This window comes from Marinitoga arctica, from assembly GCF_054657315.1.
Genome location: NZ_BAAHYY010000002.1, coordinates 1 through 115,343, shown reverse-complemented (window position 1 = coordinate 115,343; position 115,343 = coordinate 1). Strand labels below are relative to the sequence as shown.

Sequence of the window (115,343 nt, the reverse complement as noted above, 5' to 3'; positions counted from 1 at the left end):
TTCTATAGTTTCACCATGCCTCATTCTTTGCAATTTGGTTCTTTCATGAATAAACGATATTAATTTCTTTTTCAATGATTTTCTAACATTCCACAACTCTTCATCTGGAATATTATCTATTTTTTTCCACAAATCCGGATCATCAACATTTTCATGCCAATCTTTACCTAAATAATTAGAAAATAATTCCTGTAATTCTTTCGAAATCCATGTTGTAGCATGAACACCATTTGTAACATGAGTAATAGGCACTTCAACAGCTTCCAATCCATTCCAAATACTCTTTGCCAAATCTCTTGAAACCTCTCCATGTAATTTACTTACACCATTTGCTCTTGAAGATAAGTTTAGAGCTAATGTGGTCATAGAGAATAGTTCTGAACCATCTGGTCTAATTTCTGCACCCAAATCCAAAAATTCCCTTCTAGAAGCTTTTAATTGTGGCCAATAATTTTTAAAATATTTGTCCATCAAATGAAATGGAAAAGCATCATGCCCTGCAGGAACAGGCGTATGCGTTGTAAATACTGCACTAGCCTTTGCTGCTTGAATTGCTTCTCTAAATGTTAATCCTTGTTCCTGAACAAATTCCCTTATTCTTTCTAATCCTAAAAATGCAGAATGCCCTTCATTCATATGCCATACTGAAGGATTATACCCAATAGCTCTTAATGCTCTAACACCACCGATACCCAACAATATTTCTTGCCTAATTCTCATTTCTTGATCTCCACCATATAATTGGTAAGTAATCATTCTATCTTCTGGATCGTTTTGTGGAATATCTGTATCTAAATAAATTAAATTTATCCTTCCAACTCGCAACTTCCATACTTTTGCATAAACCTTTCTATTTTCAATTTCTACTGTAATAAAAATCTCATTTCCTTCTTTATCTTTAACAGATTCTACCGGAAAATTATCAAAATCATAAGGATTGAAAATAGCTTCTTGCCAACCTTCAGAATTAATTCTTTGTTCAAAATACCCTTGTTTGTATAATAAACCAACTGCAACTAAAGGAATTCCTAAATCACTTGCAGATTTCAAATGATCACCAGCTAATACTCCTAATCCTCCAGAATAATTAGGAAATGATTCATGAAGACCATATTCCGCACAAAAATAAGCAAACTCCCCACCTTTGTATTCTATGTGCGTAGATTTAAACCATGTGTTTTCTGATTTCATATATTTATCAAATTTTTCAACTACTTGTGAGTATAATGAAACTATAGCTTGATTTTCTGCTGCGTCATTAAGTTTTTTTTGACTAACTTTTTTTAAAAATAAAACAGGGTTTCTATTTACCTCAACCCATAAACTCTCATCAATCCTCTCAAAAATCTCTTGAGCATCATAATTCCATGTCCACCAAAGGTTTTTACTTAATTCTGGTAACCTAAATAATTTTTCAGGTACTTTAGGTAATACATTTATCTTTGAAATAAAATCCATGGAAAGTCCTCCTTCCAAAATTTAATATGACAATTCATATTATACCAAAAATTATTGTTATTTTGCAATATTCTTAGAAATTTAACTTTAATTATGATTAATCGTTATTATTTGCCCTTAAAAACACAAAATTTTCTATATGAAAGGTATTAGGAAACATATCAAAGGGTTTTATATATTCAATTCTATAATATTCTTTTAATCTTGATAAATCTCTTGCTAATGTTGTGGGATCACAGGACAAATAAAAAATATTTTCAGGTTTCAATTGTAATATTTTTGTTAAAATTTCTTTTCCTAAACCATTTCTAGTAGGGTCAACTATTAATAAATTTATTTTTTTATCATAATTTTTAATAAATTCTCCAACATCAGCTTTTATAAATGATATATTTTTTAAATCATTTATATTGGCATTAGAATGTGCTGCTTTTACAGATATTCCATTACTTTCAATTCCTGTTACATGTTTAAATAAGGGTGCTAAATATACTGAAAACAATCCAACTCCTGAATATAGATCTACCAAATTTCCTGAAATCCTTTCTTTTTTAATTATATTTACAAATTCGTTCAAAATTTTTTTAGTTATATAATAATTATTTTGAAAAAATGCTGTTGGAGGGATTTGATATTCAAAACCATCAAATTCTTCTTTTATAACCCCTTCTCCTTTTAATGTTTTATAAGGTCCTCTTAAAACTATTGAATTAGATCCATTCATTACATGTATTATTGAATTTGATTTAATTTTCTCTTTAATTAATTTCTTGAAATTTTTATAATTGCTTATATATTCTGTTTTAGTAATAAAAATACTCATAATATCGTTTTTTGAAAAAGATTTTCTTAAAACAATATGTTTAAATTCTCCTTTTCTATTTTTTTGATTATATATTTTCAAATTTAATGCTTTAAAAATATTCTTAGTTTCAGAAAGTATCTTATTAAATTCCTTAGGTGCTATTAAACATTTTTTTATATCAATAATTTCATTACTATTTCTCTTTTTCAATCCTATTTTGTATTCCTCTTTATCATATGAAAAAGCAAATTCCATTTTACTCCTATAATGGATTACTTCATCAGATGGCACAGCATCCATTACAAGCCCTTCATCTAATTTTCCAATTCTTCTCATTTGTTCTTTTACAATTCCTGTTTTAATTTTTAATTGTTCATTATAGTCTAAATCTAATAGTTGGCATCCTCCACACTCCCTAAAATGTGGACATATTGGTCTATTCCTATATGGTGATTTTTCAAAATATTCTACAACTTCAGCAAAATATACATCTTTTTTGTTTCCTTTTACTCTTATTCTCACAAATTCACCAGGATATGCATGTTCAATTAAATATATTTTATTATCATATCTTGCAAAGCCGTATCCTCCATTTACTACTTTTTCTACAACAACATCGATACTTTCCATTTTAATCACCTCGTAATTAATTCTATTTTCATTATAACATATATTTTATTTTTTATTGTTTTTCTGATAAAATATAATTAGGCAATATTCTCAAAAATTAATGAATTATCATCTTTAAATTTTTGATTTTATGTTATAAATGTAATTTTTAAAATCCTTTAGCTTTTAACCTCTTTAATATTAATTCAGATAATTTTATATAATAAAATTTTACAACTATAAATGTTGATGCCCCAATTAATGGCCATATATACTCAAATATTTTTGAATTAAAAAAAGATTTATACATAAAATAGGATGATGCTACTGGTACGAGAAAAAATATAATGTGGGGTATTTTATTTTTTTTATTATATACAATACTTAATACAGGTGGCAGTAAGTATGTTGAAAAAAATATAAACCCAAAAATATCGTTTAATATTAATATTAAAAAACCTGAAGTTAAAGTTGCAATTATAAAATATTTTAAATTAGTCAATTTATATGTTAAAATTAAAGGAATCAGACTAAAAAATGCTATAAACACACCTGCGAGTGGAATAATCATTTGCGAAGTAAATAAAAGTACTGTAATTACGCTTAACATAGCTGAAAATGTTATATTTTTTACCACTTAAATTACCTCTCTTTCAATAATAATAAAATAATAATAGTTAGGAGGAACATTATGGAAAAAAAGAGATTAGAAAATTTTGAAAAAATTTTAAGAGACATATGTTTTAAAATCAAAGTAGAAGGTAGAAAAATAATTAAAAATACCGATATATCTCCTGCACAGTTTGATCTACTACAAATAATATATTTTCGTGGTCCAAAAAGAGTTACCGATATAAGCCTAACACTTGGAATAACCAAAAGTACAACTACAGGTTTAATTAAAAGACTTGAAGCCTCTGGATACCTTAGCAAAGCAAAAGATAAAAAAGATAAAAGAGTTACAACTATAACTATAACTGAAAAAGGGAAAAATGTCATTGAAAAAGTGATAAAAACACGTGTTTCGTTTATGAATAAAGTAATTCAAAAAGTTGAAAATCCTGAAACATTGATGATTCTTTTGGAACAACTTGATAACACTATAAATGAGGTGAGAAAAAATGAAAAAGAATAAAAATAAAATAGTAATGTTAATTTTTATTCTTCTCACCATTTTTTCTTTTTCTGTAAATTTAACTATTCAAGCACCCAAAGGAGCTATTGTATATTTAGATGGCCAATACACATTAACAATGAACACAACCCAGGAAACTATATCGTTGAACAAAAAAACTTATAATATAAAAATATCAAAATTTGGTTATGCCGACTATGTCTCAACTATCACTCTTGATTCTGATAAAATATTAAATGTTAAATTGACTCCTCTTGCAAGTGTAGAAATACATTCAAACTTAAATAAATTTTATATTGAATATAATGAAAAAAAATTTATAATCCAAAATGGTGATATTATAAAAATTCCTACAAATATAAATGAAATTCTTGTTTACTATGATGGTTATAAACCTCAAACAATACAATTAAATTTAACTCCTTTTGAAACAAAAAAAATTATTGTTAATTTAATTCCTTATGGAATGGTTACTTTTGAATCTACCCCAACTGCTAAACTTTATATAAATGATATATACTTGGGAGAAACTCCAATTTCAACAATATTATCATTAAATAAAAAATATAATATACATTTAGAAAAAAAGAATTATTTACCTTTGGAAAAAGAAATAATAATTACTGATGAGAATCTAGCAAAAATAAGCTTTGAACTAAAAAAAGGAATACAATTATATATTGATTCATCTCCTCAAAATGCTTTAGTAACTATTAACGGAAAAAGAATGGGATATACACCTAATACATTTACAGTTTCATCTGGAAATCTAAAAATTATTTTATCAAAAATTGGTTACATATCAAAAGAATTATCAATAAACTTAGATAAAAAAACAGAAATGAAACAATTATTTTTTGAATTATATGAAAATTCAAGAATAGTAAAGTTAAATAATTCTGAAAATATGGATTTCTATTTAGATGGAAAATACATTGGAGAAAATGTTAAATATATTGAACTAGATGGAAAGCCTCATGTTATTGAAGCTATATCAAAGACTAATGAAGATATCTTTTTCAGATATTTAATAACTAAAGATTCCCCGAAAGAATTAATATTAAATCCAAAATTATCGACTGCAGTAGAAGTATTATCGCCAACAAAATTATTAGTCTATATAGGGAATACATATACGTTTACTCCATCAACAATATTAATTGACACTATGCAAGATGAAAAAAAAATAGATGTATACTATTCAAATGTAAAAAAATCGACTATTTTAAGAAAAAATAGAACTCAAACTATATTTCTTACAAATTCTGATAAAGTTAGTGCTATTTCATTATTTTCTTCTTCAAGTTATTCTTTAATTTATATAGACGGGAAATATGTTAATAAAGGTTATGTTTTAGGGTATGTTATTAAACCCGGAACCCATAATGTTACTTTTAAATTTCAAAATGGCGAAGTTTATAATTTAGATATAAATACAAATAATTATGAACACAAAATTATATTTTTTTCAAAATCAAATTTGGTTCCTGTTAAAATTAATAGTACTAAATCTTTTGATATTTACGTTGATGATGTAAAATATAATTCTAATAACCTTGATTTAAGATTGGAGTATGGAATACATAAAATAAGCTTATACAAAGGGCAGAAAAAAGTAACTGAAAGATATATATATATATCAGATGAGGGAAAATATATAAACTTAGATAATTGGTATTAAGGGGGCTTTATAATGAAAAATTTGTCTATTTTCATTTTTCTATTATATTCTGTTTCAATAATATTTGGTGAAATAGTTGATGTAAAACCTGCTTCTCCAGTATATCCTCATGTTTATAAAACTGTAGAAGCTGGAATAATGGAAACCGATACTGAAGGTAAATTTAACGGTGCTATATCTGTTTCAAGATATGATTTAGCTATATTTGGTTCTAAACTTTTGGACTATCTAGATATGAATTATAAAAAACGTATTGAAACTTTGGATTCATCCTTAACTAAATTGGAAACCGAAAAATTACCTGATAGAGTTTATACAATGGAAAATTTTATCTTTTCGTTAGATGCAGATTATAAAACCACCAAAGATGCTGTACTTGAATTATCTTCGAAGGTTAAAAATTTAGAAAATGCTATAACAATAAATTCAACAGATTCAAATAACCCTATTTTTAATGTAATTGCTCAAAATGCTTATATTGTTGCAGAAGAAAAAGCCGTAGAAAAAATAAATGAATTATATGAAACTACTTTAGCTTCTATTGTTATATTTAGCGATAGAATGAATGATTTTGAAACAGCTGTAGAGGAAGTTTTAAATCAATTTGCAAAAACCAAGGAATATATGACAAATACTTTAGATGATTATCTAACTAGAGAAAAAAACAACTATAAATCATATATAGATGGATTGTTTAATAAAGAAAAAGAGGGATTAAAATTATATATTACAAACGAAGTTTCAGCACAAATGCGATGGAAGAAAGAAAGCGAAAATGCTACAATCACTCAATTAATAAATGAAATAAACAATTTAAAAAACGAAATATCTTATTCAACTGAATATATTGACAATATAATTCAGCAAAAATTTGATTTACAGGTCAAACCTTTAATAAATTTGACGACAAAAATACCTGAATTAGACAACCAAATAAAAGAATTAAGCGATAAAATAATTCAATTAGAAACATCAGGAGTCACTGTAACTGACTATTCAACCATTTCAAATGACTCTTTACTCTTAAAAAAACTTCAAACCCTAGAAAATAAAGTAAACTTGACAGATTCATTGATGATTAAAATAGATGAATTAGAAAAAATTATAAATTCCTATTCAAACATATTGTCTGATTCTTCAAATAGATTGAATACTCTTGATAAAAAATTTTTAGACATTCAAAAAGAATTTAGCAATATAAAAACGTCTACTCAAGTTGAATTACCGAAAGAATTATTAGATAGATTATCTATATTAGAAGAAAAAGTCAACAACATGGCACAACTTCAAAATGCAGCAGATGAAATTAATTCCTTTAATCAAAAATTACATGAATATGATCAAAGAATCGCTCTTTTAGAAGGTGCTGCATTTGATAAAAAAAGTGAAAGCATTTCTAATTTATTTACTAAATTAGATCAAATTGAAGCTAGAATAAATACAAATGATTATGCTGTATCAAATTTAACAGAACAAGTTTTAAATATGGCAAAGGATTTTGATGAATTCAAAAATGCTATAAATGAAAATGGGATCGAAGATATAAGTAGTTTTTTTAAAAAGTTGAATACAGCTTTACCAAAGCTTTCAACAATAGATGAATTTAGTATGAAAAACTTGCAAGAAAATGTTTTAACAAACACTAAATCATTATATGAACTAAAAAGTATTATTGATAAAGAAACCTTAAAAATAAATACTTTTGAAAACAGATTAAAAGCTTTAGAAGGGTCTATATATAATTTAAAAAACTTACCTGCAAATAATCAAGATACTTTAAAAGAAATAATAAATGAAATGGTTTCACAATCCATTATAAACAAATCAGATGAGATTAGAGATTACGTGTATATGCAAATAAAAGATGATTTAATCAAAGACAATATGAAATCGCTTGAATCTATATTAGTGAGATTGAATAATGTAGAACAAAAAGTAGATAATATAACAGACATGTCTTATCTTGATGAAAAAGTAATTTCTATGGAAAAAGAAATTACAAATATAAAATCACAAAATAATAGAATTAATAATGAGTTATTAGAATTAAAAACTGATCAATCAGTTTCAACTAATCTAAGTTCAAAAATTGAAGAACTTGAAAAAAGGATCAATAATCAGAATATTTTAAACAATATTATATACGGTCTAATAGGCGGAATAGTTGGTGGATTAGCCGTTTTCGTAGTTATGGGAGGTATGTAATGGAATATGGTCTTGCTTTAGGTAGCGGTGGAATTAGAGGCATGGCTCATATAGCTTTATTGGAATATTTAGAAAATAAATATAATCAAATACCTACAGCCATCACTGGCTGTAGTGCTGGGTCTATTATTGGTGCTTTATATGCATTAGAACCCAATAGTAAATTAATTATGAAAAAATTAAAATTTATAATTAATCATTCATCTAAAGAAGTTAGCTATATAAAAAAGAATTTAGAAAATAAAATAACAGGATTTGCTAAATTATTATCTTCAACCGGTATTTTGAATAATGATTTATTGTTTAATTTATTAAAATCATTGTTCTATAAAAAAAGATTTTCAGACTGTAAAATACCTTTTGGAGTGGTATCTTTAGATTTAGATTCTGAAAATATAGAAGAAATTACTGAAGGATATATATTAGATGCAGTAATGGCCTCTTCCAATGTTCCTGCCGCATTTACACCTAAACTTATGGGGGGAATGAGATTGATAGATGGTGGGGTATTAGAAGAAGTGCCCATTGAATTATGTAGAAAACTTGGTGCTAATTATGTAATAGCTTCACATATTCCTCAAAATATTAAAAAATTCAGTGATGGATTGGAATATATTAACTATATTTCTTCTATTAGTGGAGAATATATAACTCAATATTCACTAGAAAAAGCTGATGAATTATATATTTTTGATTCTATATATGAATGGTTTGAATTCGACAAATACCAAGAAATATATTATGAAGCAAAAATGAAATTAGGTGAATTATATGAAAGAAATTAAAATTGGTTCAGGAGATTTTAAATATGGATTGTATTGGAATTCTGGCGTAATTACTGAATTTTTAAATTATAATATACCTATTTTTATTAGAGCTTCTGGAATAAGCACTCTAATGATTTTTTTTATATCAAAATATAAAAAAAATTTTTTCGGAAAAATGATAGCCTTTATAAAAAATTCTAAAATATTAAGCAGGTATTTTTTTAAAGATAAAATATATGAAAACTTATATAATCAGGCTCTAACGTTATGGAAATTAAATAAAAAAAAGCAATTCGAATTTGAATCTCATAAAGAATTAAAAAAAGAACTTTATGATTATTTTGGTAATATAAAGTTAAAAGATTTAGGAGATTTTTTTCAAATAGAAACTTATGATGTTTTAAATAAAAATATTTATAATTTTAATTATAATGAATTTTATGTAGATGCTTTATTATCTTCATTTTCTTCACCACCTTTTTTTAAATACTATGAATATAATAAAATGTATTTAGTTCCAACAGCTGAAATTTCATTAAGCCCATTATATATTGATGATTTAGATATAATAACATCTTTAGAATGTTCATTAAAATTACCAAATCCCAAAAATGGGGCTGAAATCTTATTATATTCCTTTTTCTTGAGAAAAAAGAAATTATTTGATATAATTACCAAAGAAAAAGAAATATTATCTCCACTAAAAATATCTTTTGAATCGTTAAGTGGAGCTTCATTTAATAATGCAAAAAAAATGACTCAGTTATGGATAAACAAAAAAATGAGGTGATTATGATGATTATTAAAAAAATATTTATATTATTATTTATATTATTATCTTTAATTATATTCTCTTCTACTATTCACGTAAGTGCAATTTCAGTAAAAGGTGGAGATAATTATTATGTTTTACAAAATAATGTTCATGTAACAAAAGATACATTAGAGGTGTTAACTAATTTAGCTACAGTTACCCTTATAAATGATGAATGGAGAGATTTAGAATCTGAAGGTACTATAAAAATAAATACAGATACTATGGAGGCTACATCACTTTTTTTAAATTATGATTTAAAAACTGATACTGGTACACTAAAAGGAAATGTTGAAACAAAAATTATTCTAAAAGAAGAGAATAAAATTATATTTATATATTGTGATATTATTGATTTTGATAATAAAAACAAAACATATTCAGGTAAAATGACAAATAGCGAAAATTTAGTTAAAATTATTAAAGATGATTATTTAATTTACGCAAAATCTTTTAAATATGACGAAAATACAAAAATTTTAATATTAAAAGATAGTGTAAATATAAAAAATAAAAAGAAAAAAATTGATATGCGATCTACACAAGCAACATTCAAAACTGATAAAAATGAAATATCCGCACAAAAAGTAAAATTAACTCTTGAAATAGAAAATAAGGAGGAAAACAAATGATAGATATTAAATTAATTAGAAAAAACCCAGAGATAGTTATAGATGCATTAAAAAAGAGAAATCATGAAACAGATTTAGTTAATCAAATAATAGAATTAGATGAAAAGAAAAGATTAATACAAAAAAAAGTTGAGGAATTAAGAGCGAAAAGAAATTCTTATTCAAAACAAGTTGCAAAATTAAAAGCTGTTGGGAATGAGAGTGAATTTAAAAAAGTGATGGAAGAATCAAAAGAGGTTGGAAATAAAATAAAAGAATTACAAATTCAAATGAAAGATATAGAAGATAAAATTCATATAAAATTATTATATATACCTAATATTCCTGATAAAAGTGTTCCTGTTGGAAAATCAGAAGATAATAATGTTGAAATAAGAAAATGGGGAAACCCTAAAGATTTTGGTTTCGAACCAAAAGCTCATTGGGATTTAGGACCTGAATTGGGAATGCTAGATTTTGAAAGAGCTTCAAAATTAAGTGGCTCAAGATTTTCTATTTTAAAAGCTCAGTTAGCCAAATTAGAAAGAGCATTAATAAATTTTATGTTAGATGTTCACACTAAAGAGCATGGTTATATTGAAATAGCTCCTCCACATTTAGTGAAAAGAGAAACCATGTTAGGAACAGGTCAATTACCAAAATTTGAGGAGGATGCTTATAACACAAAAGAAGATGACCTCTTTTTAATCCCTACTGCTGAAGTCACATTAGCAGGAATGCATCAAAACGAAACTTTGAACTTTAAAGAATTGCCATTAAAGTATGTTGCATATACTCCATGTTATAGAAGAGAAGCAGGGAGTTATGGAAAAGATGTTAGAGGGATGATTAGACAACATCAATTTGATAAAGTTGAATTATTTTGGTATACAACTCCAGATAATTCAGAAAAAGCTTTAGAGGAATTAACCTTCCATGCAGAAAGAATATTACAATTATTAGAGTTACCATATAGAGTTATTACTTTATGTACAGGTGATCTCGGATTTGGCGCTGCTAAAACTTATGATCTTGAAGTATGGCTGCCAAGCTATAACGCATATAAAGAAATTTCTTCTTGTAGTAATGTTAAAGATTTTCAAGCAAGAAGAGGAAATACTAGATATAGAACAAGGGAAAATAAAATGGAATATGTACATACATTAAATGGTTCAGGTTTAGCTGTTGGAAGAACTCTTGTAGCTATAATAGAAAATTATCAATTGCCTGATGGTAAAATACAAGTTCCAAAGGTCTTAATTCCTTATATGGGTGTGGAGGTCATTGGTTAATGCCAAATGCTTTTTATGGTATTGTTGAAAACGATAAAATTTATCTTGATAAAAATGAAACTGCCCATTTAAAAATAGTGAGATTATCTGAAAGTGATGAAATTAAAGTTTTTGATGGAAATGGTTATATATACCATTGTAAAATTGAAAAAATAAAAAAAAATCAAACAATTTGTACAATTAATTCAAAAGAAAAGTATATGAAAACCTTCAAACCTGAAATTGATTTCTACATAGGTGCAAGTAAATTTGATAGAATAAAAATCTTAATTGAAAAATTGGTTGAGTTAAGAATAAATAATATTTACTTGTTTCATGGTCAAAAGTCTCAATTAAAGTATAAATCTTTAGATAAATTTCAAAAAATTATCATTGAAAGTTCTAAACAATCCGAAAATCCTATTTTCCCTAACATTAGTTTTTTTAACTTTAATAATTTACATTTAATAAATAATCCTATTCTTTTAGATTTAACAGCCACCAAGACATTAAAAGATGCACTAGATAAAAATAATACTAGCAAAAAACTCTCTATTATTCTTGGTCCTGATATGGGATTTTCTAAAGACGAATTACTTAATTTACCCGATACCATATTTAGAGTAAATTTAGGTAATACTATTATGAGATTTGAAACAGCTGGTATATATACAATGAGTATTATAAATTATTACTACGATAGGTTATATTAAGAACTTTTTCCTCTTTTTTAAGTCAAAAAATATAGACTAAACAGGGAGGGGAAAGCATGATGAAATCATATGTTAAATTTTACGAAGAAACAAAAAAAGAATATCATGACATGTTAAACCATGCAAAAAGACCTCAAGATGTTGTAGACACTTTCGCTAAATACACATTAAATTTTTTAATAAAAGCTTTTCCAGAGCGAATTACCGATGAACATTTGAATTATATCGTTTTTGATGAAGAAATAGAGGATGGTTACTATTTTGAAGAACCTTTAATGAACATTTTAAAAGAAGAATTTGAAAACTCTGATTTACCTTCAATATTAAAGAAAAAAGCTAAAGAAGCCAAAGACAGATATTTGCACATAGTAAATGATAATGATAGAACTGAAACTTTTAGATTATCAAATAGTTCAAGAAGTTATTAATATAATTATAAAGCATATTAAATAAGCGCGGATTAACCGCGCTTATCTTTTTAAATATATATATATTAAATTTACTTTCCTATTAACCTTTAAATTGACCTGCAAAATGACAAGCAACTTGATGCCCATTTTCTAATTCTACTAGTGGAGGTTCTTTTTTTGAACATATGTCCTTAGCAATAGGACATCTTGGATGGAATCTACAACCACTTGGTGGATTAATTGGACTAGGAACATCTCCCTGTAAAATAATTCTCTTTTTCTTGTATTCTGGATCAGGTATTGGAATAGCAGACATTAATGAAACTGTATATGGATGTAATGGATTAGCAAATAAATCTTTTTTATCAGCTAATTCTACTATTTTTCCAAGATACATAACAGCAACTCTATCAGAAATATGCTTAACAACGGCTAAATCATGAGCTATAAATACATATGTCAATTTAAATTCATTTTGTAAGTCTTCTAATAAATTTATAACCTGCGATTGAATAGAAACATCTAGTGCAGAAACGGCTTCATCTGCAACAATTAATTTTGGATTTAATGCTAAAGCTCTAGCAATACCGATTCTTTGTCTTTGCCCTCCAGAAAATTCATGTGGGAATCTGTAAATGTATTCTGAAGATAATCCAACCTTTTCCAATAAGTCCTTTACTTTTTCTGTTGCTTCTGCTCCATTTTTTACTAAACCATGTGTAAATAATCCTTCTGCAATTATACTTCTTATTCTCAATCTTGGGTTTAGCGATGAATATGGATCCTGGAATATTATTTGCATATTTCTTCTAAACCATTTTCTTTTCTCGTTTAAATTTGACAACATTTCATTATGTAATCCGTTATATCCTTTTTCAAAGTATATATTTGCATATTTTTTATCTAATTCATCCTTAAGATTTTTTATTACTTCTTCTTCACTACCATATTTATTCTTTAATTCATTAAATCTATCAATATACGTTTCATTAATATATTTATGAACTCTTGTTTTTGGCAAAAATAAAGGTGTTGTATCTAAACCATCAACAACTATTCTTCCTGCTGTAGGATTTAATAACCTTAATATAGTCATACCTGTTGTACTTTTACCACAACCTGATTCTCCAACTAATCCAATGGTTTCTCCTTCAAAAACTTTAAATGAAACATCGTCTACTGCTTGAACATGAGCTACTACTTTTTTAAATACACCTGCTCTTACAGGAAAATATTTTTTTAAATTGTCTACTTGCAATAATATTTTTTTATCTTGAGACATTATTTTTCACCTACCCTTGATTTCTCTACTTCTTTAACCAATTCATCAATATAAAAACATCTTGAAAAATGCCCTTCTTCTACCTCAATTAATTCAGGCATTTCATCTTTACATCTGTCTTTAGCTAAGAAACATCTATTAGAAAATCCACAACCTTTTGGAAATTTTCTAGGGTTAGGAACTGTTCCGGGTATAGACATTAATCTATCCACTTCTTCATTTAATTTTGGTATTGATTGCATTAATCCCCAAGTATATGGATTTTTTGGCCTTTTAAATATAGATACTATATCGCCATATTCTACAATCTTACCAGCATACATAACAGCTGCTTTATCAGCCATTTCAGCAACAACCCCTAAATCATGAGTTATAAATATTATCGCCATTCCATATTCTTTTTGTAACTCTTTCATTAAATCCAAAATTTGCGCTTGAATAGTAACATCAAGAGCTGTCGTAGGTTCGTCAGCGATTAAAACTTTTGGATTACAAGATAAGGCCATAGCTATCATGGCTCTCTGCCTCATACCACCAGATAATTCGTGTGGATACTGATCTACACGTTTTTCAGGCTCAGGAATACCTACTTTTCTCAATAAATCTATAGCTCTTTCTCTAGCTTCTTTTTCATTCATTCCCATATGAAGCATTATCATTTCAATAATTTGATCTCCAACTGTAAACACAGGATTCAACGCTGTCATAGGTTCTTGGAAAATCATTGCTATTTCTTTTCCTCTTATATGTCTCATATCATCTTCAGGTATTTTTGATATATCTTGACCTTTGTAAATTATTTCACCGTCTGCTATTCTTCCATTTTCGTCTAATAATCTCATAATACTTAAAGAAGTAACTGATTTACCAGATCCGGATTCACCAACTATAGCAATTGTTTCGCCTTCATAAACATCAAAGGATACTCCTCTAACTGCTCTAACTTCACCATCTTCAGTACTAAAATATGTATGTAAATTATTTACTTTTAATATTGGTTCTTTCATTATTTGCCTCCTTCCTAACCACGTAGTTTCGGATCAAAGATATCTCTGAGTGCATCGCCAACTAAATTCCATGCTAAAACAAATAATACCATAGCTGTACCTGGGAACATAACAGTATACCAGTACTGGAATGCTCCACCAGTACCGCCTAATATCCAGTTTCTTGCATAATTAAGTATTGATCCCCAATCAGCATATCCTTGAGGTGCTCCTACTCCCAAGAAACTTAAAACGGCTGCTGTAATAACCATAGAACCAATCCTCATAGAAGCTTGAATTAATACAGGGAATATAGTATTTGGTAATATATGTTTAACGATTATTTTTGAATCTCTTACACCTAAGGCTTTAGCAGCTAATACATATTGATCATTTTTAGCTTGTAAAATATTACCTCTGATTAATCTCGCTGAACCCATCCAACCGAAAACAATCATAGCAATCATAACTTTATCTAATCCTGTACCTAAAACTGTAGTTAAAACCATAGCAGATAACATAAATGGAATTGACATGAAAATATCTGTAATTCTCATTAATACTTCATCAACCCATCCACCAAAATAAGCTGAAATAGAACCAACTACTAAACCTATAGCTGTAGCACTTAATACTACAATTAAACCTATTTTAAATCCCGTTCTAGTACCCCAAACTACACCATAGTATATATCTCTTCCATTGCTAATACCAAACGGATGTTCTTTTGATGGAGGCTGAGGTGTATTTTCGTATGTAACAATAGGCATAACGTATGGATCATAATTTAAATCTTTAATATAATTTTCTTTTAAATCTTTAAAATACTTTTTAGCAGCTGGTAAAAATTCTTCCACTGAATTATTTTTTGAATTAATTTCTTCTAATTCTTCTTTCATTTTTTCAGCATTTTTTGCTTTTGCTAAAAATGCTTCGATTCCAGATTCTAAATCTTTTAAAGCTTCATTAAGTTTTTTTGAATCATTTAGATTATCTTGTATATTAAATAAATATGATTCATCTAATATATATTCTTCAGTTAAAGGACTTAATGTTTCAATTAATTTATTTAAACTTTCTTCTGATTTATTTGATTGATAATTTTTCAAAACATCCTTTAAATTTTTAATATCTTCTGCGAAATCTAAATAAAACCCATATGTGAAATCATAATAATCTGTGAAAGACATTGTTATATCATCTATTAATGAAATATTCTTTGATTCTTCTAAATCATTTATCATTTGTTCCATATTTTCTATTTCGGGATCAATAGGAATTTGTGGTGGTGCTAAAAGAGGAGCAAAAGCAGCCACTATTATAAAAAATATCAATAATATAACTCCTAGCATTGCTGAAGGATTTTTATAGAACTTCCTAAGAGCTCTTTTTAATTCTTCATTCATTTCACTCACCTCACTCGTATCTGATTCTAGGATCGATTAATGCGTATGATATGTCGATTATTAAATTACCAACTATTAACAAGAATGATGAGAATAATAACATACCCATTATTGAAGCATAATCAAGCTGCCCTGCAGCTTTTGCTGCAAAACTTCCAATACCTGGTCTAACAAATATAGTCTCAACAATAATAACCCCCATTATTAAACCAATAATCATAGAACCAGCAACAGTTGCAACAGGAATTAAAGCATTCCTTTTTGCATGTTTATTAATAACTACTCTTTCAGATAAACCTTTTGCCCTTGCAGTTCTTACATAATCTTTACTTAAAACTTCTAGCATTGATGATCTTGTAATTCTGATTAAATATGCCCACCATAAGTAGGATAAAGTTAAAATTGGTCCAATTAGATGTCTTAATCCGTCCCAAAAAACATCTAATCTTCCATTTAATAATCCATCAATCGTTATCAATTTTGTATATTGATGAAAGTCTGGAGAATTAATTATTTGTTCAATTTCCAGACTAATTCTTCCAGGGGGGAACCAACCTAGCCAACTATAAAACACCATAAGGATAATTAATCCGAATACAAAATCCGGAAATGACCAACCTACTATAGAAAAAATTCTAATGGCATGATCCTGCCATTTATTTCTATGAAGTGCCGCTTGAACTCCAAGCCAAACACCTAAACCTATAATTGGGAAAATAGAAAATAATGCTAATTCTATTGTGGAAGGAAGTCTGTGAATAATAGCTTTAAAAACAGGTTCTTTTCCAACTATTGACCAACCTAAATCACCTTGAGCTACAGATCCAATCCATTTTACATATCTTGTAAATGGATCCTCGTTAAGCCCATATTTTTCTTTTACCATTTCTAACTCTTCGACTGACATTTTATCTAAAGAGTTAGGATCTACATAGGCTGCTAACAGTTGGTCTTCTCCAAGCAATTGCATCATGGAGAAAACTATTAGTGTAACTCCAAACATTATAAGAGGTAATAGTAATAACCTCCTAATAACATACGCCGTCATACAAGCACCTCCATAGTAAATATTATATAAACCAATATATTATATCATAGAAATATAACATTAAAAATACAAAAAAATAAGGGGAAGGCGCATCCCCTCCCCTTTATTCAAAAATAAAAGTTATTACTTTAAAAATTTATATTATTCTTCTGATTTCCAATAGTGATAATAATCATCACCTGGTCTAATTGAATTTGGATACCAACCTTTTAACCATTTTCTATGAACCCTTACACCAACTGGTTGATATAATGGAACACCTAAACCTTCCCTAATTACAAATTCTTGTACTTTAATATAAATTTCCTCTCTAGCTTTGGGATCTACTAATGATGATGCTTCAGAAATCATTTCATTTAATGATTTACCACCAAAGAATGCTTGTGGTGCATTTGCAAATTCAGCATATTTATCTCCAAAGTAGTACCCATAGTCACCATCTGAATGATAGAATGTATAAATGAAGTTATTTGGATCTGGATAATCTGCTAACCAACCTAAGATATATAATGGCATTTTTCCATTTTTTCTAGCATCTAAGAATGTTGGCCATTGAACCCCTCTAACTTCTACTTGGAATTTAGCATTGATTTTCTTTAAAGAATCCGCTAATAATTCAGCAGCTTTTTGTCTAGCAGCATTACCTGTGTTGTAAAGAATTGTCATTTTGAAACCTTTTCTCCATAATTGACCTCTGTAAGCTCTCTTGAAGTATTTTGTAGCTTCAGCTAAATCAAATTTTGGTTTAGGTAATTCATCTGAATATCCTAAGAAACCTTTAGGCATTGCTGTTGGTACTAATTCTCCGTATCCATCTAATACATCATCAATCATCTTTTTGTAATCAAATGAATAAATAAATGCTAATCTTACATTTTTATCTGCAAAGAATGTTGTAGGAATACCATTTCCATCTAATTTACCGCTTCCAATATATGGTGAATCTGGTTTTACTTGCCAATTGAAGTTTAATGTTGTAACTGATACACTTGGTAAACCTTCAATAATTTCAATATCAGGATTTCCTTTAATTTGATTTAAATATTGTGCAGGTACAGCTACGATATCTGCTTCACCTTTTTCTAATAATGCTTTTCTTGTTGACCATTCATCAACACCCCAAATAACTACATTTTCAACTTTTGCAGGGCCTCTCCAGTATTCTGGGAATGCTTTTAAAATAACTTTTTGTTCTGCTCTATTCCATTCTACTAATTCATATGGACCTGAACCGATTTCTTTTGCATACAATGGTGAATCTTCTTTTTTCCAATCATGAAATTTCCACCATCCATCTTCTTTACCATCCCATAATCCTAAATCCATTGCAGCTTTGCTATCCAAAATTGCACCCCATGATGACCCTTGAGCAATAATATTTAAGAAATATACTTTAGGTGCTGCTAAATGGAATACAACGTAATCTCCATCAACTTCTACTTTTGAATCAATATACTTTTTGTAGAAGTCTAATAAAATTTGTTTTGCTTCATCGCTTACAGGATTTTTATCAGCATCAACTAAATCTGACCATGAATGACCAGTTAAACCTTTAACTGCTGATTTTAAGCTGAAGTAATCTCCAAAAAATACTTCGTATAACATCCAGATAGGTCCTCCACCAGGATTTCCTATTAAAGCTCTTTCAAATGTGTATTTAACATCATAAGGAGTTAATTCATTTCCACTGTGAAATTTAACGCCTTTTCTAATTTTAAATTTAACTGTGTTTCCGTCAATTTCCCATGATTCTGCTAATCTTGGTAAGAAATCGCTTAAACTTGAGCCATCATATTCAATAAGATTATCATATACATTAAAAATAACCTCACCACTAGCTGTATCATATGCTTGATGTGGATCTAATGTGTCAGGCTCACCAATAGTTACATCAACTATAGTGTTAGGATTCATAACTTCTGCAAATGTGAAAATAGAAAATACTAATAAAAGTGCTACTAAAAGTTTCTTCATACAGTCCCCTCCTTGTATAAAATTTATTCCGGATATATTTTACCACAAAAAACATAAAATTACAAATACTTTATCAATATTTCTTTAGAGTAAATCATCACTTAAGTTATTATCTTTTATATTTCATTACCTTAAATCTTAATATTTTAAAAATCTTTATTAATACAAAAAATCTTTCATTTACTATATTTATCTCCATATCACAATTTTTTATTTTAATTTACTCTTTTTATTCATATCTTAAAGCATCTACTGGATTTAGTCTCGATGCCTTTACCGCAGGATATACTCCAAAAAACAACCCAATAGCACCTGACACTATAAATGCTAATATTATCTGATTAATATCAAAAAACGGTTCTATATTGATAAATTTGCCAATAATATTTGATAAATAAATACCTGAAAATATACCTATCACTCCTGCAGTTATAGTTAAAAATATTGATTCCGTTAAAAATTGCATTAGAACATTTGAATTTGTTGCACCTATAGCTTTTTTTATACCAATTTCTCTTGTTCTCTCTGTCACAGAAACTAGCATAATGTTCATTATACCTATACCACCAACTAATAAAGAAATACCTGCTATTGCACCTAAGGTTAAATTTAACATTCCTGTTACCTGATTTATAGTTCCTAATATTTCTTCTTGGCTAATAATAACATACGCCTTTTCATCTTTAAATCTAGAATATAGAAAATTCTCTAATTCATTTTTTGCCTCTTCATTTAATTCACTAGAATTAGCTTTTGCAAAAAATTGATTCACAACATCAATTTTTACAACTCTTTTATCCATTGTTTCATAAGGAATAAAAATTGTATTATCCACATTTAAGAATAATTTAGAACCTGTAGGTTTTATAACACCAATTATAGCAAAATTTATACTACCTTTATTTCTACTCAATTTTATTGTTTTACCTATTGGATTTTCATCATTAAACAACTGTTCTGCTATAGAACTACCTATTACAGCTACTTTTAAAATTCCATCATTATCTAATTCATTTATCATTCTACCTTTTTCTACTTCCAAGCTAAACATTTTAATAAAATCTGGAATCACACCATAAAATTGAGCATTTATCTCATTAGTTGCATATTTAAAAGTCCCACCACTAGAAAAGCTTGGAGTAATATTAGTTAAAAATTGAGCATTCATCCTTAATTCTTCTAAATCTGCTGTGGTTAATTTATAATATCTAGAACCTTTTGCTATCACAAAAAATATATTTGATCCCATAGACTCTATTTCACTTTTAACGGAATATGTTGCTCCATTTCCCAGAGATAAAACTATTATTACAGCTAACACTCCAATAATAATACCTAACATTGAAAGAAAAGATCTCGTTTTATTATAAAATAAAGCCCTTAAAGCTTCTTTCATCATTTCTATTATCATAAGAAACTCTCCTTTTGTATCTTACCATCTTTCAAAAAAATATTATGATTACCCAATTCTTCTAATTCTGGGTCATGAGTAACAATTATAACAGTCATACCTTTATTATTTAATTCTTTAAAAATTTTCAAAACTTCTTCTCCACTTTTTGAATCTAAGTTTCCTGTTGGCTCATCTGCTAATATATAACTAGGGTCATTGGCTAAAGCTCTAGCTATTGCTACCCTTTGCATTTGACCACCTGATAATTGTGTTGGCTTATGATGTAATCTATCTCCTAATCCTACCAATTCTAACAATTCCTTTGCTCTTTTTTTCCTTTTGATATGTGGTATTCCTTTATAAATCATTGGCAATTCAACATTTTCCAAAGCTGTCATTCGGGGTAATAAATTAAATTGTTGAAAAACAAATCCTATTTTATCTCTTCTAACCTTTGCTAATTTATTATCATCTAAATCACTAACTTTTATAGAATCAATATATACTTCACCACTTGTAGGAATATCTAAACAACCCATAATATGTAAAGTAGTTGACTTACCCGAACCAGAAGGACCCATAATTATTACAAATTCTCCCTTTTTTATTTTAAAATTTATTCCATCTAATGCTTTTACTTTCACTTCACCCATATCATATATTTTTTTTACGTCTTTAACTTCAAATACAATATCATTCATTTATTCACCTCATTTCCTTAATACTCTGCCGGTAGGTATAGGTGATTTTTTTAATGTACTGCTTTTAGAATATTCTATTAAAACAACATCTCCTTCTTTTAACCCTTCTACAACTTCTATAAAACTTTCAGTAATTGTTCCTACTTTTATTTCTATTTTTTCAGGTTGACTTTGATTATTTTTTACTAATACATATGTTTTACCTTCTAGAGTTTTTAATGCTGACAATGGAATTTTCAATATATTTTCCTTACTAAGAGCATATATTTGTCCTTCTGCTGATATTCCTGAGAAAATTTTAAAGTTAAAAACATTTTTCTCAGCAGTTCTCATTATATTTGGTTTTTTATTTAAAACCTTTTTTTCTTCTGAAGAATCATATATTTTTGAAGAATTTGTTAGCCCTGTAGAATTTAATATTAAATCCGCCCTTATTTCTGCAACGGTCACATTATTTGAGGTTAAATCACCAGATGAAATATAATTTACGACAGCCATTATAGGTTTATTAAAATACCCATCAATAGTTAAACTTAATTTTTGTCCAACTTCAACTTTTGGATAATCTATTAAATCAATATATCCAACAAATTCATATTTGGATTCATCAATAATTACACCTATAATACTGCTTGTCCCTATTGAATTACCTAATTCAACATCAAAATTAATTAATTTTCCTGATATAGGAGCTTTTATTATTGTACTCTCAAATTCTTTTTTACTTTTTTCATACTGCGCTTTTTTTATATCTTCTTCTAAGGTCCCCTGACCTTTTACAGATTCATATGATTGTTTTGCATTTAAATAAGCAATATAGTAATTTTTATCATCTATTTTTAAAATGGGATCTCCTACATTAACATAATCACCATCTTTTTTATATATCTCAACTATTTTTCCGCTAATTTCTGGATATAATAATCTATATTTTTTTGGTTTTATATGACCAGAAACATCTATTACTTCAGTTAAATTACCTTTTTGAACTGGATATTCTATATATTCTTTTACTTCATCATTTTTAGAATTATCTACTCTTCTGTTATAAATTCCTATTCCTATATAGATTATTAATATAACTATTATTATAATTGTTATATATTTTTTCATTTCGATTCCTCCTCAAGAAACTGAATTAAATCAATTCCTAATAAATTATATATATTTAGTTTTTGAATAAATATATCAAAATTTCCCTTTTCATATTCCAAAATAGATTGATTATAATACAGCTTATATTTTTCCAAAGAATCTTCTGAAATTAATCCTTTTTCAAATCTTTCTTTTGCCATTTCATAATCTATATTTTTTATTTCTAAATCTAATTTTTTACTCTCTAATAGTAACTCTAATTTTTTTAAATCTTCTGTATAATTATTTAGTTGTTTGTTTATTTCTTTCAATTTATTTTCATATTCTTTCTTTGCTATTTGATATTCTAAAATAATCTGATTTTTTTGAAAATCTCTATAGCCTCTATTATAGATAGGATAGGAAAAATTTAAATAAGCGGATGTCCTTAACTCTTTTTCATCATTATTCGGAGGTGTTTTATAATTAAAATCAAATGAAACACCTATCAAAATATCTGGTAAATATAATCTATATATACGATTTCTTCTAATTTCACTTAATTTTACATTTAATGATTCGGCAACTATATCATATCTTTGAAATACAATTTCTGTAGAAGGTAATGATAAATTTATTATATTTATTTTTCCATAATTATATTCTTTATATTCTTCATAATTTTTATTCGCATTTAATAACGCTATTTCAGAATTTAAAAATGATTTTCTACTATTTAAATAATCTATTTTATTCAATAATCCGTTTTTATATTTTTTTTCGTTATTTTCAAACTCTCTTTTTTGAATTAAATATAATTTTTGTTGAATCATATACAACTCAGAATAATAATTATTGTTATAACCTTTTGTTATATAATTTATAAAAAGTAAATTTTTTGTATTTAAGTAATTCCATTTTGAATTTAAAGTGTTTATTTCCTTTAATAAAATATCTTCATCTTTTTCAGAAAAAATTTCTTTTGATATTGAAAATGAATATGTATCTCTCCAGTCATCCCATATTCGATTTGAAAAATTTGTATTTAAAGAAAAATTAATATCAAATATGTTAGAAGTAATTCTAAAAGGAATTGATAACGATGATGATTCAGATGTTTCTGATTTTAAATACTGAAAAGATCCATTTTCTATTGAAATATTAGGTAATATCGTTTCTTCAAGAATTTTATTTTCTTTCGATTGATTAAAAATTTTTAAAGCATTTAAATACTGAGTGTCATTAAGAACTTCATCTTTTATATTTTCAAACCAATTTGAAAAACTAAAAACAGGTATCATTAACAAAATAAATAAAATTTTTTTCATTAATTACACCTCATTTAATTTCAATGAGTTCTATTAATTTTTTATTTATATCTTCCTTAAAATAATTATATAAATCTATATACTTCAAAACTAAACCCATTCTTTTATTATTTATTTGTGAAATTGCTGATAAATATGATATCTTTGATTGATTATACTGTGATTTTTCTATTATTCCATTATTATACCTTTTTTCGGAATCATTCAAAATTTCTTCTAAATATTTTAAATTTATTTCTGAAGATGCTAAATCTAGTTTAGATAAATTTATATCATTTATTAATTGTTTTATAGCTCTTATCTTTGATATTTTTAATTCCTCTAAACTCAACTGTTTTTTTCTTAAATCAATTTCTTTTTTCTTTAATTCGGATCCTGTTAAAAAATCTTTTGTAGCATTATATTCATTTAAACTAATTTGATAAGATATCTGTTGCATCAAATAATCATAATCCTTATTTATCAATTCTAAAATTTCATCATCCATTAATTTAGGTATATCAGGAAAATTAGTTTTTATTTCATAGTTTATAGTAGCTTCATCAGATTTTGTAAATAAACTAAAATCTTCAAATGTTTTTATTAATGAAACCTTAGCGTTTTCAAAATTATATTTTGCATTTTTAAAACCATATTCTGAATTTAATAAAGATGAATGAGATATTAGATTCTTTTTATATAAATTTAATGAATCTTCATAATTTTTTTTAGCATTTTCAAAGCTTAATTGTTTGATTTGAACATTTATTTGAGCATTTTTTAAGTTGAATAAATAATTAACCAATGATTTTGATATATTTATTTTAGTATTCTCATAATTTCTCATTATTGAAAAATACATATTTTGAACATTTAATTTTGCTGTTGTACTATTTGCAGTTATTTTTGAATTCTCATAATCGATCATATCATTTTCATAATTTAAATCATTTAAAAGATAATCTGTATTTTTTTTAACCACCGAATCCAATATATCTGCAGTTGTAAAAGAAAAAACACTTAAAGAAAATAATGATAAAATAACTAAAAATATACCTTTTTTCATTTTCTCACTCCCTTTTTATTTTTTGATTGTTAATTATATAACACATTCCTTAGAAATTCCTTAAAATGAATAAATGATTATAGAAATTCGGGTAAGATATATCTACTAATTTAGGATTATCCAATATAATTCCCTCTTCGCTAATTAACCCTGTAATAGAAAACATCATAGCAATCCTATGATCGTTATATGTATTTATTTTACCTCCTATTATTTTTTGTTTCCCTTCAATTTCAAAACCGTCTCCAAGTTCCTTTATTTTAATCCCTATTTTTTTCATATTATTAACTACAGATATTATTCTATCGCTTTCTTTCACTCTTAATTCAGATGCATTTTTTAAAACTGTTTTACCTTTTGCATGCGCACCTATTAGTGCTAATAATGGTAATTCGTCTATAGCGTTTGGAATATATTCTTCAGGTATAGTAATTCCTTCTAATTCATTGGATGTCTCAACATATATATCACCTACAGGCTCTGGATTGGTCTCTTTTATATCATAATCTATATTTGCTTTCATTTTTTTTAATATTTTTAGAAACCCTATTCTTGTTGGATTTAAATTTACATTTTTTATTTTTATTTTAGAATTTCTATGCAATATACCAAGTGCTATAAAAAATGCCGCTGATGAAAAATCTCCTGGCACTTTGAAAATTAAACAGGATAATTCAGATTTTTCCACTTGTATTTTTTCATCAATTTTGATTTTAGCATTCATATATTTTAATAACCTTTCAGTATGATCTCTTGAGCCTTTATCACCTTTAATTATTGTTTTACCTTCTGAATTAATACCTGCTAAAATAATAGCTGACTTTACCTGCGCTGATGGAATTGGCAAAGTATATTCTATACCTTTTAATTTATCTCCTTTTATTATTAAAGGCATTAACCCCGTTCTTGATTCAATATTTGCTCCCATTAATTCTAACGGTTCAATAACTCTTTTCATTGGCCTTTTTGACAATGATTTATCTCCATATAAAATAAACAACCCGTTCTGAGAGGATAAATATCCACTTAACAAACGGGCTGTTGTTCCTGAATTACCACAATATAATGGTTTTTCTATATCTTTTATTTTTCTGGGATATACCTCTAATTTTTCAAAATCCCCTTTAAAAATAATTCCAAGTTTTTTTAAAATATTATATGTTCTTTTTACATCTTTAGAATTTAAAACATTGTATAATATGCTTTTTTCTTTAGCTATAGAAGACAATATTAAAACTCTATGTGATAACGATTTATCAGGTGGTACTTCAATTTCCCCTCTTATTTTTTTTATAGGTTCTATTTTCAATTAATATCAACTCCAAAGCATTTTGATATTTTTTTTATTTCAACTATAATTTTTTCAAACTCTATAAAATTTAAACTTTGTTTTCCATCTGATAATGCTTTTTCAGGATTTGGATGAATTTCAACCATTACCCCATCTGAACCAACTGCTAATGTTGCTTTAATCAAATCTGGTATTATATCTCTTCTCCCAGCAGCATGACTTGGATCTATTATTATAGGCAAATATGTTTCTTTTTTTAATACAGGAATTGCTGATATGTCTAATGTATTTCTCGTTTTTGTTTCAAAAGTTCTTATTCCTCTCTCACAAAGAATAATATTTTTATTTCCTCCGTATGCTATATATTCTGCAGAATATAAAAATTCTTCTATTTTCATCATAAATCCTCTTTTTAATAATATAGGTTTAGTTAATTTTCCCACCTTTTTTAATAGTCCATAATTTTGAGCATTTCTTGAACCTATTTGAATAATATCTGCACATTCATTCACAATTTCTAAACTATCTTCATCGAGAGCCTCTGTAATTATTTTTAAATTATATTTTTCTGCAGCTAACTTTAAATATTCTAAACCTTTCCTACCTAATCCTTGAAAAGAATATGGCGATGTTCTAGGTTTGAATACTCCTCCTCGCATGATTTTTATATCTAATTCTGATAGAAAATGAGCAGTTTCTTCTATAATTTCCTTACTTTCAACAGAACACGGACCAGCTATAATAGAAAAATAATTTTGACCTATTTTTGTATTATTTAAATTTATAATTAAATCATTTTCGTTATTCTTTCTTGAGACTAGCTTCAAATCCATTTTTCATTCCTCCACATTATTATTTAATAATTATTATATCATCTTTTATTTAAAAAACAACTCAAATATTTATTAAAAAAAGCCTGCGCTTTCGCACAAGCTTTAATTTTCAAAAAGTATCCAAGAAAAACCATATGGATTTAACAAAACTTTAGATATTTTGTTTTTTTCAAATAATTCTAAACCTTCCTTTATTAATGGAATTTCTTTTGACACATTTGTTAAATTATGAAAAGACCATATCATTCTATCTTTATATTTCTTTTTTACAACATATAACGATTTATCTTTAACAGGTATAATTTCACCTTTCTGTTCAAAAAATTCTATATATTCCTTTCTTATATTTAACATATTTTTTATTTCATTAAAAACAATATATTCTTTGTTTTTTTTATCATTTAATTTATTCATAACATAATTCCAATTAATAGGACCTCTATTTAAAAATCTAGAATCTTTAAATCCTGTTATTTTTGTCATTTTTTCATAAAATTCATAATCATTTTCTACAGCAATTTCATCACCATAATATATAATAGGAGAACCTTCAGTTGAAAATAACATTGAGAAAGATAATAATACCTTATTAATATCTCTATCCATTAATTCATATAGTCTTCCAGATATTCCTTCTCCTTCCCTGAATGACCATAAATTATCCTTTAAATAGTATTTATTCATTTTTTCTCTTTCTTCTTTAGTTACAAATTCAAGAGTTAATTCATCATGACATCTTAAGAATGTAAACCATCTGCAACTCTCAGGTATTTCTGGAGTATTTTCTGGTTTTAATGTTTCTAATATGTGTGTATAATCTTTTTCCGCAATTGTTAAGAAAAATTTGGGCATAATGGGAAAATGATACCCTGCATGACATTCATCACCATTACCAAAATATTCAACTACATCATTTGGACTCAAATTAGCCTCAGCAATTAAAATACTTCCTTCTTGAACGTAGTCTAAAGCTAATCTAAAAATTTTTAATATTCTGTGTGTATTTGGAAGATTCTCACAATTTGTTCCTTCCTCTTTCCATAAAAATGGGGCTGCATCCATTCTAAATCCATCTACACCCATTTTTTTCCAAAAAACTAAAATTTTTATCATTTCTATTAAGACATTTGGATTTCTATAGTTTAAATCTGGTTGGAATGGATAAAATCTATGGAAATAATAGTCTTTAGTTTTTTCATTATACTCCCAATTACTATTTACCATACCTTTAAATAATAACCTTGCTTCGCTGTATTTATTTGTATCTTCATTCCAAATATAATAATTTCTATATGGAGAATTTTTTGAACTACTTGCGGATTTAAACCATTCATGTTCATTAGATGTATGGTTTATAGCTATATCAAAAATTACCTTAATTCCCCTTTTGTGAGCTTCTGATAAAAATAATTTAAAATCCTCATTCGTTCCTAAATCTTCTCTTATTTTATAATAATTTCTAATATCAAACCCTTGATCTTTTAGCGGTGAATCCAACACTGGTAATAACCATAATGTATTTATCCCTAAATCATTTAAATAGTCTAATTTAGTTATTAAGTTTTTAAAGTTTTCCGAAAATAGATCAACATATAATGAGTAAATAACAGCTTTTTTATACCATTCTTTATCTTCAATTGATTTATCTAATTTTTCAGAATTTAAAAATTCTATTAATTCATCAAGTTTATATTCATTATTATATACTTCTTTCCATAATTCTTTAATTTTTTCAACCATGTTAACACTCCTACCTAGGAATTTCTATTTTAGAGTAATCTCCTACTATTAATTTAATTGTTTTTGGTTTACCATCTGAATGAATTACTGTTGCATTTGCACCTATAACACTTGAATCCAATCTTGTTTCTAAATTAGCTATTGTTGCATTATCTAAAACTATTGAATTTTCTACTTCTGCACTTTCTATTGTTACATTATTTCCTAAACTCGTATATGGTCCAATATAAGAATCTGAAACTAATACATTTTCACCAATAATAATTGGACCTCTAATAACACTATTTAAAATTCTTGACCCTTTTCCAATAACAACATTTCCTTGAACAGTTGAGTTTTCATACACTATCCCCTCATTAATACTTTCTTTTAATTGTTCAAGAATTTTTCTATTAGCTTCAATAAGGTCTTGAGGTTTCCCTGTATCTTTCCACCATCCATACACTATATGTGCTCCCACATTTTTATTGTTTTCTAACAACCATTGAATTGCATCTGTTATTTCTAATTCTCCACGCCATGAGGGTTTTATGTTTTTTATAGCTTCAAATATTATAGGTTTGAAAATATATACGCCAATAATAGCTAAATTTGAAGGCGGATTTTTAGGTTTTTCAATAACTTTTACTACTTTATCATCTTTTAAAACAGCAATTCCAAACCTTGAAGGATCTTCAACTGGTGTTAATAATATAAATGAATCCATATTTTGTGAGTTAAAATCTTTAACAAATTTGCCCAAATCTACTGTTACTAAATTATCTCCTAAATACATTAAAAATTCTTCTTCTTTTAAAAATTCTTCTGAAATTGCAACAGCATGAGCTAAACCTTTAGGTTCTTCTTGAACAATATAAGTTATTTCTAACCCCAATTGTGATCCATTACCTAATGTTTCTTCAAAATCTTTTTTGTTATCAGGATTTACTACAATACCAACTTCATTAATACCAGCCTCTTTGATCACTTCCAAACTATATACTATAGTAGGCTTATTTGCTATAGGTATTAAAGGTTTAGCATTTGTAAAAGTTAATGGTCTTAATCTTGTACCTTTTCCTGCACATAGTATTAATGCTTTCACTAAAACACCCCCTGTATAATTTTAACTAATTGACTATGAATATATGGATTTGAGTATATATTTTTTTTATTAAATATATTTGTTTTATTTCCTTCATAATCTGTAATAATTCCACCAGCTTCTTTTACTATCATATATCCTGCAGCAACATCCCAGGAATTCCCCTTTACAGAAATAAAAGCATCAAAATGACCTGTCCCCACATATGCTATTTGTAAAGCTGCTGTACCTAATAATCTTATTCTCATAACCTTTGTTTCTAATGCTTCAAAGTATTCATATGTTTTACCCCTAATATTACCCATAGAAATCATAGCATCATCTAGATTTTTTGCCCAATTCGGAGTAACTCTTACATCATTTAAATAAACTCCTTTATTTTCTTCTGCTATTATTATTTGGTTTATTACAGGGGCATATATTATACCATATTTTGGTTCATCATTTTCAACATAAGCAGCAGAAATACAAAACATAGGTAATTTTTTCGAAAAATTCACAGTTCCATCAATAGGATCTATTACCCAATATCCTTTAGTTTTCGGTTTATTATTTTTACCGCTTTCTTCTCCTAAAAATCCTATTTCAGGAAATTTTTGAGTTAATGAATTGTATAAAAATTCTTGAACCCTTAAATCTAAAGATGTAACTAAATCATGTTTTGAACTTTTTGAACTAATGGAAAATTCTTCTTCTCTCCATTTTAATAAATTTTTACCCACTTCAATAACTTTATTTTTCAAAAACTCAAATTCTATCATTTTTTCACCTGCTTAACTAAAATATTATTTAATCCTGTTTTAATACAAACTCCACACAAACTGCATACATCCCACCTGCAATCTCCTGTTAATACTTCATTTTTTGCATTCTCTATCTCATCGTTTATAAATTCTTCTTTTAACAAAATGTCAATTACTTTCCAGGGTAATTCACTTGCTTTAATTTTATCAAGATATAATTCCGTATTTATACCTAATTCATTAATCTTTCTTGCCCATTTTCTAAAATCAAATTCTTCATCCCATTCATCGAAAATTGCATTTTCTTCTAATGCAACCTTATATATTAATTCTGATAATATTCTATCTCCTCTTGATAATAAAGCTTCTATTAAGCTTACATATGGATCATGAACCTTTAGTTTTGCAAATTTTTTTACTTCATTTAATATCTTTATTTTCTCTTTAATTTCTTTAGGTTGATAAAATCTTTCTTTTTCAAAAGGAGTATGTGGTTTAGGAATAAATATCGATACATTAACTGTTATATCTTTTATTTTTGTAATATGTTTTATTTTTTTAGTCAGATCAACTATTGCCCTAACATCATCTTCCGTTTCCGTAGGCAGCCCTATCATAAAATATAGTTTTATTCGTCTCCAACCAGATTTTTTAGCATATTCTACAACATTTAAAATCTCTTCTTCTGATATATTTTTATTAATTACATCTCTTAATCTTTGAGAACCAGCTTCTGGAGCAAAAGTTAATCCTGTTTTTCTTGCGCCAGATATTTTACTTCCTATTTCAATACCAAATTTATCAACTCTTGATGATGGAAGGGATATTGATATCCTATTTTCTTTCAAAAAAGGTTCTAATTTATTTAAAACCTTTTCTAAATCACTATAATCTAATGTACTCAAAGATAATAATGATAACTCATTATAACCTGTCTTTTCTAAAGTTTTTAAGGATAATTTAATTATTTCATCTGTAGTTCTTTCCCTAACTGGTCTGTAATAAAATCCAGCATGACAAAACCTGCATCCTCTATTACATCCTCTCATTATTTCAACAATAGCCCTATTATGAATAGTTCTAATTTTAGGAACAATTTGTTCAACTGGGAATTCAACATTATTTAAATCTTTTACTTTACGTATTTTAATTCTATTTTCATATTCAGGTATTACAAAACCGGACTTAGTTTCTTTTATTGTATAATATTTTGGAACATAGAATCCGGGAGTTTCGTGTAATTTTTTTATCTTTTCTTCTCTCGATATATTTTGAGATAATATTTTTATTAAATCATCTATTACTTCTTCTCCATCACCATTATAAAACCCATCAATAAAATCCGCAATTGGTTCAGGATTTGATGCACAAGGTCCTCCGGCTATTATAATAGGATCTTTTTCAGTTCTATCCTTGGTATAAATAGGTATATTACCAAGTTTCAATGCATGTATTATATTGGTGTATGACAATTCATATTGGAGTGTAATACCTATTAAATCAAGTTTATTTACTGGAGTAAATGTTTCAAGTGTATATAATGGTATATTTGAATTTTTCATTTCTTCAATCATATCTTTCCATGGTAAAAATATTCTTTCTGCAAAAACATTTTCTTTTCTATTAAATGAATGCATTAATATCTGAAACCCAGTATGAGACATTCCAACTTCATATAAATCAGGGAACATTAATCCTATTCTAATTTTATTTTTCGTATTTTTTATTATATTATTATATTCTCCACCTATATATCTTGCTGGTTTTCTTACTCTATGCAAAACTCCTGATGAAAACAACCATTTAGCAATATTCATTAATTTTCCTCCAAACTTTATATTATTTTTAATACAATCCTAAATCTAATTATAAGCTATTTATTTTAATTTTGTGTAAGTATATCACAATAGTTTTTAATATGTGTAAATTTTTGAAAAATATTTTTGATTATATCTTTTATTTATTTATGTTAAATATGATATAATAAATTGTAACCATATAAAAAACAGGGGGTGTTGGTATGAAAAAAATTTTTGTGATCATTTCTATTTTATTGGTTTCTTTATTTGTTTTTTCAGAGGATGTTATAACATTAAATCTAATTGAAGCCTTTTCTAGTCCATGGAGAACTCCCACATTAAATAAAATTATTGAGATGTTTGAAACCTTAAATCCTGGAGTTAAAATTAATGTCATTTCGCCACCTTATGAAACTGCTTATCAAAAAATTAATTTAATGGTTAGCACTGAACAACCTTTAGATATCGTAGAAATCGGGGATTGGAATTTAAGCACTTTAGCTGCTATGGGAAAATTAGAAGATTTAACTCCTTACATAAACGATTGGTCAGAAAAACATGATTTAATAGATGGTGTTTTAGAAACAGCAAGTATTTACAAAAATACACCATATCTTCTACCTCATGGTATATTTGTAAAAACACTATTCTATAGACCAGATGTACTATCAAAATACGGATTTAAAAACTACCCTAAAACTATGCAGGAAATGTATAATATGGCAAAAAAACTTACTGAATCGGGAAAAAATCAGTATGGATTTGATTTTAGAGGAAAAGGATACCCTACTGCATTTATAGACATTGTTGTAACTTCTTTTTTTGATGATATAGATCCTAATAATATGTATTTAACAAAGGATGGACAGATTATATTTGAAGATCCTAGAGCTGTAGAAGCCTTGAATTTTTATGTAAGCCTATACAAAGATACATCTCCAAAAGATTCTGTTAACTGGGGATGGGATGAGCAAGTTAACGCTTTTGTTTCTGGCATCACTCCATTGCTATTCCAAGATCCTGATACTACAGGTATGCTAAATGAAATGTTGAAACCTGGTCAGTATAAAACAGCTCCATTACCTGTTGGTGTAAGTGGAAAAGCTTATCCAACATTTGGATTTGTTGGTTGGGGAATCCCAACATATTCTAAACATAAAGATTTAGCATGGAAATTCATTAAATTCGTAAGCTCTCCGGAAATTAATGGTTATTGGAGTAAAAGTTATGGTGCATTACCTATATTAAAATCTGTTTATAAATATGATGCGTATTTTAGTTCAAATATTTTTGAAGGATGGACAGAAATGTTTAAAGATTCAGAACACTATCAATTTACACAATACCCACTAGATAATGAAAATTGGGGAAAATGGAATGAATTCCAAGAAAAAACTATGCAGCAAGTTCTATTAGGAAAACTTTCTGTAGTAAGATGTTTAAAACAATGGAGCGATTTTTGGAAAGATGCTGGTATTAAATAGGTGATTAAATGAAACACAAAAAATTTATTTTCTTTATGTTATTACCAACAATTCTTTTAATTTCATTTATTATATTATACCCCACAATAAGTGGGGTTTTGCTTTCTTTCAAAAATTATTCTGTCTTTAATTTCGGTAAAATACAATGGATTGGCTTTGAAAATTATAAAGAAATTTTTTCTGATATTTTTTATATTGATGTAGTCTTAAATACTCTAAAATGGATTTTCTTTTCTGTTATTTTTCAACTATTTTTTGGATTTATTCTCGCTTTATTAATGAAAGAACCATTTAAGGGAAGAGGATTATATGCAGGCCTTGTTTTTTATCCATGGGCAATATCTGGTTTTGCTATTGGCTTAATATGGTCATGGTTACTTAATGGCCAATTTGGAGTAATAAACGATATATTATTACGAATGGGAATTATTAAAGAAGGTTTTAACTTTTTATCTGATCCATCATTAGCAATGTTTTCCGTTATCTTGGTAAATGTATGGTATGGGATTCCATTCTTCGCTATCATGATTTTAGCTGCTTTACAATCAATTCCAAATTCATTATATGAAGCTGCTGAAATTGATGGTGCAGGTTATTTTACAAAACTTTTTAAAATAACTATCCCCTATATTAAACCTACATTAATAAATACTGTTTTATTAAGAATAATATGGGTAATGAATTTTCCTGATGTTATATATGGAATGACACGTGGTGGTCCTGCAGGTAGTACAGAAATACTATCAGTAAAAATGATAAATACTGTTTTTTATGAATCTAATTATAGCAAAGCTACTGCTCATGGTGTAATTATTGTAACAGTTCTTATTTTATATACAATAATGTATTTAAAATTAACTTCTAAGAAGGAGTTCTCGCTATGAAGAAAAAAAACATATGGCAAATTTTTAGATTTGTATTATTAGCACTATTTTTAGTATTTGCAATATTCCCACTTTATTGGATCATACTAACTTCTTTTAAACCTGTATATGAATTATATACCTTTCCAATAAAATATTGGACAAATAATCCTAGCTTATATGGTTATAGAAAATTATTTGAATTTGTTAATTTCAAACAATATTTTGCTAATAGTATTATTGTATCGTTATCAGCTTCTTTTGTTTCCACTATTTTTGCAATGTTAAGTGGTTATGTATTATCACGTAAAGAATTTAAGTGGAGATATATTGTTGTTTTATATTTATTTTTCTCTCAAATGATTCCATCTTATTTGATTATGGTTCCACAATATGTTATGTTTTCAAAATTACATTTAATAAATAAACTTATTAGTATAATAATAGTATATAGTGGATTTGGCGCAGCATTTAGTACAATAATGGCTAAAGGTTTTTTTGATAGAATACCAAAAAGTATAGAAGAAGCTGCTTTAATTGATGGATGCAACGAAATACAATCATTATTTAAAATAACTATTCCTTTAATGCTTCCAGGTCTGTCAGCTATTCTAAGTTTTTCATTTGTCAATAATTGGAATGAATTATTTACAGCTGTTATGTTTTTAAATACTTCTGATAAATATACTGTACCTGTAGGATTATATTCTATAGTATCAAAAGCTGGAATTCAATGGAATGTATTATCAGCAGGTATTGTAATAGCGCTTTTACCTACAATAATAGTTTTTTCCATTTCACAAAAATATATTATTTCTGGTTTAACTCAAGGTAGTTTAAAAGATTAATACAAAAAAATCCCGGCTTTCACCGGGATTTTGGTTTTTATATATTAATTTATTTTTTTAATAATTACTCAACGCTATATTGTAATCTATATAAATCATAATATATTCCTCTTTTTTGCATCAATTCATCATGAGTTCCTTCTTCAACTACTTTCCCCTTATGTACAACTAAAATTCTTTTAGCTGTTTTTATTGTTGATAATCTGTGAGCAATTGAAATTATTGTTACTTTACCTATAAGATTATCCATCGCTTTTTGTATTAAATATTCTGTTTCAACATCTATGTTTGCTGTTGCTTCATCTAAAATTATTATTTTTGATTTAAATATCACAGCTCTTGCTAAGGCTATTAGTTGTCGTTCTCCTGCTGATAATGTACTACCTCTTTCTAAGATTTTTGTATAATATTTATCTGGAAATTTTTCTATCATTTCATGCGCATGAACTTGTTTTGCAGCTTCTATTACTTCTTCTTCACTTATACTTTCATCAAATATTCGTATATTATCAAGAATAGTTCCTGTGAATAAAAATACATCTTGTGGAACTACAGCAATTTGTCTTCTTAACGAATGTAAATCATAGTCAATTAAATTTTTTTCATCAATATATATATTACCCATTTGTGGTCTACACAATCCATTTATTAATTTTATAATAGTAGTTTTCCCTGATCCAGTTTCTCCAACTATTGCTATGTTTTCTTTAGCAGAAATTTTAAATGATACATTTTTTAAAATATAATTTTCTTTCTCATATGCAAATAATACTTTATCAAATCTAATACTACCATCTCTTATTTCTTTGTATTTTCTCTTTCCAAAATCTTCTTGATCTAATTCTTTTAATTTAAAGATTTTTTCAGCTGAAGCGAAAGCATTTTGTAATATATCATATTTTTCCGCTATATCAAATAATGGTCTAAAAAACATATCTATATATGAAGTAAAGGCAACTAAAACCCCAAAGGATACAATATTTTGTTTGAAAAGTTTCGCACCAAACCAAAATAATAACGATAATGTTATATAATACATTACATTCATCATTGGTCTAAATAAACCATTTAAAATTATTTGTTGCATTCTCGACTTATATAATTTATGACTCAAATCATAAAATTCTTGCCTTTTTCTATCTTCTTGATTAAATGCTTTTGTGACATTTGCCCCAGAAATATTTTCTGCTAAAAACGAATTTGTTGCAGATATTCTTGTTCTTGTTCTCGAATAAATTTTTTTATCAATAATTCCAAATATCCATGTTGCAACGACTATTATAGGAAACATCACTATCACATATGAAGTTAATTTTATATTCATTTTAAACATGACAATAATAACTCCAATTATTATTGCTACATCTTTTGTTAAACTGGTTAGAACATCTGTAAAAAATTGTGATAGATTTTGTGTATCATTTACTGTTCGTGTTGTAATTTTCCCAGTTGGATTTTTAGTAAAAAAATCCAATGGAACTGAAAGAAGATGTGAATACAACTCATCTCTTATATCATATATTACTTTTTGTCCCAGTAAATTAGAAAAAATTACCTGACCATAATTAAATAATAGTTGCCCTAAAAAAAGAGAAATTATTATTAATGTATATTTAGCAATATCATCTAAAGCTTTGTTTTTTATTTTATCAACAAACTCTTCGCTTACATTAATTTTTTCATTTTCATTAACCATATAATATTTATTATCAATTTTTTTTAACTGATAATCCCCTGTAGGTGATGATTGAAAGGTATCGTCTACCTTTGAAAATTTATATGCTGAATTTATTACATTATCTATTACATATCTCATTACACCTGGAATAGTTAGATCAATTATCGTTGATGAAAATAAAAAGAAAAATGATAATATCAAAATTATATAATATTTTTTCATGTACATCCATAGCATTTTAAATATTTTTAAATTAGAAATACCCCTTTGGTTTTCTTCTTTTAATATATCTGTATGAGCTGTTCGCATATTATTCCTCCTCTAATTTTTCTTCTATTAGTTGTTTCATATACATGCTATAATATGCACCTTCTAATGCTAATAGTTCATTATGGTTTCCATATTCTATTATTTTACCATTTTCAAATACATAAATTCTATCAGCATTTCTAACAGCTTTTAGCCTATGAGATATAACAATCATTGTTTTATTAATTACATTATTTCTTAGATTATTAATAATAGCTTCTTCAGTTTCAGTATCAACTGCAGAAAGACAATCATCTAAAATAATAAACGGAGCATTTTTTGCTAATGCTCTTGCTATTGAAACTCTTTGTTTTTGCCCACCTGATAATGTAACACCTCTTTCACCAACTAATGTTTTATATTTTTCTGGCAAATCCATTATATCTTCATGAACATTAGCTATTTTTGCATATTTCGGAGCTTCTGATACATTTTCTGGATATGCAAAACTTATGTTATCTTCAATAGCCATTGAAAAAAGAAATGATTCTTGGGGAACATACGCAATATTATTTCTTATTATTTTTGAATGCAATTTGTTTATATCAATTCCATCAATAAAAATTGTATTATCTTCTACAGGATAAAATTTTAATAATAATTTTGGAAGTGTCGATTTCCCAGAACCTATTTTTCCAACAAATGCTACCATTTCGCCTGGATTTATTTCCATATTTATGTCTTTTAAAGCATATTTATCAGTATTTGGATATTTGAATTTTAAATTTTTTATTTTTATATGCCCTTTAAATTTGTAATTTTCATTTATTTCTTCTGGTTCTGTAACACTAGATTTAGAATTTAAAATCTCCATTAATCTCTGATAAGATGCTTTTCCTCTTTGCAAAATATTGACAACCCATCCAATAGCCATCATGGGCCATACCAACATACCTATATATGAATAAAACATAACCAACTGCCCAAAGGTTATTTCATTATTTATTACCATTTTCCCACCAAAATATATTGCAAGAACTCCTGATAATGATGCCAAAAATTGTATTAATGGAAACATCAATCCCCAAGTTTTTATTAATTTCATTTGAGCATCATAATATTTTTGTGATCTTTCATTAAATCTTCTTTTCATTGTTTCTTCTAAAGAAAAAACTTTAACTACATGTATTCCAGCATAACTTTCTTCTGTATGGTCTGATAAATCAGATATTGTTTTTTGTAAGTTCTTAAATAAACTTCTAATAGCTTTCCCAAAAAACAATGTTATTATACCTATTATAGGCAGTGGTATTAATGATAATAATGTCAATTTAGGATTTACAAAATTAATCATAGCTATTATTGTAATTGTAGACATAAATGCTGTATCAATAAGCATAACTATTGAAGGTCCCATAGCCATTCTTACTGCATTTAAATCTTCTGTAAATCTTGTCATTAAGTCTCCTGTTCTCCATTTGTCATAAAAATCATAGGATTGATCCAAAATATGTGAAAATATTTTATTTGCAGTTTTAAACTCAAATAATCTTGATGTGCCAAAAATAAAGAATCTCCATATAAATCTTCCCATCATAATAGAAATTGCTAATATTATTATTGAATATATAGATAATTTTATTGCTTCAAAATCTTTTACTAATTTTAAATCATCCATTATATTACCTATCTTTTTTGGAATATAAATTTGCATATAATCAATAATTAATAAAAAAATTATCCCTATTAAATATCTCCACCAATTTTTCTTAATAAATTCTTTAATTATAATAATCCCTCCTATCATTGTTTGTATTACAAACAATTTTATCATTTTTAAGGAAAAAATTCAATATATAAAGAATTATTAAATGAAATAAAATTAAGGAGGAAAAATCAATGCTAGAAGTACTTGAAAATAAAATAATAGTTTTTTGGTTTGAAAATTTTGCTAGTAATGTAACTGCGGTGGAATTAAGTGATGAAGTGATACTAATAGATTCATCATTATATCCTGAAAAATTAAAAAAAATTATTGAAATAGTCAAACTAAGAACAAAAAAACCTGTAAAAAAAGTTTTTTTAACTCATCATCATCCAGACCATTCTTTTGGAGCTATTTTTTATGGAGAACTTGAAATTATTTTATCTGAAAAAACGCTTGTAAAATTATTTGAATATAACGAAGAAATTTTAAAAAAAATTTCTGAAGAATCTGGTTTTAAATTTACTAACATACAAAATAGATTGTCCAAATGTAATTTTAATGTATTTAGAAATGATAATTTAAATACTTCTTCAAAAACCATTATTAGTGCTATTTCTTTAGGAGGACATACCGAAGATTCCTCTATTTATAAAATTTATCCAGAAAATATTTTAGTTGCAGGAGATATTATAGTTTCTGGAATTCACTCAGAATTAAATGAAGCAAATATAGATAATTGGATAAAAATTTTAGAAGAATTAAAAAAACAAGGAATACAAAAAATAATACCAGGCCATGGAAGACCCGGTAATTTTGGATTAATAGAAAATCAACTAAATTATTTAAATACTTTTAAAAAGTATGGAAAGGAGAAAACATTAAAAAGATACAATAATTATAAATATCCAGAATTACTTTTGAATTTTTAATAATCTTTTTTTTATAAAACTGGTATCATAAGGAATTATATTAACTTTTATAATTACCACTTTTTTACTATTAGAATTAAAAAATTCTATTTTTTCTAGAATATAATTATCTAATTCTTTTTTTAGAAAAATTTTCATTTGAGTGTAATCAACACCTAAAAACTTTAAAGCTGTTTTAGATTTCGGATAATAATAATATATCTTATTATTATTATCATCGATTTCCCTAACAAAAAATTTATCTCTTGAATAGGTTATCGATAAAACATTTATAAAATTTCTAAAAATTTCTAAATTATTTTTAACCCCATTATATTTATCAACATCATTTTTTAATTCCGTTAAAAATTCATCTTTATGCAAATTATAATAATATTCAACACCTGATAAAATAGTTGGTTTAGATATTTTAAAATAAAAATATTTGAAATTATTTACATATAAATCCATCAAAATTGAGGTGGGGGTTGAATCCACCTCAAATTTTATATTCAATTCCATTTTAAATTCATTAAGTTTAGAGTATTTTGTAATCAAATCAATAAAATTATCAGCAAACATAAGATTTATTAAAAAAATATAAAATAATATTATTATTATTCTTTTTTTGCTCATTTTAATGCTCTCAACCTTTCCTCTAATGAAACTATTTCTGTAATTCTTACCCCAAAGTTTTCATCTATAACTACAACTTCTCCACGAGCTATTAATCTTCCATTTACATATATATCCACTGGTTCTCCAGCTAATTTATCCAGCTGAATCATTGAACCTTGATGAAAATTTAATATATCTCTTAAAGAATATTTTCTTCTTCCTAATTCTACAGATACATTTAAAGGAATATCAAATAATAATTGTAATTTTTCAAGATCTATATTTTCAGTAGGTTCAATTGGCTGTCCAGAAATTGAGCCAAATGTTTTTGGTTGTACATTAACTTGTTGTTCAGGTGGAATATATCCCATTGGTTGTTGCATTGGCATTTGTTGTGGATATCCCATTGGCTGTTGCATTGGCATTTGCTGTGGATATCCACCTGGTTGTTGTGTTGGCATTTGTTGTGGATATCCCATTGGCTGTTGCATTGGCATCTGCTGTGGATATCCACCTGGTTGTTGTGTTGGCATTTGTTGTGGATATCCCATTGGCTGTTGCATCGGCATTTGTTGTGGTTGCTGTGTTGGCATTTGTTGTGGTTGCTGTGTTGGCATCTGCTGCGGTTGCTGTACTGGTTGTTTTTCCTCAATATCCACTTTTTGAGCTTCTAAAACCTTATCTTTTATATTATTCGCAATATCTAAAGGTACAAATTGCCACATTTCCCCCTCTTTTAATCCTTGAATTCTTAATTTAAATTTAATACCAATTATTGTATCTGCAGCTCCTTCTAATTCAGGCGGAAATGTTGAACTAGGATCGTCAAAATCTATAACTTGAACTTCTGGAGGTGTAATATCAACCTTTGAATTTAAAAATTCTGATAAAGATGTTGCTGCTGCTCCCATCATCTGATTTATAGCTTCAGCCAAAGCACTTATTGAAATTTCATCAAATGTTTCAGGAACATTTTCACCAGTTCCTCCCATCATAAGATCAGCAATAACAGATGAAATGCTTGCTGGAAATAAGAAAAAATTAGTCCCCTGTAATCCCTCTTTATAATTAATTGATATTATTAAATACTTTCCTGAAAATTGATTTTTTATTTCTGATTTCAATAGTGTAATAGGTGTAGGACTAGATATATCAACTTTCCTTTTTAATAAAGTTGATAAAGTAGTAGCTCCTGCACCCATAGCAATATTTCCAACTTCTCCAACTAAATCTAATATTATAGGATTTATATCTTTTCCTCCTGAAGAAGGAATATTATTTGTTTTTTCATTTTTTGGAGTATTTCCTTCTTGATTTAGCCCTTGCAGCAATGCGTCTAATTCTTCTTGAGATAAAAATTCATCTGACATAAATTACACCTCCACTGAGGAAACAAATATTATTTATTTTGAAGACTTTCTAAATACCTTTCAACTAAAACCTTTTCTAATAATTCAGGGTCTTCCTTTTCTATATTAACAGCATAATGTCCCTTGTAAACTCCAGGTTTCCCTTTAAAAACAGGAGTATCTTGAATTGTAATATTTATTGGTTCATCATTAAATGAATCAAGTCTTAAAACATCTCCAATATCTATGTTGAGAAAATCACCCAATTGTATATTTGTTTCACCTAAAATAGCTTTCACTTCCGCTTTAGTCATTAATACTGAATTTTTTAATTTTTCAATCTGTTGCGGCGTAGTTTTTCTGTCTGGTGACCATAATCTTGTTGTTAATTTTTCGTTAATTGGTTCTAATAATGATGATGGCCAACAAACATTAATAAATCCTTGTATATCCCTAAAATTAATAGATAAAGTAATTAAAACTGTCATTTCATTTGGAGCCGCTATTTGAACAAATTGCGGATTGAATTCTGTTTTTTCAAGTATTGTATCAAAAGGAACTATTGTTGCCCATGCTTTGCTCAAAGCTTTAATTAAAGATAATCCTTCTTTTCTTAAAATAGAAAGTTCTAATTCTGTAGGTGTTCTAAGTGTTTCTAATGGAATACCTGGACCTCCTAATAGTTTATCGACTAAAACATATCCAATATCCAACCCCATTTGAAAAACTGCACTACCTGGCAATATATCTGTAGAAAAAATAGATATAAATGTTGGACTTGTTAGTGATTGTTGAAATTCACTAAAAGTTATTTGGTCAACACTTGCAAAAGTAACGTTTACATACGATCTAGCACGAGAAGATAAATACGTCGAAACGTCTCTAGCATAATTTTCATGAATTAATTGTAATGTCCTTAATTGTTCTTTAGAAAATTTCATTGGCCTTCGGAAATTATATTCCCGAACATTAGCCATAATATCTTCTTCTTCATTTACATTGGAAACAGATAATGATCCTGCCTCCATAGCATGCAATAAGGCATCAATTTCTTCTTGAGATAATGTTTCATTATCTGGAGGCATAATTTCACCACCTTTTGTCAATAAGCTGAAGTTATTACCACTATATCTATTATAACTTGAATAACACCGAATTTTTCTTTTTCGCCAACAAATCCTGTAATTTCATTAATAGCATTTTTTATTTGATTTTTTAAAATCTCTCTTCCTTCTACTGTCGTTAAATCTTCACGCGTTTTAGTAATAAATATCAAACCAACTGCTTCTAATATTTCCACATTATATTGTGCAATCGCTTCTCTACTTTCATCACTACCTACTTTTAATTGTAATGCATTTACAATTGCTATTTCGTTCCCACCTTTTAGCATGAATTGTCTTTGATGGCCTTCTCTAATTACTTCTGCTAATCCTATTTGAACCCTTTGTTGAACACCTTGAGCTTGTTGTTGTGCCTGTTCTTGAGCTTGTTGAACTATGTTCTTCCCTAAAATATTAATTAAAAAGAACGCTCCACCAAGAGATAATATAACTGAAACTACAATTGCAATTAATAATAATAATAATATATTAGGACCTTTTTTCCCCTCTTGTATTTCTTCTTTAACTTCTTCATCTGGCATTTTTCCACCCCACTATCTCAAACGCTGTCTTAAAATTAATAAATCAATTCTTCTATATTTTTTTCTTAATGTTTCTAATTCATCCTTATATTTATTATCTAATTCTTTTTCTTTTAATTGCATATCGGCTAGATTTATTTTTCCTTGTTCAAAATCTTCCTTTAATTTTAACTTTTGGGCTTCAATTAAAGATTTTAAATTATTTATATCTTTTTTTATTGATTTATCTCCTACTGCAATAGGAAAAAACCTTTCTGAATTATAATAATACTCCGGATCAAACTTTCCTTCTTTTACTTCGGCTAATCTTTCTAATGTTCTTTTTTGCTTCATTTCATCAGCATAAAACTTTGCAATACTTGCAGCTCTTGCTGCACCTAAATGCCAATTGGAAGGATAAACCGATATTTTTGTTGGTGGTCTATCATCGGTAAATCCATATATTTCTATTGCATTATTAGAATGTTCTAAAATAATTATACCTAATTTATATAACAATTCTTTTGCATCAGCTGTTAATTGAGCACTTCCAGGTTCAAAAAACGCCATATCCTGCATTTTTATTATTGTTCCTTTATCATTTTCTTCAATAGTAATTCTCCCTTTATACTTAGGATTATCTTGAAGGCGAAAAAGTTCAACTCTTATACCCGGATTAGAAGTAATTAAACTTTCTTCAGATAAACTTCTTCCACCAGTTAACACACTTGGAGGTGTACCACTAAATGGACTTCTAAAACTTACCGCAGCTTGTTGGAATTTACCTGGTGATATTGAGGACATAGAAAATAACATAACAAAAAATGTCATTAGCAATGAATTTAAATCACTAAAAGTAGCCAGCCATGCTGCTGGTGGTGGTGGCCCTTCATCTTTTTTACATTTATCAGCCATTTATATCACCCTTCTTTTTCAGATTCATATCTTTGTTTATCTATAGGAGATAAAAATGCTTTTAGCTTTTCTTCCATTAATCTTGGATTTTCTCCAGAAACTATTGATAATATTCCTTCTGTTATCATTCGTAACATATTCACCTGAGCTTTTGTCCTTCTACCTAATTTCTCAGCAATCGGCAATGAGAAAATATTAGCAACTAATGCTCCATATAATGTTGTAATAAGTGCAATAGCCATTTTAGGTCCAATTGTGGTGGGATCATTTAATGTTTTCAACATAAGAACCAATCCGATTAAAGTACCTATCATTCCAAATGCTGGAGCTAAAGATCCCCACGTATTTAGTACTCCAGACCATTTTCCTTCTTCTTCTTCAAATAGTTCCATTTTTATCTCTAAAATTTTTCTAATTTCTTCAGGATCTGTACCATCAACTGCCGCTCTAAGACCATCTTTCATAAATTCATTCTCTAGTCCTTCTAAATCTGCTTCTAAAGAAATTAATCCTTCTCTTCGTGCTTTTTCTGCAAATGAATACAATGTTTTTAATGTTTCTACTGTATCTATTGTTGGTTCTTGAATTCCTTTTATTATGGCTTGAAAGAATTTAAACGATACTTCTTTAGGGTTTGCTATGAACATACCCCCTATTGAACCAACAACAGTAATAAAAAACGAAGGTATATCTATTAATGATCCGAAATCTGAAATTGCCCCCAATACTATAGCTGCAATAGCTAAACCAAGTCCAGCTAATGTTGATATATCCATCTAATCACCTCTTTGAAAGCCCATAGAAAAAATTTTACTTCTAAAGTCTATTATTTCTTTAATAATTTCATCTATAGATTCTTTTACAATATATATATGCCCATTATTTAAAAGAATTGTTGTATCTGGTCTTTCTTCCATTTTTTCTATCATGTCTGGGTTAATAAAAAATTCTTTTCCACCTAAATTAGTTACTTTTATCATTTACTCACCTCCGGTGAGAATACTTTTATAGCTAATATCATATTATCTCTTCAAATTAACCAATTCTGTTAGAATTTGATCTGAAGTTGTTATCACTCTTGCTGATGCTTGAAATCCTCTTTGGGCTGTGATCATTTTAGTGAATTCTTCCGATAAGTCAACATTTGACATTTCTAAAGCACCTGATACTAATGTTCCAGCACCTTCTTCACCAAATGATCCTATTTTTGCAATACCGCTATTTTCACTTTGTGTAAATAAGGAATTTCCCATATCAATTAATCCGCCTGGATTAGTAAATTTAGCTACTGCAACTTGTGCAATTAAATCTGATTTCCCATTTGAAAAAATTCCTAATATTTCTCCCAAGTCATTTATAGTAAAGTTTTGTAAAACACCTTTAGCATTTCCATCTTGGTCTGCGATGTTTACTGAATTAGGTGCAGCAAATTGTGTTAAATCATACATATTCATATTTACTTTCACTGGTCCTGCGGCAGCAACTGATGCAGGAGCCACTCTTTCATTAGGAGATTCGCCAGTACTTGCTGGGTCAAACCAAAAACCTATTGCACCATTATCATTATCTGATGTATTATAATCAACATATCCAACTGAATCTAATCTCCATCTTGAAGTTAAATATTGTCCTTTTCCATCAAAAGCTACAACACCTTCAGCCGGATCAGATGTGGTGGTCCCATCTTCAGTTATTTTGTATAATGGTTGTCCATCTACAGTTTCAGCTTTCCAATACCATGTATTATCTGAAATTTTGGAATATTTTATATTTATATCATAATCATTACCAAGAGAATCATATACTTTTGTAGAAATAACTACATTTGGATTTTCATATTCTGCAATTTTATAATTTTGGGAGTTTTCCGTGTCTATTAATCGCAATTCACCAGAAACAGGGGTTTGAATAACTTTTCTGGCTGCTATGTATCTTACTGTTCCAGATTCTGTAGCTTCACCACTTGCATTTGTTACAGTTGAAACAAATGTATCAGTAGCATTCGCCTCTATTATTGAAAGACCTGATATTGTATATTTACCGTCTGAAGATTTCCATCCGCTTTCCATTTTGGAATTAAAATCTTCTACACTATCTGCCGTTGCAGAATCTCCATTCGCATCTGTAAAAGTTACTGTTTTTAAGGATCCACTTTCCTCAACTTTCAGTGTAATAGTAACATTTCCAGTCCCATCTACACTAAAAGATATATCTCTTGGATCATAAAAAACTTCATTGTTTTGACTATCTTTCAAAGATATACCACCTAAAAATTTAACGTTTCTTTGATTTGTTCCATCAGTTAATTGTAATCTATTATCTTCATCCTGATATTTTGGAATTAATTCACCTTTTGTATCCATCATATATACTCCATCAAGGCCCCATTCAGCTTTTTCATCATTTGAAGATTGATATAATTCAATGGATAAAGCATTAGTTTGACCAACTGGTAATAATGCTACAGATTCGGAAATTCCAGAATCCAATATAAGGTTTTTTAATGTAATTTCATTACCTGCTCCATCATCTAAAGTTACTCCTTGGGCAAATAATCTATTCAAATCATAAAATGTTCCATCTGTAGTAATAGTTCCTGTGTACTGTGTTCCAGCACTATCAGTAACTGCTACAGTAACCTTATTAGGATTAGTTGCATCTCTATATATTAAAATATCTGGTCTATCAGATGCATCAATAGCTCCACTTCCATCATCATCATCTTGGGATAAAAGAGTTATTGGTGTCCCATTGCTATCTGAAACAGATATATCTCCATATGCTCTTAGTGGCCAATCTATACCATTTTTACCTAAATCAATTCTTGAACCTGCCGGAAATGACGAATTAAAATTATTTGTTGAGTTTGCTCTTACTACATGTCCAGGATAATTTGACCATCTTAATACATTTCCTATTTCGTCAAGTTCAATTTCACCATAATTACTTCCACCTAATAATTCATAATTTTTATCTGGATCTACTGTTTCTGCATGCCATCTGTATACTATTCTATCCTTATATTGCTCCGACATTAATCTTTCAAAAGTAAACTTTACAGGTACAACATCCCCTGATGCTGATTTAATTGTAAGAGTAGTTTCCTTAATACCTACATCAGAATTCAAATTATCTGACAAATTCAAAAATGTGGTTTCTCTTGCTTCCATAACAAGATTTGGAGAAATTGTAATATCTTGTATAGGCTCATTTGAATCTATATATCTTTTTCCGGTATCAGTTATTTTTGCATTCCATCCTTGTAATTTCATTCCACTTGATGGATTAACAAAATGTCCTTCAGAATCTAAAGTAAAGTTACCTGCTCGAGAGAAATATTTTGAAAGACCATCTGATAAAACAAAAAAACCTTCTCCTTTTATTGCCATATCTGTTTTATTCCCTGTATTTTGCAATGATCCTTGAGTCATAATTTTATCTATAGATGCTATTTTAGTTCCTAATCCAACCTGTGATGCATTTATACCACCAAATTGATCTCCCGCGCCTCTACTTTCAGACAATGTTTGTGATAAGGTGTTTTGAAATGTTACACGCGATGTTTTATATCCAACTGTATTTACATTTGAAATATTATTTCCAATTACATCTAATTGAGTCTGAAAATTTTTTAATCCACTTTGGCCACTAAACATTGCTCTTAACATAATAATCTCCTCCCGTATTTTAAATTTTTTATTATAATTCAGAAATTTCAATTATTTTATCTGTACTATATTTTTGTCCATTTACTAATACATAAAATTGATTATTTTCAAATTGAACAGCATCTACCTTTCCACCATCCAATCCACCTATTTTCTCTTTTTTCCCGTTTTTATATGTATAAATTTCATATTTATATTCACCATCTGCCAATCCTGTTCCATTAGTACTTTTCCCATCCCAGTTAAATGTCTTCATTCCTTCTTCTTGAATACCTAAATCTTTAGTATAAACTAAATTGTCATTTTCATCATAAATATCCACATAAACTTTAGTTGGTTCCTCAATATTATAAATAATTGCATCTGAAAATCCGCCTGTTAAATTAATTTTATTATTTTCTACAACCACTGTTTTTCCAATAAGATTAGATGCTTGAACTTTAAATAAATTCATTTGAGATGATATCATTTCTTGAAATGATTTACTCATATTCATTATTTGTTCTGTAGCAGACAATTGAGACATCTGAGATATAAATTCTTTATCATCCATTGTATTTGTCGGATCTTGATATTTCAATTGTGTCATTAAAATTTTCAAAAATGCATCTTTATCTAATTCTTTTTTAGGTTCACCATTTATACCGTTTGATGTTGGAGATAAATAATTTAAGCTATTAATTCCATTAATCATAACTTTCACCTCTTAAAAGCTCCAAAAATTGTTTTTTTCTTCCTTTATTTTTTTTATCTGATTGATTTTCTTCTTTTGGAAATTGATCATTTTTTTGATTTTTCTCTTCAAACTCTCTCTGATTTTCATCTTTTGATTCACCAAACTCTGATTTTATAGAAAATTCTACTTTCTCAAATTTTTCTCTTAAATTGATTAATAAAGGTTCCATTTTTTTCTCAATTTCTTTTTGACTATCCTTATTTTCTATATTAAATTCTATTTTCAAATTTTTTTGTGATTTTATAATAGTTATTTCAACATTTCCTAAATCAGGGGGGGTTATTTTTACTATTGTTCTTTCAAAATATCTTGGTAAATCTTGTATTTTCTCTAATGTCCCCTGAACTCTTGCAATTAATTCATTAAAAGTTACTATTTTTCCTTCTACGGACTTACCTGTATTAGATATATTTTCTAATTCTAATGCTGGATGCAAATAGTTTAAATTTTTAAATTTTTGATATTTTTTATCTTTTTTAATAAAAATTTTTGATTCATTTAAATTAGAAAGGTTATTTTGCTTTTTACTATAAGTTTTATATAAAACTGAATCAATAAATTTTATTACATCTTTTATTTTTACTTTATTAGATTTATCCTTTATTATTATTTCATGTTCCGAATCAAGTTTTTTCCTTATTGTTTTTTCAATATACATTTTATTTTTCGATGTATTCATTTGAAATTCCTTTACTTCTTTTAAATCTCTATTTCTTTCAATTAAAATATCCAAATCATTATTTGAAAATAAAACTTCAGATTTTTTACCATTTTTTTCAAAATTAGTAATTTTATTTCTAAAAACATCTTCTAATGTATTGTTAAATATTTGTTTATTTTTTTTATCTCCAACAACTTTAACTAATTTTACTAATTTAATATTTGTATTTTTGGATTTAAAAATATAAATAGCAGTTCCTGTCTTCGTATTTAATTTAATAACTTCTTTCTTTATATCTACTAAATTATTAGAAGGTAGTAATAATATTTTAGGGTTAGTTTTTTTTAGACTTTCTTTATTTATAATAGAAAACTTTATATTTTCTTTTTTCAAAGAATTTTTACCTATTTTTTCTGTATTTTTTAATAATTCTTCAACATTTTTTATTTGTCTTTTCATAGATCTATTTTCATCTATTAATAGACTTTTGTTTATCTTTTCATTTTTCATATTATTTTCTGTATTGTTTTTATTTGCGAACTCATTAGAATGCTTTTCATTATTTTTTTGCAATAATTTCTTTATTTCTTTTGTCTTTTTTTCTACTATTTCAGATAAATTTTCTATTTCTATCAGCTTTTTCAAAATATCTTTTTCCATCCATTCTATATTTTCTTCTTTTACGATATATCTTTCCCTTTGGTTAGTTAAGTTCCTCTTTTTCAGCATTTTTTTCAATTCTTCAACTTTTTCATTTAATGTTTGTGGTAATTTTTCTTCTGTCGTTAGTAGATACTTAACTACTTTATCTGTGCTTTCTTTTATTTTATATTTTTCTAATTCTAATTTACTTATACTATTCAAATCCCTTATTTTTTCATTTTTTACTTTTTGCTGTGATTTTTCATGTACATTTTGAAGTAAATTTTTCAATTCTTTTACCTCTTTTAATAACTTTGGTGGTATAATTTCTTCTCCTAAAATTAAATGTTTAACTATCTCATTTACCTTCGCTCTTATATCCTTATTTTTTTCTTCATCATATATTTTTTCTATTAGAAAATTTTCTTTTTTAGATTCATTAGCTTTTTTATTAATATTTTCTGGTAATTTTTCTTCTGATACTAACATCTCTTTTATTATTTTGTTTATCTTTTCTTTTGCTTCATTTGACATTTTTATAATTTCTGGAGATATCTTTTTTATATAATCAGATTCTTTTATATTAATCTTTTCTAACAACTTTTTTAAATCTATTATTTTGGGTTGTATATTCTCTGGTAGTTTTTTTTCTATATTTTCTATTTGTTTTATTATTGTTTTTATTTTCTCATTTATTGGATATTTTTCAGTAAAATCTTTTCCTTGTTTTTTTTCATTTTTTTGTAATAATAATTTTTTTAATTCTTTTATTTCTTTACTAATATTTTCTGGTAATTTTTCCTCTGTTATTAACATCTCTTTTATTATTTTGTTTATCTTTTCTTTTACTTCATTTGGCATTTTTATCATTTTTGGAAATATCTTTTTTAAAATTGTATTTACTTCTACTTTTAATTCTTCTGATAGTTCTTTTTCTTGGTTTATTAAATCTCTTTTTATTTCATTTGACTTTCCTTCAATTTTTTTTATTAATGTAGTTCTTGCTCCTTCTTTTAATTCTTCAGAGTCTATTTTATCTATTATTAGCAGATTTTTTATTTCATTATTACCTTTCATTTTATTTGACTCTAATATTTTTTTTAATTCTTTTATTTTAGTTTGTATATTTTCTGGTAGGTTTTTTTCTATATGTTCTAATTCTTTTATTATTGTTTTTATTTTTTCATTTATTGGATATTTTTCAGTAAAATCTTTTCCCTGTTTTTTTTCATTTTTTTGTAATAATATTTTTTCTAATTCATTTATTTCTTTACTAATATTTTCTGGTAATTTTTCCTCTGTTATTAACATCTCTTTTATTATTTTGCTTATTTTTTCTGCTTTATTTGAAGTTTTTATCACTTCTGGTGCTATCTTTTCTAAATCAACATTTTCTTTTAAGTTATTCTTATCTAATAATTTTTTTAATTCTATTATTTTAGTTTGTATACTTTCTGGTAGTTTTTTTTCTATATGTTCTATTTGTTCTATTATTGTTTTTATTTTCTCATTTTCTAGATATTTTTCATTCAAATCTTTTCCGTGAATCTTATAATTCTTTTGTAATAATATTTTTTTTAATTCTTTTATTTCTTTACTAATATTTTCTGGTAATTTTTCCTCTGTTATTAACATCTCTTTTATTATTTTGCTTATTTTTTCTGCTTTATTTGAAGTTTTTATCACTTCTGGTGCTATCTTTTCTAAAATTGTATTTACTTTCATTACTTTATTACTTTTATTATTTATTTTATTATTCTTATTATTTGCTTTTGAGGAATCTTCTTCCTTTTGTAATTGATTTATTATTTTCTCATTTATTTTCTTTACATTCAATTTTTGAATGTTTATCAGGTAAGGTCTATGCTGAAAGGTATTTTTGGAAAGTTTTAATTTCTTCCCGATAAAAATTTTCTTTAAATTGTTTTGAGAAGAATGTAATAATACTTTTTCTGATTTTAAACTTTTCTTTTTTATTTTTATAATATTCAAATCATTAAAATTTCCGGTAGTTTTAAATTTATTTTTTTTAGCTATATTTTTACTAAGATATTTAGAAAAATTATTATTTATATTTTTATCAAATGTTTTATTTACTTTTACTTTATTATTTTCATATTTAGACAATAGATTTACCAAGATATTGGTAGTCATTTTTTCCCTCCTATTTTACTTTCACCTCCCCAATCTTGGAAATTACATTAGCGGCTTTTGTTGGATTAACCTGAGCTAATGCTTGGATAATTTCCGCTGCAGTATCAGATTGTAATATCAATAATGCATTGACAATTAAATCTATACTTACTTCATCCCTTGACAAAGCTAACGCTATTTGCGCAGGTGTTGAGGAGGCGAACCATTCTGCAAGTTTATTTATTCTATATTTATAATCTTCGAAAACCTTTTTTTCTTCTTCGAATGCCTTCTTTTCTTCTTCAAATTTTTGTTTTTCTAATGCTAATTGATTAGATTCATTCTTTATTTCTTCAGATAATTTCATTAATTCCTCTGATTGTTTTTTTAATTGAGCAATCTTGGAATCAAAAGATTCTAATCTATCTTCTATTAATTTTTCTTGCATAATATAAGCATTTCCTACATCTAAATATTCATATTTTACTTTATCCTTTAGAACAGGTATCTTTTGTAGCATATAAGCTACAAAACTTTTCCAATCTTTTTCTAAGCTTAAATTAAGCATTTTTAATCTTCCAAATTCAAAATTTATATATACTAAAGTAATTATTATCAAAGTTATAAATAAAGACCAAAAAAATAATGTGATCAACTTTTTTAGTCTTCCTGGTTTTTTTTCATTCTCTTTAGCCATATTGTCACTCCTTTTCACTTTATTTTCTATTGTATAGTATATCAAATTTTTCTTTTTTTTTTAAGTCCTAATTTATTTAAAAAAAGGGGCATTTTCTTGCCCCTTTTTAGATTATCTTTATTTTGTTAAAATACAGGACCAAATCCAAACGTCCATTTAAACTTATTGTCTTTATCAAAAACACCTTCAATTCTAATAGGTCCAAGCATAGGTACTGTTAATTTAATTCCTACACCATAAGACCAAATATAATCTTTAACAAAATTATCATCATTAGCATTACCAACATCTAAAAAAGCGTATAAATCTACAGGAACATTTTCCTTATTAATTTGATACTGAATTTCAGTATTATTTAATATCATAATATTACCTGTTTTTTCAGAAAAATCGTATCCTCTTATTGTATACATTCCTCCTAAATAAAAATCATATAAATCAAAATCATCTTTTACATATCCTGTTTTAAATCTATTTGCAAAAGTGAATTTATATGTTGTTTTAAATATTTTATTTTCAATATAACCACCAAAATAATATTCATCACTTCTTAAAGTATTTATACCTCCAAAAAGTTGAATTGTATTATATAAGCCGTTATATGGTCTAAAAGGAAAGTCTAATCTAGAGTATGTATATCCTACACCACCATTTATTTGCTTTTTTATAGGGTAATTATCAGGGTTATATTTTGTTTCAGAATAGCTAAAATTAATATTTATATTATTAAAATCATTTATACTATAATTTGGATTTATTGAAAATGATATTTTATTTGAAACTGTAGCTTCACCACTAATATTTTCTTGTGGAATACCCTCATCCTCATTGTATAATCCATAATTAAAATTTGTATTAAATGAGAATTTTGTGCCATAAATATTTTTAATTCCATATCCTCCATTAAAAATATATGTTTTTGATAAAGGATTAATATTTGTTGATACATTAAATGATTGTCCATATCCAAATGGATTCGCCCATTGAAGTTCTAATTGTCCTAAAAAACCCATATACCATGGTGCATTTTCTGGAAGAGAATATGTTAGTCCTCCAATAAATTTTCCTGGTTTATTTTTTTCAGTTATATCTATTTTAAAATCTATTTTATCTTCATTTTGTTTATAAGGATATATATTTACTTTTTCAAAAAAACCTGTTCCAGATAGTGCATAATATGTATCCTGAATATCTTTTGTTTTAATAATATTCCCTGTTTTTAGTTTTATAGATGGTTTTATTAAATATTCTTTTGTTTTTTGTTTTGGAGATATCGATATAGAAATATTTCCTACTTTGTATTCTTTAATTTCGTATATTAAATCATTTGATTGATAATTTACATTTATATCCACAAACGGATATCCTAAATTATTATAATAATCTTTTAACGATTTGATACTATTTAAAATATCCATATTCGTTATTGTTGAATTTTTGGAAATATTTTCTTTTTCTAATTTACCAAATATTTCAAATGTTTTTACACTTTCATTACCTTTTATATTAATTTTATTTATTTTTGTAGGACTATCTACTATTTTTCTTAATTCTCCACTCAACACTATTACAAGATCTCCACCAGGTGTTTTCTCTACATCTATAGGGTTTATAGAAATTTTTGTATCTTTTGAGAAATATGGAAGTTGTTGCAATTTTTGAAATATATTTTGTATATCTTCTACTTTTGGATATGTTTCTTTTACATCAGATCTGAATAAAAAGAATTTTTCTTCCCAATCTTTTCTAAAATTAAACCCAAATATTTTTTTTAACTCTTTTTTATTCAAAGTGTTTATTTCATCTTTAAATTCAATATCCCATAAATCATATTCTTTAATCACATATACTAGTGTATTATTATCTACTTTTTTCTTTTTAGAAATTTCTGTAGCTTCTAAAGAAATCCCAGAAGAATTTAATTTGATATTGCTAAATACTTCTACATAAACATAACCATTTTCATTATAGTAATTTTTTATTTCTTCTATACCTTTTTTATATTCATTTACATTTAATGGGAACCCCGTTTCAGAATAAACTTTAGTCGCTATTTTAGATAAATCCAATAAATTGTCTCCTAAAACTTTGAATTCGATTTTATTTACAATTGGATTAACTTTAAATACAAATTTTAATTCACCATTTTTTTCAGAATATTCATAATTAATTTGAGAAAAATATGGATAAGTTTTTTGCATATTATCTATTGCTAATTTTATGTCTATTTCACCTATTACCGAATCATTTTTTATATCATATTTTAATAATACATTTTTTAAATCCTCTTTTATAAAAGATACATCTCCTTCAAAAACAATGTTTTTAACATTCATTAAAGCAAAAATATTAATGAAAATAACCATCATCAAAATGAATAATATCTTTTTTTTCATCTCTAAACCTCCCTAATTTCTTTTTCTAGTGTATTTATATATTTTTTTATTAATAATAATTCTTTTGGATTAGTCAAATCAAATTCGTCTTTAAAAGATTTTGTTTCAATAAAATATCCTTCTGTTTTATAAAATCTTGTTATTTTCCATCGGAATTTATCCTCACTCATATTTATCAAATCTAAAAATACACCAGGTATATCACCAATAGGTTGACAATCAATATGCTTCAAATTAAATCGAGCTAGAACTGTAGTACCTTTATTCTTTTTAGAAGAAATTCTAAAATATCCTTCTGTTTTTTCAACAGAATATTTTAAAAAAGATAATCCCAATCCAAATTTTTTCTTCCTTTCTTTTTTAGTTGTATAAAATGGATTTAAAGCCTTTTTTATTTCTTCTTGATCCATTCCTCTTCCATTATCAGAAATGCAAAATTGAAAATATTCATCTGTTTCAATTATTACTAAATATCCTTTATTCCCACCTGATTTAATAGCGTTTTCACATATATCTAATATATGATCACTAATTGTTTTTAACGTTGCCAAATAGGTATCACCTTTCTTTCAAAAATAGCTTTTTTAAAATTATTAAAATCTCTTTTTTTAACTTTAATCTTACATGATGAAATTAACTGTTCAGGAAAATGTGCATCGGTATTAAATAGAAAATTATTAAATCCCAATTTTTTAGCTTTCTTTATTTCTTCGTTATTTTTTAATTCTACTGCATCTATATTTATATTTTGTGGCGGAAATCCTAAATTTGTCACTAATCCATTAAATCTAAATATATGAGCTGGAATAAATAAAGAGTTATATTTTTTAGAGAGATTATAAATTTCTGTTATTGAAAGAGATACTGCACTTCCCAAATATGGAGAATTAATTATTTCTTTAAATTCACCCATATCATTACATAAAATCTGATATCCTAACTTTTCAGGATTATAATCTTTTATTATAAGTTTTTTTTCAATAATATCGCCAAATTCTTCAACTTCAGAAATTTTTTCAAAGTAAATTAATACGTGTACTTCTTCTTTTGTAGTAACTTCTATTCCAGGTATAACTTTGACATCTATCTTTTCTAAAATTTTTGAATATATTCTTACATGTTTTGCTGTATTATGATCTGTTATAGAAATCCAATTTATACCATTTAGATATTCCAAAAAAATGTCTGGAGACATTGTTATATCAGCACATGGTGAAATGACAGTGTGTATATGAAAATTTCCATAATATTCTGTCATTTTATTCCTCTTTTAATAAAGTATATATTAAACCCGATGTTTCAAATATATCTTTCTTACTTTTTAAAAGATTTATATTATTTTCTTTTGCTTTTTCAACTGTCTCAGATTCATATTCAAATCCTTCAGGAATAACAATTGTATTTATTTCTACAATAGAAGCTACAGCCACTATATTCGGATGTGTTTGATGCGTAATCCAAATAGAATTGGAAGGTGAATTTCTCATAATTTCACTAAGTAAATCACCAATATATCCTCTTTTTATTTCATTATCATATTTTGATATATATATAGGCTCAAAAATATTAGAATCTAATAACTTCGATATTTTCATTATTTCACCTCTTTATAAAATAACATTTCTATTATTACGCCTTTCCCAACTTCAGAAATTATTGTCATTTTATCAGAAAATCTTTTCATGTTAGGTAATCCCATACCCGCTCCAAATCCTTGGGATCTAACATTTTCAGAAGCAGTTGAAAATCCTTCTTGCATAGCTAATTCAACATTTTCTATCCCTTTCCCATAATCTTTTATTAGTAATCTTATACTATCTTCAAAATCCCAACAAAAGATTTGACCATATGATTCAGAATGAATAACTACATTTGCTTCAGCTTCATATGTAGCTATAGAAACTTTTCTAACTAATTTCTCATTAATTCCTTTTCTTTTTAAAAAAGATTTTAATTTAGTTGCTCCTATTCCAATCTTTTGAATATCATTATAATCTATCTCAAAGCTAAAAAACATCCTTTTATAGTCCAAAATTTCACCTGTTAATCTAGACATGTATTCTTCTTGATCCAGTACTTTTTTTCTTCTATTATCATGCACATATATTGTTCCTAATTTTTCAAATAACCATGATATAACATCATATTTTGTAATAATACCAATTACTTTATTTTCAGAATTGACTACGGGATATCTTCCATACTTATATTTTTGAGAAAATTTTATAAATTCTGATAATGTTTTTTCTTCACTTAATGCTTTCACGTCTTTAGTCATCCATTTATAAACAACATCTTCTAAATTCCCTTTTTCCAAAACATTTATTATATCTTCTATACTAATTATACCAACCAACTTTAATCCTTTTTTTACAACTGGAAGCCCAGATATTTTTTTTATTTTCATTATATTCTTTACTTGTTTAATGGATGTTTCAGGTGTAACCACAATAACAGGCGAAGTCATTATTTCTCCTATCTTAGTATTGGAAAAAATTTGTAATAATTTTTCCAATAATATGTTATTCTCACTTTTCATTATCTTTCACCTTGTCAGTTTGCATTGCATCTTTTATTCCCATATTATACAACTTTGCACAAGTATAATACATTGAATAATCTGTAGTTAAGATAGGTATTTCACATTCTTCTATAATTTCCAAAAAATTTTTAGGTAGTGTTTTTCCTCTAACAAATAAAATAGCATTTGCTTCTATTACAGAAGCTGTTGTCAATGTTTGCGGAGTTGCTAATCCAGTTATTATCATCATATTAGGTTTTGAAAAAGCTAAAAAATCACTCATTAAATCTGAAGCTCCAGCATATTCAATTTCAATATTATCAAGTGGTTGAGGATTATGTAAAATTCTTGCATTTAATTTTTTTATTAATTGGGATAGTCTCATTTTAATAAATCCCCTCTGTATTCAAATTTCATAAAAGCTTCATATGTCCATGGGAGCTTTTCTTCAAATATTTTTGCTAATGCTATAGCATATTGTTGAATTTCCCATTGCGCATGGGAATCTGCTCTTAAATTTAAAAAATTCATTAAACTTCGTGTATTTACTGTCCAATAAAATTGTGTGTATTGCCCTACTGGCAAAATCATTCTTGCCATTTCTCTTGCAACACCCATTTCTAGTAATTTGTTATATGTATTAAGCAAATAATCATAAGTATAATTTATAACATCTATGGCTTTGTGTTCCATATGTTTATCATTTGTTTTTACTGAACCCTGTTTATTTTTTGTATCTTGAATTCTTATATGATTTGGTATATAAAATTCTTCCGCATATTTAGTAGTATATCTTCTTGAAATTTCATTATAACTACCTATTCTATGTCTCATCCATTGCCTTGCAACGAAAATAGGTGTCTTTATATGAAATGTAAACACTTGATGTTCAAATGGACTATGATGTTTATGTTCCATAAGATAAAATAGTAATTTTTTATCCCTTTTATCACCTTTCAAATCACCAGCATATGAAACACGCGCTGCCTGAACTGCCCTTAAATCACTTCCAAATATATCTATTAATTTTACAAAACCTTTGTCTAAAACGTTAACTTCATTCATCCTCATCACCCTCTTTTCCATCTTTTAAAATCATTTCTTTTTCATTTCTTTTTTTTCTTTTTTCATAAATAATTAAAATACTAATTGATAAACTTACAAATAATAATATAGGTAACACATATTTTAACATTACTTCTATTTTTATTTCAGTTCTTAAATCTTCTAACGCTTCCATTGCTTCTTCAGAGATATTTGGATTTATTGTAATTGCTTTATTTAATGCTATTCTGGCTAATGATTTATACTTTTCTTTATCCACTTTTAACATTGATAATGCCCATTTTTCTAATATTCTAGAATTCTCAGAATCGTATTTTAGTGATTGTTTATAATAATTCATTTTTTGAATATTAGTATCAGAATAATCCCCTAATACTTCATAACTTAACAATAGTATTTTAGAATTTCTTGTTTTTGGTATTATTTTTTCAAATATTATTTGTTTAGCTAAATCTTTATTTTTCGCTTCAAAAAAATGTCTTGCTATTAACAATAGGATCTTATCTTTCACTTCAGGTTCTTTTAAATATGACATTGCTATTTTTCCAAATAAATTTTTATCTTTTAAATCCCTATTCAGATCACTACTAACTATTAAATATAATTCTATTAAACTTTTATTTTCAGGAAATTTCAAAGCACCGTCTCTCACTAAATTATATGCCTCTTCTTTATTACCATATAAATTAGATTCATACAAAAATCTTGCTTTATAAAACACAATAAATGGGGTCTCCCCCATTTTATTTTCAATATATTTAATACGCTCTAGTATTGTCTTGGCCATTTTTGGATCCCCGGTGATTTGCCATTGTTTATAGTAATATTCTATAAGTTGTGTTTTTATCAGCAATGAATCGGGATAATTCTTTTCCAAATCTTCTAACTTTTTTATGGGTTCTATTGTTGTATTAGGAGAAAAAGATGAAATTATATCAAAATACCTTTTTTCCTCAAAAGTTAATACATTATCATATAAAACCCTTAATTCATTAGAAGATTTCAAATATCCACTATATCCTGTTTCTAAATATTTTTTTAAATAACCAAAAATTTTTATACTTGCTTCTTTAGAATTTATCATTTCATCTATACTAAACTTTCTTAAATAAAACTCTCCTATATCTTCACTAAAAGCAAAAATAAAAATTGTTATTGATAATACAACTAAAAAAAATCTTTTCATATTTCCTCCTATTTCCCTGCTACATAAGCATATAATTTTATCTCATCATTTACATTCATAATTTGTACTGTACTTATAGCTTTTTCAGGATTAAATATTTTAGAGTTTACTTTTAAAACGACTCCTGGATATAGCATTTTTCTAGCTACAATAATTCCTGCTCTTTTTGATTTTTCTATTTCTTTTTTTAATAATAAAATCTTTTTTTTCTTCTCTTCCAAACTGAGTTTTAAATCTTTCGCCCTATTTATTAATTTTTTTAAATATATAATATTTTCATTCTTTACCTTTGTTTTTTTTACTTTATCTAAAAGAGTATTTATTTGTGGAGTTATATTTTTTAACCGCTCGGTCTCGATTTTAGTGGATTCTATTAAATTTTTATATTCTTCATACAATTTCGGATCTACTCCTACCTCTATTTCGGTATTAACGCCTATTGGACTTCCAATATAATATGCTTCAACTTTATTTAAAGCTTTAATAATTCCGCCAACTATTTTGCTATTATAACCGTCTAAAATCACTTCTTTAGAATAAACAACCTTACAATTTATCATTGATTTATCTATATATATTCCTTCTTCTGCCTCTAATATTGCATTTTCAGCAAATTTAGCAAAGATATTTTCTCCTTTAACATAACCTTTATTACTACCTTTTATTCCATTAACTTTTATAGTTCCCTTAGATACAACTTTTGCTGCTTCAATCTCTCCATATATCTCAATATCACCATCTGCTTCTACTACAAAATCTGGTCTAACAGAGCCATGAATAATAACCTTTCCTGGAAATTTTACATTACCTGTATTAAAATCAACATCATTATTAATTTCGTACACTTCTTCAACAGCTATATATAAAATTCCATCTATATCTTTCCTTATTATTAATTCCCCAGATGTTATTGCAATAATATATCCTTCTTCATCCCTTTCAACATTTTTTTCAAAAATAACTCTGGCAGGATCACCAGGAATACCAGGAATTTTTTGACCATACACATCTTTTCCAGGAGTCCCTAATGTTGGAGGATGAATTTTACCTATTTTTTCACCTAAATTCACAGTAATAATATTTTTTGCAAATTCTCTAAAGTCTATTTTTTCATTATTTTTTAGTTCTTTCTTTTCTTTTTTTAAACTATATAACTCTACATATCCTGGATCACCTTTTTTTGGCATTGTAGCTTCTGCAATAATGATAGATTCATTATAAGATGGATTCATAGCTAATTTTCTTATTACATCATATTTTATGCCGTGTTTTATTCCTGCTGCTTTAATAGTATTTAATAATTCTTTTTCTATAGGAATTTTCCCATCATACACCAAGGTTAAATATGCTTTTAATTTATCTTCTGATACGTTAATTTTTATTATAGCCATATTAATCCCCCAACTTTTTTATTAATGTTAATAAGTTTCCTTCTTCATTTATATTATTCCACACCATCTCATCAAAAACCTGTGTTATTATATGAACACCAAGACCATGATCTTTAATTTCATCTAAATCCCTGGATTTTACTTCTTCTATGTTTATTTTCTCTCCAAAATCACGTATATAAACTTTAAATTGATTATTATTTATCTCAAATTTTATTTTTATTTTCTTTTCTTCATTAAATTTATAAGTATGTTCTATAACATTTGCAACAGCCTCATTTAAAGCTAATTCCATAAAAAATATTTGTTCTTCATCATCATAATCGTTTAATCTCAAAAAATGCTTCATAGATTCTCTAAGAATTTTTATATATTTAGTTTTACTTAGTATTTCTATTTCAATAATTTCCATAATATCCCCCTAAATAACTATGAATTTTGATTTCCAATTTTCAATTTTATTTCTTCCACTTTTTATATTTAAATCCTTAGCTATTTCCTTTCTGATAATAATAATTTTTGGTTTAAGATCTTTCAATATGCTTAATCCAAATTTATATAAATATAAAGGCGAAATATCTTCAGGTATCTTCAACAAATCTTTATTCATTAAATGAACAAAATCGAATTTCAACTTTTCAGATAGTCTTTTTTTTCTATTCTCAAAAGATTTCTTTCTTAAATTTTCTGCTTCTACTAAAGAATATTCACATCCACAATATTGCTGTCTATAAATATTATTTATTTTACAAAATTTTGCACCCTCAGAAATTGCATTATTCGATCTAAAGTTTTCATATAAAAACTTTATACTATATTTTTTTTCTAATTCTTTTGAAATTTTCTTTATATCCTCATGACTTTTTCTTGGACTAGATAACAGTGTTGTTGAAAAAAATTCGTATCCTTTACTCTTAGCTTCTATTACAGCTTTTTCAATTCTAAAATACATGCAATTATAACATCTATTCTTTTCATCTTTTATATCTACATTTTTCATAACTTCTAAAAATTCTTTATGATTATACTCACTCTTTATTTCTTCAAAATGCCACATATCTTTTAATTTTAGAAAAGCCTTGTATCTTTTATTATATTCTTCATATGGATATATATTTGGATTATAAAAAAATGCTGTATAAATTATTCTCTTTTCTTTTAATTTCTTATGTGCCAACACCAAATCTGGCGCACAACATACATGTAAAAAAATCTTCAAAATTCAACAACTCCCTTTATTTGGTCTATTTGAGAATTGCTAATACCTACTTTTTTTAATTCTTCAAAATTATCTATTTTTTTTATACTTCTATATTTTAAAATTTTTCTTGCACTTATTTCACCTATTCCAGGTAAACTAATTAATTCCTCTAATGTTGCAGTGTTTATGTTTATTTTCTTTTCCGATTCAAGAGTATACTCTATTTGGGATAAATAAAAGTATTTCTTTATATTTTGAAATGTTTTTTCACCAATCCCACTGATCTTTTTCAAATCTTCTACAGATGAAAAACCATAATTTAAAGCATAATTTTTTATTTTTTCTGCTTTTTTAATACCTATGCCAGGTACTTTTATAAGCTCGTCAATAGTAAAATTTGCTAGATCTATCTGGATATCTATATTTATATCTTTATTATTTGAATATATATAATCTTTTTTGATATTAAATATAAATATAAATATAAATATTATTATCAATATAATGACTATCTTATTATTTTTCATTTTCATTCACACCAATTAAATCAAAACTTTTTAAAAATCTATCCTTAATGCTTAATCCAGTGAGTTGTAATACCTTTTCTTCATCTATATTATCAGAATACTTTTTTGCTATATTAATATCTGGAAATAATCCTGAGCATATTGCAAAATAGTTTTTTCCACTGTTTTGAAACCTTCCTCTATATACAAAGACTGGAATACCAGCATTTCTTAGAGTTAATGTAGTAAAAAAAGCATCTTCTTCAGTTAAATATAATCTTAACTGTACTGTAAAAACTCTTTGAATACCAAAATTTAATTCTTCAGAATAAACAGAAAATAAGTTTGTTGCTATCTTGGTTAAAAAGTATTCTTTATTGTGTTCTAATGAACTTATACTCTGAAAAAATGCATCTTTTTCATTCAATAACGTTATTCCACCTTTTTCTTCATTCTGAAAACTACTTTTAGAATTTTTTATTAAATAAAAAATATCAACTTTTTCTTTTTCTATTAAACCTTTTGGCTTAATATTCAAAAATTTGTTTATTTCTTCAAAATTAATTTTTATATTTTCATGTATTTCAGTTTTTTCAACATTTTTTTCTTCGTCTTCATCCTTTAATTCATTTATTTTTATCTCAAGATTTCTAATTTTATATTTTAAATAAAGAGCATATGACGTTGTAATAGCTAATACCAGCGGAATTATAATTAATAATATAGTTAAAAAAATCAAAGTCCAATTTTTTCGTTTTTTTATCACAAAAATCCACCTCTAAAATATTCCTTCACTTCTTTCAAAATCGTTTTTAATTCATTTTTAGTAATCCTATAGTTTATCAATTTTCCAGAAGAAGTAAAAAACACAAAATTATTTTTACAATAAAAATTTTTAAAATCTATATTTTCTATAAGTTTATACGATATATCAAAATTGCTTAATATATCTTTCTCTATTTTTTCAAAGGTTTCAAAATCAAGAAAACCATAATACCATGATATGTATAATTCTATTATAAAGCTTATTGCAAAAATTTGAGTATAATCTTTATAAAATCCATTTTCTTTATTATAAAATAATCGCACTATACTTTCTCCTGGAAAAATATTATTTTCATTTTTTAAATAATAACTCCACTGCTTCACCGCATAAAAAACAAAATCCTGTAAATCAATATTTGAAAATTCCATTTTTGAATAATTTAAAGCTAATTCTGAAATTTTAGAATTTAAAACTTTACCTAATATATAAGGAATAACAAACATATTTCTAAATTCTTTTTCAGATAATGATTCAAATAAAACTGTATCAATAACTATATTTTGAGGATATCCTTTTTGTATTAAAAAATCTTTTTTCCAATTAAAATTTAAATAATACTTTCCTTTTATTGGTAACATTATAGCAGAATTAAGTGTTGTAGGAAAAAATGTATAATTGTTTACACCAATATTTTCTAAAATATATCCAACAAATTCTAAAACACTATAACCACCAAATATATTGATGGAATTAATATTATAATTGGATAGTTTTAATATTAAGGTTAGATATTTATCCAAACTTTTCAGATTCTCATTTCCTATCAATGAAATTGAATTATTCAAATTTAATTTATTTAATATTTCAACCTTTTTATCATATATAACATAATTATTATATTTTTTATCATCTATGTATTTTTTAAAATATTTATATCCTACACTAATTTCAATTTGTCGAGAATCTTGAGTTTCAAAAAAAACTTTTTTCAATTTTTCACCTCAAATAACAAGTCCATCTAGTAGATTATCAATCACTATTCCATTTATATGTGAATCAAATCCCCCTTCTTGAATCATTAACTTTGGGATATTTAAATATGATAACATATTCCCAATTTCTTTAAAATCTTCATTCTTTAATTTAAATGTAGTTGTAAGATCCTTTTCATGTGTATTGGAACCAAATGGAACAATAAGAAAATCAGGATCAAAATCTTCTATCTCAATTAAAGCTTTTTCCAAAACACGTAAATAAGTTCTACCGTTAATTTCATCTTTTAATGGAAAATTAATATTATATCCTTTACCATTATTTTCTCCAATCTCCCATTCAAAACCAGAAGTATATGGATAATGATTAGCAGGATTCCCATGGATACTAATAGTTAAAACTGTATCATCTTCATAAAAAATTTCCTGTGTCCCATTGCCTGCATAAAAATCTAAATCTAATATAGATATGTATATATCTCCACTTTTTTGCAGATATCTTGCTGCTAATGCTGCATTATTAAAAAAAGAACCTCCCCCACAATAAGAAATACCAGCATGATGCCCTAATGGTCTTGAACAAGAATATACTAATTCTTCTCCTTCCAAAAGAAGAGATGCACCTGTAAGAGCACATTTAGCGCTTATCCAAGCCATTTCATAAGTATTTTTACTAATCGGTGTTTTTGTATCCAAACACATATCATAACCAAAAACTCGGGGGAAATATTCTTTATTATCTTCCAGTGTATATTGTTTTTCTTTTAACCAACTAACATAATCCGAAGAATGCACGAAATATAAATAAGATCTGGAAAAATCCTTAGATCCAACAAATATATTCCCATATTTTAATTGCAAAACTTCTTTTATAGTTTCTATTCTTCCAGGTTTATCTTTATTTTCAATAATTTCAAAACCATCCAATTCACCTTTTGGCGAATAAAAGACATGTCGCGGATCATAAACTACTTTCATATATTTTCCTCCATTTCGGATATAAGTTTTATCCTATTTTCATGTCTCCCTCCCTCAAAATGAGTATTCAAAAATGTATCAACTGTCCATTCAGCTAATTCAAATCCCATCGTTCTTCCACCTAAGACCAATATATTTGCATCATTATGTTGTCTTGCCAATTCAGCCATTTTAGGATAGTAAGCTAATGCAGCCCTTATCCCTTTTACTTTGTTGGCAGCAATTGACATACCAAGACCTGTTCCGCACATTAAAATACCATAATCAACTTCTTTTTTTATAACCTTTTCACTAACTTTTTTAGCAAATATTGGATAATCTACTCTATCTTCTGAATATGGCCCCTCATCTATAACTTCAATTCCTTTATTTTCTAAATATTTTTTTAAATGCTCTTTCATTTTGTACGCTGCATGATCAGAACCAATAGCTATTTTCATTTATAATCACCCCTTTAATATTTATTGTCCCAATTAAATTCAAAGTTTTTTTTTCCATAATTATCAACGTATTTTTAGAATATTCTTTATAATCCTCCTTTAAAACTAAATTAAATGTTTTCTCAGTACTAAAAATCTTAATTCCAGAAATACACTTTATATATTTAGGTTTATTATAAAGATTTACTTTTTCGTTTATATATTCACCATCTATTTCTATAATACCATATTCTTTTTTATTTTTTAATTTAATACCCCTGGAATTTCCAGATAATTCTATATATCCTTTTTTTTCTAATGATTTTAGATGAACATATATAGTAGATACACTTTTTAAATCAAAATACTTCATCATATCTCTCATGGAAGGGGGATATCCTTTTACTTGAATATAAAATTCTATGTATTCTAAAATCTTTCTTTGCTTTTCAGTAATTTTTTTCATCATTATCTCCTAAATATCAAAAATAACATGAACCTTAATAATATTATCATTTTGTAATACTTTAGGATAAGCAACTGCTTTAAGTTCTATATCACTATTTAATTCATAAATATTAGAAAAGTAGATTTTTATTTTATCTCTCACATTTTCAACTTTTGCAGGAAATAAACCTTCATTAATTTTATTTAACATATAATTTCCAATATCAAAAAGAATATCATCTAATTCTTTTTCTTTTATATTATAAACATACTCTCTTTCAAGTCCACCTACTACAGGATCAAAGATCCTATTAAAAGAATCACATAAATCTTCTAATAACGCTTCTATAGAATCTCCAGATAATTCAAACATAATATCAGACATATGGTTTAATTCTCTACTCATCTTCTTCAACCACCACTGCTGCATCTGCTACTGTATCATCTTTATCCAATCTAATAGCCCTAACCCCTATTGCGTATCTACTAAGAGTAGATATAGTAGAAACTTCTTCTCTAATAGCTTTTCCCAATTTTGTAAAAACTATTATATGACTGTCTTCATCAACTGTTAATGCTTTTACAATATCTCCTATGCGTGAAGTTTCCTTAACACATTTAAGCCCGACTCCTCCACGATTTTGCAATCTAAAATCATCAAAATTTACTCGTTTTGCAAAACCGTATTCTGTTATTAATAACATACTTTTTTTAGTATCTACTTTTACAGCATTAACCACATTATCATTTTCTCTTAACTTTATAGATCTTACTCCCGAGGCAGTTCTTCCCATTGTTCTTACATCAGAGACCCTAAATCTTAAACTCATTCCTTTTTTACTTATAACCAATACCTCATCGTTCTCTTCAACAATTAATGCATCTATTACCATATCATCTTCTCTAATGGTTATTGCTTTTAATCCATTCTTTCTAATATTGGCAAATTCATTTAATGCTGTTCTTTTTACTACTCCATTTTTCGTAAATAACATTATATATTTATTTTCAATGTCTTTTTCATTTTCTATAGGGATAATTGTTTTTATTTTTTCATCATTATCTAAATATAAATATGTACTAATATGTTTCCCCTTAGTATCTTTTTTACTTTTTTCTATATTATATGCGTTTAATTCAAAAGCTTTTCCTTTAGAAGTTACAAATAACAGTTTTGATAAACTATTTGTTTGTAAAACCTGTATGATAAAATCATTATCTGATTTTTTTATAGCTTTTGAACCTTTACCTCCTCTATTTTGAACTTTATATTCATCGCTTTTCATTGCTTTAATATATCCCCATTGAGTTAAGACAATAACTAAATCTTCTTCTTCTATATTATCCATTTCTTCAACTTTAGAACCCTGAGAAGTAATTAGTGTTCTTCTTTCATCTCCAAATTTTTGCTTTATTTCATCAAGTTCCTCTTTAATAACTTCAAACATTTTGGATTTATTATTTAAAATTTCTAAAGCAACTTTTATTTTTTCTGTTAATTCTGCATATTCTTTTTCTAATTTTTGACCTTCTAGTCTAGATAAACTAATCAATCTCATATCAACAATAGCATTAGCCTGTTCTTTAGTAACATTGATTATTTCCATTAAACTATTTATAGCTTCTTCTCTTCCTTCTGATTGTCTTATAATTTCTATAACCGATTCTATCCCTTCAGAAGCTTTCATTAAACCTTCAACAATATGAGACCTTTTTCTTGCTTTAGCTAACTCATATTGAGTTCTTCTAGTTACAACATCTATTCTATGGTCAATAAATGCTTCTAATATTTCCTTTAAATTCATTACTTTAGGTTTTCTTTTATCAATAACTGTCATCTGTACTGCAAAGGAAATTTGTAAATTTGTATGTTTTAATAATTGATTTATTATTCTTTGTGGGTTTACGTTTTTCTTTAATTCAATTACAACACGAATTCCTTCTTTATCTGATTCATCTCTAATATTTTTTATACCCACATCTTTTTTATTTTCTTTTTGTTTAGTTACATAATTAGCTATTTGTGTAATCAAATCCGCTTTTGATACACCATAAGGTATTTCTCTTATAACTATATTCATACCGTTTTTATTTTCTTCCAATTCATATTTTGATCTTATATGAAAAGAACCTCTTCCTGTTTCATATATATCTTTTAGTTTATTTCCATCCACAATTATTCCACCAGTTGGAAGATCTGGTCCTTTTATATGCTTCATCAAATCAGTTACTGTTGCTTCAGGATTATTTATTAATTCCTTAATTCCATCTATTAATTCATTTAAATTGTGTGAAGGTATATTAGTTGCCATACCAACTGCTATACCATTTACACCGTTCATTAATAAATTAGGTATTCTTGTAGGCAAAACAGATGGTTCTCGTAAAGAACCATCAAAATTATCTAACTCATCTACAGTATTTTTATCTATATCTAATAACATATATTCTGCTAATTCATGCATTTTTGCCTCAGTATACCTCATAGCAGCCGGCGGATCTCTATCAACAGAGCCAAAATTACCTTGGCCTATTACTAAAGGATATCTCAAACTAAAAGGCTGTGCCATTCTAACCAAAGCATCGTAGATGGCTGCGTCACCATGGGGATGATATTTACCCATAACCTCTCCAACAATACGTGCACATTTTTTATATGAGGCAGTATGCCTTAAATTTAATTCAGACATTGAATACAATATTCTTCTTTGAACTGGTTTTAATCCATCTCTAACATCTGGAATAGCCCTACTCGTAATAACACTAAGAGAATATAAAAGATATGATTCTTTTAATTCTTCTTCAAAAGATTTATTTAAAATATCACTCATTAAAAATTACCCTCCTAAATTACGAAATTTTAGCTCCAGGTTCTATGTCTTCATCTGTAGTTAATAAGACTAATTTATCATTTATTTTTGCAGCTAATAACATTCCATTTGATTCTATACCCATTAATTTAGCAGGTTTTAAATTTGCAACAATTATAATTTTTTTACCTATTAAATTTTCTGGTTCGTAATAATTAGCTATTCCTGCAACAATTTGTCTTTTCCCTAACTCACCTAAATCCAATTGTAATTTAATTAATTTTTTCGATTTTTTTACTTTTTCAGCTTCCAAAATTTTTGCTACTCTTAAGTCTATATTTTTAAAATAATCTATATCTATTAAAACATTTTCTATTTTTTCCTGTATCTTTTTTTTCTCCATTTTCTCTTCCTCCTTTTTCATTACAATAACTTTATTCCATTTCTTAACATCTATTCTTTTAAATATTGGTTCACCAATATTTATTTTGTTACCCGTAGGCAATAATCCAATTTTTATATTATCGTTATGTATATACCCTTCTGGATTTTCAATAGATAATTTTTCTAATATTTTTATTGTTGTATCTGGCATAATAGGAGAAATTAATAAAGATATTATTCTAATTGAATCCATTAAATTATACATAACAGTACCTAATCTATTTTTCTTAGTTTCATCTTTTCCTAATATCCATGGCTCTGTTAAATCAATATATTTATTTGTAAATCTAACTAATTCCCATAGGCTTTCTAAAGCATGGGTAAATAAATATTTATCCATATAATATTCGTATTTTTCTATAGTTTTATTAATTAACTCATATAATTTCTCATCAACATCTTCTTTTATATCAGAAGATGGTATTATTCCATCAAAATATTTATTTACCATAGATAATGTCCTATGAACTAAATTACTTAAATCATTTACCAAATCAGAATTGTATCTTGTTATCAAATTATCTTCAGAAAAATCGCCATCTTTTCCAAAAACTATATCTCTCATTAAATAATATCTTATAACATCATTCCCATAGGCTTTTACTAAAACTCTTGGGTCTATAGCATTACCTAATGACTTAGAAATTTTTTCACCATTAACAGTTAACCACCCATGCGCAAAAATTTTCTTTGGCAAAGGTAAACCCACTGACATTAACATAGCAGGCCATATTAGAGAATGAAATCTATTAATTTCTTTTCCTATCAAATGTAAATCAGCAGGCCAATATTTTTCAAACATTTCTATTTTCTCTGGATAACCTAATGCACTAACATAATTTATCAAAGCATCAACCCATACATATATTACATGTTTAGGATCATTTGGCATAGGAACGCCCCAATCAAAAGTTGTTCTTGTTATACTCAAATCCTTCAAACCGCTTTCTAATATTTTTAACATTTCATTTTTTCTAAATTCTGGCTCTACAAAATCAGGATTTTTTTCAAAATACTCTTTTAAAGCATCATTGTATTTTGAAAGTTTAAAGAAATAATTCTCTTCTTCAACCCAATTTACTTCTCTTCCACATGAAGGGCATATTTTTTTATTGTCTTTTTCCTCAATTTCTTCTTTTGTCCAATAAGTTTCACAAGGAACGCAATACCAACCTTCATATTTACCCTTATATATATCTCCATTTTCCAACATTCTATTCACAAAAAATTGTACCGTTTTCATATGCTGCTCATCTGTTGTTCTTACAAAATAATCATTTGTAATTTTTAATTCTTCCCATAATGTTTTAAATTTATCAGCTAACTCATCACATAACTCTTGTGGATTTATCCCTTTAGCTTTTGCAGCTTGTAATATTTTTTGACCATGTTCATCAGTACCTGTTAAATAAAAAACATCATAACCTCTCATTCTTTTATATCTTGAAATTATATCTCCTACTATAGTAGTGTAACTTGAACCTATGTGTGGTTCTGCATTAACATAATATATTGGTGTCGTCACATAAAATTTTTTCATTTTTTATCCTCCTATCTATTTTTCTTGTTTATTATATTATACCATATAGAATATCGAGTATAATTAAGAAGTTTTTAAAATTTTAATCATATTAATTTTTCTAATTCATATTTTTTTTACCTTCAAAAGTTGTATTATTTAAAATGATATGTTAAAATTAAACAAATCATATTCAGATATAGGAGGAATAAAGATGCGAATGTCAAAATATTATGCACCTACCTTAAAAGAAATTCCTAATGATGCAGAAATCAAAAGTCATGAATTATTAATAAGAGGTGCTTTCATTAGAAAAACAGCTTCAGGTGTTTATACTTATTTACCCTTAGGAACAAAAGTGTTAAAAAAGATTGAAAATATAGTTCGCGAAGAAATGGAAAATATTGATGCCCAAGAAATCTTGATGCCTATTATTCAACCAGCTGAAATATGGCAAGAGAGTGGAAGATGGGATGATTATGGCCCGGAAATGATGAAATTAAAAGATAGACATAATAGAGATTTTACTTTAGGACCAACGCACGAAGAAATGATAACTACTATTGTTAAAAACGAATTGAGATCATATAAGCAATTACCCATCTCCTTGTTTCAAATAGCGAACAAATACAGAGATGAAATAAGACCGAGGTTTGGTGTATTAAGAGCTAGAGAATTTATAATGAAAGACGCATACTCCTTTCATGATTCTGAAAAATCATTAGATGAAACATATAAAGCTTTTTATGAAGCTTACGAAAAGATTTTAGAAAGACTAGGCGTAGATTATTTAGTTGTTGAAGCTGATACTGGTGCTATTGGAGGAAGTGATTCTCATGAATTCCAAGTAAAAGCAGAATATGGAGAAAGTACAATTTATTACTGTGATTGTGGATATTCTGCTACTGATGAAAAAGCTATATCAAATGTTCTTTTTGAAGAATCAAAAGAAAATGAAAAACAAATTGAAAAGGTCGTTACTCCAAACGTAAAAACAATTGAAGATGTTGCTACTTTTTTAAACGTTGATAAGAGTAAAATTATAAAATCTCTACTCTTCAAAGGAAGAGAAGGATGGATATTAGCTTTAATTCGTGGAGATTACGAATTAAATACGTCAAAGCTTAGAGCATATTTCGAAGATCAAACTTTAACAATGGGAGAACCTGAAGAAATTAAAAGCGAATTTGGTGTAGAAATTGGTTTTATTGGCCCTGTAGGTATTAAAAATGTAAAAATAATTGCCGATTATAGTGTAAAAAATATGAAAAACTTTATTGTTGGTGGTATGGAAAAAGATACACATTATATAAACGTAAATATAGACAAAGATTTTAAAGTGGATTCTTTTGTTGATATTAGAATGGTTACAAGCGGCGAACCATGCCCAAAATGCGGAAAACCTTTAAAGGAAATCAAAGGTATTGAAGTTGGACAAGTATTTAAATTAGGAACAAAATATTCAGAAAAATTGAATGCATATTACACTGCAGAAGATGGAAAACAAAAACCATTCATCATGGGTTGTTATGGCTGGGGTGTTTCAAGAACTTTAGGCGCTATTGTCGAACAATTACATGATGATTACGGAATAATTTGGCCTAGAAGTATAGCGCCTTTTGAACTAGTAATTATACCAGTTTCAATGAAGCAAAAGGAATTGACAAATAAAGCAGAAGAATTATATAAAATATTAAAAAATAAATATGATGTATTATATGATGATAGAGATGCATCTCCTGGTTTTAAATTTAAAGATTCAGATTTAATTGGAATACCTTTAAAAATAATTTTAGGTAAAAAAATGAAAGAGGGAAAAATAGAAATAAAATTAAGATATGAAAAGAATTCTGAAGAAGTTGATATCAGTAATGGTTTCGATGAATTATTAAAAATAATTGAAAAAAAATTAAATGAATATGACCCAAAAATTTACCTAAAAAGTATTGACAAAGAATAATATTCATGTTATAATTGTTTCGCGTCGGAGAGGTGGCCGAGTGGCCGAAGGCGCTTGCCTGCTAAGCAAGTGAGGGTTATTACCCTCCGTGGGTTCAAATCCCACCCTCTCCGCCATTTTTTTTACCTATTTGAATAGTGCCCGTAGCTCAATTGGATAGAGCATTGGACTGCGGATCCAAAGGTTGCTGGTTCAAATCCAGTCGGGCACGCCAAAACAAAATAGAGGGCAATAAAGCCCTCTATTTTATTAAAGAATTAATTATATCTTTCAAGACTATTGTTGATTTTATTTTTCTATTTTTATAAAGTATGCTTTGGAATGATTACAAGCGGGACATTTTTCTGGTGGTTCATACCCTTCAATAATGTATCCACACTTCTCACATTTCCATAAAACTTTTTCTTCACTTTTAAAAATTGTATCTTTTTCTAACTCTTCGAGTAGATCTTTTAAAATTTTAGCATGATGTTTTTCTGCTATGGCTATTGATTTGAAAAGAAAAGATATATTTTTAAAACCTTCTTTTTCAGCAATTTTAGCAAATTTAGGATATAAAGTTTCATACTCATGAATTTCTTCATCTATAGACATTTTTAAATTTTCTAAAGTATTTCCTATTTTACCAGCTGGAAAATATGATTTAATTTCTACATCTCCACCTTCAAGAAATTTAAAAAAATTTTTGGCATGAGATCTTTCATTCTCGGATAATTCCAAAAAAACTTTTTGAATTTTAACATACCCTTCTTTTTTAGCTACGCCTGCAAAAAAATCATATCTATTCCTTACTTGAGATTCACCAATAAATGCTATTAATAAATTTTTTTCTGTATTTGTTCCCTTTATTGACATATTTTTCACCCCTATTAATACTTATTTACCATACATATTTATCTTTTAGAATATCCTTTGTTTTATTTATTATATTATAATACAATTCTTTGTTTTTTTCTTCTAACAAATCAGGCTCTATTACTAATATATTAGTTTTAAAATTATTTATTATCTCTTCTTCAAAAACCTTTTTTTTACTAAATAATTCTAAATACTTATTAATATAATAAATAGCTAATTTGTTATATTCTTGAATCTTAATATTTTCAATTTTTTTAAGATTTTTTAGTGCTATATCAATTTGATTGTATTTACTTATATCTACTTTAGGCAATTCATAAAATACATATGAAATGTATCTAATATCTTTCTTAATATTTAAGTTATATTTTGCTTTCTTTAAATATTCCGTTTCTTTATTAATAATATTTAAAAATTTATCATATACTTTTTTTGTTAAATTTTTAAAACTATCTTCTATAACTTTATCCTTATAAGGAGAAGAATTGTATTTTATAACAATATCATTATACAAATTAATCATTTCAATTAATTTAAATTCTTCCTCCTTATTAATATACATATCTAAATTTTTTATCATATCTAAAGTATCATTATTTATTATAAGAGATTCTAACTTTTTATAATATTCATTTTGTGATTTCTCTAAATTCGAAAAATTAACTTTAATATTTTGAATTTTATTCTCAATTTCAACAAACTTAGCATTATAATTTAATAACTTATTTTCTATTCCTTTTGTTACATCATCTAAAGATGAATATTTTCCTTCTATATCTTTAGAAATATTATTTATCATTACTTTTAGTGATATGCCATTTGAATAAATATCATTTATTTTTTTATTCATATCAGTATAGTTTTTAATTTCATTATTAAAATTTTGACTTATATAAAAAACTTCACCTTTTATTTCATTTATAACATTCTCCATATTTTCAATTTTAGTGTTTAAATTATTAAGATCTAAATCCTCAATATTTATTTCATTAGTTTGATTTGGTATTTTTTCAAAAAACTTATTTAATTTTTCATCTAAGATCATATTAAATTCTAATTTAATATTATTCTCTAATGTTTTAAATTCTTCATCAAAATCAAAATAGTCATTGTTTTTAATACTTTCATTACCTTTAAATTCTTCAATTATTTTATTAAGTTCATTTACATCCAAATTTTTTAAAATTCTTTTATTTTCTTCTAATCCTATTAGAATATCTGGTATTTGCCTTGTATTAGAGTTTACTATATCTAAAATTTGAAAATTTGCATTTAATTTTTCCAAATTCGAATTCAACCCTTCCAAATTATTAACTTTTTCTTTTACATTTCTCAAGTCTTCTTTTAATTTTAAGTTCATGAAGTACTGATTAACTCCAAAATATATTATTCCTATTAAAGTGATTAAATTTAACAGCATTAATACAAATATCATTACATTATTTTTTCCTTTTGGTGTTGAGTTAATTTTTTTCTGATTTTCTTCTTTCTCATGAGCAATATTTATTTCTAATCTATTTTCTTTTTTAAATTCGCCATTACTCATAATCAGTCACCTCATAATAAAATTTTTTGTAATTTTATTATACCATAAATATATACATACATTAAAAATTTTCATAAAAAAACAAAATAAGGTTTTATTTATAATAGAATGTATTTATACATTATTATAAATAAATAAATATAATTAATATTAAAAATTTTTATTTTAAGCTTATAATTTAGTTATATTTTCTGATATAATTATTTGTTATAATTATATCAACTATAAATTAATATTTGGAGGGATAAACTTGAAAAGATTTAAAACAAATGGCCAAAAGCAGCGATTTCCAAAATCAAAAAACGATAAAATTGGTGTTCTAAATTCCATTGGTTTTAAAATTGGTATTATTATAATCATTTTATCTATACTTCCATTATTAGTTGTTACTTCTTTTATTAATTATTCAATAAAAAATCAGGAAGATGCTATTAGAGAAAATGTAAAAAAGCAATTTACTATAATACAGGAAAGTTATAAAAAACAATTTAATGAATATAATAAAATCCTAGAAAAACAAATCAATGAATATAATGAAGATATTTCAAAACAAATTAAAGACATGAAAACTTCTGTCAATAAAAAATTTGAAGATTTTTTTATTGGCAATTATGATAAAACCTTATCTACTTTATTTTCTATATTTGAAAATAAAATAAAAGAAAATATTAAAACTTTAGAAGATTTTTTAAATGCTATTAGCAGAAGTTCAGCTTTAAAAGAAAAAACCGCTTCAAAAAGTATATCTATTATTGAAAGATATAGTTTATTACAACCTTATACAGATTTACAAAAATTTGATGGTATTCAGTTATGGATAATTAATCCAAAAGTTTTTACTAAAAAAAATGCTTTTGAAGTATCTATAAATGGTACAAATTTTAAAATACAAAGAAAAGCAGAAAGTTATGTACCTGGAAAAGATAATTTAAAAAATATAAATATTAATGATTTGGTCAAAATGAATGCTATTCAAATAATATCTAAAAATCTTTCTTATGGACTGAGCAAAATAGTTTTCGTCAATAATAAACCTTTTTTTCTTGTCTTGACTCCTATATATGATCCCGTATCAACTCAGAAAATTTCTGGCCTTCTTGTAGGATTAAAAGAATTTGGATATAATGATATAGTTGAGATAGGTAATTTGATAGATGCGTACATTGTTATATATTCATCTGATGGAAAAGCATTATTTGGTAATATTCCTGTTTCAAGCTTGCATTTTAATCCTTCTAACGTTGGTAAATTTATTACTGAAACTATATTAAAAAAAGAAACTCGAAGTTTTTATTCAACATCACAGCTATTTCCTTTAATGTATATTCAAATATCAAAACCTATATTAAAAACACAAACAGATTTAAATATAAGTTTAAAAAGTAATTTTTCTCTACCTGAATTTAAAACAGAACCTATTAATATAAAGTTAAATATAGATATGAGCAAAGTCATAAATGTTATAGTTTTTGTAATTTTATCTATAATAATTATATCCATAATAATATCAATTTATATGGGAAAAAGATTTTCTAATGACATAAATATTGTTGCAAAAAATTTAAATAATATATCTCAAGGAAATTTAAAAGATATTGTAAAATTAGAGAAAAATAAGACTGATGAAATTGGAGTTATGATGAATAAAATCCATGAAACATTGGATTTTTTAATCTCTATGTTTAAGGATTTAAATGAAAATATATATAGCTTAAAAATAGCTTCGAAAGAAATAGATACCTCTTCTGAAAAATTAGAAAATACTAAAAACACCATAGAAAAAGTTGTAAAAAGCGTTAAAGATTTAATGGAAGATGTTGAAACCTTCTTAAATTCAATTGATAAAAATATATCTATACTATTTGAAAATAGCAATAATATTTTAACCGAATCAATTACAATTGAAAAAACTATTGATAATTTAAGTGAATTCAATTTAACAACTAAAAAAATGACTGAAGACACAAAAGATACAACAGAATTAATAAATGAACTTATCATGAATTTAGCTTCTAGTTTTGAAGAATTTAATAAAAAGGTGGGAAATGTTTTTGAATTTGTAGAAAAAATAACTAATATTGCAAAACAAACAAATCTTTTAGCTCTAAATGCGGCAATTGAAGCAGCTAGAGCTGGTGAAGCTGGTAAAGGTTTTGCAGTTGTTGCTGATGAAATAAGAAGTTTATCAATTGAAACGAATAATATAGCTGAAGACATATCAAATCAAATTAAATTAATTGGTAATGATATGAAACTATTACTTAATGAAGTTAACTCATCAAAAGAAAATATAAACAATCTTGATTCCATTATGGACAAATTCGAAAATGACATGGAAACCATTAGCAATTTAACTATTGAATTAGATAAAGTTTTTGATATTTTAAAAAACATTATTGAAGAACAAGATAATATTTTAAAATCATTTGATAAAAGTAAGAATGAAATTAATTCTTTCTTAAATGAATCTAAAAATGAGATATTAGAGTTTTCGGAAGTTATAAATAATGAAACAGAAGTTATAAACATTTTGATTAAACAATCAGAAAAATTACAAGCTAGTTCGGAAAAATTAAACTCTATAATATCCTTTTTTAAAGTCAATTAACAGTTATTAATACTCATTAAAGTAAAATTTGCTTTTTTTTCTAAGTTTATGATATAATTTCTCTATATTTTTATAGGGGGTGATTTTGTGGAGAGGGAAGAAATTTTGAAATTGGTTGAAAGTGAAAAAATTAAATTCATTAGATTACAAATCACTGATATTAACGGGCTATTAAAAAATGTGGAAATCCCATGGGATGAATTAAGAAACTCATTTGAAAACGGAACAATGTTTGATGGTTCTTCTATTGAGGGATTTGTTAGAATTGAAGAATCTGATATGTATTTAAAGCCTGATCCTTCAACATTTGCAATTTATCCCTGGACTGATAAAGGTTATAAATCTGCAAGAATAATATGTGACGTTTATAATTCAAATGGACTGCCATTTGAAGGAGATCCAAGATATAGATTAAAACTTGTTCTTAATAAATTAAAAGAAAAAGGGTTTTCTGCTTATGTTGGACCAGAACCAGAATTTTTCTTGTTACCTAAAGACGAAAAAACTCATAAACCTATTTTAGCTTTTTTAGATCATGGCGGATATTTTGACCTATTACCTATTGATCAAGGTGAAGAAACAAGAAAAGATATAGTTCTCGCTTTAGAAGACATGGGAATAAACGTTGAAGCTTCTCATCACGAAGTTGCTCCATCACAACATGAAATAGACTTTACTTACGATGAAGCATTAAAAACTGCAGATAATATACAAACATTTAAATTAGTTGTAAAAACAATAGCTCTATTAAGAGGATTACATGCTACTTTTATGCCCAAACCTTTCTTTGGAGAAAATGGTTCTGGAATGCATACTCATTTAAGTTTATTTAAAGATGGGAAAAATGCTTTTTATGATAACACCAAAGAATTCGAATTAAGCGATACTTTAAAATATTTTGTTGGTGGTGTTTTAAAACATATCAAAGCAATAACTGCTATTGCAAATCCAACTATTAATAGTTATAAAAGATTAGTTCCTGGTTATGAAGCACCTGTAAATATAGCTTGGTCTCCAAGTAATAGAAGCGCATTAATAAGAGTTCCCGCTTCTCGAGGAAAAGGTACTAGAATCGAAGTAAGAAGTCCTGACCCAACAGCAAATCCTTATCTATTATTAGCTTCTTTATTCGCAGCTGGTTTAGAAGGCATAGAAAATAAAATAGAACCACCAAAACCTGTAATTTCAAATATATATAATATGTCTCCAGAAGAAAGAGATAAAGTTGGGATAGATCATCTACCAACAAATTTGAAAGAAGCTATAGAAGAGCTAAAAAAAGACGATCTTTTAAAAGAAGTCCTTGGAAAACATATTTTCGATAAATATATAAAATTAAAAGAAAATGAATGGAAAGAATATTCTATTAATGTAACTGATTGGGAAATTAATAAATATTTATGGATTATGTAACATTTTTCTATTATAATATCCTTGGTTCTAGGGACCTACTAATGGCTGGGTCCCGCGCAACGGGAACCCGCGAACCTGGTCAGGCCCGGAAGGGAGCAGCCATAAGCGGTACTTCCTGTGTGCCGCGGGGGTGCCCAGCCATCTTTAATTTAAGGGGGATTTTTATGCAAAAAAAAATGTTATTATCACTTTTTTTATTAATAACCATGTCTTATTTTTCTATCAATCTTGGGATTTACTCAGATGGAATATTTTTAGAGACTCCTTTAAATAACATAACTTTAAAAGCCGGTTATCCAACTTTTGGACTATCTTATAATAAAAATGAGACTTATATAAATTACAACTTAACTACTGATTTCAATTTGAACAACCCTCAATTGAATAATTATATATCAGCAAGTATTGGAATTAACCTTAATAAAATAGAAATTTATTCTGGTTTATGGAATTCTTTTAACGAATTAAATGCTTCCTCAGATTCAACAACATCAAATATTGGAAATAACGGATTTTTTACAGGAATATCCTCAAATATTAATAATCTTAGATTTTATTTTTCATTATACTTAAAAGTTGGTAATTGGGTAAAATCATCTGATATTATCACTAAATTACCCTCATTTATGGCAAATTTCGATGATTCACCAATGATTACATTGGGTTTAAACTATGAATTCCCTATAAATAATAATAATAAAATAAATATTTTTTTCAATTTCGGAACCAATTATATTAGTTTTCCTAATGGCTTAACATTATATCAATTTAAAAATAACTATAATTTTGGTGTATTATTGACTTTAAATGATTTGATTAAACAGGAGGAATAAAATGAGAGAAAAAAATGAAAAAATTTTTGGTCCTGAGGATTTACAAGATTTAACTCCAGAAGAGATAATTATCCTATACAAAAAAGAAAAAAAAGAAAAGAAAAAAGAAAAGAAAAAAATGAAAAAATTTCAACATTATTATATAGAAAATCCTGAATCCGAATTAACAGTAAGGCAGTTGACTCTTAATCTTAAAAACGGGCATACTTTTCTATTCAAAGCACCTTCAGGTGTATACGGAAAAAAAGAAATAGATAAAGCCACCCAAATTTTGATAGAACATGTAGAAATTAATGGTAAAAAAATATTAGATATTGGTTGTGGTTATGGTGTTATTGGTATAACCTTAAAAAAAGAATATCCTCATATAGATATATACATGAGCGATATAAATAATAGAGCTGTAGAATTTTCTAAAATAAATGCAAAAGACAATAACATTTTTGCCGATATTAGACAAGGATATTTGTTTGAACCATGGAAAAATGAAAAGTTCGATCAAATTATTTCAAATCCACCTATTGTTGCTGGAAAAAAAGTATGGATGAATCTAATAGAAGGTGCATTTGAACATTTAAATAGCGAAGGGTCTTTACAATTAGTAGCCTTTCATAACAAAGGGGGAAGTAGAATTAAAGATTATATGAAAAAAATATTTGGAAATGTTTCTGAAGTAGCTAAAAAAGGCGGTATACGTATTTATAAGTCGGTGAAAGAATAATGTTAGAAGCAAAAAATATTTTTTTTGATTATAATAATAAAAATATTTTTAATAATATTAGCTTATCTTTTAAAAAAAACATACCAATCGGTTTGGTTGGTTCTAATGGAAGTGGAAAATCAACATTATTAAGATTATTATGTGGTATTTTAACTCCTAAAAATGGTCAAATTTATTTATATAATGATTTAATTGATTTTAAAAATGAAAAATCTCTATTGTTTCTAAAAAAACATGTTGGCTATATATTTCAAAATCCAGAAAATCAAATTGTTGGCGTTACAGTAGAAGAAGATATTGCATTTGGATTAGAAAATCTCGGATTAGACAGAAATGAAATGAAAAGAAGAATAAATTGGGCTTTAAATGTTACCGACTTAATTGGCTTAGAAAAAAAAGATCCAAATACTTTATCTGGCGGTCAAAAACAGAGATTAGCTATAGCTTCTATGCTTGCAATGCAACCAGACTTCATCCTTATGGACGAACCCACAACAATGCTCGATCCAGAAGGAAGAGAAGAAATATACAAAGTTATTAAAAATCTTATTAATATTGGTAAAACTATTATAATAGCTTCTCATCATGCAAATGATTTAAGATTTGTTGATAAAATATTGGCATTAGATAATGGAAAAATTGTATTTTATGATGATAAAGAAAAATTTTATGAATGGTCAGAAAATAAAAAATTTAATGTCGAAATTCCTTTTGAAAAAATTGTAAAAAAATATACTGGTAAATCATTAGAGAATTTGGAGAGAAATATATGCCTATAGAAATAAATGATATTTCATATATTTATGCTGAAGGAACCCCTTTTGAATCAATAGCTTTACAAAATATATCATGGAAAATTGAAGAAAACTCAATGTGGGTTATTTTAGGAAAAACAGGATCTGGAAAAACAACACTTGTCCAAACTTTAAACGGTTTGCTTATTCCTAAAAAAGGAAATGTAATTGTAGATGGTATCTCTACTAAAAATCAAAAAAACAATATAAAAATGGTTAGAGAAAAAGTTGGCATGGTCTTTCAATATCCTGAAAATCAATTTTTTCTCCCAACTGTTCTGGAAGAAATTACTTATGCTCCTAAAAATTTTAATAAAAATATAACTCAAAATGATCTCTTTAATATTTTGAATTTAGTTGGTTTAAATAAAAGTTTTTTAAATAGAAATCCTTTTTCTTTATCTGGTGGAGAAATGCGCAGAGTTGCTATAGCCTCTGTATTATCTTATGATCCAAAGTATATTATATTTGACGAACCTACTGTAGGTTTAGATTATGATGGACGAAAAAAAATTTGGAATATCATAAAAAAGTTACAAAAAATAGAAAAAACAATTATTGTCATAACACATTGGATAGATGAATTAATTACTTTTAAACCTAATGTTCTACACATTCATAATAATCAAATAAGTTACAAAGGATCCTTTGATAATTTTATATTGCTAGGTGAAAGTGAATTAAAGAAAAAAAATATAGTTTTCTCAGAGAAACTGAAATTATACTACTGTTCATTAAAAAATAATATAAAATTAGAAAAAATATTTCATTATTGAAAAGAAAAGTCGTTGACTAATTGAATTTTTCATGTTATAATACTATTTGTCTTGGGAGGTCGTCTAATGGCAGGACAGCGGACTCTGGATCCGCTTATGGAGGTTCGAATCCTCCCCTCCCAGCCAAAGTTAAATAGATACACGCCTGTAGCTCAATTGGTAGAGCGGCGGTCTCCAAAATCGCAGGCTGGGGGTTCAAGTCCCTCCGGGCGTGCCATTTTTTCTTGTAAGTGGGCCATTAGCTCAGCTGGTAGAGCGGCTGACTCTTAATCAGTAGGCCGTGGGTTCGAATCCCGCATGGCCCACCATTATGAAAAGATATTAATGCAACAAGAGTAAAGCGGAAGCCACCCAGTAGCTTCCCACCTCGGGTAATAAGCCGTCAGGGGTAATATTTATAAGGGAAATATATGGGTGGAGTGTATTCCACCCATTTTGTTTATATAATTATTTTTATCACTGTTTAGTGAAAGAATAGGAGGGATAAGTATTAAGAAATCGAAAGATACAACCTTAAGAAACGAGGAGATTAAAACTAAAGAAGTCAGAGTGGTTAGCAACACAGGTGAACAATTAGGAGTAATGGAAACAAAAAAAGCATTACAACTTGCTCATCAAGAAGGACTCGATTTAGTATTAGTTGCTCCAAATTCTAATCCACCAGTTGCAAAAATCATGGATTATGGAAAATATAAGTATGAAAAAGAAAAAAGAGAAAAGGAAGCTAAGAAAAAGCAAAAAAAACAAGTATTGAAAGAAATGAAATTCAGATTAAGAATCGATGAACATGATTTCAATACCAAAGTTAGAAGAATTAAATCTTTCCTTGAAGATGGGAATAAAGTAAGAGTGGTTGTAATGTTTTTAGGGAGAGATATAATGTTTACTGATAAAGGAAAGGAAATATTAAATAAGGTTATTAAAAGCGTTGAAGATATTGCTGAAGTAACAAGAGCACCTAAAATGGCTGGAAGAGACATGGATATGATTTTATCACCAAAAAATAAAAAATAATTCAAAGGAGGACTAATTATGAAGACTAAAAGACATTCTGCATCAGCTAAAAGATTCAAAGTAACAGGTTCTGGAAAAATTAGAATGAGAAGATCAAATGTTGGACATAACACAAGAATAAGAGGTAAAAAAAGAATGAAGAGATTACATCAATACAAAGATATTCCAACAGGATTAAACGAAAAAGTAGAAAGATTACTCGGATTGAAATAATAAATAATAAATAATTGAAAGGAGAGTCTATAAATGAGAGTAAAAAGAGCTGTTCATGCTAGAAAAAAAAGAAAAAAATATTTAAAAGCTGCTAAAGGATACAGAGGTGCACTTAGCAGAAGATATGTATTAGCTAAACAACAATTTTTTAGATCAGGAAAATATGCTTATGCTGGTAGAAAACAAAAGAAAAGAGATTTCAGAAGACTTTGGATAACAAGAATAAACGCTGCTGCTAGAAACGAAGGCTTAAAATATAACGATTTAATTCACGGTTTAAAAATTGCAGGTATAACTATTAACAGAAAAATGTTATCAGAACTCGCAGTAAATGATTATGAAGCTTTCAAAGAATATGTAAATATAGCTAAAGAAGCTTTATCCAAATAATATTTGAGGCACCTAAAGGTGCCTCAAATATTATTTAAATACATTTGTTATACAAAGATAAGATTCATTAATTTTATTCAATATCTCATCATAAACCTCTTGAATATTAAATTCTTTTAGATCCCATACCTTAGATTTTAAAACCATCAAAACAGGAAATTTTATATTCATATCCGGAATTTTATAGGAATCAAGTAAGAATACATTATTTTTCATAATATATGTTTTTGCCAATTTTCCCAATTCAATTATCAACGATTTATTTTCATATTTTTCTGGAATTTCAAAAACTAAATGGATTTCATTAGATGTATAATATAAAAATATCCCTTCATAATACCATGAATTGTATGAATCTAAAATAAAATCTAATAATTTTTCATCAATCTCTTTATACAAAGAAATATATTTAATACCTTTTATCTTTTCTGATAATATATACCTTTTTATTAAACTTTCATTTCCATTAATATAATAGCTAGGTATTACAAATGGAGATTGACATATCCCCATATTTATATTAACATTCAATTTTTTGTTATATTTTTTTGCCAAATTGAGATATTCATTTTTTAAAAAGTCTATATCTTTATTATAAATTTTTTGTGGATATAATGTACTCATATATTTTGATGGTTTTCCAGGTAATAAGGATAAAAAAGATCTTCCTTCATTATTATAAAAGATATTTAAACTTGGAAACTTGTTATTGACATCAAAAATAGAAAAAAATATTAAATGATCATATTCATCAGCTAATTTATCTTTTTTTTCATTTAAATACTCAATTGCAACTTTTTTCAATTCTTTTAAATTTTCTAATTCAATCACATATAGTCACCTACCTAAATATCATATTTATCAAATTAAGAAAATCTGTATAAAGTATTTTTTCTCCATCTGCTGTATATTCTATAGGTTGAATAGTTTCTGTTTTAATTGTCTTTTTTACATCAAAAATAATTTTAAATCTTGCATATTTTCCAAAATAATAAGCATCACCTTCAAATATAACATTTATTTTATTTAAATATCTTGAACAATACCATTTTGTATTTGAAAAAAATTTTTCGAAATATGGACCTATTTTCTTATCTGGATACCCATAAAAAGAACTATTTTTTATAATATTTATACACTCTTCGTCATTAAGATTTATTTTAAATAAATCTTTTAAATAAAAAATATATATAAATGATAGAATTAATATTGTTGTCAATATAGCTGCTAATATTAATATTAATATTTGTTTCACTGTTATTTTATCATTAATAATATCACCCCCATTTATTTTTCTATAAAATTATCAAAATATCCCTTGAATTATTAACATCATTAAAGTATAATTGTATAAACAATAATCGTTTAGGAGGTAAAAGCATGGATATTGGTAAAAGATATACACCAAACGAAATTGAAACAAAATGGTATAAATTTTGGATTGATAATGAATTGTTTAAAGCAAAGGGAGAAGGAAATGGGAAATTTTCAATGGTTATACCTCCACCAAATATAACAGGAAAAATACACATGGGACACGCATTAAATATATCTTTGCAGGATATAGTAACTCGTTTTAATAGAATGCAAGGGAAAGATACATTATGGCTACCTGGTGAAGATCATGCAGGTATTGCGACTCAACATGTTGTTGAAAAGTTCTTAATAAAAAGTGAAGGAAAAAGGAAAGAGGAATATGGAAGAGATGAATTTATAGAAAGAGTTTGGAAATGGGCAAATGAATATAGAGATCATATAAAAAAACAAATAATGGCTATTGGTGCTTCTGTTGATTGGTCAAGGGAAAGATTTACATTAGATGATGGATTAAATAAAGCTGTTAGAAAAGTTTTTGTTGAACTATATAACGAAGGTTTAATCTATAAAGGAAAATACATTGTAAATTGGTGTCCAAGCTGTGGAACAGTTTTATCAGATGAAGAAGTTGAACATAAAGATGAAGATGGAGCATTTTACCATATTAAATATCCTATAAAAGGTGAAGATAATTATATAATAATAGCAACAACAAGGCCTGAAACAATGTTAGGGGATACTGCAATTGCTGTCCATCCGTCTGATGAAAGATATAAAGATTATGTCGGTAAAACTGCTATATTACCATTAGTAGGTAGGGAAATCCCTATAATTGCTGATAAGTATGTTGATCCATCATTTGGAACAGGTGCTTTAAAAGTTACTCCTGCTCATGACCCAAATGATTATCTAATGGGGCAAAGACACAATTTAGAAACAGTTCAAATAATGGATGAATTTGCAAAAATAAATGAAAACGGCGGTAAATATGCTGGTTTAGATAGAAAAGAAGCAAGAAAGGCTGTTGTTGAAGATTTAGAAAAAGAAGGCTTCTTAATAAAAATAGAAGAAATGAAACATTCTGTAGGACATTGTTATAGGTGCAATACTGTTGTAGAACCCTTTTTATTAGATCAATGGTTTGTAAAAATGAAACCATTAGCAGAAAAAGCAATTGATGCTGTTGAAAAAGCTGATATAAAGTTTTATCCCGGAAGATGGAAAAAAGTATATCTAAATTGGATGAATGAAATAAGAGATTGGTGTATTTCTAGACAATTATGGTGGGGACATAGAATACCGGTATGGTATTGTGATGATTGTGATCATATTAATGTTTCTGAAGAAGATATCAGCACATGCCAAAAATGTGGTTCTAAAAACATACATCAAGACGAAGATGTTTTAGATACTTGGTTTAGTTCTGCACTATGGCCATTTTCAACGTTAGGATGGCCCAATCAAACTGATGATTTAAAAAAATATTATCCAACTGATTTACTTGTAACTGGATTTGATATAATATTCTTCTGGGTAGCTAGAATGATAGTTATGGGCGAAAAGTTCATGAATGAAAAACCATTCTCTGATGTATATATTCATCAGTTAGTTAGAGACAAACATGGAAGAAAGATGTCAAAATCATTAGGTAATGGTATTGACCCACTAGAAATCATAGAAAAATTTGGTGCTGACCCTATGAGATTTACATTAGCAATATTGGCAGCTCAAGGACGGGATATTAAATTAGATCCTCAAGCATTTGAATCATATTCTAAATTTGCTAACAAAATTTGGAATGCTACGAGATTTGTATTACTGAATATGGATGATTTTGAGAAAATAGAACTTTCACCTGAAATGTTGGAGTTAGAAGATAAATGGATGTTCTCTAAACTAAATAAAACTATAAATATAGTTACTAATTCTCTTAAAAAATACGAATTTAACATAGCAGCTAGGGCATTATATGATTTCTTCTGGAATGAATATTGTGATTGGTATATAGAAGCTGTAAAAAATAGATTAAAATCAAAAAATAAAAAAGTAGCTCAAAATGTTTTAGTCAGAGTTTTAGATTCTTCTTTAAGATTATTACACCCATTTATGCCATTCTTAACCGAAGAATTATGGCAAAATTTACCACGTATTACAGAGGAAAAATATTTAATAACAGCAAAATGGCCTGAATATATTGAAAAATATGCTTTTGAAAATGAAGAAGAAGAATTTGAAAAGATCAAAGCATTTATAAAAGGAATTAGAAATGTTAAAGCAGAAATAAATATACCTCAAATCAAAAAAGTTGAAATTGCTTATAAAGCATTAAAAGATGATAGTTGGATTAAAAGAAACCAATTGCTAATTAAAGAATTAGCTTTTGTTACAGAATTAAACAAAGTTGATTCAAAACCTGACAAATCAGCTACTTCATATGTTGATGATTCAATTGAAGCCTATGTAAAATTAGGAGAATTGATTGATATTGAAGCAGAAAAAGTGCGATTAAATAAAAAGAAAGAAAAACTTGAAAAAGAATTTATAAAATATGATAAAAAAATAAATAACACTAACTTTATGGCAAAAGCTCCTGAAGAGGTTATTGAAGAGGTTAAAGAAAAACATACTTTTGTGAAAAAACAGATTGAAAAATTAGAAAAATTATTAGAGGAGTTAAATTAGTATGATTTCTAATTTAAGAGAAGCTGTTAATTATATATATGACAGACGTGGTGGAACAAGGATAAAATATGGATTAGAACGAATAAATAAATTATGTGAATTATTGGGAAATCCTCAAAAGGATTTTCCCGTTATTCACATAACAGGAACTAATGGAAAAGGAAGCACTTCTCGTGCCATACATGATATATTAAAAGCCCATGGATTAAAAGTTGGATTATTTACTTCTCCACATTTAACACATATATCTGAAAGAATAAAAATAAATGGAATCCCTATAAAAGATAATGAATTTGTTGAAACTTTGAATGATATGATTATTCCAATTGAAAAAATGGACACTGTAAAAGAAGAATTATCTCCATCATTTTTTGAAATAATTACAGCTTTAGCTTTAAAATATTTCTCAAAAAATAATATTGATATCGCAGTGTTAGAAGTTGGATTAGGTGGAAGATTAGATGCAACAAATGTTGCACTTTCAGATGTATCTGTTATTACTACAGTTCAATATGATCATGTTAATTTATTAGGAAATTCTTTAGAAGATATAGCTTTTGAAAAAGCAGGAATAATAAAAAAAGATAATAATGTGGTTTTAGGGAAAATAAATGAATCTTCTAAAAAAATTATCTTTGAAAGAGCTCAGGAGGTAGGAATTAATAATATTTATGAATTTGGTAAAGATTTCAATTTTCATAATCCTGCTTTTTCATTAAATTGGAACTCAATAAATTATTCTAGTGTTTATAATAAAGTTGAAAATATTGTTTACAAGGCTAATGGAGCATATCAACCATATAATATTTCTACAGCCATTATGGCTGTAGAAAGTTATTTTGAAAAGAAAAATCAAAAACTTGATATTGAAAAAACTAAAAAAGCTTTAAAAAATTTCATATGGGAAGGACGTTTTGAACAAATTGAATATCAAAATAAGAATGTTATTTTGGAGGGAGCTCATAACATTTCTGGAGCTTTGGCTTTGAAAAATTCAATTAAAACATATATTAAAAATTTTAAAAAGGCTGCACTAATTGGTATTTTAGATGACAAAGATATTGAAGGAATGGTTAAAATTATGGCTAATGAATTTGATTACTTAATTGTTACTCAAGTACCTAACAAACGCTCCTCTAATCCAGAAAATGTATATAACTTATTTAAAAATTATACTAATAATGTTGTTTTTATTCAAAATCCTATTGAAGCTTTTAATAGATTATTATCTGTTCCATATGATTATTACTTTGTAACAGGTTCTTTATATTTAGTAGGAAAAATACGCGGTTATATACTTAATCTGGAGGAAATTTGATGATACGAAAAATAAAAGGATTAATAAACAAATTAAATACTACTGAAATGATAATTCAGGTGGGTAATTTCTTCTTTGAAAGTTTACCCACTTATCGAATTTTAAAAAATTGCAAAGAAAAAGAAGAATATATATTTGATTCTTTTTTAGACGTAAATGAAAGAAATATTTCATTATATATATTTTATGATGATCTTGAAAGATCTATGTTTATTAATCTAAAAAAAGTTTCAAAATTAGGTGCAAAAAGTGCTATAAAAATCCTACAAAGTACTGACGCTGAGAATATAGCTGCTATGATTTCATCTAATGATATAAATGGCTTATCTAAATTACCTGGAGTTGGTAAAAAAACTGCTGAAAGAATTGCTAATGAATTAAAAAATAGATTTGATTCATTTATTTCTTCTGGAAATAGTAACAAACTAAATGATGCTTTAGACGCTCTTGAAGCTCTTGGATTTGAAAGAAATAAAATTTTTAACATATTAAAAAATATGGACATAGATAATTTATCATTAGAGAATATTATTACACAAGCTTTGAAGAAATTGTGATAATATCTTAATTTTAATTAATGAAAATAATGTTAAAATATATATGAAAAAGAATATCGGGGGTGCACTATGAGAGTTTTGATTTTAGCTGCAGGCTTGGGTAAAAGAATGAAATCAAAATATCCAAAAGTAATGCATAAAATAATGGGTAAGGAATTAATTAATTGGGTTATTAACACTGCAAATAAGCTTAATCCTTCTAAAATTGGTGTCGTTCTAGGATATAAAAGTGAATTAGTTAAAGAAATTCTTCCAGAAAATGTAGAAATTTTTTATCAAGATAAACAATTAGGTACTGGCCATGCTGTTATGGCTGCAAAAGATTTTATAAATAATGAAAATATTTTAATATTATATGGAGATGCTCCTTTAATTACTGACAAAACATTAAAAAATTTGATAAATAAACACATATCATCTAATGCTGATGCAACAATATTAACAGCTATATTAGATGATCCCACAGGTTATGGAAGGATTATAAAAGATGAAAATAATAAATTAATCGATATTGTTGAAGAAGCTGATTGCTCTATAGAACAAAAAAAGATAAAAGAAATAAATTCTGGTTTTGTTATATATAAAGGTGACAAATTATTAAAAGGATTATCAAAAATAAAACCTAACAACAATCAAGGTGAATATTACTTAACTGATGTTCCAAAACATTTAAATAATATAGAAACTTATATCTTAAACGATTTTTCCGAAATATTGGGAATAAATAATAGAATTCAATTAGCTGAAGCTGAAAAAATAATGAAAAATAGAACTTTAAAACAATTGATGTTAGATGGTGTTACAATAATTGATCCTGATACTACTTATATTTCTCCTGAAGCAAAAATAGGGCAAGACACAATAATACACCCAATGACATTTATTTTTGGAGATACTATAATAGGTGAAGATTGTGAGATTGGACCTATGACAAGATTAATTAATTGTAAAATTGGAAACAATGTTAAAATACTACGTTCAGAATGCGAAGACGCTGTTATAGAAAACAATGTTTCCGTTGGGCCATATTCAAGATTAAGAACTGGAACTATTTTAAAAGATAATGTTAAAATTGGGAATTTTGTAGAAACTAAAAAAACCATTGTCAACAAAAATACAAAGGCTCAGCATTTAACTTATATAGGAGATGCAACAATAGGAGAAAATGTCAATATAGGTGCAGGAACAATAACATGTAATTATGATGGAAAGAACAAACATAAAACAGTTATTGGAGATAGAGTTTTTGTAGGAAGCAACTCAGCTTTAGTTGCTCCTTTAACTATAGAAAATGATGTTTTAATTGGTGCAGGTTCAACAATTACAGAAAATATCCCAAAAGGTGCTTTAGCTTTAGGTAGAGCTAAACAAATAAACAAAGAAAATTGGGTATTTAAAAAGAGGGAGAAAGGAGAGTAAAAAAATGCCTTTTTCAATGGCCCACGAAATTAAAATTTTTTCAGGTAGTTCGAATCAATCATTATCAGAAAAGATTGTTCAATATTTAGGAGTTAGATTAAGTGAAATTGAATTAAAAAGATTTGCTGATGGAGAAGTTAATTTAAGAATAGGTGAAACAGTTAGAGGAATTGATACCTTTGTTATACAATCTACATCATATCCTGTAAATGACAACTTAATGGAATTATTAATTATGATAGACGCTTTAAAAAGAGCATCTGCAAAAACTATTGCTGTAGTTATACCCTACTTTGGATATGCTAGACAAGATAGAAAAGCTAGAGGAAGAGATCCTATTTCAGCTAAATTGGTTGCAAATCTATTAACTGTTGCTGGCGCAACAAGAATTGTTACAATCGATTTACATGCAGAACAAATACAAGGTTTCTTCGATATTCCTGTTGATAATTTAATGGGATTCCCTGTTTTTGTTAACTATTTTAAAAATGAATGCGATGATTTTAATGATAAAGATTCTGTTGTTGTTTCTCCAGATGTTGGTGGGGTTAAACGAGCTAGAAAATTAGCAGAAAAATTAAATTTACCTTTAGCAATTCTTGATAAAAGAAGACCAAAAGATAATGTTGCTGAAATAGTAAATATAATTGGTGATGTCGAAGAAAAAACTGCAATTATTTTTGACGATATAATTGATACTGGTGGTTCACTCGTTGGAGCTGCCGAAATGCTAAAGAAGAAGGGCGCTAAAAAAGTTATTGCTTGCGCAACTCATGGCGTTCTTTCCAAAAATGCAAAAGAAAAGTTACAAAATTCAGTAATTGAAAAAATATATGTTACAGATACAATATATCATAATGATTTGCCAGATAAATTTCATGTATTATCTGTTGCATCATTATTAGGAGAAACAGTTGCAAGAATTAAAAATAACTTGTCTGTGAGCATACTATTCAAATAAAAATAATTTATTTATATAGGAGGGATTCAAATGGCAAAAGTATATCAACTAAACGCTATTGAAAGAAAAGAAGGCGAGAAAGCAAATCATGTAAAGAAAGAAGGTTTTATCCCAGCTGTAGTTTACGGACCTGGTTTAGAAGGAAATATTCATTTAAAAGTTCCTGTTGTTGATGTTTTGTTAATGATCGAAAAGATTGAAGAAACAACACCTATTCAATTAAATATTGAAAATTCTACCGGCGAAACATCAAAAGTTACCGCTTTCTTAAAAACTATTCAAAGACATAAAGTATCTGATAAACCTATACATGCAGATTTTTATGTACCTGCAGAAGGTCATAAAATGCACCTTAACATTCCTATAGAATATACAGGTGAAGCTAAAGGTTTATCAAGAGGCGGTATGTTAGACATCGTTCATCATGAATTACCTGTTGAGATATTACCAAAAGATATTGTAGAAAAATTTGTTGTTGATATTACAAACTTAGATGTAAATGAACATTTAACAGTAAAAGATTTAAATATCCCAGAATCTATTGATGTTTTATTAGATCCTGAAGAAATTGTAGTTTCTATCCATAGAGCAGGTTCTGTAATTGAAGAAACAACAGAAGAAGCCGAAGAAGAGGGAGAAGAAGCTTAATCTATGAAAATAATAATTGGATTAGGAAATCCTGGCCCACGTTATGTTTTTACAAAACATAACGTGGGGTTTTTGGTTATTGACAGATATTATGAATTAAATAAAAATAACTTTAAAAAAATAGAAAAAAGAACATTTGAAGGATATTATAACAATGAAATTTTGTTAATAAAACCCCTAACTTATATGAATTTAAGTGGTAAGATTTTTTTTGAATTGAAAAATTATAATTTTAATCCTGAAGATATTATAGTTATATATGATGACGTAGCTTTGGAGCTTGGAAAAATAAGAATAAGACCAAATGGTTCTGCAGGTGGGCACAATGGTTTAAAATCTATAATATCTATTTTGCAAAGTACAGATTTTCCAAGAATCAGAGTTGGTATTGGTCCTAAACCGGAACATATGGATCTCGCTGATTATGTCTTAAGTGAATTTTCAAATGAAGAATATTATAAAATTAATAAAGTAATAGATAAAATTACTCCTGCTATTGACTTAATTATAAAAGGAAAAATAACAGAAGCTATGAATAAATTCAATAATAAATATTTAGCTGGAGATGAAGACAATGAAATGTGATTTATGCAAAAAAAATAATGCTGAAATTATTCAAATCTTTGATTATGATGGCATTGAAAAGCAAGTGGGATATTGCTATAACTGTATGAAAAATATTGAAAAATTCCATATTTCACCTATCAATAAGAAAATTTTAAAAGTATATAATACAAAAGTATTTTTTAAAAATAATTTTTCTTTTAAAAAAGAAAATATTGAATTAAAAAATATTAAAGGTAGAATCTTAATAGAGCTTCCAATTTCTATTAAAAGAATGCTTTTTATCGATGATGACAATTCCGCGTTACGAGATACTCAAGCTATTATAAAAAGAGGTTTAGATTATTGGCAAAATGAATATAAAAAAGCTTTAGAAGAATTTGATAAAGAAAAAATAAAAGCTATAGAGAAAATAATAAATGAAATTAAAAAACTATTATAAAAATATATTTAAATTCGGTCTTTTTGACCGAATTTTTTCAAATATGTTCTTATACTATTTCTTTAGCAAAAAATGATTTACTCTAAATTTTAGAAAAATGTTTTTGTCAACATATAAATATTTATGATATAATAAAATTAAAATAATGCAAAGGGGTGGGTTTAGATGCAAATTCTGAATTTAAGTGGAATTATATTTGGTTTATTTGGTATTATTTTTACAGTATTTCTTACTTTTAAAGTATTGGAAAATTCTCCAGGTAATGAGAAAATGCAAAAAATATCTGGAGCCATACAAACAGGAGCAAAAGCTTTTTTAATTTCAGAGTATAAAATATTGTATATTATTGTTCTTATTATTTTTATTTTATTAGGTTTTTCTAATAGTTGGGAAATGGCGTTATCATTTTTTCTTGGATCTACATTATCTGTAGCTGCAGGTTTTTTTGGTATGAGTATTGCCACAAAAACTAATACAAGAACTGCTCAGGGTGCAATTGATTCTATAAGCAAGGGATTGAAAATAGCTTTTAATGGCGGTGCTGTAATGGGTATGACTGTAGCCTCTCTTGGACTATTTGGGTTAGGTTTAATATATTATTTAACCAATGGAGACACTATAGCAATGAGTGGTTATGCCATGGGAGCTTCTTTAGTTGCATTGTTTGCAAGAGTTGGGGGAGGAATTTTCACCAAAGCCGCAGATGTTGGAGCGGATTTGGTTGGTAAAACTGAAGCAGGCATCCCTGAAGATGACCCACGTAATCCTGCTGTTATAGCTGATAATGTCGGTGATAATGTCGGTGATGTTGCTGGAATGGGAGCAGATTTATATGAATCTTTTGTAGGATCTATTTTTTCTGCTTCCGCTTTAGGAATATTAGTCTTTAATGAAAAAGGAGGAATATTTCCATTTTTAGTTGCTTCAATAGGAATATTATCTGCAATAATAGGAATTTTAATTTTTAACTATAGTTTAAAAAATAAAGAAGATATTGATCCTTCAAAAGCTCTGCATTTTGGAACATACATAGCAAATGGATTAACACTTATAGGCGTTTTAATCTTATCCTTATCATTTTTAAAAACTATAAATCCATTTTTCGTGATATTTTTAGGTATGCTTACTGGAATGATCATTGGGAATGTTACAGAATATTACACTGCAAAGCAACCAATTAAATCACTTGCAAAAAGCGCTGTTAGTGGTTCAGCTCCTCTATTAATTAGCGGAATGGCTATTGGTATGGAATCTACAGCAATTCCAGTTTTATTAATATCTTTTGCTACTATTATTTCTTACAATCTTATGGGATTATTTGGGATAGCTTTAGCTGGTGTTGGTATGCTTTCTACATTAGGAATAACTTTAGCTATAGATGCCTATGGACCTATAGCGGATAATGCTGGTGGAATAGCTCAAATGGCGGAATTAGATCCATCTGTTAGAGAAAGAACTGACCAATTAGATGCCGTTGGAAACACAACTGCAGCTATTGGTAAAGGATTTGCTATTGGTTCAGCTGCTTTAACAGCTCTTGCATTATTTGCTTCATATACCAAAGTTACCAATTTAGATATCATAGATCTATCTAAATCCCAAGTTTTTATTGGTGCATTAATTGGAGGAATGTTACCATTTTTATTTTCTTCAATGGCTATGAAAGCTGTTGGAGATGCTGCTGAAATCATGGTCCAAGAAGTAAGAAGACAATTTAAAGAAATAGTTGGTTTAATGGAAGGAAAAGCTGATCCTGATTATTCTTCTTGTGTCTCCATTGCTACAAAGGGAGCTTTAAGAAAAATGGTTTTACCATCACTATTAGCTGTTTTTATGCCAATTATAATGTTCTTTTTATTAGGAAAAGAAGCTGTTGCTGGCATGTTAGTTGGAACGACTGTTTCTGGAGTTATGTTAGCAATATTTATGGCTAATGCTGGAGGTGCTTGGGACAATGCAAAAAAATACATTGAAGAAGGGCATTTTGGCGGAAAAGGCACATATGCACACAAAGCTGCTGTTGTAGGAGATACAGTAGGTGATCCATTTAAAGATACCGCCGGACCAGCAATTAATATATTAATAAAACTTATGTCTATAGTATCCATAGTTATAATTCCTATTTTAATAAAAATTTTTGAATAAAGGGGGATCAAAATGAAAAGAATTGCAATTATGAATATTGGTGGAGATTGTCCAGGTCTTAATAGTGCTATTAGAGCTATTGTTAGAAAGGCTGCTATCGAAGATATTGAAGTAATGGGTGTATATGATGGTTTTAAAGGTTTTATTGAAGATAGAGTATTTATTATGACAAAAGAACATGTTTCTGGAATTTTAGAGCGAGGAGGTACAATTCTAGGTTCATCTAAATTTGATCCAACAAAAAATCCAGATAATTTGCTCAAATTAAAAGAAAATTTTGAAAAATATCAAATTACAGCTTTTGTAATTATGAGTGGTCATACTGGAACGGAAATTGCCCTTAAATTATCTGATGAAGGAATGCCTTCAATAGTTATACCTGCAACAATTGATAATGATTTACCATGGACTGATTTTAGTATAGGTTTCTTTACTGCATTGGAAACTGTTACAAAAACATTAGATGCTTTACATTCTACAGCAAGTGCGGGACATAGAGTTATTGTTGTTGAAGTTGGGGGAGATGAAGCAGGCTGGTTAGCTACTCTTGGAGGATTAACAGGTGGTGCTGATTATATTCTAATTCCAGAAATTAAATTTAATCCTGATAAATTAATTGAAAATATTAAAAAGAGATATGATGAAGGTAAAAAATTCTCAATAGTAGTAGTACAAGAAAAATGTAAATTATCTGAACGATTAAAATTATTTCAAGAAAATTCACCAGATAGCACTCCCTCCGATATAATATCAAAATATATAAAAGAAAATATTGAAGGAGTTGAATGTAGAAATGTAAATTTAGGTTACATGCAAAGAGGTGGAACTCCAGTATCATTTGATAGATTAATTGCGACAATGTTTTCAACAAAAGCCATTGAATATATAAAAAAAGGTAAAGTTAATATAGCATTAGCATTAAAAGGTTTTGAAATTTCTGATGTCCCATTTTCACCAAAATTATTAGAAAACAAAGAAATTGATTCTAGAATTTATGAAATGGCAAAAATATTTTTCTAATACTTTCAACATTAAAAAGCCCGGTCGGGCTTTTTTTTTATATTAAAATCACGTATATATTTAGTTTGCAAAGTTAATAATCATTTTCTAATGTTAATAAATAATATGAATTTTTTTTCATACTTGACATATATATTAAAATATAGTAAAATATAACCAAGTTTTTACAATATTTAAATTTGAATAGGGAGGGATTCTATGAAGAAATTATTTTTGGCAATGGTTTTAGTTTTTTCATTAGTTTTATTCGCTAATATTAAAGTTGGTGTTGTATTACCAATGACAGGTGGTATAGCAGCCTTTGGTGAAATGAGTTGGCAAGGTATAGAATTAGCCCATGAAATGTATCCTGAAGTTTTAGGTGAAAAGATTGATTTGGTATTAGTAGATAATAGATCCGAGAAAACAGAAGCCGCTAATGCTGTAAGTAGGGTTATCGACAAAGAGAAAGTTGTAGCTATAATTGGAGAAGTTGCTAGTGCCCATTCATTAGCTGGTGGAGCTGTTGCAGAAAGAAAACATATTCCTATGTTAACTTCTTCTTCAACAAATCCATTGGTAACAAATAGAAAAAAATATGTTTCTCGTGTATGTTTTATTGACCCTTATCAAGGAGCTGCTGCTGCTATATTTGCATTTAAAAATCTAAATGCCAAAAAAGCTGCTGTATTTATTGATGTTGAACAAGATTATAGCGTTGGTTTAGCAAATTTCTTTAAAAAGAAATTTCAAGAATTAGGCGGAAATTATTTCATCGAATTCTTTAAAACTGGCGACCAAGAATTTAGTGCTCAATTAACAGACGCAATAAACAAAAACCCTGATGTATTATATATAACAGGTTACTATCCAGAAATTTCATTATTCGCAAGACAAGCAAGAATGTTAGGATTTAATGGACCTATTTTAGCTGGTGATGGAGCAGAAGCTCCAGAATTAATTAAAATCGGAGGAGAAGCTGTAGAAGGTTTATATTATACAACTCACTTCCATCCAAAAGGTGCAGCTACAGAAATGACAAAAGTTTTTGTTGAGAAATTCAAAGAAAAATATGGTGCAGAACCAGGTGCAATGCATGCTTTAGGTTTTGATGCATACTTAGTAATGAGAAAAGCTATCGAAATGGCTGGAAAAGCAGATCCAGAAGCTATAGCAAAAGCTATAAGACAAGTAAAAAACTTTGAAGGTGCTACTGGTTTAATTACAATAAACAAAAACGGGGATGCAGAAAAATCTGTTGTTATTGATATGGTTAAAAATGGTGAATTTACATATGTAACAACTATAAATCCTGCAGCTGAATAATTAAAATCTATAGATCCCCGGAAAACTCCGGGGATTTTTTAAAAAAATGGAGGTGTCGGCATTGAGTGGTTCTATTTTTCTACAAAATCTCTTTAATGGGATTATGTTTGGTGGATTATATGCACTTTTAGCTGTTGGTTATACTATGGTTTATGGTATATTAAGACTCATTAATTTTGCTCATGGCGATATTATGATGATGGGTGTTTATTTTGCACTATATGCTTCTTTAGCTGGTGCACCATTATTATTGTCAGTTGTTATTGGTGTGTTAGGAGCTTCTATTTTAGGATTTTTAATAGATAGAATTGCATATAAACCTTTAAGGAATGCTCCAAGAATTTCTGCTTTAATAACTGCTATTGGGATGAGTTTCTTTTTAGAAAGTTTTGCTGTTGTTGTTTTCGGGGCAGTTCCTAAATCATTTACTGCAGTTTTCAATGAAAACAACAGATGGATGTTAGATAAAACATGGAATATTGGAGGTGCAAGAATACCAGTATTAACCTTTATTGTATTTTTAATTACTGCATTACTATTTTTACTTTTGTTCTGGATAGTCTACAGAACAAAAATTGGAATGGCTATGAGAGCTATTTCTTCTGATATTCCCACAACTTCTTTAATGGGAATAAACGTAGATATGGTTATAGGATTTACATTTGCTTTAGGATCTGCTATGGCCGCAGCAGGTGGAATTATGTGGGCAATGAGATATCCTAATGTACAACCATATATGGGTTTTATGCCCGGTTTAAAAGCATTTATTGCTGCTGTTTTAGGTGGGATTGGTTCTATACCTGGTGCTGTAGTAGGTGGATTTATGCTAGGATTACTAGAAATATTCTTAGTAGCCTTAATGCCTGGTGCTGCAGGATATAGAGATGCTTTTGCCTTTATTATTCTTATAGTTATTCTATTGATAAAACCAGATGGACTATTAGGTAAAAAGTCCGTAGTAAAGGTGTGATAGCATGAAGAAATTAAATTATACTCTAACTATAATATTTATTATTCTATTTACTCTATTCTTATATTATGCTCAAGGTCATTTTAGTGATTACACCTTAAGGATTTTTATGCTTATTCCTATATACGCTATAATGGCTGTTAGTTTAAATTTAATTAATGGTATAACTGGTATTTTTTCTTTAGGTCATGCAGGATTTGTATTATTAGGCGCTTATACTTCTGCTTTATTAACACTTGAACCGTTTCAAAAAGAAATTTCATACATTATAGTTCCAATTCAACCGTGGTTACTTAATTTACACGCAAATTTCTTAGTGGCAACGTTAGCTGGTGGAGTAATTGCTGCAATTTTCGCATTTTTAATTGGATGGCCTACTTTAAAATTATCTGGTGATTATTTAGCTATAGCGAGTTTAGGATTTGCTGAAATCGCCAGGGTATTAGCTAATAATGTTATAAGCATTACAAATGGGCCATTGGGTTTAAAAGGATTGCCCAATTATACCAATCTTTATTGGGCTTGGGGTTGGCTTTTAATAACTTTAATTGCTATTATTAGTTTAATAAAAAGTTCATATGGTCGTGCGCTAATAGCTATCAGAGAAGATTCAATTGCTGCAGAATCCATGGGAATTAATGTTTTCAAACATGAGTTAATGGCATTTGTATTTGGTGCATTTTTTGCTGGTATTTCAGGTGCTCTTTATGCACATTGGCTAACTACAATAGATCCAAGAATTACTACTTTTGGTCCATTATTAACCTTTTATGTATTAATTATGGTTGTTCTTGGTGGATTAGGAAGTATTACAGGTTCTATAATTGGTGCTGGTGTTTTTGCCTTAATGTTTGAATATTTAAGATCTTTGGAAGAACCTTTCGATATATTTGGAATTCATGTACCTGGTATTCCAGGAATGAGAATGCTTGTTATATCAGCTATTTTCATTTTCATCATGATATTCTGGCAAAAAGGAATTATGGGAAGAGCTGAATTTTCTTGGGAGAAATTTCTAAAATTATTTGGTATAAATGTCAAAAAACAATCTTTAGTCGACATATACATGAAAAAAGAAGGTGAAGCTGAATGAAAAAAATATTAGAAATGGACCATATTACAATGCAATTTGGAGGTTTAATAGCCGTAAATGATTTTCATAATCAATTATATGAAGGAGAATTACTTGGATTAATCGGACCTAATGGAGCCGGAAAAACTACAGCTTTTAATGTTATAACTGGAATTTATATTCCAACAAAAGGTAAAGTAATATTTGATGGAATAGACATCACACCGTTTAAACCTCATGAAATCACACATCTTGGAATATCAAGAACATTCCAGAATATAAGATTATTCCAAGATATGACTGTTTTAGAAAATGTTATAGTTGCTCAACATCATATGTTATCTAATTCTGATGTTGATAAAATATTGAAAAAGCACGGGAAAAAGCCTAAAGGTAGTTCTTTCTTATGGTATTTAAAAGCATTAACTAAAATTGGATATCTAAAAAAAGAAAAGGAAATGATTAAAGAAGGTCTTCTTCTTTTAGAAAAAGTAGGGTTACTTCATTTAGCTGAGGAAAAGGCATCATCTTTACCCTATGGATTACAAAGAAAATTAGAAATTGCTAGAGCTCTAGCTACGCATCCTAAAGTTTTATTATTAGACGAACCCGCCGCTGGGATGAATCCTCAGGAATCAGAAGAGTTAATGAATTTCATTCGTCAAATTAGGAATGATTTTAATCTTTCAATACTATTAATAGAACATGATATGAAAGTTGTTATGGGGGTATGTGAAAGAATATTAGTTTTAGATTATGGAGCAATAATAGCTGAGGGAAAACCTGAAGACATACAAAAAAATCCAAGAGTCATTGAAGCTTACCTCGGAGAGGAGTGGAAAGATGTCAAAGCAGAATGATATTGTTCTCGAAATAAAAAATTTAAATATATATTATGGGGCTATTCATGCAGTAAAAGGAATTAGCATTCAGGTTCCTAAAGGGAAAATAGTAACATTAATTGGAGCAAATGGTGCTGGAAAAACCTCTACTCTTTCTGCAATTGCTGGTATGGTTAAACCTAAATCAGGAGAAATAATATATAAAAATAATAATATCTCTGGAAAAGCTCCACATGAAATTAATAGAATGGGAATTGCTTTAGTTCCAGAAGGACGTAGAATTTTTCCAAATCTTACAGTATATGAAAATTTAATGATGGGTGCATTCAACAGAACAGATAAAGAAGAAATAGAAAGAGATTTAAACTGGGTGTATAATTTATTTCCTAGATTAAAAGAAAGATTAAAACAATTAGGAGGAACACTATCTGGTGGCGAACAACAGATGCTTGCTATAAGCAGGGCATTAATGAGTAAACCTGATTTAATAATGTTAGATGAACCTTCTTTAGGATTAGCACCTGTTTTAGTTTCTGAAGTCTTTGACATAATAAAAATAATAAATGAAAACGGAGGAACAATATTATTGATAGAACAAAATGCGGCTCAAGCATTAAAAATATCTCATTATGGTTATGTTTTAGAAACAGGAAAAGTTATTTTAGAAAATGACTCTGATTTATTATTAAAAGATGAAAATGTACAAAAAGCCTACCTAGGTATGGCTTAATGCCGTCGTCTCCATAGTAAAGGGCAACAGCTCCTTTTTAGGAGCTGTTGCTATTTTTTTTCTAAAATTCCTCTTTTTTCCAATAAAATTAATAATGGTAATCCTAGTAAATAACATGCAATTAATTCCCCTATTCCAATCCAAAATACTGTTGGCCAATATGGAACGTTTGCTAAAGGTGCAACATATGCTGAAACCCCAAAAGCATTAACTACTACTGGTGGTAAAGGTGCTAAATATTTATTTGGCATTTTATAAGTTAAATACGCTGCTAATAGTGTTAATGCACTACCTAAAAATATATCAATAGCACCAAATCCTCCAAAAATATTTGCTAACATTGCACCTATATACAAAGCTGGAATAAAAATAGGGTTAAAAAACGGCAATACAGTCAAAGCTTCAGAAATTCTAACCTGCATAGGTCCATAACTAATAGGTTGCAATACTACAGTCAATGCAACATATAATGCTGCTACCACTCCTGCTAATACTAAGTTTTTAGTTTTCACTAAAAATACACCTCCTTGTTTTTTTAAGGCGGGTGCCGCGACCGCCAAAATACATTATAATATTTTATTATTATAAAAGAAAAAAAGACATGTTAAAATATAGATGTTATAATGAAGAAGATTATTCCTATTCCTAAAGAAATAAATGCTCCCTTATCATTTTTCTTTATTTTCGTTATGTCTTTCATATAACCTTTTCTTACTTCTTTTACTGAGGAATTAAACATATATATACCATTTAATGTGAATATTACACCTAAAAAAAAGAAGATATTTCCCCACATAATTATCCTCCTACCTTGGAATTTTTACATTAAAGTATTATAATTATACTATGAGTATTAAAAGGAGGTATTAACATTGAATAAAGAATTAACACCACCACATAACACTGAAGCTGAAGAAGCATTATTAGGAAGTATATTCCTAGATCCACAGATATTGCCTGATATCTTAGAAGAAATACGTTCAAATGATTTCTATAACCAACAATATCAATTAATTTTTAGAATAATAGAAGATCTTTTTGATAAAGGATTACCTGTAGATGTTATTACAGTAATGGAAAATTTAAGAAATGCAAATTTATTAGAAAAAGCTGGTGGTGAAGATAAATTAATATACCTAGCAGAAGTTGTTCCTACCCCTGCAAACGCATTATATTATGCAAAAATTATTAAAGATAAATCTCTATTAAGAAGTTTAGTAAGTGCTAGTACAGAAATTGTTGAAGCAACAAGAACCATTGGTGAAGCTGAAGAAATTTTAGATTTTGCCGAAAAAAAAATTTTTGAAATAGCAGAATCTCGTGCAACAAGAACTTATGATTCAGTTCCAAACATTGTTCATGATGTATTTGAAAAATTGGATGAATTAAAAAAACGAGCTTCTATTGAACCAAACGCTCTTGTTACAGGTCTACCTACTGGGTTTATATCCTTAGATAGATTAACTTCTGGATTCCATAAATCTGATTTAATTATTATAGCAGCAAGACCTTCAATGGGCAAAACGGCATTTGCACTTAATGTTGCAAGCAACTTAGCAATTAAATATAAAACTCCTATTGCAATGTTTAACCTAGAAATGTCAAAAGAACAACTAGTTCAAAGAGTACTTTGTGCTGAGGCGCAGGTTGATTTACAAAAAGTAAGGACAGGCATGCTTAGTAATGATGACTGGAATAAATTAGTTAATGCTGCTCACAAATTATCCCAATCAAAAATCGTAGTTGATGATGAACCTGGATTAGATCCCAGGACATTAAGAGCAAAAGCCAGAAGAATGAAAAGGGAATATGGAATTGAGGCTATTTTTATTGATTATTTACAGTTAATGTCTTCTAAAGGTAGAGCCTCTGAAAGCAGGCAACAGGAAATTTCAGAAATTTCACGTTCTTTAAAACTTCTTGCAAGAGAATTAAATGTAGTTATCGTAGCTCTTTCTCAATTATCAAGAGCAGTTGAACAAAGAGAAGATAAGCGACCAAGATTAAGTGATTTAAGAGAATCTGGAGCTATAGAACAAGATGCTGATATGGTTATGTTTTTATATAGAGATGCTTATTATAAAAGAAAAAAAGAAAGTGATAATAAAGACAAAAATAATGAAAACTTAATTTTAAACCATCCGCATGAATCAGAATTAATCATTGGGAAACAAAGAAATGGACCTGTCGGTACAATAAAATTAATGTTTGATCCAAAAGTAACTTTATTTTACGAAAGAGATTCTATACACAAAGAAAAATATTAGGAGGAAAAAAATGAACAAAGAAAAAATTTTAGAGTTATTAACCAAAAGACCACTATTACAGAAAGAACTATATGAAAAACTAAAAGCAAAAACAAAGGAAGATAAAAAGAAAATAAGGAATTTACTAAAAGAACTTCAAGAGGATGGAATTTTATATAAAAATTCCAAAAATCGGTTTTGCACTTTAGGAAAAAATATGAAAATCGGTACAATAGAATTTACAAGAAGAGGTAGTATGGCATTTGTTAATACCAAAAATGGAGAGGAAATAGCTATTACTTTAGAAAATGCTAAAGATGCAATGCATAAAGACACGGTATTAATAGAAATAATAGGAACATGGCGAGATATTCCAAAAGGGAAAGTGTTAAGAGTACTTAAAAGAGGTATCAATAAAGTTGTTGGAATATTCGAACAAAAAAAACTATTTGGATTTGTTTTACCTATTGATCAAAAAATAAATACAGATTTTTACGTTTCTCCAGAAAATTTCAATAAGGCTAAACCTGGTCAAATTGTTGAAGCTGAAATAATAAAATATACACGAAAAAATCCTGAAGTAAAAATAACTAAAATCATAGGAAATGTTAATGATCCAAAAGTAGATTTACCTATAGTTATAATTAAACATGATTTACCAGAACCAGGAGTTTTTCCAGAAAATGTTATGAAAGAAACTTTGTCTATTCCACAAACTGTCCACCCTAAAGAGTTGAAAAAAAGAAAAGATTTTAGAGATGAAATCATAGTAACAATAGATGGAGATAATGCAAAAGACTTTGATGATGCTGTTCAAGTAAAAAAATTAGAAAATGGAAATTACCTTTTAGGTGTTCATATTGCCGACGTTTCTCATTATGTAAAAGAAAAATCTAATCTTGATAAAGAAGCTTTTAAACGCGGAACAAGTGTTTATTTAATAGATACTGTGATTCCAATGTTACCTCATGAACTTTCTGATTGGATATGTTCTTTAGTTGAAGGTGAAGATAGATTAACTATGTCTTTAATTATGGAAATAGATAAAAATGGTGATGTAGTAAACTTTGATGTATATAATGGAGTTATAAATAGCAAAAAAAGACTAACATATAATAAAGTAAACAAACTATTAAACAATGAAGCTGATGAAGAACTAGAAAAAGAAATAGGATGGCTCAGACCAAATTTAGAACTCATGAAAGAACTTATGGAAATAATAAGAGAAAACAGAAGGAGACGTGGAGCTATTCTTGATATTGAAGGAGGAGAAGTAAAATTCATTTTTGATGAAAAAGGTAATGTTGAAGATATAATCCCTGTTGAAAGAGGTATTTCAGAAGTTATTATAGAGGAATTTATGATAAAAGCAAATGAAACTGTTGCCTCTATATTTGATTCACAAGGATTACCTTTTATATATAGAATTCATGAAGAACCTGATCCAGATATGCTATTACAACTAAAAAATTATTTAGAAATAATGGGATTAAGATATAAATTCCCCAAAAACATTCACCCTAAATTATTACAGGATATGCTAGAACATTTAAAAGAGCATCCTTTAAAAAAGAGTATCCAAAAATTACTTGTAAGATCTTTAAAAAGAGCTGTTTATTCAGACCTAAATGTCGGACATTTTGGATTAGCTTCTCAAAATTACACGCATTTTACATCACCAATTAGAAGATATCCAGATTTGATAGTTCATAGGCTATTAAAAAAATATCTTAAAAACAAAGGAACACTTAAGAAAAACGAAATAGAAAAATATACAGAACTTTTACCAGAAATTGCTTCACATAGTTCTAAAAGAGAAAGAGTTGCAAATGAAGCTGAATGGGATTTATCAGATATGAAAAAGGTTGAATACATTATGAATCATATCGGAAAACCTTTTGATGTTTATATAACAAATATAACAAAATTTGGTATGTTCGTAGAAATTCCAGAAAAACTAATTCATGGATTAATACATGTATCTACAATGGATGATTATTATATATATAATGAAAAGCAAAATGTTTTAATAGGAGAAAAAAACAAAAAAATATATAGACTTGGTGACAAACTAAAAGCTAAAGTAATAAACGCAAATAAATTAACTGCAGAAATAGATTTTGAAATAATAGAAAATGAAGATAAAGATATTGAAAAAGAATTAAAAAGAAATTATCCAAATGCAAAAATAAAAATAAAGAAAACTAAGAAAAAAACTAAAAAATAAAAAGAGCCGCACGGCATACGTTACCGATGCGGCGGCCCCTATACCCCCCTAGGTATTTTTTCTTCATTACATATTATACCATAAAAATACAAAAAAGTAACACTTTCTTGGTTATATTAAAAATAATGTAACAAAAAAAGCTCTGAATCAGAGCTTTATTTTTTGTTTAAACATTCTTTGCAATATCCTTTTATATACAATTGTTCATCTATAATCCTATTTTCATTTAATATTTTTGAATCAATTTTTATTTCCTCAATATCAAAATCAAATATTTTATTACATTCAAGACATTTAAAATGGCCGTGTTTATGTGTATTAATATCAAATCTTGCTTCATTTTCATCGATTGTAATCACAGAAACCAAGCCTTTAGATTGAAATAATTTTAAAGTATTATATACAGTTGTTTTAGATAAAGTAGGAATCATTTTTACTAATGCCTTATAAATTGTGTCTACATTAGGATGGATCTGATTATCCATAAGATATTTATAAATCTGAATTCTTTGTAAAGACGGTGAAATCCCTTTTTCTCTAAGTAATTCACTAATGTATTCTATTTTCTCTTCATTACTCATATTATTCCTCCTTTCAAATTTAAAACGAATTTAATTCTATATTAATTTTATACCATTTTTTCTAAAAAATCAAGTAACTTTACAATACTTTAATTATTGTGATATAATTGTATAAAATTAAAGGAGGGATATTATGAAAAAAGTTATTGTTAATATTTTACTACTTGTTTTTGTTTTTTCTATTACTTTTGGGGAAACATTTATAAAACTTTATAATGAATTCAAGGTTATTAATAGCTATCACAAAATTGAAGAGATAAAAATTCTTTTAAACAAGTTAGAAACATATACAGATGATGCTTCTATTCTTGCTTTATATTGTAATGCATTAACTGAATATGCTAATTGGGGAATTGAAAATAATGAAAAAGAAGAAACTTATGAAAAAGCGGTTGAAGTAGGAAAAAAAGCCGTTACAATAGATGAAAAAAACGGATATGCTCATTATGCATTAGGTGCCGCTATTGGAAGGCTAGCACAATATAAAGGAATTGTTTCTAGTTTATTTATGTTAGGAGATTTTGATGAACATATAAAAAAAGCTATACAACTTGAACCAAATTTATATACTGCTTACATTGCAATGGGTATGAGATATAGAGATGTTCCTTGGCCTATAAATAATTATAAAAAATCAGAGGAATACTTATTAAAAGCAGCCGAGATTGAACCTGGATATGTAAATGCATACTATGAACTTGGAGTATTATATAAAATTTGGAAAAAATATGATAAAGCAAAAGAAATGTTTGAAAAAGTGATATCCATGCCTCTTCATCCTGATTGGATTGAACAAGGCAAAGAAGCAAAAGAAGATGCAAAAAAAGAACTTGAAAAATTAAAATAGGAAGGGTTTATACCTTCCTATTTTAAAAATTATTTCCAAATTTCAGGTTCGATTTCTAAATATTCATTATATTTTTCTTTAACAATATCTCTGACATGATCTATTATTTTCATCACATCATTAAATGTTGCATTCCCTTTATTTATAATAAATCCTGCATGTTTATCAGATATCTCAGCTCCACCTATTGAAAATCCCTTTAATCCTAATTTTTCAATTGTTGTTCCCACATAAAAATCTGGCTTAGGTCTTTTAAAAATACTACCCGCACTTGGATATTCTAATGGTTGTTTTTCCCATCTTTTTATAGATAATTCCTTCATTTTTTCTTTTATTAACTCTTTTTCTTTATTAAATAATTTTAGTTTTGCACTTAAAGATATGTATCGCCTTTCTTGGAAAATACTTCTTCTATATCCAAAGTTCAATTTTTCTTTACTTAAAAAAACTACTTTTTTTTCTTTTAAATCAAAAGCCTCGACTTCTTCTGTAACATCACTAATTTGTCCTCCATAAGCACCTGCATTCATAAATAAGGCTCCTCCTAAAGTTCCAGGAATCCCAACAGAAAATTCCATACCAGATAAATTATTTTCCATCGCAAGATATGATAATCTTGAAATTGGAACTCCCACTTCAGCATAAAGAATATTATCTAAAAATTTATACTCTGTTAAATACTCTGTACTAATTACAATAAAATCTAAATTTTTATCATGAACTATTAGATTTGCGCCTCCGCCAATTATTTTAAAATCTATTTTTCTTTCAATTATAAAATTTAGTGTTTTTAAAAAAATTTTTTTTGTCTTAGGAATAACAAAAAGCGGAACCTTCCCGCCAATTTTAAATGAAGTATGAAGCCTTAAAGGTTCATTCTTTAAGACATCACAACCTAATAAATATAATTCTTTAGCTATGTCACTCACTTTAACATCCACTCCAACATTTCAGAAATTTCTTCACCTGCAGGATGTTTTTTCACTTCCTCAAATAAATCTCTATTTTTGAAAATTATTTTTTGAATAGAATCTAAAATAAGTGCTTTTTCAGATTTTGAAATATTTTCCATATATTTATTCAATAAATAATTAATCCCTTTCTTAGTTGGGATTTCTGATAAAGCCATTATAGCTAATTCTTGTATATCACCAGTATCATCCAAAAATGTTGATAGTATATCTATATATTTTTCATCTTTTGTTATTCTTAATAATGCCTCTATTATAATAGGAAAGGCTCTCTCGTCTGAATACATATTTAACATTCTTTCAAGATATGGTTGCAACTCCTTACATTCCATTTCTGAAAGAACATCTATTAAATAAAGCATAACAACATCATCAAAATTATTTTTTTCAAATCTTTTTAAAAATTCATCAAATAAATATTTTTTCGCTTCAATACCTAAAACGTCTATAATATCTGTAATTAATGAATATGTATCAGAATCACTATCTTCCATCATATTTAGTAATAAAGGTATTGCTTTAACACCTTTCTCTTCTATCACTCTTTGTATAACATCTTCTCTTTTCATTTTATTCCACCTCTTTAAAAACAATTTCTCCATACATTTCTCTTATTTCTTTTAATCTTTCTTCTTCATTAAGTTCTTTTATGTTAGAATGCACTTTACTATTTTTTTCTGTTTTAAATATTTTAAAATGTTTATCAGCAAAATTGGCTACTTGTGGCATATGTGTAATTACAATTAACTGTTTCAATTCTGAAAATTCTTTAAGTTTTTTACCTATAACATCAGCTATCCTTTGTCCTACTCCAGAATCTATTTCATCAAACAACATAGTTTCAACCATATGAATTTCTCCTAACGTTTTTTCTATAGATAATATAATTCTAGACAACTCACCACCAGATGCTACTTTCTCCAAAGGTAAAAATGGTGCTTGTGGTGTAGTTTTAGCTAAAATTCTAACATTATATGTACCATATTTACTAGGTTCATCTAATTTTTTAAATTCAAATTTAATTTCTGCGTGTTCCATGTTTAATGAAAATAATTCTTCTTTTATTCTTTTTTCTAATTCTTTAATTACTTTTTCACCTTTATTTTTTATTTCCTCTCCTAAATCAAATAATTCTAATTTCTTTTTATCAATTAAAGGCTTTATTTCATTCATTATTTTTTCCAGATCATTCAACTCAATCAATTCATTCTTAAACTTTATTAGATTTTCTAAAACATCTTCAAGAGATGGACCATATTTTCTTTTTAAATTCATTATCTCATTTAACCTATTAGATACCTCTTCTAATCTTTGAGGATCCAAATCAAGTTCGTATAATTTAGATTCTAAACTGCTATATAAATCATTTAACATTTCTTGTATAGATGATGCAATATCCAATTCTTCATTAAATCCATAATCTGAAATATGAGACAAATCTTCAACAACCTCACCTATCAAAATATCAACATTTTCATCATTATCTTTTAAAATAGCCATAGATTTTTCTAATTTTGTCTTTATCTCTTCAACATGACTTAACTTCTTATATTCTATTCTTAATTCTTCATCCTCATTCTCTTGTGGAGCAACTTTTTCTATTTCATCAATTTGAAAATTTAAAATATCTATTTTTCTATATATTTCAGAGGAATCTGACGGTATACTACTCAACTTTTCTTTTAATTCAACATATTCATTGTACATTTTTTCATATTCTACAATTAACTTTTCAAAGTTTTCTTTAAAAATTTTATAAGCTAATTGACTATGGTACTTTGGATTTCTTAATAAAACCTGTGAATCCTGTGTATGAACTTCCATTATATATGATCCAATCTTTTCTAAAAACGAACGTGGAATAATAGTACCATTTACTCTAAAAACAGCTCTTTTTTCATTAAAATTAACATTTAACACGAGTTCATTATTATCCACAATTTCATTTAATTCTCTTCTTATTTCATCATTTATTGTAATATAAGCAGATATTGAACCATCTTTATTTCTTAAATTCTTGGGTATATTTCCATTTAACAATGAAATCAATGCTTTAATAAGCATCGATTTACCAGCACCTGATTCACCTGTAATTACATTTATTCCCTCTGAAAAATCTATATTAACTTCTTCAAATAATCCAAAATTTTTTATAGACAATGAATGAATCATATGACACCTCCATTTTCCTCTTATATATATTTTACCTCATTTTGGTTAAAAATAAAAACTTAAATGATAAGTTTATTATTTGAAGATATGTTAGATTTATGTTATAATATCCTTAACAAGAAAAAAGGAGAAAAAAATGAAACATTATAAATTCAATTTTGAGAAAAAAATAGAATATTTAATATCACCTTCCAGAGAAGTTAAAGCTAAAATAACAAACATACTTACTTTTAAAAATTCTTTCGGAATAGAAAGAAATTGGAAGCATTTAGAAAAACATAATTCAATTAAAAAAATAAAAAGATTAATTATTCCCAATCAAATTATTATGCTTACATCTTTTCTTGCTGATACAAATTCCCTCATAAAAGATTATTTAATTTATATTGATTTTGGAAAATATTTAATAAATGGTAATATAATTGAATTCAAAGATTTAGAATTAGATATTATTATAAAAAGAGATAAATCCTTTGAAATAGCTGATATGGATGAATTAATTGAGGAATTTGAAAAAAATAATATAGAAAAAAAGGATTTTTACAAAATCTTATTAGATAGTATAACTATCATCAATTATTTTGAAAAAAAGGAACCTATTAAATATTTAAAAGAAAATTTTGGCGAAAAAGCGATTGATTGGCTATTGGATTTAGGATAAAAAACAATTTTTATATAATTATATATTGATAACTTTTTTAGGTGAGAAAATGATTAAATATCTTGTAATTGGAAAAGAAGAAGAATTTAAAGACATTACAAATGAAATAGAGAAAAAAACAAAAGGCTATATATCTTTTGGGGACTTTTTAAATCCAAGTCCTGAAGTTTTTTTAGAGAAAATTAAATTTCACGATAGAGTTTTAATAGCAGATCCTGAGTTAGAATATTATGTAAAAGAAGAATTAGAAAACGTTAAAAAGCAAGGCATAACAATTGAAATACTACCAGAATTAGTAGAAAAATATTTACAAAGAATTCCATTAATCGTTTTCAAAAAATTCGAATATTATTATTCTGAGTTTTTTTTAAAAAAAGAAGAAAAACGATTTTTCGATATTTTCCTAGCTTTAACTTCATTAATTATAACCTTCCCCTTATTTATACTAATTTCCTTAATTAATTATTTTATTATAGGAAAACCTGTTATTTTCAAACAAATTAGAATTGGAAAAAATAAAAAGAAATTTCTAATGTATAAGTTTAGAACTATACACAATAACAATATACATTCATTTGGAAAATTTTTAAGAAAAACACGATTAGATGAAATTCCCCAATTCATAAACGTATTAATTGGAAATATGAATTTTATAGGGCCCAGACCAGAAATGATCTCATTTCATGAAATGTGCGAAAATAATATTGAATATTATAATTATAGATTATACGTAAATCCTGGAATAACAGGATGGGCGCAAGTAAAATATAAATATACAACAACTTTAGAAGATTATAAAACTAAAACAGAATATGATTTATATTATGTAAAAAATAAGAATTTTTTACTTGATTTAAAAATATTATTCTTAACCTTTTTAACTATTTTTAAAGATAATGGATCTTTATGATATTTACAAATTACAAAATTTATGGTATAATACTATATGTTTTGGCCCCATAGGATAACGGCTAGTCCATCGGATTCTCAGTCCGAGAGTCGGGGTTCGATTCCCCGTGGGGCTGCCAGAATGAATATATTCTTATAGAAAATGACAGCGAATTTCGCTGTCATTTTATTTTTGTAAAAAAATTATATAGATTTTTAGTTCCAATGCAATTCTTATAGGGAAAATAGCCTATTTTATATCTTCCTCAAAAGTTCTAATAATTAACTCCCATATTTCAGCCGTTTTAGGAAAATAAAAACCTCCCCCACCAAGCAAAACAACAGGAAATCTATTTTTCTTAGAACATCTCGATAATACTATAGATAAGGATTTATAAAATCTTTCACTTAAATCAATTGACGACATTGGATCTAATTTATAACCATCAACTCCCATTTGAATAATCAACATGTCAGGTTTAAACATTCTTATTTCATTTGGAATAGTGGATAAAACTTTTGTTAAAATTTCTTGTTCCGAGGTTCCTGGAAAAATTGGTATATTCAAATTAGTTATAGTATTTTCTCTTTCATAACCACTTATATATGGATATTGTGTTTCTGGGTGTTGATGAATAGAAATAGTATATACGCTATTATCTTCTAAAAATGCACGTTGGGTCCCATCTCCGTGATGGACATCCCAATCTATAATCATAATTTTTTCATATCCTAATTTCTGCGCATATTTCGCTCCTATAACAACATCATTAAAAATACAAAATCCTCTTGCTTTATCTTCAAAAGTATGGTGCCATCCTCCGCATAAATTAACCGCTATTTTTTCATTTTCTGTTATTGATTCTATAGCAGATAAAGTTGCACCTACTGATAGCCTTGCAGGATTATACATATTTCTTATTGGTGTTTCACTACTACCACCAATATTATTTTTCACCTGATTAATATATTCAATTGTGTGAAACAACGCTAATTCATTTTCTTCAGCGTAACGTGGACTAATTAAAGTATATTCTATATTGCTTTTAAATAATTTTTCTATTCCTAATTTACATCTTTTACTTCTTAATGGATGCCCTTCTCCAAAATCATATTCCAAAAGTTTATCGCTCCAAACAATATTAACCACTTTCCCACCTCCGAAATTGCTATATATAATTATTATAGCACCATTTATAATTTTATTGAAATTTTTTATTTTTATAATTGTTTAATTTTATATTATATATGATATAATAATTTGTATACCGAACTATTTTAATAAAAGGTGGGGAGAATATGGAATTTTTATCTGTAGGATTACCAGAAGATATTCAAAGAGAATTATTTTTAGGGGACATAGGAAAAGCTCTACTATTAATTGAAAAAAAGTTATCGTTAAAACTTCCTAATTTATTAAAAGAAAGGCTATTATATGAAAAAGAAAGACTAAATCGCCTAATTCTTAATTACCCTTATTCAACAAACGAAGCAAAAAAAATAGCTGAAAAAACAATAAAAGGATTTTCTCCTTTAGAATTTGAAAAATTACTAAACAGTGGTGACCTGGATTATATTATCGTTAATGGGAAAATGTACTTTGAAAAGCGTTTTGCATTTAATATTGGATTTAAATATGATGAATATAAAAAAAGGATAAAGACTGATGAGAAAGTTCTTAAAAGAAGAGAACTTTTTCATAATAGATTAGATGAAATTATTAATGGCGATAATCAAAAAAACTATAAAGTTAGAGCAAAAATAACCGTTAAACCTGATTATGAAAATATCCAGGGAGAAATAATAAAAGCTTGGTTACCTATACCCTATGAAAATTTTCAAATTAGTGACGTAAAAATATTAAAAACCAGTCATGAAAAATATACTATTTTAAATTCACAACAAAGAACTATATATTTTGAAGATGAAGTTAAAAATAAAAGTTCTTTCTATGTTGAATTTGAGTATAAAATCTCTGAATGGACTAACAACATTGATATTAAT

105 protein-coding genes, 6 tRNA genes, 1 other RNA gene and 2 pseudogenes (1 of these 114 running past the window's edge) are annotated in these 115,343 nt (G+C 27.0%); 51 read left to right on the top strand and 63 right to left on the bottom strand.

What is annotated here, in order from left to right:
• From glgP to ACYQ44_RS01240, 3 genes are all read right to left on the bottom strand, one after another.
• Positions 1-1,458 carry the 5' portion of an alpha-glucan family phosphorylase gene (glgP, locus tag ACYQ44_RS01250; RefSeq protein WP_459994659.1) on the bottom strand. The gene continues 1,110 nt to the left of window position 1, outside the view, so 1,458 of the gene's 2,568 nt are visible here — the first part of the coding sequence; the start codon lies at positions 1,456-1,458; its stop codon lies beyond the left edge, outside the window.
• A 97-nt stretch (positions 1,459-1,555) separates the two neighbouring features.
• The gene (gene rlmD, locus ACYQ44_RS01245) at positions 1,556-2,893 is read right to left on the bottom strand and encodes a 23S rRNA (uracil(1939)-C(5))-methyltransferase RlmD (RefSeq protein ID WP_459994658.1); all 1,338 of its coding nucleotides are present in this window, start codon (positions 2,891-2,893) and stop codon (positions 1,556-1,558) included.
• A 148-nt stretch (positions 2,894-3,041) separates the two neighbouring features.
• A complete protein-coding gene (locus tag ACYQ44_RS01240) occupies positions 3,042-3,509 on the bottom strand; it encodes a YybS family protein (protein WP_459994657.1) in 468 nt (155 codons plus the stop codon).
• Between the two features lie 54 nt (positions 3,510-3,563).
• On the opposite strand from ACYQ44_RS01240, the gene ACYQ44_RS01235 reads away from it, so the two are divergent.
• The 9 genes from ACYQ44_RS01235 to ACYQ44_RS01195 are packed head-to-tail and all read left to right on the top strand — an operon-like array spanning position 3,564 to position 12,497.
• Positions 3,564-4,007: a MarR family winged helix-turn-helix transcriptional regulator gene (locus tag ACYQ44_RS01235; RefSeq protein ID WP_459994656.1), complete on the top strand. Its 444-nt coding sequence runs from the start codon at positions 3,564-3,566 to the stop codon at positions 4,005-4,007.
• On the top strand, positions 3,994-5,688 hold the full coding sequence (locus ACYQ44_RS01230; RefSeq protein WP_459994655.1) for a PEGA domain-containing protein: 1,695 nt from the start codon (positions 3,994-3,996) through the stop codon (positions 5,686-5,688). The genes ACYQ44_RS01235 and ACYQ44_RS01230 overlap by 14 nt, the downstream gene beginning before the upstream one ends.
• Positions 5,689-5,700: 12 nt before the next feature.
• The gene (locus ACYQ44_RS01225; RefSeq protein ID WP_459994654.1) at positions 5,701-7,893 is read left to right on the top strand and encodes a hypothetical protein; all 2,193 of its coding nucleotides are present in this window, start codon (positions 5,701-5,703) and stop codon (positions 7,891-7,893) included.
• Positions 7,893-8,678 (top strand): patatin-like phospholipase family protein, encoded by a 786-nt coding sequence (locus ACYQ44_RS01220; RefSeq protein ID WP_459994653.1) that lies wholly within the window; start codon positions 7,893-7,895, stop codon positions 8,676-8,678. Before ACYQ44_RS01225 ends, ACYQ44_RS01220 begins: the two co-directional genes overlap by 1 nt.
• Positions 8,665-9,450: a hypothetical protein gene (locus ACYQ44_RS01215; RefSeq protein WP_459994652.1), complete on the top strand. Its 786-nt coding sequence runs from the start codon at positions 8,665-8,667 to the stop codon at positions 9,448-9,450. Before ACYQ44_RS01220 ends, ACYQ44_RS01215 begins: the two co-directional genes overlap by 14 nt.
• Positions 9,451-9,455: 5 nt before the next feature.
• Positions 9,456-10,106 carry an LptA/OstA family protein gene (locus ACYQ44_RS01210; protein ID WP_459994651.1) on the top strand — a complete coding sequence of 217 codons (651 nt, stop codon included), beginning with the start codon at positions 9,456-9,458 and terminating at the stop codon, positions 10,104-10,106.
• The gene (gene serS / locus ACYQ44_RS01205; protein WP_459994650.1) at positions 10,103-11,377 is read left to right on the top strand and encodes a serine--tRNA ligase; all 1,275 of its coding nucleotides are present in this window, start codon (positions 10,103-10,105) and stop codon (positions 11,375-11,377) included. Before ACYQ44_RS01210 ends, serS begins: the two co-directional genes overlap by 4 nt.
• Positions 11,377-12,069, top strand: a complete 693-nt coding sequence (locus tag ACYQ44_RS01200) for a 16S rRNA (uracil(1498)-N(3))-methyltransferase (protein ID WP_459994649.1) — start codon at positions 11,377-11,379, stop codon at positions 12,067-12,069. Before serS ends, ACYQ44_RS01200 begins: the two co-directional genes overlap by 1 nt.
• A 56-nt stretch (positions 12,070-12,125) precedes the next feature.
• On the top strand, positions 12,126-12,497 hold the full coding sequence (locus tag ACYQ44_RS01195) for a hypothetical protein (protein WP_459994648.1): 372 nt from the start codon (positions 12,126-12,128) through the stop codon (positions 12,495-12,497).
• Between the two features lie 82 nt (positions 12,498-12,579).
• Here ACYQ44_RS01195 and ACYQ44_RS01190 read toward each other — a convergent pair whose 3' ends face one another.
• The 16 genes and pseudogenes from ACYQ44_RS01190 to ACYQ44_RS01115 all read right to left on the bottom strand — a co-directional run bounded on the left by ACYQ44_RS01190 (position 12,580) and on the right by ACYQ44_RS01115 (position 32,224).
• A complete protein-coding gene (locus tag ACYQ44_RS01190; RefSeq protein WP_459994647.1) occupies positions 12,580-13,761 on the bottom strand; it encodes an ABC transporter ATP-binding protein in 1,182 nt (393 codons plus the stop codon).
• Positions 13,761-14,768: an ABC transporter ATP-binding protein gene (locus tag ACYQ44_RS01185; RefSeq protein ID WP_459994646.1), complete on the bottom strand. Its 1,008-nt coding sequence runs from the start codon at positions 14,766-14,768 to the stop codon at positions 13,761-13,763. The genes ACYQ44_RS01190 and ACYQ44_RS01185 overlap by 1 nt, the downstream gene beginning before the upstream one ends.
• A 14-nt stretch (positions 14,769-14,782) precedes the next feature.
• Positions 14,783-15,529 (bottom strand): annotated as a pseudogene (locus tag ACYQ44_RS01180) (ABC transporter permease); the annotation flags it as partial.
• 634 nt (positions 15,530-16,163) lie between these two features.
• The gene (locus tag ACYQ44_RS01175; RefSeq protein ID WP_459994645.1) at positions 16,164-17,201 is read right to left on the bottom strand and encodes an ABC transporter permease; all 1,038 of its coding nucleotides are present in this window, start codon (positions 17,199-17,201) and stop codon (positions 16,164-16,166) included.
• A 141-nt stretch (positions 17,202-17,342) separates the two neighbouring features.
• Complete coding sequence (locus ACYQ44_RS01170; RefSeq protein ID WP_459994644.1) at positions 17,343-19,175, bottom strand: ABC transporter substrate-binding protein; 1,833 nt, start codon at positions 19,173-19,175, stop codon at positions 17,343-17,345.
• 229 nt (positions 19,176-19,404) lie between these two features.
• Positions 19,405-20,586 carry an ABC transporter permease gene (locus ACYQ44_RS01165; RefSeq protein WP_459994643.1) on the bottom strand — a complete coding sequence of 394 codons (1,182 nt, stop codon included), beginning with the start codon at positions 20,584-20,586 and terminating at the stop codon, positions 19,405-19,407.
• Entirely contained in the window at positions 20,583-21,269 is a 687-nt protein-coding gene (locus ACYQ44_RS01160; protein WP_459994642.1) for an ABC transporter ATP-binding protein, read from the bottom strand. Before ACYQ44_RS01160 ends, ACYQ44_RS01165 begins: the two co-directional genes overlap by 4 nt.
• A gap of 9 nt (positions 21,270-21,278) precedes the next feature.
• Positions 21,279-22,382, bottom strand: coding sequence for an efflux RND transporter periplasmic adaptor subunit (locus ACYQ44_RS01155; protein ID WP_459994641.1), 1,104 nt, complete (start codon positions 22,380-22,382; stop codon positions 21,279-21,281).
• The gene (locus ACYQ44_RS01150) at positions 22,379-23,671 is read right to left on the bottom strand and encodes a TolC family protein (RefSeq protein ID WP_459994640.1); all 1,293 of its coding nucleotides are present in this window, start codon (positions 23,669-23,671) and stop codon (positions 22,379-22,381) included. Before ACYQ44_RS01150 ends, ACYQ44_RS01155 begins: the two co-directional genes overlap by 4 nt.
• Positions 23,672-23,681: 10 nt before the next feature.
• Positions 23,682-24,716 carry a TolC family protein gene (locus ACYQ44_RS01145; RefSeq protein WP_459994639.1) on the bottom strand — a complete coding sequence of 345 codons (1,035 nt, stop codon included), beginning with the start codon at positions 24,714-24,716 and terminating at the stop codon, positions 23,682-23,684.
• A 49-nt stretch (positions 24,717-24,765) separates the two neighbouring features.
• Positions 24,766-26,025: a 3-phosphoshikimate 1-carboxyvinyltransferase gene (aroA, locus tag ACYQ44_RS01140; RefSeq protein ID WP_459994638.1), complete on the bottom strand. Its 1,260-nt coding sequence runs from the start codon at positions 26,023-26,025 to the stop codon at positions 24,766-24,768.
• Positions 26,022-26,840 (bottom strand): 3-deoxy-7-phosphoheptulonate synthase, encoded by an 819-nt coding sequence (gene aroF, locus ACYQ44_RS01135; RefSeq protein ID WP_459994637.1) that lies wholly within the window; start codon positions 26,838-26,840, stop codon positions 26,022-26,024. Before aroF ends, aroA begins: the two co-directional genes overlap by 4 nt.
• Positions 26,841-26,942: 102 nt before the next feature.
• The gene (locus tag ACYQ44_RS01130; RefSeq protein ID WP_459994636.1) at positions 26,943-28,580 is read right to left on the bottom strand and encodes an alpha-amylase family glycosyl hydrolase; all 1,638 of its coding nucleotides are present in this window, start codon (positions 28,578-28,580) and stop codon (positions 26,943-26,945) included.
• 10 nt (positions 28,581-28,590) lie between these two features.
• Positions 28,591-29,664, bottom strand: coding sequence for a glucose-1-phosphate thymidylyltransferase (locus tag ACYQ44_RS01125; RefSeq protein ID WP_459994635.1), 1,074 nt, complete (start codon positions 29,662-29,664; stop codon positions 28,591-28,593).
• Complete coding sequence (locus ACYQ44_RS01120) at positions 29,664-30,425, bottom strand: inositol monophosphatase family protein (RefSeq protein ID WP_459994634.1); 762 nt, start codon at positions 30,423-30,425, stop codon at positions 29,664-29,666. The genes ACYQ44_RS01125 and ACYQ44_RS01120 overlap by 1 nt, the downstream gene beginning before the upstream one ends.
• Positions 30,422-32,224 carry a TIGR03960 family B12-binding radical SAM protein gene (locus tag ACYQ44_RS01115; protein WP_459994633.1) on the bottom strand — a complete coding sequence of 601 codons (1,803 nt, stop codon included), beginning with the start codon at positions 32,222-32,224 and terminating at the stop codon, positions 30,422-30,424. The genes ACYQ44_RS01120 and ACYQ44_RS01115 overlap by 4 nt, the downstream gene beginning before the upstream one ends.
• Before the next feature lie 203 nt (positions 32,225-32,427).
• Here ACYQ44_RS01115 and ACYQ44_RS01110 point away from each other — a divergent pair, with 203 nt between their 5' ends.
• From ACYQ44_RS01110 to ACYQ44_RS01100, 3 genes are read left to right on the top strand one after another with little or no spacing between them, the layout of a single operon-like run.
• Positions 32,428-33,690 carry an ABC transporter substrate-binding protein gene (locus tag ACYQ44_RS01110; RefSeq protein WP_459994632.1) on the top strand — a complete coding sequence of 421 codons (1,263 nt, stop codon included), beginning with the start codon at positions 32,428-32,430 and terminating at the stop codon, positions 33,688-33,690.
• Between the two features lie 8 nt (positions 33,691-33,698).
• Complete coding sequence (locus ACYQ44_RS01105) at positions 33,699-34,574, top strand: carbohydrate ABC transporter permease (RefSeq protein WP_459994631.1); 876 nt, start codon at positions 33,699-33,701, stop codon at positions 34,572-34,574.
• Positions 34,571-35,401, top strand: a complete 831-nt coding sequence (locus ACYQ44_RS01100; RefSeq protein WP_459994630.1) for a carbohydrate ABC transporter permease — start codon at positions 34,571-34,573, stop codon at positions 35,399-35,401. The genes ACYQ44_RS01105 and ACYQ44_RS01100 overlap by 4 nt, the downstream gene beginning before the upstream one ends.
• Before the next feature lie 64 nt (positions 35,402-35,465).
• Here the strand turns inward: ACYQ44_RS01100 and ACYQ44_RS01095 are convergent, their stop codons facing one another.
• Both ACYQ44_RS01095 and ACYQ44_RS01090 read right to left on the bottom strand, forming a co-directional pair.
• A complete protein-coding gene (locus ACYQ44_RS01095; RefSeq protein ID WP_459994629.1) occupies positions 35,466-37,388 on the bottom strand; it encodes an ABC transporter ATP-binding protein in 1,923 nt (640 codons plus the stop codon).
• 1 nt (position 37,389) lies between these two features.
• Entirely contained in the window at positions 37,390-39,135 is a 1,746-nt protein-coding gene (locus ACYQ44_RS01090) for an ABC transporter ATP-binding protein (protein WP_459994628.1), read from the bottom strand.
• Positions 39,136-39,227: 92 nt separating this feature from the next.
• Here ACYQ44_RS01090 and ACYQ44_RS01085 point away from each other — a divergent pair, with 92 nt between their 5' ends.
• The gene (locus ACYQ44_RS01085; protein ID WP_459994627.1) at positions 39,228-39,965 is read left to right on the top strand and encodes an MBL fold metallo-hydrolase; all 738 of its coding nucleotides are present in this window, start codon (positions 39,228-39,230) and stop codon (positions 39,963-39,965) included.
• On the opposite strand, the gene ACYQ44_RS01080 is transcribed toward ACYQ44_RS01085, so the two are convergent.
• The 31 genes from ACYQ44_RS01080 to metG all read right to left on the bottom strand — a co-directional run bounded on the left by ACYQ44_RS01080 (position 39,948) and on the right by metG (position 71,649).
• Positions 39,948-40,580 carry a hypothetical protein gene (locus tag ACYQ44_RS01080; protein WP_459994626.1) on the bottom strand — a complete coding sequence of 211 codons (633 nt, stop codon included), beginning with the start codon at positions 40,578-40,580 and terminating at the stop codon, positions 39,948-39,950. The genes ACYQ44_RS01085 and ACYQ44_RS01080 overlap by 18 nt on opposite strands.
• The gene (gene fliY, locus ACYQ44_RS01075) at positions 40,577-41,932 is read right to left on the bottom strand and encodes a flagellar motor switch phosphatase FliY (RefSeq protein ID WP_459994625.1); all 1,356 of its coding nucleotides are present in this window, start codon (positions 41,930-41,932) and stop codon (positions 40,577-40,579) included. The genes ACYQ44_RS01080 and fliY overlap by 4 nt, the downstream gene beginning before the upstream one ends.
• 29 nt (positions 41,933-41,961) lie before the next feature.
• Positions 41,962-42,996 carry a flagellar motor switch protein FliM gene (fliM, locus tag ACYQ44_RS01070; protein ID WP_459994624.1) on the bottom strand — a complete coding sequence of 345 codons (1,035 nt, stop codon included), beginning with the start codon at positions 42,994-42,996 and terminating at the stop codon, positions 41,962-41,964.
• A 17-nt stretch (positions 42,997-43,013) separates the two neighbouring features.
• Positions 43,014-43,556, bottom strand: coding sequence for a flagellar basal body-associated FliL family protein (locus ACYQ44_RS01065; RefSeq protein ID WP_459994623.1), 543 nt, complete (start codon positions 43,554-43,556; stop codon positions 43,014-43,016).
• 12 nt (positions 43,557-43,568) lie between these two features.
• A complete protein-coding gene (locus tag ACYQ44_RS01060; RefSeq protein WP_459994622.1) occupies positions 43,569-44,450 on the bottom strand; it encodes an OmpA/MotB family protein in 882 nt (293 codons plus the stop codon).
• 5 nt (positions 44,451-44,455) lie between these two features.
• Complete coding sequence (locus ACYQ44_RS01055; protein WP_459994621.1) at positions 44,456-45,226, bottom strand: motility protein A; 771 nt, start codon at positions 45,224-45,226, stop codon at positions 44,456-44,458.
• Entirely contained in the window at positions 45,227-45,430 is a 204-nt protein-coding gene (locus ACYQ44_RS01050; protein WP_459994620.1) for a flagellar FlbD family protein, read from the bottom strand.
• Between the two features lie 42 nt (positions 45,431-45,472).
• Positions 45,473-48,118, bottom strand: coding sequence for a flagellar hook-basal body complex protein (locus ACYQ44_RS01045; RefSeq protein WP_459994619.1), 2,646 nt, complete (start codon positions 48,116-48,118; stop codon positions 45,473-45,475).
• Between the two features lie 31 nt (positions 48,119-48,149).
• Positions 48,150-48,812 (bottom strand): flagellar hook assembly protein FlgD, encoded by a 663-nt coding sequence (locus ACYQ44_RS01040; RefSeq protein WP_459994618.1) that lies wholly within the window; start codon positions 48,810-48,812, stop codon positions 48,150-48,152.
• Positions 48,805-52,311, bottom strand: a complete 3,507-nt coding sequence (locus ACYQ44_RS01035) for a hypothetical protein (protein WP_459994617.1) — start codon at positions 52,309-52,311, stop codon at positions 48,805-48,807. The genes ACYQ44_RS01040 and ACYQ44_RS01035 overlap by 8 nt, the downstream gene beginning before the upstream one ends.
• Positions 52,312-52,321: 10 nt before the next feature.
• Positions 52,322-52,987, bottom strand: coding sequence for a hypothetical protein (locus tag ACYQ44_RS01030; protein ID WP_459994616.1), 666 nt, complete (start codon positions 52,985-52,987; stop codon positions 52,322-52,324).
• Between the two features lie 125 nt (positions 52,988-53,112).
• Entirely contained in the window at positions 53,113-55,383 is a 2,271-nt protein-coding gene (locus tag ACYQ44_RS01025; protein ID WP_459994615.1) for a BamA/OMP85 family outer membrane protein, read from the bottom strand.
• 2 nt (positions 55,384-55,385) lie between these two features.
• Positions 55,386-55,934, bottom strand: coding sequence for an ATP-binding protein (locus tag ACYQ44_RS01020; RefSeq protein ID WP_459994614.1), 549 nt, complete (start codon positions 55,932-55,934; stop codon positions 55,386-55,388).
• Positions 55,922-56,641 (bottom strand): PHP domain-containing protein, encoded by a 720-nt coding sequence (locus tag ACYQ44_RS01015; RefSeq protein WP_459994613.1) that lies wholly within the window; start codon positions 56,639-56,641, stop codon positions 55,922-55,924. The genes ACYQ44_RS01020 and ACYQ44_RS01015 overlap by 13 nt, the downstream gene beginning before the upstream one ends.
• A gap of 1 nt (position 56,642) precedes the next feature.
• Positions 56,643-56,978 (bottom strand): iron-sulfur binding hydrogenase, encoded by a 336-nt coding sequence (locus ACYQ44_RS01010; RefSeq protein WP_459994612.1) that lies wholly within the window; start codon positions 56,976-56,978, stop codon positions 56,643-56,645.
• Positions 56,978-57,922 (bottom strand): CBS domain-containing protein, encoded by a 945-nt coding sequence (locus ACYQ44_RS01005; protein ID WP_459994611.1) that lies wholly within the window; start codon positions 57,920-57,922, stop codon positions 56,978-56,980. Before ACYQ44_RS01005 ends, ACYQ44_RS01010 begins: the two co-directional genes overlap by 1 nt.
• A complete protein-coding gene (locus tag ACYQ44_RS01000; protein ID WP_459994610.1) occupies positions 57,912-58,289 on the bottom strand; it encodes a DRTGG domain-containing protein in 378 nt (125 codons plus the stop codon). The genes ACYQ44_RS01005 and ACYQ44_RS01000 overlap by 11 nt, the downstream gene beginning before the upstream one ends.
• Entirely contained in the window at positions 58,286-58,969 is a 684-nt protein-coding gene (gene thyX, locus ACYQ44_RS00995) for an FAD-dependent thymidylate synthase (RefSeq protein WP_459994609.1), read from the bottom strand. The genes ACYQ44_RS01000 and thyX overlap by 4 nt, the downstream gene beginning before the upstream one ends.
• Positions 58,962-60,155 (bottom strand): hypothetical protein, encoded by a 1,194-nt coding sequence (locus ACYQ44_RS00990; protein ID WP_459994608.1) that lies wholly within the window; start codon positions 60,153-60,155, stop codon positions 58,962-58,964. The genes thyX and ACYQ44_RS00990 overlap by 8 nt, the downstream gene beginning before the upstream one ends.
• Positions 60,156-60,163: 8 nt before the next feature.
• Positions 60,164-61,546, bottom strand: coding sequence for a flagellar assembly protein A (locus tag ACYQ44_RS00985; protein ID WP_459994607.1), 1,383 nt, complete (start codon positions 61,544-61,546; stop codon positions 60,164-60,166).
• Position 61,547: 1 nt separating this feature from the next.
• Positions 61,548-61,958, bottom strand: coding sequence for an ATP-binding protein (locus ACYQ44_RS00980; protein ID WP_459994606.1), 411 nt, complete (start codon positions 61,956-61,958; stop codon positions 61,548-61,550).
• Positions 61,959-61,967: 9 nt separating this feature from the next.
• Positions 61,968-62,765 (bottom strand): epoxyqueuosine reductase QueH, encoded by a 798-nt coding sequence (locus ACYQ44_RS00975; RefSeq protein ID WP_459994605.1) that lies wholly within the window; start codon positions 62,763-62,765, stop codon positions 61,968-61,970.
• Complete coding sequence (locus ACYQ44_RS00970; protein ID WP_459994604.1) at positions 62,762-63,274, bottom strand: ComEA family DNA-binding protein; 513 nt, start codon at positions 63,272-63,274, stop codon at positions 62,762-62,764. Before ACYQ44_RS00970 ends, ACYQ44_RS00975 begins: the two co-directional genes overlap by 4 nt.
• The gene (locus tag ACYQ44_RS00965) at positions 63,264-64,019 is read right to left on the bottom strand and encodes a hypothetical protein (RefSeq protein ID WP_459994603.1); all 756 of its coding nucleotides are present in this window, start codon (positions 64,017-64,019) and stop codon (positions 63,264-63,266) included. The genes ACYQ44_RS00970 and ACYQ44_RS00965 overlap by 11 nt, the downstream gene beginning before the upstream one ends.
• A complete protein-coding gene (locus tag ACYQ44_RS00960) occupies positions 64,016-65,011 on the bottom strand; it encodes a hypothetical protein (RefSeq protein ID WP_459994602.1) in 996 nt (331 codons plus the stop codon). The genes ACYQ44_RS00965 and ACYQ44_RS00960 overlap by 4 nt, the downstream gene beginning before the upstream one ends.
• A gap of 9 nt (positions 65,012-65,020) precedes the next feature.
• A complete protein-coding gene (locus ACYQ44_RS00955; RefSeq protein ID WP_459994601.1) occupies positions 65,021-65,989 on the bottom strand; it encodes a histone deacetylase family protein in 969 nt (322 codons plus the stop codon).
• Positions 65,986-66,429 carry a ribose 5-phosphate isomerase B gene (rpiB, locus tag ACYQ44_RS00950; protein WP_459994600.1) on the bottom strand — a complete coding sequence of 148 codons (444 nt, stop codon included), beginning with the start codon at positions 66,427-66,429 and terminating at the stop codon, positions 65,986-65,988. The genes ACYQ44_RS00955 and rpiB overlap by 4 nt, the downstream gene beginning before the upstream one ends.
• A complete protein-coding gene (locus tag ACYQ44_RS00945; RefSeq protein ID WP_459994599.1) occupies positions 66,407-66,874 on the bottom strand; it encodes a LexA family protein in 468 nt (155 codons plus the stop codon). The genes rpiB and ACYQ44_RS00945 overlap by 23 nt, the downstream gene beginning before the upstream one ends.
• Before the next feature lie 9 nt (positions 66,875-66,883).
• The gene (locus tag ACYQ44_RS00940) at positions 66,884-67,261 is read right to left on the bottom strand and encodes an archease (RefSeq protein ID WP_459994598.1); all 378 of its coding nucleotides are present in this window, start codon (positions 67,259-67,261) and stop codon (positions 66,884-66,886) included.
• Positions 67,254-69,686 carry a DNA gyrase subunit A gene (gene gyrA, locus ACYQ44_RS00935; protein ID WP_459994597.1) on the bottom strand — a complete coding sequence of 811 codons (2,433 nt, stop codon included), beginning with the start codon at positions 69,684-69,686 and terminating at the stop codon, positions 67,254-67,256. Before gyrA ends, ACYQ44_RS00940 begins: the two co-directional genes overlap by 8 nt.
• A gap of 19 nt (positions 69,687-69,705) precedes the next feature.
• A complete protein-coding gene (gene metG / locus ACYQ44_RS00930; RefSeq protein ID WP_459994596.1) occupies positions 69,706-71,649 on the bottom strand; it encodes a methionine--tRNA ligase in 1,944 nt (647 codons plus the stop codon).
• A 193-nt stretch (positions 71,650-71,842) separates the two neighbouring features.
• Between metG and ACYQ44_RS00925 the strand changes: the two genes are divergently transcribed.
• The 3 genes from ACYQ44_RS00925 (at position 71,843) to ACYQ44_RS00915 (ending at position 73,802) form a co-directional block, all read left to right on the top strand.
• A complete protein-coding gene (locus ACYQ44_RS00925) occupies positions 71,843-73,588 on the top strand; it encodes a proline--tRNA ligase (RefSeq protein ID WP_459994595.1) in 1,746 nt (581 codons plus the stop codon).
• Positions 73,589-73,614: 26 nt separating this feature from the next.
• Positions 73,615-73,704: transfer RNA gene (locus tag ACYQ44_RS00920), tRNA-Ser, on the top strand.
• A gap of 21 nt (positions 73,705-73,725) precedes the next feature.
• A tRNA-Arg gene (locus ACYQ44_RS00915) sits at positions 73,726-73,802 on the top strand.
• Between the two features lie 74 nt (positions 73,803-73,876).
• Here the strand turns inward: ACYQ44_RS00915 and rbr are convergent.
• Both rbr and ACYQ44_RS00905 read right to left on the bottom strand, forming a co-directional pair.
• Positions 73,877-74,443, bottom strand: coding sequence for a rubrerythrin (rbr, locus tag ACYQ44_RS00910; protein WP_459994594.1), 567 nt, complete (start codon positions 74,441-74,443; stop codon positions 73,877-73,879).
• A gap of 25 nt (positions 74,444-74,468) precedes the next feature.
• On the bottom strand, positions 74,469-75,992 hold the full coding sequence (locus ACYQ44_RS00905) for an HECT domain-containing protein (RefSeq protein WP_459994593.1): 1,524 nt from the start codon (positions 75,990-75,992) through the stop codon (positions 74,469-74,471).
• Positions 75,993-76,242: 250 nt separating this feature from the next.
• Between ACYQ44_RS00905 and ACYQ44_RS00900 the strand changes: the two genes are divergently transcribed.
• The 13 genes from ACYQ44_RS00900 to rplT all read left to right on the top strand — a co-directional run bounded on the left by ACYQ44_RS00900 (position 76,243) and on the right by rplT (position 84,754).
• Positions 76,243-78,600 (top strand): methyl-accepting chemotaxis protein, encoded by a 2,358-nt coding sequence (locus ACYQ44_RS00900; protein WP_459994592.1) that lies wholly within the window; start codon positions 76,243-76,245, stop codon positions 78,598-78,600.
• Positions 78,601-78,687: 87 nt separating this feature from the next.
• Complete coding sequence (gene glnA / locus ACYQ44_RS00895; protein WP_459994591.1) at positions 78,688-80,013, top strand: type I glutamate--ammonia ligase; 1,326 nt, start codon at positions 78,688-78,690, stop codon at positions 80,011-80,013.
• Between the two features lie 43 nt (positions 80,014-80,056).
• An RNA gene (ffs, locus tag ACYQ44_RS00890) (signal recognition particle sRNA small type) lies at positions 80,057-80,156 on the top strand.
• A gap of 21 nt (positions 80,157-80,177) precedes the next feature.
• Entirely contained in the window at positions 80,178-80,846 is a 669-nt protein-coding gene (locus ACYQ44_RS00885) for a hypothetical protein (RefSeq protein WP_459994590.1), read from the top strand.
• Between the two features lie 118 nt (positions 80,847-80,964).
• Entirely contained in the window at positions 80,965-81,567 is a 603-nt protein-coding gene (locus ACYQ44_RS00880) for a class I SAM-dependent methyltransferase (protein ID WP_459994663.1), read from the top strand.
• Positions 81,567-82,346, top strand: a complete 780-nt coding sequence (locus ACYQ44_RS00875) for an energy-coupling factor ABC transporter ATP-binding protein (protein WP_459994589.1) — start codon at positions 81,567-81,569, stop codon at positions 82,344-82,346. Before ACYQ44_RS00880 ends, ACYQ44_RS00875 begins: the two co-directional genes overlap by 1 nt.
• A complete protein-coding gene (locus ACYQ44_RS00870; protein WP_459994588.1) occupies positions 82,337-83,137 on the top strand; it encodes an ATP-binding cassette domain-containing protein in 801 nt (266 codons plus the stop codon). The genes ACYQ44_RS00875 and ACYQ44_RS00870 overlap by 10 nt, the downstream gene beginning before the upstream one ends.
• A gap of 52 nt (positions 83,138-83,189) precedes the next feature.
• A tRNA-Gln gene (locus tag ACYQ44_RS00865) sits at positions 83,190-83,263 on the top strand.
• A 15-nt stretch (positions 83,264-83,278) separates the two neighbouring features.
• A tRNA-Trp gene (locus ACYQ44_RS00860) sits at positions 83,279-83,354 on the top strand.
• A gap of 15 nt (positions 83,355-83,369) precedes the next feature.
• A tRNA-Lys gene (locus tag ACYQ44_RS00855) sits at positions 83,370-83,445 on the top strand.
• Between the two features lie 181 nt (positions 83,446-83,626).
• The gene (gene infC, locus ACYQ44_RS00850; RefSeq protein ID WP_459994662.1) at positions 83,627-84,151 is read left to right on the top strand and encodes a translation initiation factor IF-3; all 525 of its coding nucleotides are present in this window, start codon (positions 83,627-83,629) and stop codon (positions 84,149-84,151) included.
• A gap of 18 nt (positions 84,152-84,169) precedes the next feature.
• Positions 84,170-84,364: a large ribosomal subunit protein bL35 gene (locus tag ACYQ44_RS00845; RefSeq protein ID WP_459994587.1), complete on the top strand. Its 195-nt coding sequence runs from the start codon at positions 84,170-84,172 to the stop codon at positions 84,362-84,364.
• A gap of 33 nt (positions 84,365-84,397) precedes the next feature.
• Positions 84,398-84,754 carry a 50S ribosomal protein L20 gene (gene rplT / locus ACYQ44_RS00840; RefSeq protein WP_459994586.1) on the top strand — a complete coding sequence of 119 codons (357 nt, stop codon included), beginning with the start codon at positions 84,398-84,400 and terminating at the stop codon, positions 84,752-84,754.
• Between the two features lie 30 nt (positions 84,755-84,784).
• Here the strand turns inward: rplT and ACYQ44_RS00835 are convergent, their stop codons facing one another.
• Positions 84,785-85,585, bottom strand: a complete 801-nt coding sequence (locus ACYQ44_RS00835; RefSeq protein ID WP_459994585.1) for a DUF4895 domain-containing protein — start codon at positions 85,583-85,585, stop codon at positions 84,785-84,787.
• Between the two features lie 10 nt (positions 85,586-85,595).
• Entirely contained in the window at positions 85,596-86,009 is a 414-nt protein-coding gene (locus tag ACYQ44_RS00830; protein ID WP_459994584.1) for a hypothetical protein, read from the bottom strand.
• 125 nt (positions 86,010-86,134) lie between these two features.
• On the opposite strand from ACYQ44_RS00830, the gene ACYQ44_RS00825 reads away from it, so the two are divergent.
• From ACYQ44_RS00825 to ACYQ44_RS00755, 15 genes are all read left to right on the top strand, one after another.
• Positions 86,135-88,753 carry a valine--tRNA ligase gene (locus ACYQ44_RS00825; RefSeq protein ID WP_459994583.1) on the top strand — a complete coding sequence of 873 codons (2,619 nt, stop codon included), beginning with the start codon at positions 86,135-86,137 and terminating at the stop codon, positions 88,751-88,753.
• A gap of 1 nt (position 88,754) precedes the next feature.
• Entirely contained in the window at positions 88,755-90,071 is a 1,317-nt protein-coding gene (locus tag ACYQ44_RS00820; RefSeq protein WP_459994582.1) for a bifunctional folylpolyglutamate synthase/dihydrofolate synthase, read from the top strand.
• Positions 90,071-90,628 (top strand): Holliday junction branch migration protein RuvA, encoded by a 558-nt coding sequence (gene ruvA / locus ACYQ44_RS00815; RefSeq protein ID WP_459994581.1) that lies wholly within the window; start codon positions 90,071-90,073, stop codon positions 90,626-90,628. The genes ACYQ44_RS00820 and ruvA overlap by 1 nt, the downstream gene beginning before the upstream one ends.
• A gap of 69 nt (positions 90,629-90,697) precedes the next feature.
• A complete protein-coding gene (gene glmU, locus ACYQ44_RS00810) occupies positions 90,698-92,047 on the top strand; it encodes a bifunctional UDP-N-acetylglucosamine diphosphorylase/glucosamine-1-phosphate N-acetyltransferase GlmU (protein ID WP_459994580.1) in 1,350 nt (449 codons plus the stop codon).
• Positions 92,048-92,051: 4 nt separating this feature from the next.
• Positions 92,052-93,008 (top strand): ribose-phosphate pyrophosphokinase, encoded by a 957-nt coding sequence (locus tag ACYQ44_RS00805; protein ID WP_459994579.1) that lies wholly within the window; start codon positions 92,052-92,054, stop codon positions 93,006-93,008.
• Positions 93,009-93,038: 30 nt separating this feature from the next.
• Entirely contained in the window at positions 93,039-93,656 is a 618-nt protein-coding gene (locus ACYQ44_RS00800) for a 50S ribosomal protein L25 (protein WP_459994578.1), read from the top strand.
• A gap of 3 nt (positions 93,657-93,659) precedes the next feature.
• Positions 93,660-94,241 (top strand): aminoacyl-tRNA hydrolase, encoded by a 582-nt coding sequence (gene pth, locus ACYQ44_RS00795; protein WP_459994577.1) that lies wholly within the window; start codon positions 93,660-93,662, stop codon positions 94,239-94,241.
• Positions 94,231-94,662 (top strand): hypothetical protein, encoded by a 432-nt coding sequence (locus tag ACYQ44_RS00790; RefSeq protein ID WP_459994576.1) that lies wholly within the window; start codon positions 94,231-94,233, stop codon positions 94,660-94,662. Before pth ends, ACYQ44_RS00790 begins: the two co-directional genes overlap by 11 nt.
• A 165-nt stretch (positions 94,663-94,827) precedes the next feature.
• Positions 94,828-96,807, top strand: coding sequence for a sodium-translocating pyrophosphatase (locus tag ACYQ44_RS00785; RefSeq protein WP_459994575.1), 1,980 nt, complete (start codon positions 94,828-94,830; stop codon positions 96,805-96,807).
• Positions 96,808-96,819: 12 nt separating this feature from the next.
• Positions 96,820-97,827: a 6-phosphofructokinase gene (locus tag ACYQ44_RS00780; protein ID WP_459994574.1), complete on the top strand. Its 1,008-nt coding sequence runs from the start codon at positions 96,820-96,822 to the stop codon at positions 97,825-97,827.
• A 198-nt stretch (positions 97,828-98,025) separates the two neighbouring features.
• A complete protein-coding gene (locus tag ACYQ44_RS00775) occupies positions 98,026-99,132 on the top strand; it encodes an ABC transporter substrate-binding protein (protein ID WP_459994573.1) in 1,107 nt (368 codons plus the stop codon).
• Between the two features lie 61 nt (positions 99,133-99,193).
• Positions 99,194-100,102 (top strand): branched-chain amino acid ABC transporter permease, encoded by a 909-nt coding sequence (locus tag ACYQ44_RS00770; protein ID WP_459994572.1) that lies wholly within the window; start codon positions 99,194-99,196, stop codon positions 100,100-100,102.
• A gap of 4 nt (positions 100,103-100,106) precedes the next feature.
• Positions 100,107-101,195 carry a branched-chain amino acid ABC transporter permease gene (locus ACYQ44_RS00765; protein WP_459994571.1) on the top strand — a complete coding sequence of 363 codons (1,089 nt, stop codon included), beginning with the start codon at positions 100,107-100,109 and terminating at the stop codon, positions 101,193-101,195.
• Positions 101,192-102,034: an ABC transporter ATP-binding protein gene (locus ACYQ44_RS00760; protein ID WP_459994570.1), complete on the top strand. Its 843-nt coding sequence runs from the start codon at positions 101,192-101,194 to the stop codon at positions 102,032-102,034. Before ACYQ44_RS00765 ends, ACYQ44_RS00760 begins: the two co-directional genes overlap by 4 nt.
• Positions 102,018-102,746 carry an ABC transporter ATP-binding protein gene (locus tag ACYQ44_RS00755; RefSeq protein WP_459994569.1) on the top strand — a complete coding sequence of 243 codons (729 nt, stop codon included), beginning with the start codon at positions 102,018-102,020 and terminating at the stop codon, positions 102,744-102,746. Before ACYQ44_RS00760 ends, ACYQ44_RS00755 begins: the two co-directional genes overlap by 17 nt.
• Positions 102,747-102,796: 50 nt before the next feature.
• On the opposite strand, the gene ACYQ44_RS00750 is transcribed toward ACYQ44_RS00755, so the two are convergent.
• Both ACYQ44_RS00750 and ACYQ44_RS00745 read right to left on the bottom strand, forming a co-directional pair.
• Positions 102,797-103,258 carry a QueT transporter family protein gene (locus ACYQ44_RS00750; protein WP_459994568.1) on the bottom strand — a complete coding sequence of 154 codons (462 nt, stop codon included), beginning with the start codon at positions 103,256-103,258 and terminating at the stop codon, positions 102,797-102,799.
• 92 nt (positions 103,259-103,350) lie between these two features.
• Complete coding sequence (locus ACYQ44_RS00745; RefSeq protein WP_459994567.1) at positions 103,351-103,542, bottom strand: hypothetical protein; 192 nt, start codon at positions 103,540-103,542, stop codon at positions 103,351-103,353.
• 76 nt (positions 103,543-103,618) lie between these two features.
• Here ACYQ44_RS00745 and dnaB point away from each other — a divergent pair, with 76 nt between their 5' ends.
• Complete coding sequence (dnaB, locus tag ACYQ44_RS00740) at positions 103,619-105,013, top strand: replicative DNA helicase (RefSeq protein ID WP_459994566.1); 1,395 nt, start codon at positions 103,619-103,621, stop codon at positions 105,011-105,013.
• A gap of 10 nt (positions 105,014-105,023) precedes the next feature.
• Positions 105,024-107,219, top strand: a complete 2,196-nt coding sequence (gene rnr / locus ACYQ44_RS00735) for a ribonuclease R (protein ID WP_459994565.1) — start codon at positions 105,024-105,026, stop codon at positions 107,217-107,219.
• A 155-nt stretch (positions 107,220-107,374) separates the two neighbouring features.
• Here the strand turns inward: rnr and ACYQ44_RS00730 are convergent, their stop codons facing one another.
• The gene (locus tag ACYQ44_RS00730; RefSeq protein ID WP_459994564.1) at positions 107,375-107,800 is read right to left on the bottom strand and encodes a Fur family transcriptional regulator; all 426 of its coding nucleotides are present in this window, start codon (positions 107,798-107,800) and stop codon (positions 107,375-107,377) included.
• Between the two features lie 133 nt (positions 107,801-107,933).
• On the opposite strand from ACYQ44_RS00730, the gene ACYQ44_RS00725 reads away from it, so the two are divergent.
• Positions 107,934-108,647: a tetratricopeptide repeat protein gene (locus ACYQ44_RS00725; protein ID WP_459994563.1), complete on the top strand. Its 714-nt coding sequence runs from the start codon at positions 107,934-107,936 to the stop codon at positions 108,645-108,647.
• Positions 108,648-108,676: 29 nt separating this feature from the next.
• On the opposite strand, the gene murB is transcribed toward ACYQ44_RS00725, so the two are convergent.
• From murB to ACYQ44_RS00710, 3 genes are read right to left on the bottom strand one after another with little or no spacing between them, the layout of a single operon-like run.
• Positions 108,677-109,576, bottom strand: coding sequence for a UDP-N-acetylmuramate dehydrogenase (gene murB / locus ACYQ44_RS00720; RefSeq protein WP_459994562.1), 900 nt, complete (start codon positions 109,574-109,576; stop codon positions 108,677-108,679).
• Complete coding sequence (locus ACYQ44_RS00715; RefSeq protein WP_459994561.1) at positions 109,573-110,187, bottom strand: HEAT repeat domain-containing protein; 615 nt, start codon at positions 110,185-110,187, stop codon at positions 109,573-109,575. The genes murB and ACYQ44_RS00715 overlap by 4 nt, the downstream gene beginning before the upstream one ends.
• Position 110,188: 1 nt before the next feature.
• Positions 110,189-111,790, bottom strand: coding sequence for a DNA repair protein RecN (locus tag ACYQ44_RS00710; protein WP_459994560.1), 1,602 nt, complete (start codon positions 111,788-111,790; stop codon positions 110,189-110,191).
• A gap of 136 nt (positions 111,791-111,926) precedes the next feature.
• Here ACYQ44_RS00710 and ACYQ44_RS00705 point away from each other — a divergent pair, with 136 nt between their 5' ends.
• From ACYQ44_RS00705 to ACYQ44_RS00695, 3 genes are all read left to right on the top strand, one after another.
• A complete protein-coding gene (locus ACYQ44_RS00705) occupies positions 111,927-112,451 on the top strand; it encodes a DUF402 domain-containing protein (protein ID WP_459994559.1) in 525 nt (174 codons plus the stop codon).
• Between the two features lie 49 nt (positions 112,452-112,500).
• Entirely contained in the window at positions 112,501-113,361 is an 861-nt protein-coding gene (locus ACYQ44_RS00700; RefSeq protein WP_459994558.1) for a sugar transferase, read from the top strand.
• Positions 113,362-113,404: 43 nt separating this feature from the next.
• Positions 113,405-113,479: transfer RNA gene (locus ACYQ44_RS00695), tRNA-Glu, on the top strand.
• 110 nt (positions 113,480-113,589) lie between these two features.
• Here ACYQ44_RS00695 and ACYQ44_RS00690 read toward each other — a convergent pair.
• Positions 113,590-114,489: a histone deacetylase family protein gene (locus ACYQ44_RS00690; protein ID WP_459994557.1), complete on the bottom strand. Its 900-nt coding sequence runs from the start codon at positions 114,487-114,489 to the stop codon at positions 113,590-113,592.
• 149 nt (positions 114,490-114,638) lie between these two features.
• Here ACYQ44_RS00690 and ACYQ44_RS00685 point away from each other — a divergent pair.
• Positions 114,639-115,343, top strand: a pseudogene (locus ACYQ44_RS00685) (transglutaminase domain-containing protein); the annotation flags it as partial.

What these genes read in the sequence shown, in the direction of transcription:
- ACYQ44_RS00710 (WP_459994560.1), bottom strand. Translation starts at nt 111,790, where the DNA reads ATGATTCATTCATTGTCTATAAAAAATTTTGGATTATTTGAAGAAGTT.
- ACYQ44_RS00790 (WP_459994576.1), top strand. Translation starts at nt 94,231, where the DNA reads ATGAAATGTGATTTATGCAAAAAAAATAATGCTGAAATTATTCAAATC.
- ACYQ44_RS00700 (WP_459994558.1), top strand. Translation starts at nt 112,501, where the DNA reads ATGATTAAATATCTTGTAATTGGAAAAGAAGAAGAATTTAAAGACATT.
- ACYQ44_RS01030 (WP_459994616.1), bottom strand. Translation starts at nt 52,987, where the DNA reads ATGGCTAAAGAGAATGAAAAAAAACCAGGAAGACTAAAAAAGTTGATC.
- ACYQ44_RS00775 (WP_459994573.1), top strand. Translation starts at nt 98,026, where the DNA reads ATGAAGAAATTATTTTTGGCAATGGTTTTAGTTTTTTCATTAGTTTTA.
- ACYQ44_RS01195 (WP_459994648.1), top strand. Translation starts at nt 12,126, where the DNA reads ATGATGAAATCATATGTTAAATTTTACGAAGAAACAAAAAAAGAATAT.
- ACYQ44_RS01230 (WP_459994655.1), top strand. Translation starts at nt 3,994, where the DNA reads ATGAAAAAGAATAAAAATAAAATAGTAATGTTAATTTTTATTCTTCTC.
- ACYQ44_RS00805 (WP_459994579.1), top strand. Translation starts at nt 92,052, where the DNA reads ATGCCTTTTTCAATGGCCCACGAAATTAAAATTTTTTCAGGTAGTTCG.
- ACYQ44_RS01215 (WP_459994652.1), top strand. Translation starts at nt 8,665, where the DNA reads ATGAAAGAAATTAAAATTGGTTCAGGAGATTTTAAATATGGATTGTAT.
- thyX (WP_459994609.1), bottom strand. Translation starts at nt 58,969, where the DNA reads ATGAATGAAGTTAACGTTTTAGACAAAGGTTTTGTAAAATTAATAGAT.
- ACYQ44_RS00985 (WP_459994607.1), bottom strand. Translation starts at nt 61,546, where the DNA reads ATGGCTATAATAAAAATTAACGTATCAGAAGATAAATTAAAAGCATAT.
- gyrA (WP_459994597.1), bottom strand. Translation starts at nt 69,686, where the DNA reads ATGAGTGATATTTTAAATAAATCTTTTGAAGAAGAATTAAAAGAATCA.
- ACYQ44_RS01160 (WP_459994642.1), bottom strand. Translation starts at nt 21,269, where the DNA reads ATGAATGATATTGTATTTGAAGTTAAAGACGTAAAAAAAATATATGAT.
- ACYQ44_RS00970 (WP_459994604.1), bottom strand. Translation starts at nt 63,274, where the DNA reads ATGAAAAATAATAAGATAGTCATTATATTGATAATAATATTTATATTT.
- ACYQ44_RS01200 (WP_459994649.1), top strand. Translation starts at nt 11,377, where the DNA reads ATGCCAAATGCTTTTTATGGTATTGTTGAAAACGATAAAATTTATCTT.
- ACYQ44_RS01025 (WP_459994615.1), bottom strand. Translation starts at nt 55,383, where the DNA reads ATGAAAAAAAAGATATTATTCATTTTGATGATGGTTATTTTCATTAAT.
- ACYQ44_RS01085 (WP_459994627.1), top strand. Translation starts at nt 39,228, where the DNA reads ATGCTAGAAGTACTTGAAAATAAAATAATAGTTTTTTGGTTTGAAAAT.
- ACYQ44_RS00845 (WP_459994587.1), top strand. Translation starts at nt 84,170, where the DNA reads ATGAAGACTAAAAGACATTCTGCATCAGCTAAAAGATTCAAAGTAACA.
- ACYQ44_RS00800 (WP_459994578.1), top strand. Translation starts at nt 93,039, where the DNA reads ATGGCAAAAGTATATCAACTAAACGCTATTGAAAGAAAAGAAGGCGAG.
- fliY (WP_459994625.1), bottom strand. Translation starts at nt 41,932, where the DNA reads ATGTCAGATGAATTTTTATCTCAAGAAGAATTAGACGCATTGCTGCAA.
- ACYQ44_RS01210 (WP_459994651.1), top strand. Translation starts at nt 9,456, where the DNA reads ATGATTATTAAAAAAATATTTATATTATTATTTATATTATTATCTTTA.
- ACYQ44_RS00705 (WP_459994559.1), top strand. Translation starts at nt 111,927, where the DNA reads ATGAAACATTATAAATTCAATTTTGAGAAAAAAATAGAATATTTAATA.
- ruvA (WP_459994581.1), top strand. Translation starts at nt 90,071, where the DNA reads ATGATACGAAAAATAAAAGGATTAATAAACAAATTAAATACTACTGAA.
- ACYQ44_RS00725 (WP_459994563.1), top strand. Translation starts at nt 107,934, where the DNA reads ATGAAAAAAGTTATTGTTAATATTTTACTACTTGTTTTTGTTTTTTCT.
- ACYQ44_RS01065 (WP_459994623.1), bottom strand. Translation starts at nt 43,556, where the DNA reads ATGCCAGATGAAGAAGTTAAAGAAGAAATACAAGAGGGGAAAAAAGGT.
- ACYQ44_RS00755 (WP_459994569.1), top strand. Translation starts at nt 102,018, where the DNA reads ATGTCAAAGCAGAATGATATTGTTCTCGAAATAAAAAATTTAAATATA.
- rplT (WP_459994586.1), top strand. Translation starts at nt 84,398, where the DNA reads ATGAGAGTAAAAAGAGCTGTTCATGCTAGAAAAAAAAGAAAAAAATAT.
- ACYQ44_RS01235 (WP_459994656.1), top strand. Translation starts at nt 3,564, where the DNA reads ATGGAAAAAAAGAGATTAGAAAATTTTGAAAAAATTTTAAGAGACATA.
- ACYQ44_RS01035 (WP_459994617.1), bottom strand. Translation starts at nt 52,311, where the DNA reads ATGACTACCAATATCTTGGTAAATCTATTGTCTAAATATGAAAATAAT.
- ACYQ44_RS01185 (WP_459994646.1), bottom strand. Translation starts at nt 14,768, where the DNA reads ATGAAAGAACCAATATTAAAAGTAAATAATTTACATACATATTTTAGT.
- ACYQ44_RS01045 (WP_459994619.1), bottom strand. Translation starts at nt 48,118, where the DNA reads ATGTTAAGAGCAATGTTTAGTGGCCAAAGTGGATTAAAAAATTTTCAG.
- ACYQ44_RS01050 (WP_459994620.1), bottom strand. Translation starts at nt 45,430, where the DNA reads ATGATAAAAGTAACTAATTTAGGTGGAAAAGAATTTTTTATTAACCCA.
- glmU (WP_459994580.1), top strand. Translation starts at nt 90,698, where the DNA reads ATGAGAGTTTTGATTTTAGCTGCAGGCTTGGGTAAAAGAATGAAATCA.
- ACYQ44_RS01095 (WP_459994629.1), bottom strand. Translation starts at nt 37,388, where the DNA reads ATGCGAACAGCTCATACAGATATATTAAAAGAAGAAAACCAAAGGGGT.
- ACYQ44_RS00945 (WP_459994599.1), bottom strand. Translation starts at nt 66,874, where the DNA reads ATGAAAAAAATTACTGAAAAGCAAAGAAAGATTTTAGAATACATAGAA.
- ACYQ44_RS00760 (WP_459994570.1), top strand. Translation starts at nt 101,192, where the DNA reads ATGAAAAAAATATTAGAAATGGACCATATTACAATGCAATTTGGAGGT.
- ACYQ44_RS01015 (WP_459994613.1), bottom strand. Translation starts at nt 56,641, where the DNA reads ATGACAGAATATTATGGAAATTTTCATATACACACTGTCATTTCACCA.
- ACYQ44_RS01175 (WP_459994645.1), bottom strand. Translation starts at nt 17,201, where the DNA reads ATGACGGCGTATGTTATTAGGAGGTTATTACTATTACCTCTTATAATG.
- ACYQ44_RS00785 (WP_459994575.1), top strand. Translation starts at nt 94,828, where the DNA reads ATGCAAATTCTGAATTTAAGTGGAATTATATTTGGTTTATTTGGTATT.
- ACYQ44_RS01090 (WP_459994628.1), bottom strand. Translation starts at nt 39,135, where the DNA reads ATGATAGGAGGGATTATTATAATTAAAGAATTTATTAAGAAAAATTGG.
- ACYQ44_RS00745 (WP_459994567.1), bottom strand. Translation starts at nt 103,542, where the DNA reads ATGTGGGGAAATATCTTCTTTTTTTTAGGTGTAATATTCACATTAAAT.
- ACYQ44_RS01225 (WP_459994654.1), top strand. Translation starts at nt 5,701, where the DNA reads ATGAAAAATTTGTCTATTTTCATTTTTCTATTATATTCTGTTTCAATA.
- ACYQ44_RS01145 (WP_459994639.1), bottom strand. Translation starts at nt 24,716, where the DNA reads ATGAAAAAAGGTATATTTTTAGTTATTTTATCATTATTTTCTTTAAGT.
- rlmD (WP_459994658.1), bottom strand. Translation starts at nt 2,893, where the DNA reads ATGGAAAGTATCGATGTTGTTGTAGAAAAAGTAGTAAATGGAGGATAC.
- ACYQ44_RS01190 (WP_459994647.1), bottom strand. Translation starts at nt 13,761, where the DNA reads ATGTCTCAAGATAAAAAAATATTATTGCAAGTAGACAATTTAAAAAAA.
- ACYQ44_RS01040 (WP_459994618.1), bottom strand. Translation starts at nt 48,812, where the DNA reads ATGATTAATGGAATTAATAGCTTAAATTATTTATCTCCAACATCAAAC.
- serS (WP_459994650.1), top strand. Translation starts at nt 10,103, where the DNA reads ATGATAGATATTAAATTAATTAGAAAAAACCCAGAGATAGTTATAGAT.
- ACYQ44_RS01060 (WP_459994622.1), bottom strand. Translation starts at nt 44,450, where the DNA reads ATGGCTGATAAATGTAAAAAAGATGAAGGGCCACCACCACCAGCAGCA.
- metG (WP_459994596.1), bottom strand. Translation starts at nt 71,649, where the DNA reads ATGAAAAAATTTTATGTGACGACACCAATATATTATGTTAATGCAGAA.
- ACYQ44_RS01130 (WP_459994636.1), bottom strand. Translation starts at nt 28,580, where the DNA reads ATGGTTGAAAAAATTAAAGAATTATGGAAAGAAGTATATAATAATGAA.
- rnr (WP_459994565.1), top strand. Translation starts at nt 105,024, where the DNA reads ATGAACAAAGAAAAAATTTTAGAGTTATTAACCAAAAGACCACTATTA.
- ACYQ44_RS01000 (WP_459994610.1), bottom strand. Translation starts at nt 58,289, where the DNA reads ATGAGACTATCCCAATTAATAAAAAAATTAAATGCAAGAATTTTACAT.
- ACYQ44_RS01105 (WP_459994631.1), top strand. Translation starts at nt 33,699, where the DNA reads ATGAAACACAAAAAATTTATTTTCTTTATGTTATTACCAACAATTCTT.
- ACYQ44_RS00940 (WP_459994598.1), bottom strand. Translation starts at nt 67,261, where the DNA reads ATGAGTAGAGAATTAAACCATATGTCTGATATTATGTTTGAATTATCT.
- ACYQ44_RS01165 (WP_459994643.1), bottom strand. Translation starts at nt 20,586, where the DNA reads ATGATAATAGAAATGATGAAAGAAGCTTTAAGGGCTTTATTTTATAAT.
- ACYQ44_RS00820 (WP_459994582.1), top strand. Translation starts at nt 88,755, where the DNA reads ATGATTTCTAATTTAAGAGAAGCTGTTAATTATATATATGACAGACGT.
- rbr (WP_459994594.1), bottom strand. Translation starts at nt 74,443, where the DNA reads ATGTCAATAAAGGGAACAAATACAGAAAAAAATTTATTAATAGCATTT.
- ACYQ44_RS00990 (WP_459994608.1), bottom strand. Translation starts at nt 60,155, where the DNA reads ATGAAAAGATTTTTTTTAGTTGTATTATCAATAACAATTTTTATTTTT.
- ACYQ44_RS00880 (WP_459994663.1), top strand. Translation starts at nt 80,965, where the DNA reads ATGAAAAAATTTCAACATTATTATATAGAAAATCCTGAATCCGAATTA.
- ACYQ44_RS01220 (WP_459994653.1), top strand. Translation starts at nt 7,893, where the DNA reads ATGGAATATGGTCTTGCTTTAGGTAGCGGTGGAATTAGAGGCATGGCT.
- ACYQ44_RS01120 (WP_459994634.1), bottom strand. Translation starts at nt 30,425, where the DNA reads ATGATAGAATTTGAGTTTTTGAAAAATAAAGTTATTGAAGTGGGTAAA.
- ACYQ44_RS01170 (WP_459994644.1), bottom strand. Translation starts at nt 19,175, where the DNA reads ATGAAGAAACTTTTAGTAGCACTTTTATTAGTATTTTCTATTTTCACA.
- ACYQ44_RS00885 (WP_459994590.1), top strand. Translation starts at nt 80,178, where the DNA reads ATGCAAAAAAAAATGTTATTATCACTTTTTTTATTAATAACCATGTCT.
- ACYQ44_RS01055 (WP_459994621.1), bottom strand. Translation starts at nt 45,226, where the DNA reads ATGGATATATCAACATTAGCTGGACTTGGTTTAGCTATTGCAGCTATA.
- ACYQ44_RS00870 (WP_459994588.1), top strand. Translation starts at nt 82,337, where the DNA reads ATGCCTATAGAAATAAATGATATTTCATATATTTATGCTGAAGGAACC.
- ACYQ44_RS01100 (WP_459994630.1), top strand. Translation starts at nt 34,571, where the DNA reads ATGAAGAAAAAAAACATATGGCAAATTTTTAGATTTGTATTATTAGCA.
- ACYQ44_RS00905 (WP_459994593.1), bottom strand. Translation starts at nt 75,992, where the DNA reads ATGAGTAATGGCGAATTTAAAAAAGAAAATAGATTAGAAATAAATATT.
- ACYQ44_RS01115 (WP_459994633.1), bottom strand. Translation starts at nt 32,224, where the DNA reads ATGAATATTGCTAAATGGTTGTTTTCATCAGGAGTTTTGCATAGAGTA.
- aroF (WP_459994637.1), bottom strand. Translation starts at nt 26,840, where the DNA reads ATGGATTTGAAGCTAGTCTCAAGAAAGAATAACGAAAATGATTTAATT.
- ACYQ44_RS00955 (WP_459994601.1), bottom strand. Translation starts at nt 65,989, where the DNA reads ATGAAAGTAGTTTATGATCCGCGACATGTCTTTTATTCGCCAAAAGGT.
- pth (WP_459994577.1), top strand. Translation starts at nt 93,660, where the DNA reads ATGAAAATAATAATTGGATTAGGAAATCCTGGCCCACGTTATGTTTTT.
- ACYQ44_RS00715 (WP_459994561.1), bottom strand. Translation starts at nt 110,187, where the DNA reads ATGAAAAGAGAAGATGTTATACAAAGAGTGATAGAAGAGAAAGGTGTT.
- ACYQ44_RS01010 (WP_459994612.1), bottom strand. Translation starts at nt 56,978, where the DNA reads ATGAAAATATCGAAGTTATTAGATTCTAATATTTTTGAGCCTATATAT.
- ACYQ44_RS00780 (WP_459994574.1), top strand. Translation starts at nt 96,820, where the DNA reads ATGAAAAGAATTGCAATTATGAATATTGGTGGAGATTGTCCAGGTCTT.
- ACYQ44_RS00875 (WP_459994589.1), top strand. Translation starts at nt 81,567, where the DNA reads ATGTTAGAAGCAAAAAATATTTTTTTTGATTATAATAATAAAAATATT.
- ACYQ44_RS00825 (WP_459994583.1), top strand. Translation starts at nt 86,135, where the DNA reads ATGGATATTGGTAAAAGATATACACCAAACGAAATTGAAACAAAATGG.
- ACYQ44_RS00765 (WP_459994571.1), top strand. Translation starts at nt 100,107, where the DNA reads ATGAAGAAATTAAATTATACTCTAACTATAATATTTATTATTCTATTT.
- ACYQ44_RS00925 (WP_459994595.1), top strand. Translation starts at nt 71,843, where the DNA reads ATGCGAATGTCAAAATATTATGCACCTACCTTAAAAGAAATTCCTAAT.
- fliM (WP_459994624.1), bottom strand. Translation starts at nt 42,996, where the DNA reads ATGCCTCCAGATAATGAAACATTATCTCAAGAAGAAATTGATGCCTTA.
- ACYQ44_RS01110 (WP_459994632.1), top strand. Translation starts at nt 32,428, where the DNA reads ATGAAAAAAATTTTTGTGATCATTTCTATTTTATTGGTTTCTTTATTT.
- ACYQ44_RS00980 (WP_459994606.1), bottom strand. Translation starts at nt 61,958, where the DNA reads ATGGAAATTATTGAAATAGAAATACTAAGTAAAACTAAATATATAAAA.
- ACYQ44_RS00730 (WP_459994564.1), bottom strand. Translation starts at nt 107,800, where the DNA reads ATGAGTAATGAAGAGAAAATAGAATACATTAGTGAATTACTTAGAGAA.
- ACYQ44_RS01150 (WP_459994640.1), bottom strand. Translation starts at nt 23,671, where the DNA reads ATGAAAAAAATTTTATTTATTTTGTTAATGATACCTGTTTTTAGTTTT.
- ACYQ44_RS01080 (WP_459994626.1), bottom strand. Translation starts at nt 40,580, where the DNA reads ATGAGCAAAAAAAGAATAATAATAATATTATTTTATATTTTTTTAATA.
- ACYQ44_RS01005 (WP_459994611.1), bottom strand. Translation starts at nt 57,922, where the DNA reads ATGAAAAGTGAGAATAACATATTATTGGAAAAATTATTACAAATTTTT.
- ACYQ44_RS01155 (WP_459994641.1), bottom strand. Translation starts at nt 22,382, where the DNA reads ATGAAAAAATATATAACAATTATAATAATAGTTATATTAATAATCTAT.
- rpiB (WP_459994600.1), bottom strand. Translation starts at nt 66,429, where the DNA reads ATGAAAATAGCTATTGGTTCTGATCATGCAGCGTACAAAATGAAAGAG.